This is a genomic window from Microbacterium sp. TW_SC_2, from assembly GCF_055361165.1.
In genome coordinates this window covers 3,159,772-3,269,809 of the sequence record NZ_CM143952.1, presented here as the reverse complement: position 1 = coordinate 3,269,809, position 110,038 = coordinate 3,159,772, and the positions used below count along the sequence as shown (strand labels likewise).

Genomic DNA, 110,038 nt, shown 5'->3' with positions numbered 1-110,038 from the left:
CAGCTGACGACGGATGGTGACGGCAGCTTCGGGCTCGGCGATCTGCCGCCCGGGATCTACACGCTCACGGTCGTGCCGCCGGATGACACCACCGTGGTGGGTCCGGCGACCCGCACGCTCGTGATCACGGGTGCCGGGGAGGCGATCGTCGATCAGGACTTCGCGCTCGCCGAGCTGGTGATCCCCAGCCCCAGCCCGTCACCGAGCGACACGGCGACACCGACTCCGCCCGGCACCGGAGGCGATTCGCTGCCCAGCACCGGTCTGGCGCCGGAGACCTTCGCGTGGGCGATCGGCGGCGGCATCGTGCTCGTGCTCGGGGCGACCCTGTTCATCGTCGCTCGTCGGCGCTCCTCGCGCGACTGACGGGAGCCGTCCTCCCGTCAGCGGGGGTGGATGAGCCGGAACAGCTCGCACACGACCGGCATGTCGGGCTCGAAGCCGCGGGCATTCTCGGAGTGCTCGCGCCAGAAGCGCTCGTGCACCGCGCGCCAATGATCGAGCGTGCGGTCTCCTTCGCCCTCCGCGTGGGCGTGCGCAGCCGTCACGGCGTCGAACGCGACGATGCGGACGTCGGTGGTCTCGATCAGGGCACGCGGCTCGCCCCGGCCGTCGAGGAGGATGCTCAGCTCGCCGACCGCGGGCAGCGGATCTCCGGTCGCCTCGTAGTCCCAGAGCGAGGACGCCGTGCCGGTCTTCACGCCGTCGAGCACGAGAGACAGCAGGTCGTCGGCCTGCGGGGGCGTCGCGCCGAACGCCCACGCCTCGGGCACGGTCTCGGGGAGGTGCGGATCCCCCGACCTCACGCGCCGCCAGAAGGAGTCGATCGCGGAGCTGTCGGCCATGCACTCAGCCTAGGGGCGGGGCCGAGCGTCGCCCGGGGCGTCACGCGCCCTTCGGTGGCCCGAACAGCTCTTCGCCGTGTTCGTGGAGCAGTCGGTAGGCGTCAGCGAACGTCTCGGGCTCGGGCTCGCCGGGCGTGCCGTAGCGGGCGATGAGGAGCCCGAGGAGCCCGCGCGCCGGGGGAGTCAGGGGCTTCAGGTGATCCTTCTCCCCGGGATGCGGTGCGGACTGCTCCGGGTTGGGAGGCGTGTACGCGGGCGTCGTGAGGGGCCAGTCGGCCGGATGCCGCGGCTGATCGAGGTTCACGACACCGAAGAGCGTGTTCGCCGACGCATCGCGGTCGTTCAGCGGCTCCAGACCATGGAGCCGTGACAGCGTCGCGGTGACCGAGCCGTGGTGCATCTCGTCGTGCACGATCGTGCCGCGGCGGGTGTACGCCGAGACGGCGATGGCCGGCACACGGCATCCGAGCCGGTCGAAGGGGAAGCCCATCTCACCGGGGCCGGTGTCGCGGGTCGGCTTCGTCGCCGCGGGCGGGGGGACGTGGTCGTAGCAGCCGCCGTGCTCGTCGAAGGTGATCAGCAGCAGGGTGTTCACCGCGTTCGAGCCCGTGGCCGAAGCGCTCGTGCGGACGGCCTCGTAGATGTCGTGGATGAGCAGATCTCCGGCCCGCACGTCGGAGATCGCACTGTCGAACACCGGTTCGCCGTCGACCTCGCTCTCGCGGGGAGCCCCGAACGGGGGGTGGAAGTCGTTGTGGTCGTAGACCATGCGGGGCTCGATGAACGCGTAGGCGGGGAGGGTGCCGTTCTTCGCGTCGGCGTAGAAGTCCTCCATGGTGCCGAAGTGCTCGGTGCGCCAGTACTTCTCGAGCGCCGCGGCATGCAGCATCCCGGTGAACGACACCAGCTGCAGCTTGTCGATGTAGACCTTCCAGCTGACCTTCCTGTCCTCCAGGCGGTTGAACACCGTGGGAGCCGGCGGCGCATCGATCCACTTGTCGTAGCCGCCGCCGCCCTGGTTCGTCACGAAACCGTGCGAGGTCGAGGCGTGGAAGAACGAGCGGTTGCAGAAGGTCTGCGAGGGCACGGCGGCGTACCAGTGATCGAACACGGCGAACTCCGCCGCGAGCGTCGACAGCACCGGCAGCATCGCGGGCGAGAACGACCCCATGATGTGCCGCGCCTCGTCGGTGCTCGGCTCCCTGCCCTGACGAAGACGACGGAAGTTGATGATGTAGTCCTCGAGGAAGCCCGACATCGACGCCTTCGTGCCGGCCGGCGGCGCGTTGAACGGATGCTCCATCTGGTCGACGAACAGCTCGGCATTGCTCTTCGGATCGACGGTGCCGAAGAGCTGCGTGTTGACGTGCGGATACTCCTCGCCCGGGTCGGGATCGGGGTGGCTCATGATGCGATCGGTGTCGCCGACGTAGATGTGCGCGTCGATCACCGTGCCGTCGGGGGCGGTGTTGCGGTGCGTGCCGAACGCGAGTCCCTCGAACGTCTCACCCGCCGGCAGGTTCTCGGGGGTGTAGAGGTAGCCGAGCAGGTTGTCGAAGGAGCGGTTCTCGCCCATCACGACGACGATGTGGTCGAAGCCCGGCTCGCTGCGCGGGGTGAGCGCCGCGAAAGGATCGGGGCCGGCGGCGAATCCGGCGCGGTTGTTCGCGGCCACCGTGGCGCCGATCGCCGCGCCGCCTGCTCCGCCCGCGATCACACCGGCCAGGGCGGCTCCGCCCATCGTGAGGAAGCCGCGGCGCGAGGGGTCGCGCGCGGACCCCGGTGCGGGAGAGGGGGCGGAATCGGCGGTCACGAGGCGATCCTACGACCGTGACGGCCGATCGTCTCAGAGGTCGCTGAAGTCGTTGGCACCACTGGTGAGGCGTGTGACGACGTCATCGGTGATCCGCAGGTCGATGTACTCCACACCGACCTCACCGGGATGCACGAGCGAGGATGTGCCGGGCACCTCCCGCATGCCGATCCCCAGATGGTCGGGGATGCCGTCTCCGTCTTCATCGAAGCCTGCCTGAGCTCCCGCTGCCTCGGCCTCGGCTCGCGTCGATCCGAGGCCGATGCCCTCCGGTGTGCGGAACGTCACGCCCGTCGCATCCGCCGACACGACCAGGTCGATACGCGTCTCGCGGATCGTCGCCTTCGTTCCCTCCCAGTCGAATCCGGCGTACACGCTCCCGTAGGCGCCCTCGACGGGCCCTTCCACCGGCGCAGATCCGAACGCATCGGTGAGTGCCGCGACCGCACCGTTCGAGTCCGTGTAGCTGATCGTCGGGGCGCCGTCGACCGAGAGGCCGTCGACCGAGATCACCACGACGCGATCGGTGGGCGTCGGGATGGGCGTCGGCGTGGGCGTCGCAGAAGGAGGGGCGACCGGCGATGGCGTCGCGGATGCGTCCGGCACGCTCGTCGCGGCACAGGCGGCGAGCGAAAGACCGAGAAGGGCCGCAGAGGCGGCTGTGAGGAGGAGGCGAGCGCGACGGTGCATACCCTGAGGCTAAGGCGGCCGACCTGCGCTGATCCGCTGCGCGCGCGGCAGCCTCCCGATCGTTATCCGGATGATCAACACCGCTAGCGTGGGGGACATGACCTACGCCGGAGACTCCTCGATGGATGCCCGTGTCCGAGCGGCTGTGGTCGACTTCGGCCGACGCCAGACGCGACTGTTCCTCACGTTCGCGCTCGTGGAGGGCACGGTCCTGCTCGTGCTCGTCGCGCTCATCTACGGCTTCGGCGTGATCGACCCCGAGATCGGCATCTGGTACCTCCTCGCGGTCGCGGTCGTCGGAGGCTTCCTGCTCAGCACGATGCTCCTGCGACTCCTGCAGGCCCGCACTCGCGCGATCGCCCAGGCCAAGGGCGAGAACCCGCTGTTCTGAGGCCGGGACGGGTCACCGTCACCCCCGGTCACCTCGATCGGCCGGCGCCGAGCCCCCGGTACGCTGGAAAGCATGCTCACCATGGCCGACGGCCTCTCTCGTCTCGCAGCGCTCGCCGAGAACCCGATCGTCGACACCCTCGCCACGGCGTTCGCCGATGCGGGCTTCGAGCTCGCCGTCGTGGGCGGACCCGTGCGCGACGCGCTGATCGGTCGCGCGACCCACGACCTCGACTTCACGACGAACGCCTCGCCCGACGAGATCCTTCGGATCGTGAAGCCGATCGCCACCGCGCACTGGGACATCGGCCGTGCCTTCGGCACGATCGGCGCCCGCGTGCAGGGCGAGCAGGTCGAGATCACGACGTATCGTGCCGACAGCTACGACGGCGTCACGCGCAAGCCGACGGTCGAGTTCGGCGACTCGATCGACGGCGACCTGGCCCGCCGCGACTTCACGGTCAACGCGATGGCGCTGCGGGTTCCCGAGGTGAAGCTGATCGACCCGACCGGCGGCGTGGAAGACCTGCTCGCCGGCATCCTGCGCACCCCCGCCGACCCCGCGATCTCGTTCGGTGACGACCCGTTGCGCATGCTGCGGGCGGCCCGGTTCAGTGCCCAGCTCGGATTCCGTGTCGAGGATGACACGTTCGACGCGATCACCCGACTGCGCGAGACCCTCACGATCGTGAGCCCGGAGCGCGTGCAATCCGAGCTCGTGCGCATGATGCAGACCGATGACCCGGTGCGCGGTGTGCGCGTGCTGGTCGAGAGCGGCCTGATCGAGGAGTTCCTGCCCGAGGTGAGCGCCCTGCGCCTCGAGGTCGACGAGCACCATCACCACAAGGACGTGTACGAGCACTCCCTCACGGTGCTGAGCCAGGCCATCGCGCTGGAGCACTCCCGCAACCCGGGGGCCGAGCCGGATGTCGCGCTGCGGATCGCCGCCCTGCTGCACGACATCGGCAAGCCCCGCACGCGCAAGCTCGAAGACGGCGGCATCGTGACCTTCCATCACCATGACGTGGTGGGTTCGCGCATGGCGCGCAAGCGGTTGCAGGCCCTGCGCTTCGACACGGCGACGACGGACGCCGTCGCCACCCTGATCGAGCTGCACCTGCGGTTCTTCGGATACGCCGAGGGGGCGTGGACGGATGCTGCGGTGCGCCGCTACGTGCGCGATGCCGGTGACCAGCTCGAACGCCTGCACATCCTCACGCGCGCCGACGTGACCACGCGCAACAAGCGCAAGGCCGGACGGCTCGCGGGGGCCTACGACGACATCGAGTCGCGGATCGCGGCGCTGCGCGAGCAGGAGGAGCTCGACTCCATCCGCCCGGAGATCGACGGCAACCGCATCCAGCAGGTGCTCGGGATCTCGCCGGGGCGCGAGGTGGGGGAGGCCTACAAGTTCCTCCTCGAGCTTCGGCTCGACGAGGGCGTGCTCGGCCCCGAGACCGCGGAGCAGCGACTGCGCGACTGGTGGGCCGCGCGCTCCTGACGCCCCCTCCTGTCTCGACGCACCTCCTGCGCCGACGCACCTCCTGTGCCGACCGGCCCCTTTCTGTGCGAACGGCCCCTCTGTGGACGCATATAAAGGGGTGGCTCGCGCACAACGGGCCGGCTCGGCATGGGGGAGGTCGGCATGCGGGAGGTCGGCGTGGGGAGGGGTGGATGACGGGGGCGTCCGCTCGTACACTGGGGGCACACTCCACCGTCGATGAACGGAGACTCGCATGTCTGCGTCGTGGCATGACTCGCGGGATGCGACGCCCTCCGCGTCGCGTCTGATCATCGAGCGTGCACACGAGGAGCTGTTGGCCGGCAACCTCGACGATCGGCGCCTGGCGCAGGTGCGTCCGCTGGTCCGGGAGTCGTGGGAGCGGTCCTGGCGTCGCCGCGTCGCCCCGGAGACCGCACCGACGCTCGAGATCGCGAGCGACGAGATCGAGGCGTATCGCCTCGCGCATCCCCTGGCCTCCGCGATGGACATGATCCGCGCGCTGCTGCTGCCCGGACGCGCGGAGGATGCCGGCGTGATCATCGCGGTCGGCGACCAGGCCGGACGCCTGCTGTGGATCGAGGGCGACCGGCAGGTGCAGTCCATCACCGACGCCATGGGGTTCGTGGTCGGCGCGAACTGGGCGGAGGATGCCGTGGGGACGACCGCCCCCGGTACCGCGCTCGCGCTCGAGCAGTCCGTGCAGATCCGCGGCGCGGAGCACTACAACCGCCTCGTGCACCCGTGGTCGTGCAGCGCCGCGCCCGTCCGCGACCCGGAGACGAAGCGCGTGCTGGGCGTGATCGACGTCACCGGCGGCCCCGAGGTGGTGAGCCCGCAGGCGCGCCTGCTGGTCGACGCCACGGCGCGCGCGGTCGAGTCGGAGCTCATGGTGGCCCGCCTCCGCTCGCGCAGCGCGCCGCCGGCACGTTCGCACACGCCGACCGCACGGACCCGCACGACGGCGCGCGCGACGCTGCATGTGCTCGGGCGGGACCGCGCACGGCTCGAGACCGAGTCGCCGCACGAGGAGTCGATGATCGAGCTCAGCGCACGGCATGCCGCGATCCTGCTGATGCTCGCGGTGCACCGCCAGGGGCTGTCGGCCGAGCGGCTGTGCGAGCTGGTCTACGGCCCGGACGTCTCCCCTGACACCCTGCGTCCCGAGATGGTGCGGCTGCGGAAGGTGCTCGAGCGCAGCGCCCCGGAGCTGGTGCCCGAATCGCGGCCGTACCGGCTGCCGATGGTGCTCGAGACCGACGCCCACGACGTGCTGTCGCTGCTCGACCGCGGTGCGCACCGGGTCGCCCTCACCGCGTATCGGGGTCCCGTGCTGCCGGAATCGACCTCGCCCGGCGTGCAGGAGTTCCGCGAATCGGTTCGCGGTGCGCTGCGGGAGGCGATGCGCTCGGAGGCGAGCCTCGACGTGCTGCTCGAGTATGCGGAGATCCCCGAGGGGCAGGCGGATGCGGAGAGTCTCCGCCTCGCGCTCGAGATGCTCCCGGCGCGATCGCCGAAGCGCGCGGGTCTGGTCGCCCGCATCGAGCGCCTCGAATAGCCCCCCGGAGCACCCGGCCGGCGCGCAACCATCCGCAACGTTGCGCATCGGCGTGCAACCCTCCGCGACCTAGCTTCGAGGCACAGCCGCAGCACCGACGCGCGGCCCGTCGAAGGAGTCACGATGACCATCGTCGAAGAAGACGTGTCCACTGCCTACGCGGCCCCGGGTCAGCCGGGCGCCCTCGCGAACTACCGGGCCCGGTACGGCCACTACATCGGCGGCGAGTTCGTCGATCCCGTCAAAGGTCAGTACTTCGAGAACGTGAGCCCCGTCAACGGCAAGACGTTCACAGAGGTCGGCCGCGGCACGAGCGAGGACATCGACCGCGCGGTCGAGGTCGCCTGGAAGGCCTTCGCGAGCTGGGGCAAGACCAGCCCGGCCGAGCGCTCGGTCGTCCTCAACCGGATCGCCGATCGCATCGAGCAGCACCTCGAGGAGATCGCGGTCGCGGAGACGTGGGAGAACGGCAAGCCGGTGCGCGAGACGCTCGCCGCCGACATCCCCCTCGCGATCGACCACTTCCGCTACTTCGCCGGAGTGCTCCGGGCGCAGGAGGGCGGCATCAGCCAGCTCGACGAGAACACCGTCGCGTACCACTTCCACGAGCCGCTGGGCGTGGTCGGTCAGATCATCCCGTGGAACTTCCCGATCCTGATGGCCGTGTGGAAGCTCGCCCCGGCGCTCGCCGCGGGCAACTGCGTCGTCATCAAGCCGGCCGAGCAGACCCCGGCATCCCTGCTGTTCCTGTTCGACATCATCGGCGACCTGCTCCCGGCCGGCGTCGTGAACATCGTCAACGGCTTCGGCATCGAGGCGGGCGCACCGCTCGCGCAGCACAAGCGCATCCGCAAGATCGCGTTCACCGGCGAGACCACGACCGGGCGTCTGATCATGCAGTACGCCTCGCAGAACCTCATCCCGGTGACGCTCGAGCTCGGAGGCAAGAGCCCGAACGTGTTCTTCGAGGACGTCGCCCGCGACACCGCCGACCCGTTCTACGACAAGGCGCTCGAAGGCTTCACGATGTTCGCGCTGAACCAGGGCGAGGTCTGCACCTGCCCCTCCCGTGCACTGATCCAACGATCGATCTACGACGGCTTCCTCGCCGACGGCCTCGAGCGCGTGAAGAAGGTCGTGCAGGGAAACCCGCTCGACCCGGCGACGATGATCGGCGCGCAGTCGTCGAACGATCAGCTCGAGAAGATCCTCAGCTACATCGACATCGGCAAGCAGGGCGGGGCGCGACTGCTCACCGGCGGCGAGCGGGTCGACCTGGGCGGCGACCTCAGCGACGGGTACTACGTCGCTCCGACCGTGTTCGAGGGCACGAACGACATGCGCATCTTCCAGGAGGAGATCTTCGGCCCGGTGCTCTCGGTCACGTCGTTCGACGGCTTCGATGATGCGATCTCGATCGCCAACGACACGCTCTACGGACTCGGGGCCGGGGTGTGGAGCCGCAGCGGCGACACCGCCTACCGCGCGGGCCGGGCGATCGAGGCGGGTCGCGTGTGGACCAACACGTACCACCAGTACCCGGCGCACGCCGCGTTCGGCGGATACAAGCAGTCGGGCGTCGGGCGCGAGAACCACAAGATGATGCTCGACCACTACCAGCAGACGAAGAACCTCCTCGTCTCGTACGCGGAAGGGCCGATGGGCTTCTTCTGAGTTCGATCCTCCGGGCGGGCGCTGCTCCCTCAGCGTCCGCCCGCATCCCCCGGCTCCTGAGCGAGCGAAGCGAGACGAAGGAAGGGCAGGGTCATGGTCAGCATCGGCCGCTACCAGCGGGTGGACGTGACGGATGCCGCGGCATCCCTCGTGCGCGACCTCACCGCGCAGCACGGCCCGCTGATGTTCCATCAGTCCGGCGGATGCTGCGACGGCTCCTCACCCATGTGCTACCCGGTCGGGATGTTCCTCACGGGCCCGGGTGACGTGCTGCTCGGCGCGCTCGACGTCGGACTCGAGCAGCCGGTCGAGATGTACATGTCGGAATCGCAGTTCGAGTACTGGAAGTACACGCACCTCACGGTCGACGTGGTGCCCGGTCGGGGAGCGGGTTTCAGCGTCGAGGGCCCGACCGGGATGCGGTTCCTGATCCGGTCGCGGATGCTGAACGACGCGGAGCTCGCCTCCTTCGGGTTGGCGCCGTCCGCGAGCTGAGTGCCGAGACGGCGCGACAGCGAATCCTGACGCCGCCCGAGCCTCAGCGGGGGAGCCGCGGAACCGCGTCGACGAGCGCCCGCGTGTACGGATCCTGCGGGGCGTGCAGCACGGCGGAGGTCGCACCCTGCTCGACGACGCGTCCGTGCTGCAGCACGACGGTCCGGTCACAGGCCGAGGCGATCGCGGTCAGATCGTGCGACACCATCACGAGCGACAGGCCGTTCTCCCGGCGCAGCCGATCGAGCAGTTCGAGCACCTGCACCCGCGTGGTGACGTCGAGCGCGCTGACGGGCTCGTCGGCGAGCAGCACGCGGGGCCGGGAGACGACGGCCCGGGCGATCGCGATGCGCTGACGCTGTCCGCCCGAGAACTCGTGCGGGTAGCGGCGGGCGGTGTCGGCGGGAAGGCCGACGGATTCGAGCGCTTCGGCGATGCGCCGCTGGGCGTCGGCTCCGGAGGCAAGACCCAGCGACCGGAGCGGCTCGCCGATGATGCGGTCGATGCGCTGACGCGGGTCGAGCGAGGAGTACGGATCCTGGAACACCGGCTGCACGCTCGCGCGGAACCGACGCATCTGTGCGCGACGCGTCGACCGGCTCAGGGATCGGGAGTTCAGGGGCTCGCCCTCGAACAGCATCTCTCCGTCGCGCGGGGCGGCGAGCCCGAGCAAGAGCTGCAGGATCGTGGACTTGCCGGCCCCCGACTCACCGACGAGGCCCAGCGAGTCGCCCTCGTCGATGCGCAGCGACACATCGTCGAGCACGCGACGGGATCCGTACGCGAAGCCGGCCCCGCGCAGCTCCAGGAGACTCATGCGCCGACCTCCCCGCGATCGAGGAACGCGTCGAGCGCGCGAGCGCTGTCGACCAGCATCCGCGTGTACGGCTGCACCGGTTCCTGCAGCACCTGGGCGACCGATCCCTCCTCCACCACGAGCCCGTCGCGCAGCACGACGATGCGTTCGACCATGCGCGAGACGACCGCCAGGTCGTGGCTGATGAACAGCAGGGCCATGCCGCGTTCGTCGACGAGACGTTCGAGCAGGCTGAGCACCCCGTCCTGCACGGTGACATCGAGCGCGGTGGTCGGCTCGTCCGCGATGAGGAGCTTCGGGCGCGCCGCGAGGGCGATGGCGATCGCCACGCGCTGGCGCTGACCGCCCGAGAGCTCGTGCGGGTAGGCGCGCGCGATGCGCGGATCCGACAGCGCGACCTCGTCGAGCGCGGCGGCGACGGCCGCCTGCAGCTCCGCACCGCGCAGCCCGAGGTGCCGGCGCAGCGGTTCGGCGATCTGGCGCTCCACTCTCATCAGCGGGTCGAGCGCGGTGAGCGGCTCCTGGAACACGATCTGCGCGACGGGTCCGCGCAGCGGGCGGAGGTCGGCATCCCGCGCTCCGACGACCTCGTGGCCGTCGAGCCGCACCGATCCGGATGCCCGAAGCGCGTCGGGCAGCAGCCCGGCCACGGCGAGCGTGGTCAGCGACTTGCCCGATCCGGACTCGCCGATCAGGCCCAGGCGCGCGCCCGGCGCGAGCGAGAAGGAGATGTCGCGCACGAGCGCGCCGGATGCCGCGCGCACGGTGAGACCGGAGACGTCGAGGATGCTCATCGGCTCCTCCGACGGGTCGGGTCGGCAAGGTCGCGCAGACCGTCGGCGAGGAAGTTCACACCGAGCACGAGCGCGATGATCGCGATGCCGGGAGCGATCGCCCCGACCGGAGCGGTGAGCACGGTGCCCTGCGCCTCCTGCAGCATCCGACCCCACGAGGCGTTGGGCGGCGGCGCGCCCAGGCCGAGGTACGACAGGCTCGCCTCGGCGAGGACCGCGGCCCCGAACTGCAGCGCGAGGCTCACCGCGAGCGTGGGTGCGATGTTCGGCAGAACGTGCTGGAAGACGATGCCGAGCACGCTCGTGCCGCTCGTGCGCGCGGCGGTGATGAACTGCTCCTGCAGCACCCGGCGCGCGAGGATGCGGGTGAGGCGGGCCACGACGGCCGACATCGCGAGTCCGATCGCGAGCACGGCCGACCACAGGGATGCCCCCTGGACGGCGACGACGAGCATGGCCAGCAGCAGCACCGGGAAGGCGATCACGACGTCGAGCCCGGCCGAGAGCGTGTCGTCGATCCACGGTCGGGCGAAGGCGGCGAGGAGACCGACGATCGTGCCCAGGACGGCGGCGATCGCCACCGCGCAGGTGCCGACGATGAGCGCGATCCGCGCGCCCCACATCAGCTGCGAGAAGAGATCGCGGCCGAGCCGGTCGGTGCCCAGCAGATGCAGCGCGCTCGGGCCCTCGAGGCGGCTGCCGCTGGTGTCGGCGAGCGGATACGGGAGCCAGAACAGCGACACCGCCGCGATCAGCACGATGACACCCGTGAGCACGATCCCGATCAGCAGGGTCGCCTTCGGGCGTCGGCGCACGGGCACGGAGGCGGTGATCAGCTGTTCGGCGACGCGGCTCATCGGTTCCCCGAGACACTCGTGCGCAGGCGCGGATCGACCAGGCGCTGCACGATGTCGGCGGCGAACCCGACGAGCAGCACGAACAGCGTGCTGACGACGAGGACGCCCTGGATGACCTGGAAGTCGTGCTGCTCGATGGCCGACAGCAGCAGACTGCCCAGCCCTGGGAGCGTGAAGACGCTCTCGACGACGACGGCGCCGAGGAGCGTGGTGGACAGCTCGATGCCGAGGATCGCGACGACGGGGACGGCGCCGTTGCGCACCCCGTGACGCAGAAGCGCCTCCGGCATGCTCGATCCACCCGCGCGGGCGGTGCGCAGATAGTCGCTGCCGATCACGTCGAGCGTGGCCGAGCGGACGTAGCGGCTGAGGGAGGCGCTCATGACGATCACGATCGTGATCACCGGCAGGGCGAGCGAGCGCAGCGCATCGGCCGGATCCTCCCAGTCGTCGCGGGGGAAGCCGCCGGAGGGCAGCACCCCGAGTCCGAGCGCGAACACCCAGACCAGCACCACACCGACCCAGAACACGGGCACGGCCACGCCGAGCTGGGCGAAGCCGGAGAGCACGATGCCGTACCAGCGGTCGGCCTTCACGGCGGCGGTGATGCCGATCACGAGCGAGACGAGCAGGGCGAGGCCGAAGGCGAGGAGCGTGAGGGGGAGCGTCACGGCGAGACGCGCGGCGATGTCGGGGCCGACGGGGCGCGAGCTCAGGAAGGACTCGCCGAGATCGAAGCGGAGCAGCTGCCCCGCCCACGTCGCGAACTGCTGCAGCAGGGGCTGATCGGAACCGACCTGCGCGCGGGCTGCGGCGATCTGCTCGGGGGTGGCGTTCACCGAGAGCAGCGCGTTCGCCGGGTCGCCGGGCAGCAGACGCAGCAGCACGAAGATCGCGATCATCGCGACGACGAGCGACACCACGAGGAACGCGAGGCGGCGAAGCAGATAGGCGAGCATGGCTTCTCAGGATGAGGAAGGGGGATGCCGACGCGCGGCATCCCCCTCGCGCGTCAGGACTTGACGATGTCGTAGGCGAAGAACTGGGAGTTCAGGCCGTTGACCGGGTATCCGCTGAGGTCGCTGGAGGCGACCACGAGCTGCGGGTACAGGTACAACCATACGCTCGCGGCATCCTCGGCGATCTTCTCGTTGACCTGCTTCAGCAGCGCCGTCTGCTCGTCGGTCGTGGCGGCCTGCTCGGCCTCGGCGACCCACTGCTGGACCTGGGCGTCGTCGTAGCCCCAGTAGAAGTCGGGGTTGCCGTACCAGACCACGTCGCGGTCGTTCACGTGCTCCTGGAGCGTGGCCTCGAAGTCCTGCTCCTTGAAGACCTTCGTGTACCACTCGTCGGCGCTGATCGTGTTGATCTCGACCGTGATGCCGACCTCGGCGAGCTGCGACTGCAGGAACTCCGCCACCGCGGGGTGCGGGTCGTAGCTCGGGGTGTCGAGCGTGAAGGTGAACCCGTCCGCGTAGCCGGCCTGCGCGAGCAGGTCCTTCGACAGCTCGACGTCGTAGGGGTTCACCCCGGTGAGGTCTTCGTACCAGGGGTCGGTGGGCGGCACCATCGAGCCGATGAGCGTGCCGTAGTCGCCCCAGATCGACTCGAGGAGCTTCTCCCTGTCGATCGCGGAGTAGATCGCCTTGCGCACGAGCGCGTCGTCGAAGGGAGCGACGCGGTCGTTGAACGCGAGCAGCTCCTTCGTGGTCGAGGTGCCCTCGCTGATCACGTAGTCGTCATTGTCGAACTGGGGGAGCGAGTCGGGGCTCTGCACGCTGGTGATCACATCGATCTCCCCCGTGAGGAGCGCGTTGTTCTCGGCCGTCGCGTCGGTGAAGTACGTGTAGACGACCTCACCGTTCGTGGCGGGCTCGCCCCAGTAGTCGTCCCAGCGGCTGAGGGTCAGGGTCGAGCCCTTCTTCCACTCGTCGAGCGTGTACGGGCCCGTGCCGTCCTCCGTCGAGGTGATGTCGCCGGCCTCATCGTTGACGATCCAGACGTAGCTGAGGTTGTAGAGGAACGAGATCGAGCGCTGCGACAGCGTGAAGACGACCGTCTGGTCGTCGGGGGTGGCGATGTCGGCGATCGTCGCGAAGCTCGACTTGCGCGCGGAGACGGAGTCCTCGGCGGTGACGGCTTCGACGCTCGACTTCACGTCGGCGGAGGTGAGCGGGTCGCCGGAGTGGAAGGTCACATCGTCGCGCAGCGTGATCGTGTACGTGAGGCCGTCGTCCGACACCTGGGCGTCCTCCGCGAGCAGCGGCTCGACCTCGCCGTCGTCCGTCAGCCGGTACAGGCCCTCGTAGACGTTGCCGGTCAGCGCCTCGGTGACGCCCTGGCCGCCGCCCTGGGTGTTGCTGAGGTTGGTGGGCTCGTACAGCGACCCGATGAAGATCGTGGCGTCTTCACTCGCGGCGTCGTCGGTCGCCCCCGACGCGCAGCCGGCCACGAGGGCGAGCGTGGCGACGGCGCCGATGGCGCCCAGGATGCGGGTTCTTCTCATGAGTACTCCAGGGTGAGAGTGTGCGGCGTCACGCCGCGTAGATGTCGAAGCCGTCGTGGAAGACGACGTTCTTCTCGCCCGCTCGGATCGGCAGGGGGAAGCGGTTGGATGCCGGCGGCAGCGGGCAGTTGTACTGGGCGCTGAACCCGCACGGCGGCACGAAGGCCCGGTTGAAGTCGAGGACCACGGTGCCTTCGTCGTCGCGCAGCTCGACGAACAGGAAGCGCCCGGACCCGTAGGTCTCGGAGCCGTTCGTCTCGTCGCCGAACACGAGCAGCAGGGTGCCGCCGTCGTCGAAGGCCGCGAGCGTGTATTCGCGACCGTCGAGCTCGATGCGGATGTCGCCCGGCACCACGAGGTCGCGCGTGCCGCCGTTGTCGCGGATGTGCTCGAACGACACCCGGCGATCGCCGGCGACCGGGGTGAAGTGCCCCTCGAGCACCCAGGCCGGGTCGTACTCGTACGTGTCGATGCGGTCGAAGGAGCGGATGGCGGGGGCATCGGCGTCCCAGCGGCGCAGCCCGTGCTCGATCGCGCCGGTCTCGATGTCCGTGCGCTGGATCGGCGTCACGACCACGGTGTCGGCAGCGGCGCGCTGTTCGGCGTCGAGGTCGGGGCGCGCGCCCGTCCAGCGGGTCTCGACCAGCGCGAGGTTTCCGGTCGCCGACGTGACGGAGGCGCGGCGCTCGGCCCGCCAGGTGGTGTGATCTTCGTGTTCGGACATCGTCTTCCATTCTCTTGCATGCAGGAGCCGGTGGCGCCGGCGTCGTCACTCGGGGTAAAGAAGCTTCCGACCGCATGCGCGCGCATGGACGCAACGACATGCAACGTCGCCCGGCATACTCTTTCAGCAACGCTCTGCTGCGTCAGTCCCCAGCTGACCGCGAGCGCGACGGCTCAGCCGTCATGCAGAGGAAGAATCAGACCTTCCTCTGATCCCGAGGGGGGATGGGGTGGTTGTCGGTCCCCAAGCGACACCCACCCCCATTACCCTCCTGCGCGTCTAGGAGAACCGGCTCCAGAGCCAGAACAGGCCGAACCCGATCAGGAAGACGATCGGCACCCAGGTTCCGCTGCGCTTGAGGCGGCGTCCCTGCTTCGCGACGCCCGGTGGGGGAGTGAGCAGTCCGGCGGGCGGGGCGAACGGCAGCGGCGTCATCGACCCCGGAGCCGACGCGGTCACGGCGGCGTGCTCGGCGCGCAGCCGGTCGTCGCGCCACCGCGCCCACTGATCGAACTTCGTCATCAGGGCGCCCACCGCACCGAAGAGCCACGCCCACGACGCAGGGTCGAGGGTCGACACGCGGCGCTTGGTGTACAGGAACATCCAGTCGTCGACGATCTCGACGTCGAGCTGGGCGGCGTTGTCGATGAACCGCGCCATGATGTCGGGGGTGAACAGGTAGAGGGCGTCCTGCTCGTAGCCCTCCGGGCAGTAGAGCGTGAAGTGCTGGTCGAAATCGCCCTCGAGCGACAGCCGCTGCTCCTTGTGGAACGAGGCGGGCAGGTTCGACCGGAAGCCGTTGTTGCCGGTCGCGTCGAGCACGATGTTGGGCAGCGGGACGTCGAGCTTCACCGCGACATACCCCCAGCGGTACGTCGTGGAGCTCTTCCCCGCGCGCACCGTGTACTGGTAGTTGCCGAACTCGACGAAACGCGGACTGTAGCCGCGCAGCACATCCGTCGAGGCGCGCGAGGTGCCCAGACCGAAGATCATGCCGGGAAGGGCGGGCGCATCGACGCGCGGCTCGTAGACCATGCCGTTCGTCTGCGCGAAGCGGTGCAGGCGGTAGCGGGTCTCGCGCGTGCGACGCCACGCCATCCAGGCGATCACGACGGCGGCACCCACGCCCAGGATGATCAGCACGAGGGGGACCAGCGAGGCGCCGGGCACGCGCCCGAGCGTCGCGAAGCCGATCAGCACGGAGGCGAAGGTCGGGATGACGATCACGGCGGCGACCACCGCGACCACGATGCCGATGATCATGCCGACGGCGGAGCCCGAGGACCGCCGCGCGCGCACCTCGGCGGCGAACTCCCGCACGGCGGCGGGGTCGACCGGGCCGGTGAGCGGGGCGGCGTCGAAGGTGATCGGATGCTGGGGCGCGGTCATCGGTTGACCTCGTCGGCGTCCCACCCGAGGTCGGCGCCCTCGCGGATCGGCAGCGCCTCCACGCGTGCATCGGCGCAGATCGCCCGGATCAGCTCCGGGGACCCCGCGACGATCGTCGAGTCGTGGTCGACCTCGCTCACCACGACCCATGCGCGGTCGTCGGGCCAGAGGATGCTGGGGGACTGGGCCGAGGGCTCGAAGCCCCAGCCCTCGGCGACGCGGTCGCGCCAGGGGGCGCCCAGGATCCACGATTCGTCCGCGAAGGCGCGGGGCGGCGCCGAGAACAGCACGTGATCCCGCTGCGGGAGCGAGAGGCGCGGCCCCTCGGAGATCTCGCGGGAGAGGATGCCCTCCTGCCAGGTCGGCTTGCGGAAGACGTTGTTGAACGGATCGTGCGTGCTGCGGTCGAGCATCGCCCGGTGATGCGGGTCGTCATCGACGGCGAGGAACGAGCGCGACGGCGTGTGTCCGACGAAGCCGAGGAGACCGCCCCGCCCTTCCCAGAGCGCCGCGACTCCGGCATCCGGCGTGGTCGTGTGGGCCACCAGATGCGTGGCGAGCACCGCCAGCTGGACCGGATCGAGCTCACCCTCGGACGGCGCCTCGAACTCCCGGCCGTCGGGAGCGATGCGGGTGTGCCAGTCTCCGTCGACGGGCGTGCGGACCAGATGCTGCCACTGCGCGAGGGCGTGCATCGCGGTGCCGAAGGCGGCTGCGGCCTGCGCCCAGGTCGCGGGCGCGTCGACGAACAGGGCGAGGAGGCGCTGCTGCTCGTCGACCGGCAGCGTCTCCCACTCGGCGGGGGAGGGGACCGGCCGGTCCGGCAGCGAGCGCACGCTCGCCGGGTGGAACACCCGGGCGTAGGCGGGGTAGCCCCGGGGCACCACGCCGTGCATCGTCGCCATGTCGCCGTCGAGTCGTGCGCGCAGCCAATCGCCGACGCTCGGGTCCGAGATCCACTCCATGCGCTCACGCTACCGGGCGCCGCCGCCGACCCCGGCCCCGGCATCCCCCATAATCGAGGGGTGACTGCCACTGCGACGCTTCCCTCCCTCGACGGCCGCCGATTCGGGATGGTCTCGTCGACCACGTCGGCGGTCGACCCCGACGCCCCGAGCGTGTTCGAGTACTTCGAACGCGACGGCGCGATCTGGGGCGGATACGAGGGCGACACGGTGACCTTCGGTAAGTTCGTCGGCACGCGCACCGGTGACACGATCTGGGTGTCGTTCGTGCACGTGCTCGTCGCCGACGGCACGGTCGTCACGGGAGACGGCGAGAGCGAGATCGAGCTCACGGAGGACGGGCGCCTCCGTCTCGTCGAGCACTACGAGATGCACGGACTGCCGCAGCTCAGCGTGTGCGAGGAACTCTCCGCCCGCTGAGCCGGCGCACGACGCCTGCGCTCAGCGCGGGGGCAGGCTGTCGCGCCCGGGCGACGCCGGCGTCCACCGGGTCATGCCGAGCGGAGCTGTCTCGCCCGTGCGCTCCGGCAGATCGCCCGGCAGCAGGTACGGGCGACGGATCACCTCGTCGAGCACGACCACGCTGACCACCGTGCGCACCTCGGGCAGCTGCGCGATCACCCCCGTGGAGAACTCGTGCACGCCGCTGACGTCGACGGCGCGGATGAGCAGCATCGCGTCGTGCTCGCCGGTCGTGATCGCACACCATTCGACGTCGGGCATCTCGAGCACCCGGTCGCGGAACGACGCCCAGGCCTGGGGCAGCACCGTGACGAACACGAGAGCGCCGATCGAGAGCCCGGCCTTGCCCTGATCCACGCGGGCGCTGAAGCCCGTGATCACGCCGTCGTGCACGAGCGATTCGACCCGCGTGTAGGCGTTCGCGCGGGAGATCCCGACCTTGTCCGCGAGGGCGGCGATCGAGACGCGACCGTTATCGCGCAGCACTTCGAGGATTCTGTATGCCGTCTCATCCAAAGGAGTGGCACTTCGTCCAGAATGCTTCAGACCTTCGGCGTCCTTGCTGGACATATTGCTCCCCACGTCCGGTGATCTGGACAGACCCTGTCGATGATCTGCATCCTTGCTGGACACATCGTCGCATATGATGCGAATCTGATCACCGGTCGTCCACCTCGGAGCCGACCACACCCGAATGTACTCCTCGCCCTTGGAGGCCCTCATGTCGTCACGCCGCAGCACGTCAGCCATCGCGTTCGGAGCGGTCGCGCTCCTCGCGCTCGCCGGTTGCTCGGGAGGAAACTCCGCGAACAACGGCGACCAGGCCTCCGGTTCGGATTCGCTGGTCATCGACACCGCCTTCTCGATCGAGACCGCCGACCCTGGTCACACCTACGACCCGACCGGCAACATGATCGCGAAGGCTCTGTACGAGACCCTCGTCGACTTCGAGGGCTCCGACGTCTCGACCCCGGTGCCCGGTCTCGCTTCCTGGGAGCAGAACGAGGAGGCGACCGAGTTCACCTTCACGCTCGAGGGCGACCGCGTCTTCTCCGACGGCACGCCGATCGAGGCGAAGGACGTCGTCTTCACCCTCCAGCGCATCCAGGGCATGGTCGACGCGAAGCCGAACTTCCTGCTCGGCGGCCTCACCATCACCGAGGTCGACGACAAGACGATCTCGATCGTCTCCGAGACCCCGCTGCTGCAGCTGCCCGCGATCCTCGCCAACCCGGCGCTGGGCATCGTCAACTCCGACGTCGTGATCGAGAACGGCGGCGCGACCGACGGCACCGACTCGGCGCAGGCGTTCCTCGACGGCGAATCCGCCGGCTCCGGTCCCTTCGTCCTCGACACGCTGGACCTCAGCTCGCAGGTCGTGCTCACCGGCAACGAGGAGTACGACGGCGACGAGGAGTCGGCCTACTCGCGCGTCGTCGTGCGCAACGTCTCCGAGAGTGCCACGCAGCTCGCGAACCTCAAGGGCGGCGACTCGATGGTCGCGATGGACCTCAACGGCGACCAGGTCGCGGGTCTCGGCGACGGACTCCAGGTCGAGTCGGTCCCCTCCGGCCAGACCATCTTCCTGCTGCTCAACCAGTCGGAGGCCGTCGCGGGCGAGCTCGCGAACGTGAAGATCGCCGAGGCGATCCGCTACGCCCTCGACTACGACTCCCTGCTGGAGCTCGCCGGCGCCGGCGCCGAGCAGGCCACCGGCGTCATCCCGCCCGGATTCGAGGGCGCGCTCGACACGGGTGTGGAGCAGGACCTCGACCGGTCGAAGGCCGCGCTCGCGGAGGCCGGCTACACGGGTCAGACCCTGAAGCTGCAGTTCCCCAACGACTACCCGGTCGGCGGCGTGGAGTTCACCCCGCTCGCCGAGCGCGTGCAGGCGCAGCTCGAGGATGCCGGCATCGCGGTCGAACTCGCCCCGGCGCCGTTCGCCACCGAGCTCGACGCCTACGTCGCCGGCACCGAGGGCTTCGGTCTCTGGTTCTGGGGTCCGGACTACGCGGACTCGGCGAACTTCCTTCCCTTCGGCCCCGGACTCAAGGTCGGCCTCCGCGCCGGTTGGGAAGCCGACGCCGACCCGGCGATCGCCGCCATCGCGGCCGACGCCGCCGCTGGTACCGATTCGGCCGCTCGCACGTCCGCCTTCACCGCCTTCGCCGAGGCGATGCAGGAGAAGGGCCCGTTCGTCCCGCTGATCGTCCCCGGCCGCAACATCGCGACCGCGGATGCCGTCTCCGGCGCCGTGTACAACTCGGTGTGGGAGATGGACATCGCCGAGATCGCCCCGGCCGGCTGAGCGGGGCACTCCTCTCATGACGACTGTGGCGGTGCGGAGGCAGGCGCAACGGCGCCGGTCTCCGCTGATCGGATACCTGCTGCGGCGGGCCGGCACCTCCCTGCTCCTGCTGGTGGGCGTGACGATCGTCACGTTCCTGCTCACCAACCTGGTGCCGGGAGACCCGGTCTCGGCCGCGCTCGGTGAGGGCGCGTCGCAGAACCCGGAGACGCGGGCGGCCTTCATCCGTGAGCAGGGTCTCGATCAGCCGCTGTTCGTGCAGTACTTCATCTATATGGGGAACCTGCTGCGCGGGGACCTCGGCACGTCGCTGGTGACCGGTCGCGCGGTCACCAGCGACCTCGCCACCGCGGTGCCGGCGACGATCGAGATCGCGATCGGTGCGATCATCCTCAGCCTCGTCGTCAGCATCGTGCTCGGCACGCTCGCCGCCTATCGCCGCGGACTCGTCACGGACCAGGTGATCCGTGTCGTGACGCTCGTGGGGCTGAGCGTCCCGACGTTCTGGCTCGCCCTGGTCAGCTTCTACGTCTTCTTCCTCGAACTGCGCATCGCCCCCGGGTCGGGCCGTATCTCCCCCGCGATCACTCCGCCCCCGCGCGTGACGGGCCTGTACACGGTCGACTACCTGCTCGACGGCGACAGCGTCGGCTTCCTCGACGCCCTCGCCCACCTCGCCCTGCCGGTGATGGTGCTCTCACTCGTGACCATCGGCCTGCTCACACGCTTCACCCGCACCTCCGTGCTCGAGGTGCTCGACAGCGACTACGTGCGGGCGGCGCGCGCCAAGGGTCTCCCGGCGATGCGTGTGATCCTCGACTACGTGCTGCGCGGCGCCTCGCTGCCGATCCTCACGGTCGTCGGCGTGGCCTTCGGGGCCCTGCTCTCGGGCACCGTGCTGGTCGAGTCGGTGTTCGCCTGGCCCGGACTGGGAACCTACGCCTACAACTCGGCCGCCAACCTCGACCTCCCCGGCATCATGGGCGTCGGGCTCGTGGTCGGGCTCATCTATCTCCTCATCAACTTCGTCGTCGATCTGCTCTACGGCGTCCTCGACCCGAGAGTGAGGATCGCATGAGCCGCATCGCCGCCGCATCCCCCGCCGGGCGCTTCCGGTTCCGCTGGCCCCGCGCCTGGCGCACCCCCCTCGGCATCATCGGCACCGTGATCGCCGGCGCCTGGATCCTCGTCGCTTTCACGGCGCAGTGGTGGGTGCCCTTCGGCCCCAACGCGCAGGTGCTGCCCCGCCTGCAACCGCCCGGCATCGACACGCTGCTGGGCACCGACGGCAACGGGCGCGACATCTTCTCGCGGCTGATGACCGGCGCGACCGTGAGCCTCCCGCTCGCGCTCATGCTCGTGATCGCCGCGCTGATCATCGGCACCGTGGTCGGCGCCCTCGCCGGATACTTCGGCGGCTGGCTCGACGAGACGCTCATGCGCATCACCGACCTCTTCATGGCGTTCCCGACCGTGATCCTCGCGATGGTCGTGGCCGCCTCCCTCGGCCCCTCGCTGTTCAACGCCGTGATCGCCGCGATCGTCGTGTCGTGGCCGCAGTACTCGCGCGTGACGCGCAGCATCGTGCTCAGCCTGCGCGGGCAGAACTACGTGATCGCCGGGCGGCTGCTCGGGCACTCGCCGGCGCGCACGCTGTTCGTCGACATCCTCCCGAACATCGCCGGTCCCGTGCTCGTGCTCGCGACGCTCGACATCGGTGCCGCCATCCTGCTCCTGTCCGGACTCTCCTTCCTCGGCCTCGGGGCCCAGCCGCCGACCGCCGAATGGGGATCGATGATCTCCGGGGCGATGCAGAACTTCGACGCGTGGTGGCTCGGCGTCTTCCCCGGACTCGCGATCCTCACGGTCGTGCTGGCGTTCAACTTCCTGGGTGACGCGATGCGCGACGTGCTCGACCCGACGGCCGAGATGGCCCACGACAAGCAGGCCGACCACCAGGCGTCCGCGACGGGGGTGCCCGCATGAGCGCCACCTCGCGCACGACGGCCGGAGCCCCGACCCTGAGCATCCGCGACCTGACGATCGACATCGGCCGTCCCCTCGTGACCGGTGTCTCGCTCGACCTCCAGGCCGGGCGCATCCACGGCCTGGCCGGGGAATCCGGATCCGGCAAGACGCTGACCTCGCTGGCCGTGCTCGGACTCCTGCCGCGGCAGGCCCGCACGGGCGGATCGATCTCGCTCGCGGGGGAGGAGCTCCTCGGCCTCGGCCGACGCGCGCTCAACCGCGTCCGCGGGAAGCGGATCGCGATGATCTTCCAGGACCCGTCGGCGTCGCTGCACCCGCAGCTTCCCGTCGGCCGCCAGCTCACGGACCACATGCGCGTGCACCTCGGCCTCACGGGCGCCGCCGCCAGGGAACGCGCGGTCGAGCTGCTCACCACCGTGCAGGTGCCGAACCCCGCCGAGGCGCTGCGGCGCTACCCGCACCAGTTCTCCGGCGGTCAGCGTCAGCGCATCGCGATCGCGTGCGCCCTGGCCTGCGACCCCGAGGTGCTCCTCGCCGACGAGCCGACCACCGCGCTCGACGTCACCGTGCAGGCCGGCATCCTGCAGCTGCTGCGCGATCTCGCGATCGAGCGGAACCTCGCGGTGCTGCTCGTGACCCACGATCTCGGCGTGATGAGCGCGATCGCCGACGAGGTCGCCGTGATGAAGGACGGGAAGATCGTGGAGCGGGCCGACCGCGCCACCCTGTTCCGGTCGCCGCAGCACGAGTACACCCGCACGCTGCTCGCGGCTCTCCCCGGCTCACGCCTGGAGGAGGCGGCGGATGCCGTGGACCCCGAGTTCCCCGCCGACGATCGAGGAGGCTCCCATGAGTGAGGTCGCCGTCCTCGACGCGCAGGACATCGTGGTGCGCTACCCGGGCAGTCCACCGGTCGTGGCCGTGGACGGGGTGTCGCTCCGCGTCGCCCCGGGCGAGACCGTCGCGCTCGTCGGCGAGTCGGGCAGCGGCAAGTCCAGCCTGGCGCGCGCCGTCGTCGGCATCGAGAAGACCGCCGGGGGCACGGTCCTGTTCCGCGATGCACCCGTGTCGCCCCTCGGCATCCGTCGTCGCTCCATCGCGCTCACCGGCATCCAGATGGTGTTCCAGGATCCGTCGACCTCGCTCAATCCGCGGCGCCGCGTGGGCGACCAGATCGCCGACGGCATCGCGACCGCGCGCGCCCGGGGCGCCGCCGGGTCGACCGTCGAGGAGTGGCTCGAGCGCGTCGGGCTGCCCGCGCAGGTGAAGACCCGGTTCCCGCACCAGTTCTCCGGCGGACAGAAGCAGCGCATCGCGATCGCCCGGGCGCTCGCCGCCCGGCCCTCGCTCCTCGTCGCGGACGAACCGATCTCGGCCCTCGACGCCTCGACGCAGACCAGCGTGGCGGGTCTCATGCGTGATCTCGTCGCCGAGGCCGGTGCCGGGATGCTGTTCATCTCGCACGACCTCGCGGTGGTGCGCCGCATCGCCGACCGCACCTTCGTGATGTTCGGCGGGCGGGTGCTCGAGTCGGGGCCGACGGATCGCGTGTGGGCCGAGCCGCAGCATCCGTACACGCGCGCCCTGCTCGCCGCGATCCCGGAGCCGGACGGCCGAGGGCGCATCCCGATCGCCCCCTCGGTCGGGGATCGGGTCCTCTGGTCGGAGATCCCCCCGGTCCTGAACTAGCGGGTCGTCGGTCTACGCCGGTGGCACCCGCCGGTAGCCGCCGGCATGCTCCTCCACCGCGCCGCCCGCCACGAACGCGTCGATCCAGCCGCCCATCGGCCACTCGCCCCACCGCTCGGCGAAGAGGGCGCCGTTGCGCAGGATGTCGTCGAGATGACGCCAGGGCGGAGAGCCGGCCGGATGCCACTGGTGATACGAGTGCGCACCGCCGACCCACTGCAGGCCGACGCCGGCCGCGCGCGCCCGGCGCCCGAGATCGGTGTCCTCCGCCCCGTATCCCTCGTAGGCCTCGTCGAAGCCGCCGATCCGATGCCAGGTGGCCGGGGTCACCGCGAACGAGAGCGACCAGAACAGATCGAACTCGGTGTCGGATGCCGCGACCACCGTGCCGTCCGCGGGGTGCGGCCGCACCGGGTGCGGTCGGGTGAGCGCCTCGAGGTCGTCGAGCGTCGACGGTCGCTGCACGCTCTCGAGGTAGGTCACCGGTCCGCACAGCAGATCATCCGGCGCCCGCCGCGCGGCGTCGACATAACGCGCCAGCAGTCGGGGTCCGGGGAGGCAGTCGACGTCGAGGAACAGCAACAGGTCGACGTCGTGCTCGAGTGCGAGACGCGCGGCCGCATTGCGGGCGGCCCCCACGCGCATGCCGAAGCGCCCGGGTGGCACATGCACGACCGGTATCGCCGCGACGGAGGGCGGCGCCTCCTCGTCGAGCCACGCCTCGATGCGCACGACCTCCACCCCCTCGGCCGGCACCTCGCGGAGGAACCGGCGCTGGCGATGCAGGTGCGCCAGGCGGTTCTCGGATGCCGGGGTGATGACGGCCACGCGGATCATGAGGCGACCTCGGCGATCGCGGTCGCGGCGCGCGCGGCGGCGCCGGCCACCCGCCATCCGTCCCAGCGCGGGGTGGACGCCGCGGCACGACGCACGAGCTTCCGCAGCTCCTCGGGGGTCACGTCGGCGGTGGCGGTCTGCGCGAATCCCTGGGCGCCGAGCACGCGACCGGTGTCCTCCTGCTCGCCGAACGGGCGCTCCTGGGCGATCACGACGGCGCGGGCGTCGGCCGCCGCGAGGTCCGCGACACCGTTCTGCCCTGCCGCGCTCACGACCACCGTGGCGCGACACAGCAGCGGCCACACGTCGTCGACCCGGTCGTCGTCGCGCGCGCCGGCGGTGTCGACGACCCAGCCGTCCGCCTCGAGCAGCGCGATGCTGCGGGCGAGACGGCGCTCGTCGAGCGTGCGGCTGAGGAACAGCACGCGTCGCGCGTCCGGATCCGGCCCGGTGTCCCGGGTCCGGCCGTCGTAGCGGGAGATCGCGCCCACGCGGCGGACCTGCGCGTCACGACCCGCGAGCTCGGCCGCCTCGATCGTGTCGCTCGCCCATGGTGCCAGGATGCGATCGGCGATGTCGTAGCCCAGCCGGTGCGGCGCGTCGGTGCGCTCGCCGGGTTGGGCGAACACGATCGTCGGCACGCCGAGCAGGCGCGCGAGCACCGTGACCTCCACGCTCACATCGACCACGAACGCCGTGACGGGGTGCTGCGCGATCCACTGCGCCATCGTCGCGAGACGCTCCTGGTGTCCCGGGTGTCCGACGGGCGCCCAGTGCAGCGCGCCTCCGGCCGTGACGTCGCCCCCCTCCTCCGCCGCGCGCGGCATGCCGTCGCGGCCCACGACGGGGTCGGCGTCGGCGGGCAGGCGCACCCAGGTCGTCCGCGGGTCGAGGGCGTCGGGCCGCGGGAGGCTCGAGAACACGGTCACGTCGTCGTCGAGGTGCGGCCGGATCGCCTGCATCCGGGTCACATGCCCCCACCCGTGGTGGTGCACGTACCAGCCGATCATGCGCCGACCGCCTCGGCCACGGCGCGGCTCGCGCCCGCCGACCCGGACGCCGAGACCGCGAGGACGCGCTCGATCTCGCGATGACGCTGGGCGAGCGAGTAGCGCGCAGCGGTCGCCGCCCGCACGCGGTCGCGCGCCCCGGCGTCGGCGGAGCGCGCGGCCAGGGCCGTGGCCGCCCGTGCCAGGGCCGCGACATCACCGGCGGGAACGATCGCCGTGCCGGGGATGCCGGCCAGCACCTCGCTCGTGCCGCCCGCGTCGAACGCCGCGACAGGGGTGCCCGTCATCAGGGCCTCGGCCATCACGAGCCCGAACGGCTCCGACCACACGGGAGTCACGAGGGCGACCGATGCCGCTCCCACGACCTCGGCGAGCTCCGGTTGCCGAAGGGCGCCGAGGTACTCGATGTCGCCCCCGAGCAGCGGTGCGACCTCGCGGGCGAAGTAGGCGGCATCACCCACGCGGCCGGCGAGCCGGAGGGATGCCCCGGCGTGCCGGGCCGCGAGGATCGCCAGGTGCGGCGCCTTCTCCGGGACGATCCGCCCCGACCAGACCCAGCCGCCGCCGCCCGAGCCGCGCCTCCACTGGGTCGTGTCGACGCCGTTGGAGAAGACGAAGGCATCGACGCCCTCGGCCGACCAGGCGCGGGCCGTGTACTGGCTCACCGCGAGGAAACGGTGCGGAGACGTTCCGTGCAGGGCCTTCGAGGCGATCACGAGCTCCGGCAGCGGCGGGGTGTGCAGCGTCGTGACGACCGGCACCCCGATGTCGCGGCTCCACAGGATCGGATCGCCGTGCAGGCTGTGATTGTCGACGACATCGACGCGTGTCGCGGGAGCGTCGAGCAGATCCCGCACCCGGGCGAACGCGGCGGAGAGGTGCCGTCGATGGCCCTCCGGGAAGTGCGTGTCGGAGGCATCGCGCGGGTGCTGCCACCGGGGTGTCGGCAGGTGCAGCTCGGTGTCCGGCCCGAGGAAGTCCGAGCCGTGCGCGGCGCAGAGCCGCACGTCATGACCCCGTCGGCGCAACCAGCGGACCCGATTCCAGACCACGGCCTCCAGACCGCCGGCGTGCGGTTGGCGCAGGGCATGCCGCTCCGGTGCCACCACGAGGATGCGCAACCGCTCGGCGGCGGTCACGCGCGCACCTCCGCCAGGGCTGCGGTGTACAGCCGCACATGCGCGTCGCGGACCGCGTCGCGGTGCGCGAGCCGGTCGATCCGTCGTGCGCGCACCAGGTCGGAGCGCGACGAGGGGGCGGCGGCGAGGACCTGCTGCACCGCGTCGGACAGGGTGTGCGGCTCGTCGAGGTCGATGATGTGGAAGTCGTGCGGATGCTGTGCCGCGATGTGGCCGACATCCGCTCCCGCGACGGGCACCCCGAGATCGTGGCAGAGCTCCACCCAGCCCGAGTGCGTGCCGTGACGGTAGGGCAGGAGGAACAGGTCGAGCTCGCCGAGCCACGACTCGATCTCGGCATCGGTCAGATGCGGGGTCCTGCGGACATGCACGGAGGGGTGAGCCGAGGCGGCAGCGATCACGCGCGCCGCCGCCTGATCGTCGCGGACGCGCTCGCTCATCAGCACGTCGAACTCCACCGGGGTCCCGGCATCGGCGAGCAGCTCCGCCGCGCGGGCGGCGACAGCCACGCCCTCCTCGGCGGCGATGTTCGGGCGGAGATCACGCAGGGCGATCCCGATCCGGATGCCCCCGTCCTGCCGGTGTCCGATGGTCGCATCGCTCTCGAGCAGGGTGGGGTGGGTGAGCACCCGGCTCTCGCGGTGCCAGCGCTGCGCGATCTCGGCCGCGGCTGCCGCGGTGAGGGTGACGAGCTGATCGGCGGCGGGGATGATCACGTCGAGCAGCGCCCGGTACGGCTCCTGGTCGACGAGCTGCGGGTTGTCCAGATCATGCACCGTGTAGACGATCGGCCGGCCGAGTCGCCGCGCCGTCGCCAGGGCTTCTCCGAGCGCATCCGGCGACAGCGATTCCAGCCCGAAGTGCACGTGCAGCACGTCGTAGTCCGCCGCGTGGCCGTCGAGCCACTGCGGGGTCAACGCCACCGGCGGCCACCATTGCGTCGCCGGTGCGCCGGGAACGGGAGGGTCCGGCAGCACGCGCACCCGCTGCGGGTGCGCGATGGAGCGGACATAGGGGTGGGCGGCGGGAATCGAGGCGACGCGGATCGGGTCGGGTGCGGTGTGGATGTGGTTCTCCTGGGCGTGACGGACCACCGTGGATGCGGGTGGCACGATCACGAGGGCGCTGCGATGCGAGGGGGGAAGAGCAGAGATGCAGAAGGTATACGTTCGAATCATGAGCCATCGAGACGAACTCGGCACGGCCGTTGCGCCGGACGGGTCGCCGGTGCTAGCGCGGCGCCGCCATTACTCCGAATTCTTCGGCCTCGCGCCCCTGCCCGACCGTTTCGGCGTCGTCCTCGGCAACTGCCAGGCCGAGTCGCTGCGCCTGGTGATGGATGCGCCGGAGCGTCGGTTCGTGCGAGTCCCGCCGGTGTTCGAGCTGGACGCGGCCGACACCGCGCGCCTGCACGAGCTCGTCGGAGCGGCCGAGATCGTGGTGAGTCAGCCCATCCGCGATGACTACCGCGACCTGCCGCTCGGCACACGACAGATCGCGGCGGTCTCCGACGCGCGGATGCTGACCGTGCCTCCGGTCCGCTTCGGGGGACTGCACCCGTACCAGGCGGCCATCCGTGTGCCCGGCGTGGAGGGCGACCCGCCGATCGTCGCGTATCACGATGTCCGGACCCTGGCGAAGGCGGCCGGGCTCTCCTCGGCCGCCGCGCTGCCCCCGGAGGCGGTGCGCGCCGTCGGGCAGATGTCGATCGACACCCTGCGGGCTCGCGAGGTGACCGCCGACGTGCGGGTGTCCGACCTCTTCGACACCGTGACGGCGGATCACGCGCGCACGATCAACCACCCCGGCAACGCGGTGTGGCTGCCGCTCGCCGCCCGGGTGCTCGACGCCCTCGGTCTCGACGGCGGTCCGATCGACCCCGGTCGCCCCCTGCTCGACGCGGTGCAGGCGCCGCTCGGGCGTGAGGTCGTCGACGCCTGGTCGCTCACAGTCGAGCCGCGCGAGCACTGGCTCGTGGAGGGCGTGGCGGTCGACGATGCCGCGGTGCGCGCCGCACACCTCGACTGGTACGCCGCCCACCCGGCGTTCGTGGCCGCGGCCGTGGAGCGTCTCGCGCCGCTGCTGTCGATCTGGCGGGCGGCATGAGCGTCCGGCCCCTGCTGCTCGTCCACCCCGGAACGCACGGCGTCGCCGTCTATGAACGGGAGGTGGCGGCTGCCGTGCGCGCCGGGCATCCGTCCGTTCAGACCGTGGAGCCGGCCTTTCTCGACGCGGCCCCTCCCGAAGCCCCGGTGCACGTCCACTTCACCGACCGGCTCTGGGCGGACTCGCCGGAGGACGCTGCCCGGGCGTTCGTCGCGCTCGCCGCACGCCGACCGGTGAGCGTCACCCTGCACGACCTGCCGCAGCCGTCGGATGGAGAGCGCAATCTGCCGCGTCGGCGCGCGGCGTACGCGGCCGTCGCCGCGGCTGCCCGAGGGGTCGTCGTCAACAGCGCGCACGAGATCGCTCTGCTGCGCGAGGAGGACGTGTGGTCCGGCGCGGCGGTGAGCATCCCGCTGCCGGTCGCGCTGCACGAGGTCGTCCGACCGGTCGAGCCGGACGGCTCCGTCGGCGTGCTCGGCTACTTCTATCCCGGCAAGGGGCATGACGAGGCCGCGCTCGCCGCCGCGGCAGCGGGCATCTCTCGCCTGACGGTTCTCGGCCGCGCCTCCGAAGGGCACGCCGCCGATCTCGAGGCGTTCGTGCGTCGGGCGGCGGCCGCCGGTGTCGACGTCGAGGTGACCGGCTGGCTCGACGACGAGGAGATCGCTCGTCGAGGTCGGGCCGTGTCGGTACCGGTGATCGCGCACCAGCACGTCTCGGCATCCGGATCCCTGGCCTCGTGGATCAGCTGGGGGCGGCGCCCGGTGGCGGTGCGCAACCGCTACTTCGACGAGATGGCGGCACTTCGCCCGGGCACTCTGCTCACGGTCGACGGAGCGCAGCTCGCCGGTGCCGTGCGCGATGCCGCGGAGCATCCGGACACGACCTGGCACGGGCTGTCCCGGCTGCCGATGTCGTGGCCCGAGGTGGTCGACGCCTACACGCGCTGGTGGGACGGGCTGCCATGACGACCCTGCGTCCGTGGGTCATTGGCAACCGATGGGACGAGCTCGACGGGATCGTTCCGGAACGACTGCCGACGGTGTCGGTGATCGTCGCCCACTACGACCAGCCCGCGGAACTCGCGCGGGTGCTGCAGGCGCTGGCCGCCCAGGACTATCCGCGGGATCTCCTCGAGATCGTGGTGGCCGATGACGGCTCTCCGGGCGAGGTCGTCGTGCCCGACGACGTGATCCTCGTGCGTCAGAGCGACCACGGCTTCCGACTGGCCGCCGTCCGCAATCTCGGCGTGCGGGCGAGCAGCGGCGAGGTGCTGTGCTTCCTGGATGCCGACACCGCCCCGGAGCCCCGCTACGTCCGAGCCCTCACCCGGCTTCCGGCCCTGCTTCCCGAGGCTGTCACCGTCGGTCGTCGTCGGCATGCCGACTTCACCGGGGTCGCGACGGATGTGCCGGTGACCGTCGCGGCGGCCGGACGCGAGCTGCCCGAGCCGGGGTGGCTCACCGAGGAGTACCGGCGCAGTCGCGATCTGCGCGATGCCGACGACCGGTCCTACCGTTTCGTGATCGGCGCGGTCATCGCCTGCTCGCGTCGACTCTTCGACGAGGTCGGCGGCTTCGACGAGTCCTTCACGGGCTACGGCGGAGAGGACTGGGAGTGGGCGCACCGCATGTGGCAGGCGGGCGCGGTGCTCGCTCATGTGCCGGACGCGGTCGCCTGGCACGACGGCCCGGAGTGGTCGGCGCGTGACGGCTCGGGGATCACGCGGGCGAACGCGCAGACCATGCGCCTCGTCTCGGCGATCCCGGTGACCGGCTCCGCACCGCGCGCACTCCGCTCGGACGCGCACGACCTGATCGTCCGGCTGCGCGGGGAGCACACGCCCGAGGCGCTGTTCGTCGCGGCCGATTCGGTCCTGTCGGCCTTCCCTCGGGCGCGGGTCCACCTGGATGTCGAGGCGGATACCGGGGCTCTCCCGCTCGACCCCCGCATCGTGGTCGGGGGTGCCGACGGCGACGCGCGGGTGATCTGGGAGCTGGAGCGCCCGATCGTCGTGCTCGAACCGCGCGCGATCGCCGAGCTGGTCACGACGCTCGGAACGGGAGACGTCGGCAGCGCCGACCTGGTGGCCGCTGACGGCTCCGGGCTCGGCGTGCTGCGGTCTCGGCGAGCCGTGCGCCGTGCCGCCCGCTGGGGCACGGGCGAGGGGTTCGCGACCGCCCGGGTGTCCGTCATCGGCGTCCACCCGCTACGTGCGGATCCGCGCGTCGAGGCGTGGGTCGGCGGGTGGGGCGGCCCCGACCAGTTCTGCTGAGGCGGAGGAGCCTCGGCGCCCGGGCGCGCGGCGCTCGGGCGCCGTCGTTCGCCAGGCGGCCTGCACTGCGCTAGACTGGGCAGGTTGTCTGCCTACCGGCATCCATTCGGATGCTTCGGGCCGACACGTTCACACACCCTCCTGCTTCCGGGAAAGCCCCGGAAGCCGTTCTAGTCCGAAGGAGGTGGGTAAGTGACGCACCAGTACGAACTCATGGTCATTCTGACCCCCGAGATCGACGAGCGCCAGGTCGCCCCGACGCTCGACAAGTTCCTGAAGGTCATCACCAACGATGGTGGCTCGATTGACAAGGTCGACATCTGGGGTAAGCGCCGTCTGGCATACGAGATCCAGAAGAAGACCGAGGGCATCTACGCCGTCGTCAACTTCACCGCGACCAGCGAGGCCACCCAGGAGCTCGACCGTCTGCTCAAGCTGAACGAGCAGATCATGCGCACCAAGGTGCTGCGGTCGGAAGAGGCTCAGGCGATGGTCATCGCCGAGGCGAAGCGCTCCGACGAGAAGGCAGCCCGCAAGGCCGCCAAGGCTGCGAAGGCCTAAGTCTCATGGCCGGCGAAACCGTCATCACCGTGGTGGGCAACCTCACGGCCGATCCCGAGCTGCGCTACACGCAGAACGGGCTGCCGGTGGCGAACTTCACCATCGCATCCACGCCGCGCAACTTCGACCGTGCCGCGAATGAGTGGAAGGACGGCGACGCGCTGTTCCTCCGTGCATCCGTCTGGCGCGAGTTCGCAGAGCACGTGGCAGGTTCGCTGACGAAGGGCATGCGCGTCATCGCGCAGGGCCGTCTGCGCCAGCGCTCCTACCAGGACCGCGAGGGCAACCAGCGCACGGCGATCGAGCTGGAGGTCGACGAGATCGGCCCCTCGCTCCGGTACGCCACCGCGCAGGTCACCCGCGCTGCCTCGAACGGTGGTGCCGGCGGTGCCGGTGGTGCCGGCGGCGGGCAGTCTCGTCCCGCACAGGTGTCGGAGGAGCCGTGGTCGACCCCCGGCTCGTCGACCAGTGCAGATGCCTGGAGCACTCCGGGCAGCTTCGGCGACGACACCCCGTTCTGAAAATCTCTCCGGATCCGGTCCCTGAGCTCGTCTCGGGCTCCGCATCCGCTCATCACTAAGGAAAAACCATGGCTGGAAAGTCGAGCGGCGACCGCCGCAAGCCGCGGAAGGGTGGCAAGCCCACCGCTCCCGCGAAGTCCATCCGGGTCGGAGTCATCGATTACAAGGATGTCGCCACCCTCCGCAAGTTCGTCTCGGAGCGCGGGAAGATCCGCGCCCGTCGTATCACCGGTGTCTCGGTGCAGGAGCAGCGTCTGATCGCCACGGCGATCAAGAACGCGCGCGAAATGGCGCTCCTGCCCTACGCTGGCGCCGGCCGGTAAGGGGTATCGAGATGGCAAAGCTGATTCTCACGAACGAGGTCGCAGGGCTGGGTAGCGCTGGAGACGTCGTCGAGGTCAAGAACGGGTACGCCCGTAACTTCCTCATCCCGCAGGGCTTCGCTACGGCGTGGACCCGCGGTGGCGAAAAGCAGGTCGCATCGATCCAGGCCGCGCGTCAGGCACGCGCGATCCACGATCGTGACGACGCTGTCGCACTCAAGGACGCCCTCGAGGGCACCAAGGTGCGCCTCACGGTCAAGGCCGGCAAGGAGGGTCGTCTCTTCGGCTCGGTCAAGACCGACCACGTCGCGGATGCTGTCGCGGCTGCCGGTCTCGGTGCGATCGACAAACGCAAGGTGCACATCACCTCGCCGATCAAGACGACGGGTGACCACGAGGCCACCGTTCGTCTGCACGACGACGTGACCGCGGTCATCACGCTGCAGGTCGTCGCCGCCAAGTAATTCCGTCGACGGGCTCTCGAGTCCGCCGCGGTGCGAACGCCCTCTGTCCTCCGGGACAGGGGGCGTTCGACGTTTCCGGCGTCCCCCGGTCCGGCTTCACCGTCGCCCGAGCGCGCGGCGGATGCCCCGGGGTGCCGTGCACCTCGGGGCATCCGCGATTCGCGGGGGCGTCGATCACCGACCGCCCTCCGCACCGGCGGGTGCAGGGTCTCCTCCCCCGAGGACTCCCGCACCGGCCGGGATCGTGGCTACGTCGTCACGCGACGGCGCAGCAGGCCGGCTCCGATCGCGAGGAGGAATGCCGCGATCAGCGCGAGGCCGAGTGTCGGCGCCCCGCCCGTCATCGCGAGACCCTCCGCGGCTCCGGCGACCACAGCCCCGCCGGACATCGTGCCGGCGGCTGCGGTGGCGTCACCGGTGCCGGGGTCCGTTCCCGGGTCGGTGCCGGGGTCGGTGCCGGGGTCCGTTCCCGGGTCCGTGCCGGGGTCGGTGCCGGGGTCCGTTCCCGGGTCCGTTCCGGGGTCGGTGCCCGGGTCGGTTCCGGGGTCGGTGCCCGGGTCGGTTCCGGTGTTCGTTCCCGGCGTGGTCACCGTGCTGTCCCCGATCACGGAGACGGCGTTGCCGCCGAGCGTGATCGGGAGCGAGATCGGTGTCACGACCTGGGTGCCGCCGAGGATGCTGTCCGCACCGCTGGTGTCACCGCTGGTGTCCGCCGGGGTGGCGGGAGCGGTGGTCGGCGTCATACCGGTGGTGGTGCTGTCTCCGAGGACGGAGATGGCGTTGCCGGTGGCGGTGAGGGGGGCGGTGACGGGGGCCACGACCTGGGTGCCGCCGAGGACGCTGTCCTCGCCGTCGGTGCGCGAGCCCGTGGTGCCGCTGGTGTCCGCCTCGGTGGCGGGAGCGGTGGTGGGCGTCATACCGGTGGTGATGCTGTCTCCGACGACCGAGACGGCGTTGCCGCCGACGGTGATCGGCAGCGAGATCGGAGCCACGACCTGGGTGCCGCCGAGGACGCTGTCCGTTCCGCTGGTACCCGCCTCCGTAGCGGGAGCGGTCGTCGAAGGCGCGACCGCATCCGCCGGGGGAGTGCCGGCCGTGTGGGAATCTCCGACGACCGAGATGGCGTTGTCCGTCACGGTGACGGGAACGTCGAGCTGCACGAGCCCCTGGGTGCCGGAGAGCAGCCCGTCGATGCCGTTCGTGCGCACCGCCGGTGCCTCCGGAGCCGGAGCGACTGGAGCGGACGTCGTGTCGGAGGTCGTGCTCGCACTGTCGCCGACCACGCTGATGGCGTTGCCGGTGACGGTCACGGGCACCACGACCTCGATGACGGCCTGGGATCCCGAGCCGACGCTTGAGTCACCGCTGGTGTCGGGCACCGGCGGCTGCTTCACGGGCGATGACGGCTCCGGCGCTGTCGCGGGCGCCGGTGCCGGCGCGGGTGCCGGTGCGGGTGCGGGTGCCGGTGCGGTCACCGACGAGTCGCCCAGCAGGGAGACCGCGTTGTCCACGATCGTCAGGGGAGCGGTCACCTCCGACACGATCTGGGTGCCCGAGAGCAACCCCTCGTCACCGGTTGTCTCTGCCGCGTTCGCGGCTGTCGCGCCGAGCAGGGTGACCCCGCCGGCGAGGAGCGTGCCCCACAGGGCCCGCTTGAGGAAAGTACGCATGATTCTTCTCCTTGAAGGAATGGTTGTCTGGATGGGTGCGCGCGATCGAGTGCGCGCGCAGCAAAGCATCTGTCGTCGGGAACGACGACGGGACAACCGGTCAGTCAGGAGAGACGTCGGTGTCGCCCACCCGCGACGTCGGAACGACGTCATCGGATGCGCGGGGCTCCCGCTGCGTGGCGGGAGAGGGGAAGACTCCGGCGTCGCTGAAGAGCGCCGGGAAGATCGAAGAGCTTCCGCCGGTGCCGGCGGAGGACGAGGAGGGGGTGGACGGCGCCACGGGAGGCCATCCCGAGGGGTGTGGCGGCCCGCCGCTCCGCGAGTACTCCGCGGAGGCCGACGTCACGGAGCCTGCCGGTGCGGCGGAGAGGAGGGCCGGGGCGGCAGCTGCCCGCGATGCGCGCGGGTCGGAGGAGGAGAGCGCGGTGCTCAGGACGGGCGGTGCGGACACGTCACCCGTCAGGGTGCCGTCCGTGCCGTCGGGGGGAGTATCCGTGCCGGTGTCGTCGGTATCCGGAACGTCGGTCACCGGAGCGACGACGTCGGGGATGACGGTTCCGATGACCGCCGTCGTGTCGTCCACCGCGTCGATGACCGTCTCGACGATGTCGATCACGCCCAGATCGCCGACGAGGTCACCCACGACGGGGATCTCGGTGACGACATCGATCACGGGCTGCGTGACGGATGTCAGCGGGGAATCGGTCAGGACATCCACGACGGGGGTGGTCACCGTGTCGACCGTCTCGGAGACCGTCTCCACGACGGGAGTCGTCACGGTTCCGACCACCGGCACCGGAGCCACCGTCTCGACGACCGTGTCGACCGCGGGCGGCGGTGTCTGCGTGACGGGGGCGACCACGGTCTCGACGATCGGAGCCACCACATCGGCGACCACGGGAGCGAGGGGATCGGTGATGTCGGAGACCGTTCCGCCGACGAGCGAGGTGAGGGAATCGAGCGCGTTGTCGTCGCCGTCGTCGGCGTGGGCAGAGCCCCCACCGAGCACGACGGTGAGGCCCGCCCAGACCGCCACACCCAGGGCGCCCCAGAGGATGCCGGCAGGCATGCCGCGTCGGATCACTCCCTCGTTCACGTCCACCTCCCCCTCCGAAGGCAACGGATACCGATGCTGTTGCATCGGTGGGGGCGAGGTTACTCGCGCCGGGTGCCGGTGTCCAGGGGGGCGGGGTGAACACAGCCCTGGAAGGCGGCGAGCGGCGGCGTCGAAGGCATGCTCTTCCGACGTGACGCGCCCGGCGTTGCGCTGGCTTGACTTTCCCCAGGTTCTGCACATGCCACACCGTTTCGGGAAACCTTCAACGACGGATTGAAGTCGTTTCCCATCCACAGGCTGGGGACGAAGGAAATACCTGATCAACCGGCATAAAAAAGTTCGCCCCACAAGTCATCCACGGAGTTATGCACAGGGGTTCTGCACAGACTCTCCGAGTTTGTCCGCACGCTCTCCACAAGGTTATCCACAGGCTGTGTTGCATGGGGATAACGCCGCTCGTACCGTGGACCAGCGACCGAGTGTCGGAGGCATCTGTTTCGCTGTGTTCAGGCGTGTCGGATGCACGACGCCGACATGATTCCGCCGTTCACGGCGGTGCAACCCCATCCTCGGATCCGCATCGAAGGGAGCAGTGTGTCGATCGCAGACATCTCAGACGAGCGCCTCGGTGGCAAGCGCGGTCCGGAGCGTACGCCTCCGCACGATCTCCTCGCCGAGCAGAGTGCCCTCGGTGGAATGCTGCTCTCCAAAGACGCGGTCGCCGATGTGATCGAGACGCTCAAGGGCGCCGACTTCTACATCCCCAAGCACGAGCTCATCTTCGAGGCCGTGCTCTCGCTCTACTCGCACGGTGAGCCGACCGACGTCGTCGCCGTCACCGACGAGCTCATCAAGACCGGGGAGCTCGGCCGCGCCGGTGGAGCCGACTACCTGCACACGCTCACCTCGATCGTGCCGACCGCGGCGAACGCTGGCTACTACGCAGGCATCGTCTCCGAGCGCGCGCTGCTCCGCCGTCTCGTCGACGCCGGCACCCGCATCGTGCAGCTCGGCTACGCGGGTGAGGGCGACGCGACCGACATCGTCAACAACGCGCAGGCCGAGATCTACTCGATCACCGGCACCGAGGCCGCCGAAGACTACGTTCCGCTGCAGATCGCGGTCGACGCCGCGCTCGAGGAGATCGAGGCCGCCAGTGGCCGCGACGGCTCGATGACCGGCGTCCCCACCGGGTTCAAGGAGCTCGACGAGCTCACCAACGGTCTGCACGGCGGCCAGATGATCGTCGTCGCCGCGCGTCCCGCCATGGGTAAGTCCACGCTCGCGCTCGACTTCGCGCGGTCGGCATCCATCGGCCACAACATCCCCTCGGTCTTCTTCTCGCTCGAGATGGGCAAGAGCGAGATCGCGATGCGTCTGCTGAGCGCCGAGGGCCAGATCCCCCTGCAGAACATGCGCAAGGGAAACCTCGACCCGCGCGACTGGACCACGGTCGCCGCGACGCGCGGGCGCATCAACGACGCGCCGCTCTACATCGACGACAGCCCCAACATGACCCTGGTCGAGATCCGCGCGAAGTGCCGTCGGCTCAAGCAGCGCGAGGGCCTGCGCATGGTCATCATCGACTACCTGCAGCTCATGACGTCGGGCAAGCGTGTCGAGTCGCGCCAGCAGGAGGTCTCGGAGTTCTCGCGAAGCCTCAAGCTCATCGCGAAGGAGCTGCAGGTGCCGGTCATCGCCCTGTCGCAGCTGAATCGAGGCCCCGAGCAGCGCACCGACAAGAAGCCCGCCATCAGCGACCTCCGTGAGTCCGGCTCGATCGAGCAGGATGCCGACATGGTCATCCTGCTGCACCGCGACTCGGTCTACGACAAGGACGTGCGTCCCGGTGAGGCCGACCTGATCGTCGCGAAGCACCGTAACGGTCCGACCGCGACCATCACCGTCGCCTTCCAGGGCCACTACTCGCGCTTCATGGACATGGCCCCGGGCGGCGACTTCAACTGATCTCGGGTGCCTGGGGAACCGGGGCCCTCAGACGCCGGCCGTCGTCACCCGTTCCGAGGCAGGCGCAGCCGTCCGCGGCCATGCCCAGGCGGAGCGCAGGATGAACACCAGGAGCAGCACCTCGAGTCCGATCGAGAGGGTGTAGAAGAAGGCCCATTCCGCGGTCTCGCCGACCGCGTTGAACAGCGAGTACGGGATGTACAGCGCGGCCACGACGAGATTCGTCGCGCGGTTCACCCTCGCCGGCAGCGCCAGTGACAGTGTCACCATCAGGGCTGGGACCGCGAGGGTCGCGAGCATGACGGTCAACAGCGTCGGGCTGATGTCGAACTCGAACACGATGCCCGCGCGGAGGCCGTCGATGACGCCCGGCTTGTGGAGGTGGAAGTAGTCGACGTAGATGTACAGGAACATGAAGCTGGTCCAGGCGGCGGCGAGCTTGGCGTGCACCGGGATCGGCGAGCTGGCGAGCAGGGTCGGGGTGTTCGGTCGGATGGTCATCTGTTCTTCCTTCGAGCGGAGCGGGCCTCCCGCCGGGATGGCGGTTCGTACACCGTACGTCGTACACCGTACTATCCGCGTACGCTGTACGATTGTCAAGTCCCGACGGCGAGGAGACGCGTGTCTGCGAGAGAAGGATCAGCGGCGGCGTCGACCGCGGTGTTGAGTCGGCAGCGGCTCGTGAGCGAGGCTGTGCGGCTCGCCGACAGCGAGGGCGTCGACGGATTGAGCATGCGCCGGCTGGCCGCGGTGCTCGGCGCGGGAGCGATGTCGCTCTATCACTATGTGGCGAACAAGGAGGAGCTGCTGGACGCGATGATCGACATCGTGTTCGGTGAGATCGAGCTCCCCTCGGTCGACACCGACTGGCAGTCGGCGCTGCGAGGGCGCGCGGCATCGGCCCGGCAGGTGCTCGCGCGCCACCCGTGGGCCATCGGCCTCATGGAATCGCGCACGTCGCCGGGCCCCGCGAATCTCCGGCACCGCGAGGCGGTCACCGCCTGCCTGCGGCAGGCCGGCTTCTCCGTGCTGATGGCGACGCACGCCAACTGGCTGCTCGACAGCTACGTGTACGGGTTCGCCCTGCAGGAGGCCAGCCTGCCGTTCGACACCGGTGGAGAGCTCGGAGAGGTGACCGAGGACGTCTACCTTCCCCAGCTCCCTCCGGACGAGTTCCCGTACCTCCACGAGTCCGCCGCGGCCCTCGTGGCCGCCGGCTATGACGCGGCGGAGGAGTTCGACTTCGGCCTGGACCTGATCCTGGCCGCCCTCGAGCCGCTCCGCGCCTCCGCCTAGCGAGCGTCACGCACCCGACCGGCCGGGCGGCGGGCCGAGCCGCGACGGCGCCTCAGCGGTCGTCGCCGGCGAGGACGCCCGTGAGGAAGACCTGCACGAGCGCCTCCGCGTCGTAGCGGGCGTCGGACGCGGCGCCGATGCAGAGGTTCCCGATGCCCTTGAGCACACTGTAGGGATCGACCGAGGGGGCGGTGCCGGCGGACTCGAGGGCGGCCTCGAGGAGTATGCCGCACACGGGAACGAGGCGTCCCACGAAGAAGGTGTGCAGGGCATCGGATCCGGCGCTGTCTCCCTGCAGAGCGCCGGCGAGGCCGTGCTTCGTGGCGAGGAAGTCGACGAACAGCGCGACCCATGCCCGCAGCGCCGCCTCGGGCGTCGCGCTCTCCGCGAGCAGCCGGGGCCCCGCCTCCGCGCACGCGTCGACCTGATGCCGATACACGGCGACGACCAGTTCGGGCCGGGTCGGGTAGTGCCGGTAGATGGTTCCCACACCCACGCCGGCCCGGGCGGCGATGTCGCGCACCGGGGCGTCGACGCCGGATGCGACGAACGCGGCCGCCGCGGCGTCGAGGAGCGCCTGCTCACTCCGCCGCGGCCTGCCGACCGCCGAGGGTCGCCGGGCATCGGGCTGCACTCCCAGGGCATCCGCCATGTGCTTCTCCTCGCGAACAGGGCATCTCGACTTGCGTTACGGAACCACGTTCCGTAACGTTGCGGAACGGCGCTCCGATAACCATTCTCGCAGAGCCCGACTCCTGGAAGGAACACCATGCCCGCATCGACCCTCCCCGCACTCGACCACCTCCTCGGCCCGGGCACCCCGGTCGTCTCGGTCGCCCCGGTCACGCTGACCGCTCCCGGACGACCGGTGCCGCTCGAGGTGCGGGTGTCGGCTCCCGTGACCGGCGGGAACCTGCCCGTCGTGCTGTTCTCGCACGGCAACGGGTGGAATCTCGACGGATACGCCCCGCTCGCGGCCTTCTGGGCCTCCCGGGGGTTCGTCGTGATCCAGCCGACGCACCTGGATTCCCGCCGTAACGGGTTCGGCTTCGATCACCCTGTCTTCCCGACCATCTGGAGCGAGCGGATCGTCGACCTCACGCGCATCCTCGATCAGCTCGACACCATCGAGGCGGCGATCCCGGGGCTTGCCGGCCGTGTGGATCGCACGCGGATCGCGGCCGCCGGGCACTCCTGGGGCGGACAGACGGCACAGTCGCTCCTCGGCGCGCGGATCCTCGACGACGCCGGTCGGGTCGGCGACGACCTGTCCGATGAGCGCGTGACCGCGGGCATCCTGTTCGCCGCGACCGGCGTCGGCGGCACGCATCTGCATCCGTTCGCGCAGGCGAACTTCCCCTTCATGCGTCCGTCCTTCGCCCAGCTGACCACGCCGACACTCGTCGTGGCGGGAGACCGCGATCAGTCCGCGATGTCGAGCCGCGGCCCGGACTGGTTCACCGATGCCTACACGCACAGCCCCGGAGCCACCGACCTGCTCACCCTCCACGGAGCGGAGCACTCGCTGGGCGGGATCGTCGGCCACGAGGTCGCGGAGACCACGGACGAGGACCCCGAGCGCGTCGCCGTCGTCCAGCGCATGAGCACCGCCTACCTCCGGACCGCCCTGCGCGTCGACGCCGACAGCTGGCTCGCGGCGCGTGCCGTCTTCGGCGACCGCGCGCAGGCGATCGGGCACCTCGACAGCAGGTGAGGACCGGCATGGCGGGCGCCTCGCGATCCGGTTGACCCGCCACCGGGCAGAGAGGACGACTCAGAGCCAGCCGCGCGCGCGGGCATGGCGCGCCGCCTCCTGACGCGATGACGTGTGGGTCTTCTGCATCGCGCTCGACAGGTAGTTGCGGACCGTGCCCGGCGCGAGATGCAGACGCGCGGAGATCTGCTTGACGGAGTATCCGTCCTGCGTCTCCCGGAGCGCATCGAGTTCGCGCTCGGTGAGGGGCGAGTCATCGATCACCGCCGCTTCGAGGATGTCGTGATCGATCCACCGGCCGCCCGCGTGCAGTCGGGCGATGACCTCCCCGATGAGCTCGGGGTCGGCGGACTTGCTCATGAAGCCGCGGACGCCCGCCTTGAGCGCTCGCCGCAGGACCCCCGGCCGCGCGTGCCGCGTGAGCAGGAGGATCCTCTGATCCGAGAAGTCGCGCAGGATCTCGTCGACGGCGTGGAGGCCGTCGGCGCCGGGCATCTCGAGGTCGATCACGAGCACGTCCGGCCTCTCCCGCACGACCACGGCCACCGCCTCCGCACCGTCGGCGGCCTCACCCACGACGGTGATCTCGCCGTCGAGCGCCAGGAGTGCGCCGAGCGTGCGACGAAGAAGCTGGTCGTCGTCCGCGAGGACCACCCGGATGATCTCCCCGCCGGTCATCGCTGCTCCGCCCGGGCAGGTCGGGGAGCGAGGTGCGCGCCGATCGTGAACACGCCGTCCTGCCGTTCGACGTGGAGCTCGCCGCCGGCCTCCTCGATCCGCTGCCGGAGCCGCGCGATGCCGTGCGGCCGGATCTCGCCCGCGACGGGGGCGCCGTCGTTCGACACCTGCACGCGGTCGGTCCGGACGACGATGGTGACCCACGTGGGGTCGGCGTGACGGAGGAAGTTGGTGGTCGCCTCGCGCAGTGTGTGGGCGAGGAGCGGATGCGGCACGACCGCACCGGCGATCTCCTGACGGATGCTCACCTCGATGCCGGAGGCCGCGGCCAGGGCGCGGGTGTTCTCGAGTTCGGCGCGGAGGTCGATCTCGTACCGCGCGGACGTGAGCTCTCGCGTCGTGGCGACGGTGTCGTCGACCATCGTCCGGATCGCGGTGAGCTCCTCGGCGGCGCGGGCGGGATCGTCGGTCAGCAGCCGACGGGCGAGTGCCGCCTTGAGCTTGATGACGTGCAGCGACTGCCCCTGGATGTCGTGCAGGTCGGCCGCGAACCGGGCGCGCTCCTCGGCGACGGCGAGGGCGGCCTCGACCTCTTTCGTGCGCTCCGCCTCGCGCAGCAGCAGCCATGCCTGCTCACCCGCGAAGACGACCGCGGCGATGTAGAGGGTGCCGACGGCGGGCACGACGATGAAGGAGACCACGAGCGTGACGGTGATCGGGTTCGCCACGAGCGCCGTCGCGCCCAGTGCCCCGGTTCCGGCCGCGAAGAGCAGCACGGCCGTCATCCTCCGCCTGCCCACGCGCATGAGCAGCAGGGCGCCGACGAGCGAGAAGGGCATGAAGCTGATGGGGCTGTGGGCCATGAACGCGCCGTACACGAAGCCGGCCCCCGTGATCAGGAGCAGGAACACGATGCGGGGCGTGTAGCCGTCGAGGCTCCACTCCTTGAGGACCGTCGTCGTGAAGACGAGCGTCAGGGCGATGAAGAGCGTCTCCCACCAGGACGTCGTGGTCAGGACGACGCCGATCACGGAGAGCGGTGCGATCGCGAGGATCGCGGATCCCATCACGATCCGGTGCATGCGCGGACTCGCGGCCGTCCGCGCGGATGTGCCTTCGTCGATGACTACTCCTCCTCTGCTTCCTGCCGGATGGCCCTCCGCACCGGCGCCTTCGCCACCAGCGCGCCGATGGTGACGGCCAGCGCCACGTACTGCAACACCGGGCGCTCCAGGAAGAATCCCGTGATCCCCGCCGGAAGCGTGGTGAAGAGGCCGAAGTCGTAGAGCAGACCCAGGTAGGCCAGGAACACGGTCGCCGAGAAGACGATCGCGGCGTTGAGGAACAGATCGAGTGCCTTCATCCTGTCGATCCTTCGCGACAGCCGACCTCCCCGGTAGTGACACCGTGTCACCTTTCCTCGTGACACGCGAGCACTGTGGCCGATCCGCGCGAACGGGTGGGATGGAGAGCGATCGCGCGAGAGGATGAAGCATGGCCTGGAGCACACAGGAGATCGCCGACCTCGCGGCGACGACGGTCAACACCGTACGCCACTACCACCGGGTCGGACTGCTCGAGCAGCCGGACCGCCGGTCGAACGGGTACAAGAGCTACGAGGTGCGCCATCTCGTGCAGTTGCTGCGCATCCGGCGCCTGCGCGAACTCGGGGTGCCCCTCGATCAGGTCGATCATGTCGCGGCGGGGGACGAGCGCTCCCTGTCGACGCTCGCGGGTGTCGACGAGGACCTGGCAGCGACCATCGAGCGCCTGCAGCAGGCGCGGTCGGAGATCCGGTCGATCCTCGCCGGGGCGTCGCGACCGGATGTGCCCCGGGGATTCGAGCAGGTCGCCGCGCGCCTCACCGCCACCGATCGCGCGCTCCTGCTCATCTGGGCGCAGCTGTACGACGACGAGGCCATGAGCGACCTCCGGGAGATGCTCGAGGCCGAGGGCGACGACGTGCGCCTCGCGTTCGACGCCCTCCCCGCGGATGCCGGCGAAGAGGCCCGCTCGCGGATGGCGGAACGCTATGCGGTGGGACTCGCTCGCGACCTCCGGAAGTACCCGTGGCTGCGCGACCCCCTCGCGCATCACCGGAAGCGACCGCAGATCACGTGGCAGACGCTCATCGAATCGGTCGCCGCGCTCTACAACCCCGCACAGCTCGACGTGCTCGCTCGAGCGAACGCGATCGCGCTGGAGACGATCGCGCGCGATCCCTCCTGACGCCGCGCGGGCTCGGTAGGCGCTCCCGGTCGCAGACACGTGCACACGCCGTGCGAGGGGGCGGCGCGCCCTCACTCCTCCGGCGCCGCGAGCACCGCGGTCCGCGCTCGGACGAACGGGTCGGTGAAGCCCGGATCGGCGCGATCCCCGCCCGGGAGCGGTGCCCACGCGGAGAACGTCTCGCTCTCGAGAGGAAGGGGCTTCGCGGCGGCGAACAGGGTGCCCTCCGGTCGGTCGGCGTTCCCGAGCAGGAAGTCGATGATCGGGCGATCCACCTCCTCGGTCCCGTACGGGAAGACGCCGTGCACGCCTTCGTCGTCGACGGCGATCAGGCTCGTGTGGGGGAGTGCCGTGCCCATCGTCTCGCCCTGTTCCCAGGGGGTGAGCGGGTCGAGCTCGCTCTGCACGACGATCGTCTCGGGGAAGCGGTCATCCGCCTCGGGCATCCGCACGTCCGTGGGCCAGAACGCGCACGCCGGTACCTCATCGAAGCGCTGCAGCTGCGCGCTGAACGGTGCCGCGTCCGTCATGCGGGTGCGGTAGTCGGCCCAGGCCTCCTCGCCCTGCGTCCACTCGCCGTCGGCACACCGCAGGAAGTCATCCGCACTGGAGAAGGTCCCCTCCACCACGCCCTCCGCGTTCGTGGCCGCCGGCGGAGGTGCGTAGATCGCGAACTGCGCGAGCATCGCCTCGCTCGCCTCCGGTGCCAGGCCCAGGCCGTCGATGACGCGCGTCGCGCGCTCGGTCGCGTCACCCGCGCGCGCGGACTCGCCCTCGGCGATGAGCCCCGCGATGACATCGGCGACGAAGGCCGACGCCACCGGCTTCGACTGCGCGGTCGCGGCTCCGGTCGCCGCCCACACGATGTACGCCGCGTCGTCCATCTCCGCGGAGGAACCCGTCGCGGCGAAGTAGCGGTCCCAGATCGCCTCCGGATCGGAGCCGAGACCGTACGCCGCGTCATTCCGTGCGAGCCAGTTCATCATCTGCAACCGGAGCTGACGATCGATCGCGACATCCTGCCCCTTCCAGCTCTTCTCGTATGTCGCACTCGTGGCGTCGATCGACGAGTCGAGCACCATCCGGTCGATGTTCTCCGGGAAGAGCGTGCCGAACCACGACCCGAGCCACGTGCCGTAGGAGTACCCGAGGTAGGAGACGGTCTCGACGCCGAGGAGGTGACGGATGAAGTCCATGTCGTAGGCCACCTGCTCCGTCGTCATCGTGGCCATGTCCGGGTCGCTCGAACAGGTGGATCCGATCGCGCGGGATGCGGCGGATGCTCCGTCGTCCGGGTCGTAGGCGTAGTCGCAGTCGACGATGCTCGAGGTGCCCAGTCCGCGCTGGTCGAAGCTGACGTAGTTGGTGGTCGCGCGCAGCTCCGGTGTGCGTTGCTGCGTCGTGGCGGCGAAGGACAGCGAGGGGAACGGTCCGCCGCCGTGGACGAGCAGCGTCGTGGCATCGGGGTCGGCCGGGTCGATGTTCTGCGCGCGCGAGATGCGCACTTCCCAGGTCTCCCCGCCGACGGGGTCGAGCCAGTCCCTCGGGACCTCGATCGTCGCGCATTCGACGTTCGACACGTCGACCTCGGGCAGGGGGTCGCCGGCGGGGAATCCGCATTCTCCCCAGTCGAGATCCTGATCGGCGAGAGTCCCCGCGAGCTCGGCGACATCGGGCGTCGGTGACACCGCATCCGGCGACGTCGGCCGTGCGGTCCGATCGCCGATCAGGAGGGCTGTGGTGACAGCGACCACGGTGACAGCCGCCACGGCGATCCCTCCGCCCACGATTCTCCTCGTCCGTCGGCCGGGCCGCCGCGGCGGATCGATGCGGTCGTCGGTCGGCATGCGCATGGTGGGCCCCTCTCGTGTCCTCCCGGGTGACCTGGTCGGCCGTGTCCGTGAGAGAGAGTCCACTCCCTGTTCCCACCACAGGGTCAAGATCGCCGGGGAGTCCCGGTCACAGGCGCGGGAGCACGGTGCCGGCGATCACCGCGTTGATCACGACTGCGTTCATCGTGCGGGCCACCGCGCTCGCTGCGGCCGAGGCACCCCAGTCGCCTTGTTCGAGGACCTTGCCGCGGGTGTAGACGTCGCCGCTCCAGGGGATCTCGGGATGGAACTGGGGGAGGGTGCCGCTGGCCGAGAGCAGCGCGACGCTCGCCGCGGTGCGCGGGGCGGGGGAGTCGCCCTCGAGCAGCGCCGCCTTCACGGGTGCCATCAGGGTCGACCGACGGTCGCTTCCCAGCGAGATCTTCGTCGAGGGGAAGATGCCGAGAGTCCTGCCCTTCTCCTGATGGAGATCTCCGCGCGCCGTGAGCCGATCGATCACCGGACCGCGCAGCTCCGGCCCCACCGCCGCGAGGACGGACTGCACGTCCCGTGGCTTCTCGGAGATGTACTCCCAGGCCGGATCGAGCAAGGTGTCCGGCAGCGCGCCGTCTCCGACCGCGTGCACGCGGACGGAGAGCTTCTTCTGCTCGATCTCGATCCGTCCGGCGAGGGCGAGGTCGGCGAGCACCGCCCCTCCGAGGACGTAGAACAGCGTGTTCTCGCCCGCGATCGTGCCCGAGGCCGGCTGGAAGAGCAGGAGCAGCGTGTCCTCGACGAGCAACGGCTCCGACGACATCCGCTCCGTCAGGGTGGTCTGGTTCATCATGCTTCCTCCATCGTCGTGACGCACGACGATTGGGCACCCTGTTCTCGGCACAGGGTCAAGAGGGCCGCGCGGGTGATCGCGGGTGTGCCGACTCGACCCGCGCTGCTCGGCCGGTGAGGCCGCGCACCGACGCGGTTACCGCTCTAGGCGCCCATCTCCGGTAGCGGACGGAACGCGTTCCTGGTCCTGTCCATGTCCACTTCCTCGTCACGCCCCGAGTCGAGCACCGTGTTGCGGATCGAGCCCGGCTCGACCACGACGGTGGTCACGGCCCGGGCCTCCGATGCCTCGGTGGTGAGCAGGGCGTCCACCTGGGCGGCGAAGGCGGACTCGTCCGACGTCGCACGGACGTCCAGCGCCACGATGTGATTGGTCGCGACGTAGTTGCCGTCGCCCTCCGCGACGCGGATGATCACCGACGTCGCGCCCCGCGGACGGATGCTCTCGGAATCGACGACGTGGGAGATGTGGTTGCCGATCACGGAGTTGTTGCTGCCGAGGATGCGCAGAACGCCGTGGAGATCGTCGAGTCCGTTGTCGACGTCGAGGAACGGGGTCCACGGTTCCCGATCGCGCAGGAGGTGGTTGGACGAGACGAGGTTCTCCGCACTGCCGCCGTCGAGGACCACCATTCCCGGATAGAACGAGTGCAGGCGATTCGCGGTGATGCTCGACCGGGTCACGCCGCGGAAATGGACGCTGCTCGCGCCACGAGGGAAGACGTTGTTCGCGGTGACCAGGAGTCCGCCGTGGTTCTCGGCGAAGATCGAGTGTCCGCGGGGGCCCGCGCCGATCAGGTTGTCGGTGATCTTGGAGGCCTGGCCCCACCCGCGCAGCTCGATGCAGCTTCCGCATTCCGCGATGAAGTTGTCGTGCAGGGACAGCGCATCCGCGTTGTGGACGGTGAGCGCGTGCTCGAGGTAGATGAACCCCATGCCGTTCACCCGGAAGGAGTCGTTCGCGCTCGCGACATGGATCCCGGTCTTGCCGTTGACATAGGTGTTCTCCGGGTGGCGCCCTGATCCGTCGTCGGTGAAGTGCAGCCCGTCGATGCAGAAGTCCGCGAACTCGACGGAGCTGATCCGGGGACTCCCGGCGCGTTCGACCAGGAAGGCCGCCCCCGCGGAGGCGTCGATGCCGTCGCCGGGGGCGAGGTCGACGAGGATCCGGCTGCCTCCCGGCCACAGCTCGTGCAGATCCGGCCACTCCTCCTCGGGCACGTTGAAGCGGATGCTCGACGAGGTGAAGCCGTGACCCGCCCCCTCGATCCGCAGGAAGCTGATGTCGATGACCACCTGGGTGCGCAGGCGGTAGTTCCCCGGGGGGAGGACGATCACCGCACCGGGCCGGGAACCGCGAGGGTCGTCGAGGCCCGTCTGTCGCGCCTTCACGTCGGCGATGATGCTGTTGATCACCTCGCCGATGTCGTCGACGGGGTCGCCGACCGGCCAGGTCGTGACGTCGTAGCGGGTGGAGTGGGTCATCGGGGTTCGCCTTCGTATCGGATCGGTGCGGGGTCCACGACCTCGTCTCGGTGGGGCAGATCGGCTCCTGCGCGGCTGACCGTCACCGCAGCGCAGGCCGCCGCGAAGCGACAGGCGTCCTCGGCGTCCCGCAGCGAGAGGCCCACGATCGACAGCGCATCCGCCGTGACGGTGGTGGACAGCCGGTGGAGGAGGCCGGCCATGTACGAGTCGCCGGCCCCGATGGTGTCGACGACCCGGGCGGGCGTCGGCGGCAGGGACGAGGTCTCCGCACCGCAGCGGAGGAGGCTCCCTTCCGCGCCTCGGGTGATGACGATGAGCGGCGCTCCGAGGCGGGCGTAGTGGGCGGTCACGTCGAGCGGATCCAGCTCGGGATGCAGCCATTCGGCGTCTTCATCGCTCATCTTCACGACCGTGCTGGTGCGGGCGAAGCGCTCGACGAGCGGGAGCACCGCGTCGCGTGCCCCGATGACCGAGGGGCGGATGTTGGGGTCGAAGGAGCGGAGCACACCGGTCCCGGACGCCTCGAAACCGGTGGCGACGTTCGGGCCGCCGGGGGCGAGCAGCGCGCCGATGGAACCGGTGTGCAGCACATCGAATCCGTGGATGGGAACAGCGGCGAGGTTCCACGTGATGTCGAAGTCGTACTCCGCGGATCCGTCCGTCCGAATCCTGGCGGTGGCGGAGGAGGTGCGCGCGGAAGGCGCGACCGAGTCGGGTGCGAGTCGCACTCCGGCTTCGCGAAGATGGTCGGTGAGCAGCTTCCCGGACGCGTCGGTGCCGATGCGGGTGGCCAGCGTCACGGCGGCCCCCAGACGGGCGAGACCGACCGCGACGTTGAGCGGGCTTCCGCCGGGGTGCGCCTGCGTTCCGGTCGCCGTCGAGACCACGTCGACGAGGGCCTCGCCGATCACGAGGATCTCAGGCATCCGTCTCGCCCTTCTCCGCTCCGGGCGCTGCGACGGACTGGCGACGCACCAGCGGGCAGGAGAGCACCGCGGGCTGGTGGGTCGGGCGCGATTCGAGATCGCCCTCGCTGTCCATGAGGCCGGCGAGAGCGTCGAGCGCCCACCTGCCCATCTCGAAGTGGGGCAGGGCGACGGTGGTGAGCGCCGGGTAGAGACCCTCCGCGATCAGTTCCTGGTTGTCGAAGCCCACGATGGAGAGGTCGGTCGGGATGCGCAGGCCCAGCTCGGCCGCCGCCCGATAGGCGCCCATGGCCATGCGGTCGTTGTAGCAGAACAGGGCGGTCGGCCTCCCCGGCCTGTTCAGGATCTCCCGGGCCGCCTTGTAGCCTCCGGGCGTCTCGGAGGGCTCGGCGACGACGAGCGCTGCGTCGTACTCCACGCCGACATCGCCGAGGGCTCGCCGATATCCGGCCAGACGACCGCGAGTCGCCGGCACGTCCTCGGCGTTGGTGAGGAAGCCGATGCGGCGATGCCCGTGATCGGTCAGCTCCTGCACGGCGGCGTAGGCGCCGCCCTCTTCGTCGGGCACGACGGACGGCACGCGGCCGTCGGCCGAGGCGGAGTCGATCAGCACCGTCGGGATCGCCTCCAGCGACGCCGGCAGCACGATCTCGCGGTGATACATCGTGGCGTAGAGAACGCCGTCGACCTGCTGGCGAAGCAGGGCGTCGGTGTCGCGCTGGATGTCGTCGTCGTCGCGGGTGGTGTTGATGAGCACGAGGGTCAGACCGCGCTCGCGTGCGGCCTGCTGAGCCCCGAGGATGATCCGCCCCGCATGGGGTGTCGTGGCGATCTCCTCGCTGAGCAGTCCGATCATCTCGGACTGCTGGCGCCGGAGACTGCGCGCGATGCGGTTGGCGCCGTACCCGAGCCGGGCCGCCGTCGCCCGCACCCGCTCGCGCGTCTCATCGCTCGCGCGGGCGGATTCGACGTCGTTGAGGACATGGGAGACGGTGGTCACCGAGACACCCGCCTCGCGTGCGACGTCTCGTATACCGACTGTTTTCCGTGCCACGGTCTCCCCTTGTCGTCCGTTCATTTCTAGCTGGTGCGGGATCATCCGTCCCGCAGATCGTGGATTTCAGCCCTTCACGGCGCCGAGAGTGAGGCCCGCCACGATGTGGCGCTGCAGCACGAGCGCCAGCAGGATCACCGGCAGCGAGTAGAGCACGGCGAGCGCGGTCATGGCCCCCCAGTCCAGCCCGAACTGCGTCTGGAAGTTGGCGATCACGATGGGCGTGGTCTGCGCGCGGGTCGCCGTCAGCAGCAGGGCGAACAGGAACTCGTTCCACGAGGCGAGGAAGGCGAAGATCGCCGTGACCGCGACTCCGCCGGCGGTCACGGGAAGCACCACGCGCCAGAGAGCGCCGAGCCGACTGGCGCCGTCGATCTTCGCCGCCTCTTCGAGCTCGCCCGGCACCGCCTCGAAGAAGCTCGACATCAGCCAGATGGACAGCGGCAGGGAGATCGTGGTGTGGGCGATCGCCAGGCCGAGCGAGGTGTCGGCGATCCCGAGGTTGCGGAACATCGCGATCATCGGGACGCCGATCACGATGGGCGGCACCATGCGCATGACGAGCGCGCCGACGATGAAGAAGCGCCCGTAGCCGGTGCGGAACCGGGTGACCGCGTAGGCGGCGGGCACGGCGAGGATCAACGAGATGACCGTGCTGAGCACGGCGGTCACGACGCTGTTGATGAACGAGGCGATCACCCCGTCACGGCTGATGGCGGAGACGTAGTTCTCGATCGTCCACTGCGAGGGCAGCACCGTCGGGGGGACGGCGATCGTCTCCAACGGCGTCTTGAACGAGGTGAGGAGCATGTACAGGAACGGGAAGCTGTACAGCACGACCAGCATGACGAGCGCGATCCAGAGGAGCGCGCGGGAGCTGACGCGGGTGGTTTCGAGACCATTCATCGTTCGTTCTCACTTCCGGGACGCCAGATGAGCAGGATGGCGGCGACCGACACGGCCAGCATCGCCAGCAGGTACATGGTGCCCATCGCGCTGGCCAGGCCGGGGTCGCCGAAGCGCACCATCGTGCGGTAGATGAGCAGCGACATCGTCTCGGTGCTCTGCTGCGGTCCTCCGTTGGTCTGGATGAGGATGACGTCGAAGGCCCGGGCGGCGTCGATACCGCGGATGATCAGCGCCACCGCGATCACGGGCCGCAGCAGCGGGATGATGATCCGGAAGAGGACGGTCGGGTACCGGGCGCCGTCGAGTCGCGCGGCCTCGATCACGTCACCGGGGATGTTCTGCAGCCCGGCGAAGAGCACCAATGAGATGAACGAGGTGGTCAGCCAGATGTCGGGGAGGGCGACGGAGAACAGGGCGATGCCGGGGTCGCTCAGCCACTGGATCTGACCGGGGTCCTGCAGGATGTGCGCGTCGGTCAGCAGCTGGTTGACGATGCCGAAGTTGTCGATGAGCAGGAAGCGCCAGAGCAGTCCCGCGACGATCGGGGCGATCATCAGCGGGTAGAGGAAGATCGTGCGGAAGACGCGCGAGCGGTCGCCGAGGGCGGTGAAGATGAGCGCCACGGCGAGGCCCAGGACGAACTCGAAGACCACGACGATCACGGTGTAGACGAGCGTGCGCCAGGCGGCGTTGCCGAAGTCGCCCGAGGTGAGGGCGGTGATGTAGTTGTCGAGTCCGACGAAGGTGCGCGGTCCGCCCGCGAACTTGCTGATCTCGAAGAACGAGTCCGAGATGAACTGCAGGAGCGGCCACGCGACGAACACGGCCAGGAAGAGGGTGGCCGGGAGCATCAGGAAGAACGCGAACCGGCGATCGGTGAGGCGCACGAGGTGACTTTCTGTGAGGTGGAGGACAGGGCGGCCTGCAGCGCTCCGCGGGGCGGAGCGCTGCAGGCGTACCGGTCAGTCGCCGATGATGGACTGCACCTGAGCCTTGGCGTCGTCCAGCAGCTTCTGGTTGTCGGCTCCGGGCACGACGGCCTTCTGGATCATCGGGATCAGGGCGGAGTCGACGATCTCCTGCCACTGCGGGGTGGCCGGCCGGGGGATCGTCGCGCTCGCGTTCAGCGTCTCGATCAGCGGCTTGTAGTTCTCGTAGCCGGGCTCGTCCTGGTACCTCTCCAGGACCGAGATCCGCGAGGCGAGGCCCAGGTCGGTGTCGACCGAGAGCTCATTGTGGTCGTAGGCGTACTGCACGAACTCCATCGCCTTCTCCTGCTTGCTCGTGCCCGAGGGTACGGAGAGGTACCAGGCGCCCGGCACGCCGGCGACGCCGCCCGGACCGCCGATCATGGTGGTGACGCCCACCTTGCCGGCGACCGCCGAATCGGCCGGGATCTGCTTATACGCGTGGGCCCAGAAGCGCATCATCGCCAGCTGTCCCTGGTTGAACAGGTTCTGCGAACCGGCCCAGTCGAGCTGTGCCGCGCCGGATGGCGCGTACGGCAGGAGGCTGGTGTAGAAGTCCAGGGCTTCGAGGCTGTCCTCGTCGCCGAGCGAGACGGAGCCGTCGTCGCCGACCACCATGTCGGCCGCCCCGGTCTGGGACAGGGTCGCCAGCCACTCCGTCTCGACAGCGCCCTTGACGTCGGTGCCGTAGACGTCGACCTGTCCGTCGCCGTCGGAGTCCTGGGTGAAGAACTCGGCCGCATCGGCGTACTGCTCCCACGTGGTGGGCGGGGCGAGGTCGTATCCGTACTTCGCCGCGAAGGCAGCCTGCTGAGTCGGGTCCTCGAACAGGTCGGTGCGGTAGTAGAGGATCTCGGAGTTCGTCCAGGCGGGCATGCCGACGAAGGCGCCGTCCACCTGCGCCTCGGTGACCAGCGCGGGGAAGAGGTCGGCCTGGACGTCGTCGGTGAAGATGTCGTCCAGAGGAGTGAGCGCCTCGGCGAAGGTGGGCAGCCAGATCGCATCGAGGGCGGCCACATCGAAGGACAGCGCCCCGGAGCCGAACTCGCTGTTGAGGCGGTTGTAGAGACCGTCGTAGGGCAGTTCGACGAAGGTCACCGAAGTTCCGGTGTCCTCCTGGAACTGGTCGGCGATGGGCTGCAGCTCGCCGTGGCCGCCGGCCTCGACGAGCACGGTGATCGAATCGTCGCCGGAGGCGGCGGGTGCCCCACCGGCACCGCACCCGGTGAGGGTGACGGCGAGGAGGGCGGTGAGCGCCCCGGTGGATCCGAGCAGGATCCGGCGAGACGGGTGCCGGTGTTCACGAAGCGTCATCACTTCGACTCCAATTCTGTGCGGCAGTGCGTGATTGCGAGAGTACGCGTCGGCGGGTCCGAGGCGTGTCGCTGGAGCGACTGGAATGACAATACGTTTTGCCAAAACGTCTTGTCAAGTCCATACTTGAGCAACGTGGTCGCCATCGACGGTGATCGCAGAAGGAGCCGCCCCATGACGACGGACGCGCAGCGCCCCCGCCCCCAGGTGCACTTCACCCCGCGGTCGGGGTGGATGAACGACCCGCTGGCCATGACCTGGCACCGAGGTCAGTACCACCTGTTCTTCCAGTACGTGCCCGGGCGCACCTCGTGGGCGCCGGAGTGCCGGTGGGGGCACGCGACCTCGCCCGATCTCGTCACCTGGACCGAGCAACCGGTCGCCCTGGAGCCCGGCGACGGCGACGACGGCATCTGGTCGGGCTCCCTGGTGATCGACGACGAGGGCGTTCCCACCATCTTCTACACCTCGGTCCGGATTCCCGACTTCGGCATCGGCAGGATCCGCACCGCCGCACCGGTCGACGACGACTGGACGACCTGGCGCAAGGGCGACGTGGTCGTCGAGGCACCTGCGCTCGACCTGATCGCCTTCCGCGACCCCTTCGTGATGCGCGACGCCGGTCGCTATCGGATGCTGGTGGGCACCGCGCTGCAGGGCGGAGAAGCGGCGGCGAGTTCCTTCGTCTCCGACGACCTGAGGGACTGGTCGTTCGAGGGTCTGGCGGCGTCACGACACACGGGCGACAGAAGCCCGGTGTGGACGGGTGCGCTCTGGGAATGCCCGCAGATCTTCCGCATCGACGGACGCGCCGTGATGGTGACATCCGTCTGGCAGGACGATGAGCTGCACTACGTGGTCTACGCGGTGGGGGAGTTCACCGACGGACGTTTCGAGGCCGCCCACTGGGGCCGGCTGACCTACGGCGAGAGCTATTACGCACCGTCGTTCTTCCGGGACCGCGACGGGCAGCCCTGCCTCATCTTCTGGATGCGCGGTGCGCTCGACGAGGCGGCGGGCCGCGCGAGCGCTTTGAGCGTGCCGCACGTGCTGCATCTCGAGGGCGACACCCTGGTGGCGAGGCCGCATCCGGCCGTGCGGACGCCGGCGTCGGCGTCTCCCGACGGCGCCGGGGCCATGGCCACGGGCACGATGGTGGCCGGAGAGGAGCGGGTCTGGTCGAGCGAGGAGGGCACGCTCACCGTCCGCCGAGACGGCGACACGGTCACCTGCGTGTGGCGCGACGAGGTCACCGTCATTCCCGTCGGAGCCGAGGAGGTCACGATCCTCGTCGACGAGGAAACCGTGGAGCTGAGCTGTGCCGCCGGACTGTTCGGTGTCGGCTCGGGCGCACCGTTCCGGGAGCACCCGCGCCGGTAGGTCCGCTCAGCGACGAACCCCGACGTACACCGTGTTCGACGACACCCCGCCCGTGAGGCGGTTGTCGAAGTCGACCACATGAGCGCGGGTGTCGTCGAAGACCGCGGCGAGCGTGGTCAGGAAGTCGTCGTCGGGCGGATCGTCGGACCACAGTGCGAAGACCCCGCGGTCGTACAGATGCCGCGCGAGCGCGGTGAGCCCCGCCTCCGTGTAGAGATCCGCATGCGTGGGGTCGAGCGTGTGGCGCGGCGAGTGGTCGACGTCGAGCAGGATCACGTCGTATCGCGGAGCCGCGGCATCCGGAGCCTGTCGCATGACCGCGAAGAAGTCGTCGTGGGTCAGCGTCGTGCGCGCATCGCGCACGAGCCGGGCCGACACCGGCAGGAGCTCCCGTTCGTGCCACCCGATCACCGCGGGGAGCGCGTCGATCACCTCGAGCCGGGCCACGCGCTCATCCCCGAGCGCGGTGACGGCGGTGTAGCCGAGCCCGAGCCCGCCGACGAGGACGCTCAGATGGTCGCCCGAGCCGGCCGCGAGACCGAGCAGGGCCAGTTCCTCCTCGGCGACGGTGAACAGGCTCGACATCAGGTACTCGTCCTTGAGCTTGACCTCGTAGATCATCTCCGCCGTGGCGGGGTCGGCGCGGCGTCGCAGCACGAGCTCGCCCATGCGCGTCTCCTGCCAGTCGAGCTCTTCGAACCGTGCGATCATTCCGTGGCCTCTCGTCGACAGCTCTCCCACCCTACGCACTCGCGACGCCGCGGCCGGAATGGCCGGGGTTCGCGGTCTCGGAAAATACACTGGACCTCAGAGGCGGACCCCGTCCCGTGACCGCACGTGAGAGGACGAGGTGCACCACCCATGAAGGAAGCCCCCGCCGCCCCGCAGACCATCTCCGGACGCGGCTCGACCGCCGTGATCGTCGCCCAGCTTCTGTTGCGCACGGCATCGGCGGCCGGCGCGCTCGCCCTGGGGGCGTACTTCGTCGACCTGTCGCGCGACGGCGCGCCCGTGGGCGCGGTGCTGCTCGGTCTGCTGTCGGGTCTCAGCTTCCTCGCGGAACTCGTGCTCGCCCCGATCGCCGGGTCCGCGAGCGACCGTCGGGGCCGCCGCCTCTTCCTCCTCGCCGCTCCGCTGCTCGCGGGCGCCGGCATCCTGCTCACCCCCGGAGCCTCGCTGATCGCGGCGGCCCCCTCGATCGGGCTGGTCGTCGTGATCGTGGGAACCGCGCGACTTCTCGACGGCGCAGGCTCGGCCATCTCCGCCCCCGCCACGCTCGGACTCCTGGCGGATGTGAGCGACGGCGACCGCATGCGCCGCGGTCGCGTCACGAGCATGTACGAGCTGTCGTCGTCCGGGGGCATCGCGCTCGGTGCGGTCGCGGGTCCGCTGCTCTACGGGGCCCTGGGACTGTGGGCGTTCGTCGCGCTGGCGGGCGTCTACGCGCTCGCCGCCGCCCTCGTGTTCGTGTTCGTCCGCCCGGGCGCCGTGCCGACCCCGGCCCAGCGGAAGGCGAGCGCCACGGTGCTCGACCGCATCCGCGTGCTCGCCCAGCCGCGCCTGCTCGCGTTCCTCCCGGCGTGGATCGCCGTCAACGCGATCCTCGGCACCTGGGTCACCTCGCAGATCACCTTCGTGCTCGCGGGCGATCGGACCGACCCCGATCAGCTGTTCCCCGGTGCCTTCGCGGGCAACGAGGCCGGGCTGTCCGCCGTGCTCGGGATCTACGTCCTCGTGTTCAGCCTCTGCATCGTCGCGTGGTCGTTCTTCATCGGCCGCCTGCCGACCGTGCCCACGCTGTTCTTCACCGTGTTCGGCGCGGTCATCGCCTCGGTCGGGCTGCTGCTGGCGAACCGGGGGCTGCCTCTCGCGATCGCCCTGCCCCTGGTCGTGATCGGCATGTTCCTCGAGGCCGGGTTCACGCCCGCGGCGCTCACCCACCTCAGCGACATCTCGTCCGACTTCCGGGGCGACCGCGGCCTCATCATGGGCGTGTACTCGGTCGTGGTGGGCGCCGGCTATCTCCTCGGGAACATCCTCGGGGGTGTCTTCGCCGAGTGGATGCTGTTCGACGGATTGGCGCTGCTGACGATCATCCTGGCGGTCGTGGCACTCGTGTCGATCGCCGTCATGTTCCTGATCGAGCGCCGGATGTCGCGGACCGGTCAGCCATCGGCGTGACGCGATCCGCGCCCGGCGCGGTCAGAGCAGCAGCTGGCTCAGCGGACCCACCAGGTACCGCAGCGAGTAGGCCTCCCACACGGCACCGACGACGAGCAGTGCGAGCGCCGGCAGGGCGAGCAGCCCCAGCTGACGCAGCCCTCGCACGTATCCCTGGCGCCGGTTCTTCGCCTGGGCGGTGCGGGGGAACAGCCAGTACTTCCCGACGAGATACGCGCCCAGCAGGAAGAGCACATAGGCCTGGAGCTCGATCAGGAACGTGAGGGAGTGCGGGATGAGTGCGACCCACGCGACGTCGGAGCTCGGTACCAGCGTGATCCCGGTCGTGACCGCCCAGTGGCCGAAGAACGCGAGGCCGGCGAAGGGCACGATCAGCGAGGGCAGCACGATGGTCAGGGCGCTGAGGCGGAACAGGTTCACCCCGAGGATCGTGAGCGCGAACAGCGGGGGTGTGTCGAAGATCCGGCGCACCAGTTCGCCGGTGCCGTCCTCCTCCAGTGACGCGGCCCGCGCGGCCACCAGGTCGGGGAAGACGAGACCGATCGCGAAGCCGAGGAAGGCGAGACCGTAGGCGCCGGCGTTGAGGAGGAGGTACACGCGCAGGTTCTCGCGGACGACCCGGAAGGGACGTCGCCAGAACCGCACGCGCTCGGGATGGTCGAGGGAGATCTGCGGCGTTGTCATCCCTCCATCGCACTCCATCGCCCGTGTCGTGCGTAGTGCGCCGGTGTCACGAGAGGGCATGACATCGTGTCACGTCGCGGAGCTTCTCTCCGCGACGAGGGAGCGGGCTCAGCCGCCGATGTAGCTCATCTCGATGCGCGGCCGTGCGGCGCGCAGCTCGGGCGTCAGGCTGGAGCGGATCTCGGAGTAGCGGTCGTCGCGCGCGCCCCAGATCGACGCCATCGCCGCCGACAGCTCCTCGTCGTCGACCCCGCTGCGCAGCAGGGCGCGCAGATCGTGCCCCTCGGTCGCGAACAGGCAGGTGAAGAGCCGGCCCTCGGTCGAGATGCGGGCACGGTTGCAGGTGCCGCAGAACGCGTTGGTGACCGAGGAGATCACGCCGATCTCACCCGTGCCGTCGGCGTAGCGCCACCGCTGGGCGGTCTCGCCCGTCGATGCCGGGGAGAGGGGCTCGAGGGGGAACAGGGCGCCGATGCGCTCGACGATCTCTGCCGAGGAGACGACCTCGTCGAGCGACCAGCCGTTGGACGTGCCGACATCCATGTACTCGATGAAGCGCAGCGTGTACGGGGTGCCCTTGAACCGGGTCGCCATGGCTTCGATCTCGCCGTCGTTCAGCCCGCGCTTGACCACCATGTTGAGCTTGATCGGCCCGATGCCGGCGTCGTGGGCGGCGTCGATGCCTTCCAGCACCCGCGCCACGGGGAAGCGCACGTCGTTCATGCGCTGGAACAGCTCGTCGTCGAGGGAATCCACCGACACCGTGAGCCGGTCGAGCCCGGCCTCCTTCAGCGCCTGTGCCTTCACCTTCAGCGCCGACCCGTTGGTGGTCAGCGCGATCTCGAGCTTCCGGCCCTCGGGCGTCCGGATCGCGGCGAGTCGGGCGATGAGGTCCTCGATGCCGACACGCAGCAGCGGCTCGCCGCCGGTGAGGCGCAGCTTGCGCACACCGTGGGCCGCAGCGATCCGGGCGATCCGTTCGATCTCGTCGAAGCTGAGCAGCTCATCACGGTCGAGGAAGGCGTAGTCCTTGCCGAACACCGCGCGCGGCATGCAGTACACGCATCGGAAGTTGCAGCGGTCGGTGACGGAGATGCGGAGGTCGCGCAGCGGCCGGTCGAGCGTGTCGAGCAGCGTGCCGCTGGAGGGGAGGCGGACAGCGCCGGCCGACGAGGAGCCGGCGGCGGGAGCTGGTGTGATCGACATCGCCCACCCCTTTCGATTGTGGCAACCGTAACATCCGGGGGTGGGGAGGGGGCCGGGTGACCGGGGGTGCGCTACGGCCGGACGCGCACCGTGCGGCCCTCGAAGGTGACCAGGTCGCCGTCGTGCAGCTGACGGCCGCGGCGCCGGTCCACGTCGCCGTTCACACGCACATAGCCGTCGATCACGACCTCCTTGGCGTCGCCGCCGGAGTCGAGCAGACCCGAGAACTTGAGGAACTGTCCGAGGCGGATCATCTCGCCGCCGATGGAGATGTCGTCGATCCGCGCCGAGTTGCTCATCCCTGAATGCTAACCGCCCGAGCGCCCGCCCCCGCACGCACGAACGGCCCGCCTCGATCGAGACGGGCCGTTCCGGGCACGATCAGTCGTCGCTGTCGGTGCCGACGACGGCGAAGTCCGCCCCGAAGTCGATGTCGATCGAGCGGTTGTCGCTCGTGAGCACCGAGGCGTCGTAGGGGCTGACGTCGTCGGAGTCCACATCGAGGTCCGTGATCATGCCGTCGGCTTCGGCCAGGGCGGCCTCCACGAGCGAGCGGATGGTCGCGTCATCGAGAACGAGCGACGGGCCGGTGTCGTCGTCGTCGGCCGGGTCGGTCGAGGTCACGGTGCCGGCGAGCTCGGCGTCCACGCGCACCTCGGTCTCGTCGCCGTTCGCCGCGGTCAGCTGCACCTCCCAGGTGCCGTCGCGCTTGGCGTCGATCGAGGTGACGTCGCCCTCCGCCGCTTCCCGCGCGGCCGCCGCGATGTCGACGAGCTCGTCGGCGGATGCGGTGCCGATCCCGGTCACGGGGCCGCCGCCGTTCGCCGGGCCGCCCTGGCCGTCGCCGGGACCCTCGCCCCGGTCCTCGCCGCGGTCGTCGCCGCGCGGGCCCTCGCGGTCGTCGTCGTCGTGCGCGCCCTGCGACATGCCGGGGCGGTCGTCGTCATCGCCGAACTCGTCGCCGATCGCCGCTCCGACGGCGACGCCTCCGCCGGCGAGGATCACGGCCGCGGCGATGCCGCCACCGATCAGGAGGGCGCGCTTGCGGCCCGGCTTCGCGGGCTGCGCAGCCGGAGCGGCGGCGGGTGCGGCCGCTGCGGGGGCGGCGCCGGTCGCGGCATCGGGGGCCGGAGCGACGGGCACGGTCGGGGCATCCGGAGTGTGACTGTTGACGTGCTCGGGGGTCTGGTCGGGAGTGGGTGTCTTGTCGTCCATGCAAGGATCGTCTCGCGCCACCGCTGAAGCCATCCTGAAGCGTCCTGAAGGCATCTTCAGGAAGAGCAGGATGCCGCGCTCCCGCGCGTTCGGGCGGTCTGATCGGGCGGTCTGATCAGGCGGTGGACGCCGGCAGGGTCACCACGAACCGTGCCCCACCCCAGCGGGAGTCGTCGACGACGACCGTGCCCGCGCTCGCGGCGGCGATCCCCCGCACGATCGCCAGCCCCAGCCCGCTGCCGCCCGCGTCGCGGCTGCGTGCCTCGTCGAGCCGCACGAAGCGCTCGAAGATCCGCTCGCGCTCCCCGGGGGGAACCCCCGCGCCGTCATCCTCCACGGTCAGGAACACCCAGCCCTCCGCGGGCGTCACCCCGATCGCGACACGACCGGCGCTGTGCCGCGCGGCATTGTCGGCGAGGTTGCGCAGCAGCTGGCCGAGCAGGCGCGGATCGCCGTCGACGCGTGCCGCCCGGATGCCGGAGCCGTCGACCTCGATCCCGGCCGCGCGGAGCCTGCGCACCTCGGCGAGGGCGAGGTCGTCGAGGTCGATCGCCTCGACCAGCGTTCCCGCTCCCTCATCGAGACGGGCGAGCAGCAGCAGCGACTCCATGATGCCCTGCAGGCGCAGGCCCTCGTCCGAGACGATCTCGGCGAGCTCGCCGATGCTCGTGGCCCCGGGGTGCGCCTGGGCGAGCTCGGCGTGCTGGCGGATCGTGGCGAGCGGGGAGCGCAGCTCGTGCGAGGCATCCGACACGAACCGCCGCTGTGCCGTGGCCGAGGCGTCGAGCCGGTCGAGCATGCCGTTCATGGTGGTGGCCAGCGCCGCGATCTCGTCCGCCGAGTCGGGCACGGCCACGCGGCGGTCCAGATGCTCGGCGGTGATGCCCTCGACCTCGGCGCGGATGCGCGTGACCGGTCGCAGTGCCCGGCCCGTGACCAGCCAGGTCGTGGCGGCGACGAGCAGCAGCAGCAGCGGGAGTGCCACGGCGAGCAGGAGCGCGACCGTCGACAGCGTCTCGGCGTCGTTCTCGGCCGACACCGCGAGCACGATCGTCTGGTCGTCGTCGGCCTCATCCGACACGACCAGCCAGGGCTCGCCGTCGATGTCGATCGTCTGCGGATCGTCGGAGACGGGCAGCGGCGTCGACCCCCGCGCATCCCTGGCCTCTTCACTCGCGGCGCGGACCTCGCCGCCGCGTCCGATGATCTGCACGATCTCGTCGTCGAGCGAGCCGAGCTCGCGGCGATCCGGACCGCCCAGGCGCTCGCCGAGCTGTTCGAGGCGCTGCTCCGCTGCGCGCTCCGTGCTGCCGTGCACGCTCGCACTCAGCACGCCGTAGAACGAGACGGCGCCGACGAGCAGTGCGATCGCGACGACGAGCGTGGCGCCCAGCGTGGTGCGCGCCCGCACCGAACGCCACCCGCGCCTAGCCACCGTCGGCCGCCAGACGGTACCCGGCGCCGCGGATCGTCTCGATCGCCTCGCGTCCGAAGGGCTTGTCGAGCTTGCGACGCAGGTGCCCGACGTAGACCTCGACGATGTTCGGGTCGCCGTCGAAGTCGTCGTCCCAGACCCCCTCGATCAGCGCTCGCTTCGAGATCACCTGACCGCGGTGCCGCAGGAGGTGCTCCAGCACCGAGAACTCGCGGGCGGTCAGGGTGATCGGCACCTCGCCCCGCCACACGCGGTGCGCCGCCGGATCGAGGCGCAGATCGCCGGCCTCGAGCACCACGGGACGCGCGATGGCGCCGCGCCGGATCAGCGCGCGGATGCGGGCGACGAGGATCGCGAACGAGAAGGGCTTGGTGACGTAGTCGTCGGCGCCCGTCTCGAGCGCCTCGACCTGATCCCACTCGCCGTCCTTGGCCGTGAGCATGAGGACCGGCGTCCAGTTCTCCTCGGCGCGCAGCGCCTCGCACACCTTCCAGCCGCTCATGCCGGGCATCATGAGGTCGAGCACGATCGCGTCGTACCGCGTCTCGCGCGCGCGCCAGAGTCCGTCGGTGCCGTTGTGGGCGACGTCCACGGCGAAGCCCTCGGCCTCGAGCCCCCGGCGCACGCCGTCGGCGAGGCGCACCTCGTCGTCCACCACCAGGATCCGCATTCCTCCAGTGTGGCGGTCCGACGCTGAATCGGGGCTGAAGCGGCCCCGCCCACGAGCCCTTCCGCTCGCGGAGCGCCCGGAGTACCGTCAGGGCATGGCGCGCCTCATCTACTCCATGATCACGTCGCTCGACGGGTACGTCACCGGACCGCACGGAGGGTTCGACTGGGCGATCGACCCCGAACTCCACGACTTCATCAACCAGCACTTCGCCGACGTGAAGACCTATCTCTACGGGCGGCGCATGTACGAGACGATGGTCTACTGGGAGACCGCGCATCTCGAGCCCGACCAGGAGCAGATCGGCATCGACTACGCCCTCGGCTGGCAGCAGGCCGACAAGGTCGTGTTCTCCAGGACGCTGATGGAGGTCTCCAGCGCCCGCACCCGCATCGAGCGGGAGTTCGACGCGGACGAAGTGGCCCGCTGGAAGGCCGAGTCGGACCATGACTTCTCGATCGACGGGCCGACACTCGCCGCCCATGCCATCCGCGCCGGCCTCGTCGACGAGTTCCAGCTGTTCATCGGACCGGGCATCGTCGGCGGCGGCATCCGCTTCTTCCCCGACGACGTGAGCGTCGAGCTCGAACTGCTCGAGGAGCGTCGCTTCTCGGGCGGCGTGATGTTCCTGCGCTACGGGGTCGTGCGTCCCTGAGGGCGGGCGTCGTCGAGCGATCGCACGAACTCCCGGCGCACGGCGGCGAGGTCGGCATCCTCGCGCGACGGGTGCACGCGGTTCGTGAGCAGGACGCCGAAGGCGCCCGTCGCCGGCACCACCGCGAGACACGTGCCGGTGAACCCGGTGTGGCCGACGGCATCCACCTCTCCCATCCAGCTCGCGTCGCGCACCCGCAGGCCGACCGCCTGCTCGTACCCGGTCGCGGTCGCGGCGGGCGTCGTCAGGAGGTGGATGCTCCCGCTTGACAGCACACGCCCGCGGGAACCCACGCCGTCGTCGCGGATCGCCCGCGCGAGGGCGGCGACGTCGTGCAGCGTGCCGAAGAGTCCCGCGTGTCCGGCCGGGCGGGCGAGCGCGTGCGCCAGCTCGTCGTGCACCTCGCCGCGCACGAGTCCGCGATGCGGCTGCACCTCGGTCGCCACCGACAGCTCGGCCGACGGGGTCCAGGTCAGGGTGGTCGCCCCCAGCAGGTCGGCGGCCTCCGCGACGAGCTCGGCGAGCGAGCGACCGGAGACGCGCTCCAGCAGCTCACCCACGGCGATGAATCCCACGTCGGAGTAGAGGTGCGTCTCACCCGGCTCCGCGCGCAGCGGCGTGCGCAGCACGGCGGCGCGCAGCTCCTCCCCGGTGAGCCCGGTGCGCCAGGCACGCCCCTCGGCGGGGAGCCCGGAGGTGTGGGTCAGCAGATGCCGCAGCGTGATGCGCTCGGCCTGCTCCCCGGCCCCGACGCGCATCGCCCGCGCGACCGGGGCGTCGAGGTCGAGGGCGCCGGACTCCACGAGCCGCAGCGCGGCGACGGTCGTGAACACCTTCGTGAGCGAGGCGAGGTCGAACAGGTGCTCCGTGCGCAACGGCGTGGGGTCGCCGTGCGCCGGCGTGCCGAGGAGCGTCGGCTCCTCGGCATCCGTCGCCCCGGTGCTGCGCAGCGACGCCCAGGCGGAGCCGGGGGCGCCGTTCACCACCGGGCGCTCACTTGCTCATGCCGGACGTGAGCCCGTTGATGATCTGCTTGGTCGCGAGCAGGAACAGCACGATCAGCGGGATCGTGGCGATCGTGAGCCCGGCGAACAGCTGCGGCCAGTCGGTCGAGTACTCGCCGAAGAAGCGGGTGAGTCCGACCGGCAGCGTGTACGAGTCGCGGTCGCGCAGCAGGATCAGCGGGTAGAAGAAGTCGTTCCACACCGGCACGAAGCGGAACACGATCACGGTCGCGAGCGCCGGACGCACGAGCGGCAGCAGGATCTGCAGGAAGGTGCGGAAGGGGCCGGCGCCGTCGATGCGGGCCGCCTCCTCCAGCTCGATCGGCAGCGCCCGGAAGAACACCGTCAGCACGAAGGTCGTGAACGGGATGCCGAGGGCGCCGTAGACGAGGATCAGGCTGAACACGTTGCTGGTCATCTTGAGCGAGTCGAGCAGGTAGAACAGCGGCAGGATCGCGAGGTGCACCGGCAGCATGAGACCGGACAGGAAGACCGCCTCGATGCCACGGAAGAACTTCGCCCGAGCCCGTGCGAACGCGTACGCGGCGAGCACCGACACGACGGTCGTGACGATGACCGAGCCGACCGTGACCGTGATCGAGTTGAGGAAGTAGGTGTCGAAGGAGGCCGTGATCCACGCGCTCTGGAAGCTCGTGAACGTCGGCGGGACCGGCAGCCCGAGCGGCTCGGTCGCGATCTGCTGCTGCGTGCGCAGGGAGTTGTTGACCATGAGCAGCAGCGGGCCGATGGCGACGATCGCGTAGCCCCAGAGGAACACGTTCGCGAACAGGCGTCCGATGAACGGCGTGTCCGAGGTGCGGCTCGTCCGGCGGCGGCGGGGGGCGTCCGGCCGGGCGCCGGACACGATGGCCTCGGTGGTCGGCTCGGTGCGGGGTGCGGTGGCGGTGCTCATCAGAACATCTTTCGTTCGGCTCGACGCATCGTGGAGGTGATGATGACCGAGATCACCATGATGAAGATGAAGAGGACGGTCGCGAGAGCGGAGGACACCCCGATCGAGTTCGGGTTGCCCGACTCGAAGGCCGTGCGGTAGAAGAGCAGCATCATCACGTCGGTCGATCCGGCGGGCGCGCCGTTGGAGCCGGCGAGGGCGAACGGGATCGCCATGGCCTCCATGCTGCCGATGAACGTCAGCACGGTGATGATGCCGATCGTGGGCGTGAGCATCGGCAGGGTGATGTAGCGGAAGCGCTTGCCGGCGGTCGCGCCGTCGAGGGCTGCGGCCTCCTCGATCTCCTCCGGGATGCCGCCGAGGGCTGCGCCGTACAGCAGGATCGGGAAGCCGATCCACTGCCAGGCGCTGACGAGCACGATGACCCAGATCGCGAGCTGGGGGTCGCCCAGCCACGGCAGGGCGAGACCCTCGAGGCCGACCCCGCGCAGGATCGCGTTGACCGGGCCGAACAGAGGCGACAGCATGAGGGACCACAGGTAGCCGATGACCATCGGACTGACGAGGTAGGGCAGCGCGAAGATCGTCTGGAAGAAGCGCTTGGTGCGCTTGCGGCGGTGCAGCAGGGTGGCGATGCCGAGGCCGAGCGAGTTCTGGAAGACGAGCGCGCCGACGAAGAGCAGGAGGTTGTGTCCGAACGCGTTCCAGAGCTCCGACGCGTAGGGCTCCTTGGTCAGGAGGGTGATGTAGTTGCCGACACCCGCGAATCCGCCCTGCTTGGTCCCCTGCCAGTCGAAGAAGGAGTAGCTGAGCGCGGCGAGCATCGGGTAGAGGATGAGCACCGCGAACAGCGCCGCGGCCGGGAGGACGAACAGCAGAGCGGTCGGGGTCGTCAGAGCGATCCCCGCGCGCGAGCGCCGGGTCTTCTCCGTGCGGAGGGGGAGGGTCAGAGCCATGGTGTCTCTTTCACTGCGTGGGGGGAGCGCCGCGAACGGCGCTCCCCCCACGGTCGGTCAGGATGCGGGCGTGAACCAGGTGGAGACGCCGGACTGCAGGTCGGATCCGAGCTGCTCCGGCGTCTTGTCGCCGAGGAACATCGCCTGGATGTCCGGGCCGAGCACCGCGGTGCCGGTCGGGTCGCCGTAGCGGAAGTCGACGAGCAGCAGGTACGGCGCCGGGTTGGCGGTGTACTGCTCGTTCATCTCCTGCATCAGCGGGTCGGAGTACTTCACGCCGGGGAGGGCCGAGAACTGGTCGACCTCATCCGCGACGAGCTGACCGAACTCGGTGGTCGTCATCCAGTTGAGCAGCTCGGTCGCCGCCTCCTGCTGGTCGCTCGAGGCGTTGATGCCGAAGCTGCCGTCGGCGTAGCCGGGCGTCACCGCGTGGTCGAGCGCGCTGCCGGGGGCCGGCGGCACCTCGTACACGCCCCACTCGGTGTCGGGCGCCGAGTTCTGGAACGTGGGGAGGTCGAACGATCCGCCGGGCCACTGCGCCGCCTGGCCGGAGGTGAACTGCAGCACGGCGTCGGCGACGGCGATCGCGTTGACGTTCTTGTCGAGGTACTTCTGCATGTCCTTGACGATCTCGAGCGAGGAGACGTACGCCGGGTCGGTGAAGTCGGCCTCTCCGCTGAGCACCTTCTCCTCGAAGTCGGCGCCGCCGTAGTTCGCCGAGCCCACGATGTCGTGGAACATCGGCAGCACCCAGTCCTCGCGGGCGCCGAGCGCCATCGGGGTGACGCCCTCGGCCATCAGCTCGTCCTGCAGCGCGATGAACTCGTCCCAGTCGGTGGGCTCTTCCAGGCCCATCTCGTCGAACATCGTCTTGTTGTAGAACATCTGCATGGTCTGGTACGCGAAGGGCACGCCGTAGGTCGCGCCGTCGTCCTTGCCCTGCGCCGCACGGAGCACGGTGGGGTCGAACTGGTCGAGTCCGTCGACGATGTCGTCGATCGGCACGATCTGCTCGGACTGGATCGCGGGCTGGATGCCGCCGTAGGCGCGCAGCATCGCGATGTCGGGTCCGTCGCTGCCCTCCAGGCCCGTGGCCAGGATCTGGTTGTACTCGGTGGGCTGGTACCCCTCGAACTCGATGGTCACGCCGGGGTGCGACTCTTCGTACTTGTCGAAGACGGCCTCCCACTTCGGCGAGGACGATGCCTGCCAGGACCAGATCGTGAGGGTGACGTCCTCGGCGCCCTCGCCACTGGATGCCGCGGGGGCGCAGCCGGCCATGGCAACGCCCGTGACGAGGAGACCTGCGGTGAATGCAAGTCGGGTGGTGCGGTGTCGCATGGGATTCCTCTCGGTTGGATGAGTCGTCGGCCGGACCGGGACGCCTCTGCTGTGAAAGCCTCTGGCCCTACTTTGGGGAATTAGTTACAAGAACTCAAGACCTTTTTGAAAATTTCTTCCACTCGGTGAGTGACTCTGGCACTCTGGTCACGTGACCACCAGTGCGATGACCGCGATCCACCAGCGCCTGTCCGCGCTCACGCCCACCGAGCGGCGCATCGCGAAACACGTGCTGGACGATCCGCGCAGTGCGGTCGACAACTCGATCACCCAGCTCGCCGCGGCCTGCGAGACGTCGGTCGCGAGCATCGCCCGCTTCACCCAGAGCCTGGGGTTCTCCGGATACCCCGAGCTCCGCCGTGCCCTGGCCACCGAGCTCGACCGCACCGAATCCGACCGTGAGCGCTTCCAGGTGTCGGAGAGCGACGTGAGCCGCCATGACGACGCGATCACCACGGTCCGCAAGATCGCCTTCGCGGAGGCATCCGCGATCGAGCGCACGGCGCGTCAGATCGACATCGACGAGCTCGAGCGCTGCGTCACCGCCGTGCGGGGCGCTCGCCGCATCGACATCTACGGTGCCGCCTCCAGCGGCCTGGCCGCGCAGGACCTCGAGCAGAAGCTGCACCGCGCGGGTCTCGTCGCCCAGGCCCGCACCGACCTGCACCTCGCGCTGACCGGCGCGGCGCTGCTCGACGAGCGGGATGTCGCGATCGCGATCTCGCACTCCGGGCGCACCCTCGAGATCGTGCAGTCCGCCGAGGTCGCCCAGCGTGCGGGAGCGACGACGATCGCCATCACGAACAACCCCCGCTCGCCGCTCGCGCGGGTGTGCAGCCTCGTGCTCGTCACCGCCGTCGCGGAGTCGACCTTCCGCTCGGGCGCCATGGCGAGCCGCATCGCGCAGCTCGCCGTGCTCGACTTCCTCTTCACCCGCATCGCGCAGGCCGACTACGACACGATCGCCGACAACCTGCAGCGCACGTACAACGCCGTCACCGACCACAGAATCGACTGATCCTCATGCACCTCGGCATCGACCGCCTGATCCGCCGCGACATCCGCCCCGACCTGCTCTCCCGGCTGCTCGGCAGCAGGATCGGCATGGTCACGAACGATCTCGCCCTGACCTCCGATCTGCTCCGCGGGCGCCAGCCGCTCGCGGCGACCGGTTGGGAGTTCGCCCGACTCTTCGGTCCCGAGCACGGACTCAGCGGGCGAGCGAAGGAGGGGGAGGCGGTCGGCGATCTCACCGATCCGGTCACCGGCGTGGAGGTGCGCAGCCTCTACGGCGACGCCGTGCGCCCCGCCGCGAGCGATCTCGCCGACCTCGACGTGATGCTGATCGACCTGCCCGACGTGGGCGCCCGCTTCTACACGTACATCTGGACCATGAGCCACGTGCTGGAGGCATGTGCGGACGCCGGCGTCGCGGTGGTCGTGCTCGACCGGCCCAACCCGATCGGCGGGCGCCTCGACAAAGCCGAGGGGCCGATGCTCGACGAGGGCGCGCAGTCGCTGGTCGGCCGGTGGGCCATGCCGATCCGGCACGGGCTGACGATCGGCGAACTCGCCCGGCACTGGGTCCGCACGCGAGGGATCGATGTGGAGCTCGAGGTGATCGAGGTCGACGGATGGACCCGCGATGCGCCCGTCGGTGGCGGAGAGCGCACCTGGATGCCGCCGTCGCCGAACCTCCCGAGCCCGACGACCGCGCTGCTGTACCCGGGCACCTGCCTGGCGGAGGGCGTGAACGTCTCGGAGGGGCGCAGCACCGCGGTCCCGTTCCGCGTGATCGCCGCGCCGTTCCTCGACGGAGAGCGCTATGCGACCGCCATCCGCGCGGCGGAGCTCCCCGGCATCGCGGCGCTCCCATACGGCTTCACGCCCCTGGTGCGCGACCACGCCGGCGAGGCGTGCGAGGGCGTGATCCTGCACATCACCGACGCGGAGGCCCTGCGCCCGGTGCACACCGGCGCGCGCCTGCTGGCGCTGATCGAGGAAATCCACCCCGGTGCGCTGGAGGAGCGCTCGCTCGTGCCGATGCCGGGGGAGTCCGACTGGTCGCCGCTCGAGAAGCTGTTCGGCGTGCGGGGTGCATTCGCCCAGATCACCTCGGGTGCGTGGAACGACCCGGGGCGCTTCGCGGTTCCCGAGTGGGTCGACGCCGTGGCGCCGGACCTGCTCTACCGCTGAGCGCACGCCTGCTCACACGTCGGTGCGGAACCCCGCGGCCTTGTGCGTGCCGTCGCAGAACGGCTTGATCGTGGAGAGCCCGCAGCGGCACAGCGCCACGGTGCGCCGTCGGTGCTCGATCGGGTTGCCGTCGTCGTCCCGGAGGTCGACGGGGCCGCGCACGAGCAGCGGCCCGTCGGGATAGGCCGTGATGGACACGGGCTCGTCCCGAGCGCTCACGCGGCGGCACCCCGGCGGAGCGAGGACTCGCCCTGCGTCCAGCGATCCAGCATGTGCTCGGCGACCCAGCCGTCGACCGTGAGGCACGCGGAGGCACCGAACATGATGTCGGCGAGCAGCTCGGGGTGGTCCTCGGCGAGGGCGCCCGCGAGATCGCGCGACGCGATCTGCTCATGCACGGCATCCGCTTCGACGTGCTCGTCGAAGTAGTCCGTCACGTCGGGCCCGAAGCCCAGACGGCGCAGGCCATCGCCGTAGAACCGGTTCGGGATCGACGAGGTCATCTCGAATGCGGCGAGATGGCCGACGATCGCCCCCAGCAGGCGGCGGTTCAGGCCGAACATCGACATCATGTTCTGCGAGGCGAGCGTCACCGCGGGGACGTCGTCGACATAGGCGCCGTAGGTGTCGTCGAGTCCGGCCCCGCGCATGGCGGTGGCGAAGATGGTCGCGTGCACGCGGTCGGGGCGGCCGCCGCCGTACTCGTCCGACTGGATCTCGACGAGCGCCGCCTTCGCCCGGCCGTGCAGGCGCGGGATCGCCCACGAGTGCGGATCGGCTTCGCGCAGTGTGTAGATGGAGCGCTGCATGAAGAACTCGCCGGCCTGCTCGATCGTGGCCTTCTTCGCCAGGTAGCGCGAGAGGCTCGGGCCGGTGTCGGCCTCGGCCAGGGCGAACAGCGCGCGCCCGACCGCGTCGACGCTCGCGACGGGGGAGTCGGGGGCGGGGACCTGGGCGCGCAGTGCCGCCTCGAAGGCCTCCTCGAGGATGCGACGTGTCGCGATCAGCTCGGGGTCCCACTCCAGGGCGGGATCGATGTCCGGGAGGGAGCCGTACGCCGAGGCGTAGAGGAGGAAGAGGGCGAGCTGGATGTCGTCGTCGCGCGCGACGTCGTCCGCGGCGGTCACCGCGACGGTCGCCCGCTCGCGGTGGTCGGCGGGGCCCTCGCCGGTGAGGTGGTGGAGGAGGGCGGCGCTGAGCGGCCCGCGCGCGGAGATGCCGCTGACGGTGATGTCGCGGACGGCGGTCGAGGTCACGGGGGACTCCCATCGGATCGGAGGACTCCACTGTCGCGTGCGCACCGCGTGCCGGGAAGGGTCTTGACGCCGGGCATCCGATACGGCACGGGCGCCGACTCCGCGTTCACGATTCAGTCAGAACGTCGGTCACGGGCACCCGTACGCGGCGTGTCGGCCTGTTCTCCGCGGGTTCTGCCTGAATTGTGAACGGGCGGACGCCGGCACCCGACCGGCCTAGGCTGGAGGTATGACCAAGAACACGTTCTGGACCGTCGTCGGAGTGATCCTCGCCGTGGTGATCGCCTGGTGGCTGGTCGGCGTGCTGTTCTCGGTGCTCTGGTTCATCGCCAAGCTCGCGATCGTCGCCGTCGTCGCGGTCGGCGTCTTCATCGCGTTGCGGGTGCTGTTCCGCAAGAGCGAGGACTGAGCGCGGCCGCTCCGCGCGGGCTCAGCCGGCGTCCGTCTCCCCGGTTCGCCGCGGACTCGGATCCGGCGGCAGGATCTCGATCGGTGCGGACGCGCGCGACTGCGCACGCCACCAGATGACGAACCCGGTCGCGGTGAACAGCCCGTACACGATGTACATGACGCCGGTCGCGTAGTACCCGGAGCTGAACAGCAGCGGCACTCCGACCACGTCGACCGCGATCCAGATCAGCCAGAACTCGGTCCAGCCCTTCGCCATGCCGTAGGTCGCCAGCAGCGATCCGACGAAGGTCCAGGCGTCCGCCCACACGGGCTCCCACGAGCCGAGCGCCCGGAACAGCGGCGTGAGGGCGATCGTGCCGACGATCATCACGAGGATCAGGCCGAGGCGGGCGCTGTTCGGTGCCCAGCGGGGGGTGATCCGCCCGCCCTGGGCGTGGCGCCAGCGCGCCCAGCCGTAGATCGCGACCGCGATGAACATGATCTGCCGACCGGCCTGCCCCAGCAGATGCGGCACGTCGGGGTCCGGGCTGAGGATCGAGCCGAGGAACACGGTGAGCAGCAGCACGTTGCCGATGATGCCGACCGGCCAGGCCCAGATCCGCCGGCGCATCCCGCCGATCGCGCTCGCGAGTCCGAAGGCGTTGCCCACCACTTCGCGCACGAGCAGCGTCTGCCCGCCCGGCAGCACCCACTGCGAGGTGAACGCCTCGACGAGCCACTGCAGCGCATCCATGGGGGACCGGGGTCAGGAGGCGGGATCGGGCGCGGGTCGCTCGTCGAGCACGAGCTGCAGGAAGGTGAGGTCGAGCCAGCGCCCGAACTTCGCGCCGACCTGCGGCAGGCGTCCGACCTCGCGGAAGCCGAGCTTCTCGTGCAGCACGATCGAGGCGGTGTTCGTGCTGTCGACGCCCGCGACCAGCACATGCAGGCCCTGGGCACGCGCCCGCGTGATGAGCTCGCGCATCAGCATCCGGCCGATGCCCCGGCCGCGCTGGTCGCCCCGCACGTACACGGAGTGCTCGGCGGTGTGCCGGTATCCCGTGTGCGGGCGCCAGTCGCCGTACGACGCGTAGCCCAGCACGCCGGTGTCGTCGACGGCCACGATCACCGGGAATCCCCGACGGGTGCGCTCGGCCAGCCACGCGGCGCGATCGTCGACGTCGACCGCGGTCTCGTTCCAGATGGCGGTGGTGTGCACCACGGCGTCGTTGTGGATCTCGGTGATCGTGTCGAGGTCGGAGGTCTCGGCATCTCTGAGGTGCACGGTGGTCATCGGCGGGCGTTCTCCTGCGTGGGCGACGGGGGCGCTTCGGGTGCGCATGGCTGACGCTAGCAGGGTGGCGGGGCTCGACGCGTCCACCTCTCGACGCCGCCGCCGGGGGTGTGGCAGGGTGACGAGCAGCACACCGGGAACGAGAGGGAATCGGATGAGGATCGCCGTCGCAGGAGGCACCGGAACGGTCGGTCGGTATGCGGTCCGAGCCGCGCACGATGCCGGGCACGATGTCGTCGTGCTCTCTCGTGCGAACGGGGCCGATGTGCTGACCGGGACCGGGCTGGGTCCCGCGCTCGCCGGAGCGGATGCCGTCATCGACGTCACCAACCTCGCCACCACGCTGTCGGCCAAGGCATCGGTCCGGTTCTTCGAGACCGCGACACGGCGGCTGCTCGCCGCCGCGGCTCAGGCGGGAGTCGGGCACCACATCGTGCTGTCGATCGTCGGCATCGACGACATCGACACCTCGTACTACGCCGGCAAGCTCGCCCAAGAGCGGGCGGTCGTCGCGGGCGCCGTGCCGTTCACGATCGCACGCGCCGCACAGTTCCACGAGTTCGCCGGGCAGATCCTCGGGCTGATGCGGGGGCCGTTCGCGCTGATGCCGCGCACGCTCATGCGACCGGTCTCGGCTCGCGAGGTCGGCGCGCACCTCGTGCGGATCGCCGAGAGCAGCCCGGTGGGGCGTGCCCCCGATCTCGTCGGTCCACAGGACGAGACGCTCGCCGACCTGGCCCGCAGGCAGCTCGCCTTCGACGGCATCCGCCGCCGGGTGCTCGACGTGCGCCTGCCCGGTGCCTACGGTCGGGGGCTGGCGTCGGGCTCACTGCGCGGGGGAGCGGATGCCGCGCACGGCGGCGTCACGTTCGACGAGTGGCTGCGCGGCCCCGACCACGCGCGGCCGTGAAAGCGGGGAGCGGCGGGGTCAGACGTGCACGTCGGCGGGCGATTCCTCGCCCTCGTGGAAGCTCGGGGTCTTGCCGAAGAGCTTCGCGATGCCGAGCACGATCCCCACGATGATGAGCCCCGCGGCGAGGCCGGCGATCGCCGAGAAGAGGGTGTCGCCGATCCACACGATCACGGGGCCCGCGGGCTCGAGCACGTGCTCGATGCCGTGCAGGACGTCGACGCCGAGGTGCACGCCCACCTCGCCGAGGTTCACGAGCAGCAGGTGACCGCCGACCCAGAGCATCGCGACGGTGCCGAGGATGCTGATGAAGCGGAACACGGCCGGCATCGATCGCACGATGCGCGTGCCGGTGTGACGGACGCGCTGCACGGGGTTCTTCGCCATCTTCAGGCCGATGTCGTCGATCTTGACCAGCAGGGCGACGGCGCCGTAGACCACGCCGGTCATCAGCAGGGCGATCACGGCGAGGATCGCGAGCGTGTTCCAGATGCTGAGCCCCGCCTCGAGGTTCGCGAGGGAGATCAGCATGATCTCGGTCGAGAGGATCAGGTCGGTGCGCACGGCGCCGAGCACGAGCTTCTTCTCGTCGCGGGCGCCTTCGTCGGCATGACCGTGCTGCACGCCGAACCACTCGAGCACCTTCTCGGCGCCTTCGAAGCACAGGTAGGCGCCGCCCAGGATCAGCAGATACGGCAGCACCCAGGGCGCGAACGCCGTGAGCAGCAGCGCGACCGGGATGATGATGACGAACTTGTTCGCGAGTGATCCGAGTGCGATCTTGGCGACGACCGGCAGCTCACGCGCCGGGGTGATCCCCTGCACGTATTGCGGAGTCACCGCGGCGTCGTCGATCACGACTCCGGCAGCCTTGGCCGAGGCCTTCATCGCGGCGCTCAGGATGTCGTCGACGACGGCGAGCAGTCCTACCGACATGTGTCCCCCTGTGGTGTGTGCAGACGAGACACTCTATCGAGCATCCCGAAACTCACAGCGCGCTCCCAGCCCTGCGGGACCAAAACGGGGTGCTCGTCGGTTCACCTCTAATGACGGCGCAGCCAGCGACGTCGGATGAGGAGTCAGATCATGTCGAACGAGTACGGCAAGACGCCGGAGGCCGTGAGCGGCCTCACCCACCTGCAGTACGAGGTCACCCAGGAGGACGGCACCGAGCCGCCGTTCCGCAACGCGTACTGGAACAACCACGAGGCCGGCATCTACGTCGATGTGGTCTCGGGACAGCCCCTGTTCTCCTCGACCGACAAGTTCGAGAGCGGCACGGGGTGGCCGAGCTTCACGCGTCCGATCGAGGAGTCCGCCGTGACGACCCGCACCGACCGCAAGCTGTTCATGAAGCGCACGGAGGCCCGCTCCACGGGCGCCGACAGCCACCTCGGGCACGTCTTCGACGACGGACCTCGGGATGCCGGCGGCCTGCGCTACTGCATGAACTCCGCGGCGCTCCGGTTCGTGCCGGTCGACCGACTCGAGGAGGAAGGGTACGGTCGCTACAGCCCCCTCTTCACCCACCAGACCATCGACACCGCTGAGGAGCAGTCATGACCGACACCGGAACCATCACCCGCACCCCCGGAACCGAGACCGCCGTGCTCGCCGGCGGCTGCTTCTGGGGCATGGAAGACCTGATCCGCCGTCAGCCCGGCGTGCTCGACACCCGGGTCGGCTACACGGGGGGCACGAACGACCACGCGACCTACCGCAACCACCCCGGTCACGCCGAGGCGGTCGAGATCGTCTTCGACCCGACCAAGACGACGTATCGCGACATCCTCGCGTTCTTCTTCCAGATCCACGATCCCTCGACCCTGGACCGCCAGGGCAACGACCGCGGATCGAGCTATCGCTCCGCGATCTTCCCGCTCTCGCCGGAGCAGGAGACCGTGGCACGAGAGACGATCGCCGACGTCGACGCCTCGGGGCTGTGGCCGGGCAAGGCCGTCACGACGATCGAGCCCGAGGGCCCGTTCTGGCAGGCCGAGGAGGAGCACCAGGACTACCTGCTCAAGTACCCGAACGGCTACACCTGCCACTTCCCGCGTGCGGGATGGGTGCTGCCGAAGCGCTCGGAGACCACTGCGGTCTGACATCCGCTGCACAGGCCCTTCGTCTCTCGGGACGGAGGGCCTTCTGCATCCCTGCCTCGCGTGGAGACGAGTTGGGGCGGGACGTCGCGTGGCCGGGCGGGAGGCGTGGCGTCGGGAGGAGGACTCCGCCTCGGGAGGTGGGAATGCCGGGGAGCCTCCTCCCGTCCGGGAGTTCTCCTCCCGAACCGGCGACTCCCGAACCCGACTCGGCCCGACCAGACTCCCAGGCTCCTCCCGACTCAGGCTCAGCCCTCCGCGAGGAACGCGAGCGCGGCGTCCTTGAAGTCGCGGGAGCCCGGTGCGTTGAAGTGGTTGCGGTTCGGGATCTCGAAGAAGCGGCCGTCCGGCGCGGCGGATGCCAGGGCTCGCGAGCCCTCGATGATCGCGTCCTTCGAGCCGGTCGCGAACAGGATCGGGCGGGTGGGGGCATCCTCCGGATCCGGGTCGATCGTGCCGGAGGCGCGCATGCCCTCCGCGAGGGCGACGAGGGCGCGCAGATCGTTGCCCGGCACGCGCTCGGTGAGGTCGATGTAGTTCTGCGTGGTCCGATCCTCGACCGGAGTGCCGTCGGCGAGGTACGCACGCACCTGCTCCAGGTCGAGGCGGGCGAGCGGGATGCCGTCGGGGACACCGCCCAGCACGGCTCTTCCGATGCGCTGCGGCAGATCGCGCACGACCTCCCAGCCGACGCGCGCGCCCAGCGAGTAGCCGACGTAGAAGGCGTCGTCGACGAGGTAGGCGTCCATGACGCTCTCGACGTCCGTCGCGAGCGTGCGGATGCCGTAGTCCTCGGGCTGGTGCGGCTTGTGGCTCGATCCGTGGCCGCGCTGGTCGAGCGCGAGCACCCGGTATCCGGCGGCGGTGAGTTGGCGCACCCACCCGGTCAGCACCCAGTTGTCGCGGGCGTTCGAGGCGAAGCCATGAACGGCGACCACGACGGGGGCGTCGAGCTCCCCCCAGGTGTAGGTCGCGAGGCGGGTGCCGTCGGCCGCGTACACCTGCTGCGGTTCGGGCATGCGGGTCAGGTCGGAGAGGGGAACAGCCACGGCATCCATTCTGGACCGTTCCCCCCTCGGGCGCTCGCCGCCCCGCGACCGATCAGGCGTTCCGGGTGCGCAGGAGCGACGGCATCCGGGTCAGGATCTCGTCGACCTCTTCGCGGGGGCTCGGACCGAGGTTGACGACCATGCCGTTCTCATCGGGTTCGAGCGGCTCGAGCGTCGCGAACTGCGAGTCGAGCAGCGAGCCCGGCATGAAGTGGTCGATGCGCCGGTTGAGGCGCTGGGCGATGATCTCCCGCGGGCCGTCCAGGTGGACGAACGCGACACCGGGTCGCCGCAAGCGGTCCCGGTAGACGCGCTTGAGCGCCGAGCACGTCACGATCCCCGGGGCGCCGGACTCGATGTGCGCGTCGATCCATTGTGCGACAGCGTCCAGCCAGGGCCACCGGTCGTCGTCCGTCAGGGCCTGCCCGGACGCCATCTTGGCGACGTTCGCGGCGGGATGCAGATCGTCACCCTCCTCCAAGTCCCAGGCGAGGATGCCGGCGAGCATGCCCGACACCGTGGACTTCCCGCACCCCGACACCCCCATGATCACCAGGACCGGTGGGCGGGTGGCATCGCGATCGTCGATGTCCGGCGCGTGAGAGACCCGCTGCACGATCACACCACCAGATCCAGGAGAAGAACGCCGATCAGTCCCACAACGGAGATCAGGCACTCGAGGACGGTCCACGTCTTGAACGTCTGCGGGAGGGTGGTTCCCAGGTACTGCTTGACCAGCCAGAAGCCCGCGTCGTTCACATGGGACAGGAACACCGAGCCCGAACCGATCGCGAGGACGAGCAGGGCGACCTCCGGCGCGGGAAGCGTCGACGCGGCCGAGGTCATGAGTCCCGCCGCCGTGATGGTGGCGATCGTCGCGGAACCCGTCGCGACACGGACCAGGACGGCGACCACCCAGCCGAGCAGCAGGACGGAGATGCCGCTGTCGAGCACGGCCCGCGTGATGACCTCACCGATCCCCGTGTCGATGAGCACCTGCTTGAAGGCACCGCCGGCCCCGACGATCAGCAGGATGCCGGCGATGGGCGGCAGGCTGGTGGCGAGGGAATCGGCGACGGTCTGGCGGTTCATCTTCGCACCGGCACCCAGCACGAAGATGCCGAAGATGAGGGTGATGAGGAGCGCGATCGTCGGAGTGCCGACGAAATCGATGATCTTGCGCCACACCCCCTCGGCTTCGGGCGCGATGATCGCCACGAGGGCCTTGACCATCATCAGCACGACAGGAAGCAGAATCGCCGTGACCGCGGCGGCGAACGACGGTCGCGGGCGTCGATCGGCATCCTCGCCCGCATCCTCGGCGGTCAGGAACATGTCGGGCACGGCGACGGGCGCCCACCGTGCGGCCCAGGTGCTGAACACCGGCCCGGCGATGATGATCGCCGGGATGGCCACGACGATCCCGAAGGCGAGGGTGAGCCCGAGGTTCGCGCCGAGGGCATCGATGGCGATGAGCGGACCGGGGTGAGGGGGCACCAGCCCGTGCATGGCCGAGAGGCCTGCGAGAGTCGGGATGGCGATCTTCATCAACGCCACGCCCGAGCGCCGCGCGACGAGGATGATCACCGGGATGAGCAGGACGAGGCCGATCTCGAAGAACATCGGCAGTCCGATGACCGCCCCGACCACCGCCATCGTCCACGGCAGCATCCGCTTGCTGGAGCGCGAGACGAGGGTGTCGACGATGCGGTCGGCCCCGCCGGAATCGGCGAGGAGCTTGCCGAACATCGCACCGAGCGCGATGAGGACGCCGACGCCGCCCATCGTCGATCCGAAGCCGTTCGAGAAGCTGAGCAGGGCTTGCTCGGTCGCCATCCCCGCGCCGATGCCGACGCCGAGGGCGCCGATCGTGAGCGCCAGGAACGGATGCACCTTCAGCCAGGTGATGAGCACGATGATGACCGCGAAGCCGATGAGAGCGGCGGTGATGAGTTGCGGGTCCGATCCGACCGGGATCACCGGCGCGGGGTCGGCCGCGGCCGCGGCTGCGGCGGTGAGCGGGTAGAGCGTCATCGGTCCTCCTTGGAAGCGACGGTGCTTGGACGGGAGTCAACGTAATCCAAAAGTATTCTTTTTTCAAGAATCGATGCATTTTCATACGTTTTTCTCGATCCGTGGCTCGCGCGAGACCGGCGTACGCTGAAGAGATGCGACAGACCCCCGTGCATGATGCGATCGTGGAGCGATGGGGGGCCGAGATCGGGTCCGGCCGACAGGCGCCCGGAAGCCGCATCATCATGGATCAGGCGATCGTCGCGTTCGGAGCGTCGCGAAGCGCCGTCCGAGAGGCGGCGCGCGTCCTGGAGTCGCTCGGCATGGTCGAGTCGCGCCAGCGAGTCGGCATCACCGTCCTGCCGCCCGAATCGTGGAGTCCCTACGACGCACGAGTGCTGCGTTGGCGGCTGACCGGTCCGGATCGCATCGAGCTCCTCCACAGCCTCAATGAGCTCCGTGCGGCGGTCGAGCCTGCGGCAGCCCGCTTGGCGGCCGAGCGCGCGACGCCGGATCAGTGCGCGCGGCTCGCCGCGGCCGTGATGGGGATGGCATCGACGTCTCGGGCGGCGAACGCCGATGACTATCTGGCGCACGACGCCGAATTCCACACGGTGCTGCTGCAGGCGTCGGGCAACGTGATGCTCGCCAACCTCAACAAGGTCGTCTACGCGGTGCTGGAAGGTCGTACGCGCAACGACCTCATGCCCGCCGTGGCGGATGCGGAGGCACTGAGCCTCCACGGCGAGGTCGCCGTGGCCGTGCAGTCGAAGGACGGGGATGCCGCCGAACGCGCGATGCGCGCGATCGTCGAGGAGTCGGACCACGCCGTGCTCGCCCTGGACGTCACGCGAGACGCCGCGCACGACCTCTGACGGCACTCGCTCGGCCGCACGTGCGGATCGTGGAGTCGCGGGCGTGAAGCCCGCCGAACCAGGCGGGAGGAGCTCCCGCCTTCGGGAGGAGCATCGCGAACGGATGCTCCTCCCGAGAGCGAGAACTCCTCCCGGGGAGTTGGGTCAGACCGTGCGGCGGAGGGCCTCTCCGAGCGCGGCGTCGACGTTCGTCCAGTACTGGAAGAAGCGCTCACGGATGCCGTCGAGCGTGATCGACTTGCCCTGACCGGTCAGGGTCTCGAGGAAGCGCGCCCGCTGCTCGTCATCGAAGACCGTGCGGTACAGCGTGCCGGCCTGACCGAAGTCGTCGTCGTCGAGGTGCAGGGTCGCCGCCGAGCGGATGAGCTCGCCATCGGCCTCCCAGCTCGCCTCGACCCCGGCCAGCGGGTCGGCCTCGGGGCCGCCCTCGGGACCGTACGAGTTCGGCGTGTAGACGCGGTGCTCGGCCGGGTTGAACCGGTACTGCATCTGCCCCTCGTGCATGTAGTTGCGGGCCTCGGTCGCGTGCGGCTGGTTGACCGGCAGCTGGTTGTAGTTCGCGCCGATGCGGTAGCGCTGCGCGTCGGAGTACGCGAAGACGCGGGCCATCAGCATCTTGTCCGGCGAGATGCCGGTGCCGGGCACCTGGTTGCCGGGCGAGAACGCCGCCTGCTCGATCTGTGCGAAGAAGTTCTCCGGGTTGCGGTTCAGCGTGAACGTGCCGACCTTGATGCGCGGGTAGTCCTTCTTCGACCAGGTCTTGGTGAGGTCGAACGGGTTGAAGCGGTAGGCCTTGGCCTCCTCGTACGGCATGATCTGCACGTACACGTCCCACGCGGGGTGCTCGCCGCGGGTGATCGCGTCGAACAGGTCGCGACGGTAGTAGTCGGCGTCGGAGCCGGCCAGCTGCTCGGCCTCGGCGGCGCCCATGGCCTCGACGCCCTGCTGGGAGAGGAAGTGGTACTGCACCCAGAAGCGCTCGCCTGCGGCGTTGACCCACTGGTAGGTGTGCGAGCCGTAGCCGTTCATGTGGCGCCAGCTGCGGGGCAGGCCGCGGTCTCCCATGAGGTAGGTGACCTGGTGGGCCGTCTCGGGGGAGAGCGTCCAGAAGTCCCACTGCATGTCGGCGTCGCGCAGACCCGAGTCGCCGAGGCGCTTCTGCGAGTGGATGAAGTCGGGGAACTTCATCGCATCGCGGATGAAGAACGTGGGGGTGTTGTTGCCGACGATGTCGAGGTTGCCCTCGCTCGTGTAGAAGCGCAGCGAGAAGCCGCGCACGTCGCGCCAGGTGTCGGGCGAGCCCTGCTCACCGGCGACCGAGGAGAAGCGGATCAGCGTCTCGCTGGTCGCACCGGGCTGGAACGCCGCGGCACGGGTGTAGGCCGACACGTCCTCCGTGACGACGAACTCGCCGAACGCGCCGCCGCCCTTGGCGTGCGGGTTGCGCTCCGGCACACGCTCGCGGTTGAACGAGGCGAGCTTCTCGACCAGGTACCGGTCGTGCAGCACGGTGGGGCCGTCGGCTCCGACCGTGAGCGAATGGGCATCGCTGGCGACCGGGGTGCCGGTCTGGGTCGTGGTGTTCGGTTTCGTCATGTTCTTCTCCTTCTGCGCACAGCTCCGAGGGGTGTCCGGCCCGGGCGGGCCGTCGTGTCGAGCTACTGTGCGGCGTTCTGGCAGCTGGGGCAGAGGCCCCAGAAGGTGACTTCGGCGGTCTGGACGGTGAATCCCCCGGCATCCGAGGGCGTGAGGCACGGGGCCTCACCGGTGACGCAGTCCACATCGCCGATGGCTCCGCACGTCGTGCAGACCACGTGGTGGTGGTTGTCTCCGGTGCGGCGCTCGTAGAGGGCGGCGGAGCCCGCCGGCTCGATCCGGCGGATCAGCCCGGCCGTCGTCAGGTCCGAGAGGATGTTGTGCACCGACTGGATCGACGTGGTCGGGAGCACCGCGGACACGACGCGGTAGAGCCGCTCCGCATCCGTGTGTGCCATGGAGTCCAGTGCCTCGAGCACGGCGATGCGGCCGGCGGTCGCCCGCAGGCCCACCTCATGCAACGTCATGTCGAAGGCCGTGTCCATGCCCCGACACTATCTCTTCTTTTGAGTAATTCAAAAGAAGGTCGACGGCATGTCGGGCGTCCGGGTCGTCATAATCGGGAGGTGGCCACACTCATGACGATCGGGGACTTCTCGCGAGCGGTCCGCCTGACCGCCAAGGCGCTGCGGTTCTATCACCGCAGCGGCGTGCTCGTGCCCGCGCACGTCGACGAGCGCACCGGGTACCGGTTGTACGCCCCCGAGCAGATCGCCGACGCGCAGATCGTGAAGTCGCTGCGTGATCTCGATGTTCCGGTGGAGGCGGTCGGAGAAGTGCTGGCGACGCCGGATGTCGCGCGGCGCGGGCGACTGATCGCCGACCACCTCGCGGGCATGGAGCGCCGACTGGAGGAGACGCGCACCGCCGTGGCGACCCTGCGGTCGCTGCTCGATAGCTCCGACCCGACCATCGAGATCACGCACCGCAGCGTCCCGGAGACGCGCGTGGTCGCGGTGCGGCAGGTGATCCGGCTGCCCGAGCTCGGCGCGTGGTTCCGGCGTTCGCTGGGCACCCTGCAGGGGATCGTGGCGGAAGCCGACCCGGAGACGGTCGGAGCGTATGGAGGAACGTGGTCGAACGAGCTGTTCGCCGACGAGCGCGGGGAGGCGATGCTCCACGTCGTCGCGCACGACGGGTTCGACGAGCGGCTCGCGGGTGCGGGTGCCGCGATGACCGCGCTGCCCGCGATGGACCTCGCGCTGGCCACCCACGACGGCGACGACACGACGATCGGTCGGGTGTACGCGGCACTGGGGGAGCACGTCGCCGCACACGAGCTGGCGATCGAGGCGCCCGTGCGGGAGACGTACCTCACGGGGTTCCCCGGCCTGGGCGAGCGGTCGGTCACCGAGATCGGCTGGCCGATCTTCCGCGTCCTCCGCTGATCCCGACGCGATCGCTTGACCTTCCCCTCGGGGGAAGACCCAGGCTGAGGACAGCGGCGAACCGATCGCCGCCGCAGCAGAGAACAGGAGCACCCATGTCCGCCTCCACGGAACTCTCCCCCTTCGACCCGCAGGCCCTTCCCTCGGCGATCTCGCGCTATCTGCGCCTGGCCGGCGAGGGCACGGACCGTGCCGCCGCCGTGACCACCTTCGCCGCGGATGCGCACGTCCGGGACGAGGGCATCGACCATCACGGCCGCGACGCCGTCCTCGGGTGGCTGACCGGCGCCGCATCCGAGTTCACCTACACGACGAGCTACGTCGGTCAGAGCCAGGAGGAGCCGGACCGCTGGACGATCGGCGCCCGCCTGGAGGGCGACTTCACGGGAGGTGTCGCCGACCTGCGCTTCCGGTTCACCCTGCGCGACGGGCTGATCTCCGATCTCGTGATCGCGCCCTGACGAGGACCGCGGGTCCCGACTACCAGGGCCGGACGCCCGAGGCAAGGGGCGCGCGGCCGCGCCGGAACTCCTCTAGAACAGAACCATGCAGATGATCATGTACGCCGGTGAAGAATTCGTGACGGGTGATGCGATAGCGGATGCCCTGCTGGCGTACGGACGTGCACTCGGACAGGAGGAGCGCGCGGAGATCGTCGAGATCCCGGTGCGCGAAGACGACGGCTCGGTGACGACGGCGAAGTTCCTGATCGGGCCCGCCAGTCAGATCGTCGCGAAGGATGTATCGGTGCCGGGCGAGGAGATCCTGGATGAGGAGCTCGTCGAGCGCCTCGAACTCCTCACCCGCCACCTCGAGTCGCCCGTGGGTCACCCGCTGGACGCCTCGGAGAACGCGGCCTACGACGTCATCGACTGACGCGGCCCCCGGGAGAGGGCGACCCGATCACGACACCGTGATCGTGAACCCCTCTCCGCGCACGCGCACCTTCCCGCTCTGGGCGGCCTGACCGCGCTGCGATCCGTCGGCGTCGTACGCCCGCCCCGAGCCCGCGGCCAGCGCCGGCACCCGCTCCTCGCGGCGGGCGCTGTTGGCGTAGAGCACCGCCGCGCCCGACGTCGTGTCGTACACCGCGCTCACGACCCGCGGCTGGATCACGAGGGCGTCGAGGCGCACCTCTCCGCGGCTCGTGCACCGCACGGTCACGGGTCCGTCCGGCAGATCGCCGCCGAGCAGCTGCGGCACGAGCATCCCGTCGGCCTCGGTCAGCCCGCGGTCGCCCGTGCCGCCCGCGGGGGTGCGGGTGCTCCACACGCGACGCCGTCCGCGGAAGACCTCCCACACCGCGTCGCCGGCGTCCGGAGCCTGGCGCCACACGAGTCCGTGCAGGATGCCGCCGGCCTCGCTCACGTCGAACTCGACCCACTCGCCCTTCGCGAGCCGCACGAAGGAGCCGCCGGAGAGATTGCCCTCGCCGGTCCACGCCCCGGTGGAGGGCGTCTCGACCACCGCACCGGGTGACCGTCGTGCGGACTCCGCCTCGAGCACCCGCAGCCCGGAGGACGACCGGAGTCCGGTGATGGACGTCGCCACCGCCGCCACGTCGCGGTGCGCGTCGAGCAGCAGCATCGTGAGCAGGCCGTGGATGGTCGACTCCGCGCCGGAGTTGCGGTTCACCCGGCCGTCGGTCTCCACGCCGTCGAAGGTGACGCCGGTCGCGGGGTCGTACACGGGGATGCCCGCGGTGTTGGCGCCGAAGAACCAGCCGGCGGCAAGACCCGCGAGCACACGGAACCCCTCGCCGCCGACGGTCGCCGCCTGCATCGCCCCGGCCACCCGGCCGTGCGCGCCGTAGGCGATCTGCGCCTCGGCGGGGAGGGGAGCCCACGCGTTGTGAGGTCCGCCCGACGCGAGCACCTGCGGGGTGAACCGTCCGGCATCCGCGCGTGCGGCGGCCGACCAATCGCGCCGGCCCACCAGGGCACCCGCGCGCGCCAGCGCCTCCGGGGCGGCGGCGCCCCAGGCGTGCCAGAACCCGAGCGAGCCGGTCCACGGCAGCACGGCCCCGAACGGCCAGCCCTTCGCGGGATCGGTGGCCATCGCGGCGACCGCCTCGCCGTAGGTCTTCAGCGCCGCGCGGCTGCGCGCATCGCCCGCCTCAGCCGAGGCCGCGAGCCCGAGCATGGCTTCCGCCGTGGCATCCGCACCGCCGGCGATGAGCCAGGCGGGCAGCTTCCGTCCGTCGCTGCGCACCCACTGTCCGGCACGCGAGAGCGATTCGCGGCCGAGCGCGTCGAGGCACAGATGCAGGCGCGTGCGCAGGAAGTCGGCGAACGCGGGATCCTCGTGCCGGAAGGCCGCGGCGCCCTCGCCGAAGGCCCAGACGGAGCGGGCGAGCCAGTACGACTCGGCGGAGTCCGAGGGGTCGGGGAGCTCGATCGGGATGGCGCTGGGGTTCAGCGTGCCGTCCTCCTGCTGCCACAGCACCACGCGACCCGCGTTCGGGCCGGAGGTCGTCTGCAGGAAAGCGAGGGAGCGCAGCACGTCGCGCGCCTCGTCGCGGCTCTGCTCGTCGCTGGTCGCCTGCCACGCCCGCAGGAAAACGATCGCCGCCCGAGCGATGTCGTCGGCGTTGTACGCGCCCTGCGTCCAGTACCCGGTCACCGCATCACGGGTGCCTCCGCCGACCGGGCGGTAGCCGCCGGCCCCGTCGGTGTCGGCATAGGTCCAGGGGGCGCGCACGGTCGGCCGCTCGTCGATCCCGAACGTCGTGTGGGTCGCGCTCGCGGTGACCGGCACCTCCGCGAGGAGGAAGCGCAGATGCGCGAGATTCGTGAGGCGCGCGCGCTTCACGGCGGCACCCGAGAGCGAACCGGCGGCGCCGGTCATGCTCCCCGTGCCGGCCGGTCCCGTGGCGCCCGCCGCGGCGTCGATCGGGAGCAGCGCGAGAGCGGATGCCGTCGCCGCGAGCGTCAGGAAGGAACGACGGGAGGTGTCCATGGCGTCACTCCCCGGCATCCACGGCGGGCCCGGCATCCGTGCGCAGCGCACGTCCCCAGGGCTCGGCGGGATCGTGGATCGCGACCGCGAGCGTCGTGTCGGACTGCCCGTAGTACGCGAACCACTTGTCCTGGAACTTCACGAGCCCCTCCACGAAGGTCACGTTCGAGACGAGACCGTTGCGGTCCTCGAAGGTCTGCGGACGCAGCCACGGCTCCTGCAGGCGGGCGATGACCTTCGTGGGCTCGTCCGGGTCGATCGCGATCTGCCCGCAGCGGTAGTCCACGTCGACCGATCCGTCGTCGTGCACGACCCGCGTGGCGCCGTTGGTGAGGAAGACCAGCAGGCCGTTGTCGGTCACGACGGGAGAGGTGCCGATCTCCACCAGCGCCTCGTCCCAGGTGCCCGGCGTGGGCGAGTACATCGGATCGGTGTCGGCCGTGCCCGGAGTCCAGTGGATCAGGTCGTCGCTGGTCGCCCAGTAGATCGCTCCCTCGCCGAAGTACATCCACCACTTGCCGTGCATCCGCTGCGGCACGATGACCCCGGCCTTCGACCAGTTGAACCCGCGCGGGTCCATGGTCTTGAACGTGTCGAAGTCCTCGAACAGCGGGCCGTGCTTGGTCCAGGTGCGCAGATCGGTCGAGGTCGCCAGGCACAGCTGCGCGCTGCGGCGGTCCCACCCGGTGTAGGTGAGGTAGTAGGTGCCGTCGATCAGCGCGATGCGCGGGTCCTCGCAGCCGTAGGTCTCGTAGTCCTCCGACGGCGAGAGGATCGGGGCGTCCTCCCGGGTGAAGGTGACGCCGTCGCGCGAGCGGGCGATGCCGATGTGCGAGATGATGTCGTCCGCGTGGGCGCGGTACAGCAGCACCACCTCGTCGCCGTCGACGATCGCCGCCGGGTTGTAGAGGTTCGCGGACTCCCAGCTGTCGCCGCGGGGACGCAGGATCGGGTTGCCCTCGTACGGGGTGAACGGACCGAGGGGGAAGGATGCTCCGGTGAACATGGGTGGCCTTTCTGGCTAGCCTTTGACGGCCGCGCCGAGGTCGGTGGCGGTGAAGAAACGCTGGAAGACGACGAACAGGATGACGACGGGGAACGCCAGGGCCGTGGCACCGGCGAGGATCGCCCCGTTGGGATTCGCGGTGGACTGCGCGACGTTGGAGATGTAGTTCGCGAGGGAGACGGCGAGCGGCTGCAGAGACGCGTCCTTCGTGATCAGGAAGGGCCAGAGGAACTCGTTCCACGGGCCGATGAAGGTGACCAGCACGACCGTCACCAGCACGGGCTTGATCAGCGGGATGGCCACCGAGGTGAGCAGACGGATCTCGCCGGCCCCGTCGATGCGGGCCGCCTCGAAGATCTCCACGGGCAGCGCCTTGAAGAACTGCGTGAAGATGAACACCGCCGTGGTGTTGATCAGGAACGGCAGGATCATGCCCATGTACGAGTCGCCCAGGCCGTAGTTGCGGGTGATCTGCACGTAGAGCGGGATCATCAGCAGCTGGAACGGCACCATCTGCACGAGCAGCATCAGCACCCAGATGACTCCGCGTCCGCGGAAGTCGAGCCGGGCGATGGCGTAGCCCGCCAGCAGGCCGAACACGACGGTTCCCAGCAGCACGCCCGCGGTGAAGATCAGCGAGTTCAGCAGCGACCCCATGAGGTCGATGCGGGAGTCGATCGCGACGAAGTTGTCGACCGTCCACCCGCTCGTCGGGAGGAGCTCGTCGGGTGCGTTCGTGGGGTTCTGCTGGAACGCTCCGACCAGCATGAAGTAGAACGGGAAGGCGAAGCCGATCGCCGCCGCCGTGAGCAGGACGATGCTCAGGATGCGGGGAGCCTTGCGGGTACGTCTCATCATCGCTCCCTTGTCGCGCGGTTGGCCGCCAGCGACAGCAGGCCGACCAGGATCACCAGGATCATGCCGATCGCCGCCGCCGTGTCGGGGTTCTGCTGCTGGATGCCGAGCTGGTAGATCAGCAGCACGGGGGTGGAGGAGGCCCCGTCGGGGCCGCCGCCGTTCGTGAGCAGGTACGGCTCGGTGAACAGGTTCGCGCCGGTGATGATCGACAGGATCAGCACGAGCGTGGTGGCGCTGCGCACACCGGGGATCGTCACGTGCAGGAAGCGCTTGACGGCGCCCGCGCCGTCGGTCTCGGCCGACTCGTAGAGCTCCTTGGGCACGTTCTGCAGCGCGGCCAGGTAGAGCAGGATGTAGAACCCCAGCTGCTTCCAGGTCACGTAGAGCGCGATCATCGGCATCGCGAGCCCGCTGTTCACGAGCCACGAGGGGTCGGGGGCGAGCGGGCCGAGGATGGTGTTGATGAGCCCGTTGCCCGAGAACAGCAGCATCCACACGCCCACCAGCGAGACGCTCGCGGTGAGGTACGGCACGTAGAACGCCACCCGGTACGCGGCCACCCAGCGGATGCCGGTGTTGAGCGCCGTGGCGAGCACGAGCGACAGCACCGCGGTGAGCGGCACGTTGATCACGAGGAAGACGAGGGTGTTGCGGAACGAGTCGATCACCCGCGGGTCGGTGAGCACGGCGACGAAGTTGTCGAAGCCGACGAACGGCCGGTCGACCTCGACGTTCGGCGCCGTGAAGAAGTAGTCGTGGAAGGCGATGTAGACCGCGAAGGCGAGCGGATAGGCGAAGATCGCGATCACGAAGACGAAATACGGCAGCGCGAAGAGGCCGCCGACCGGTTGCGCACCCAGCCATCGGGTGCGCAACCGCCGCCTGTCGGTCACGACGTCACTCCGCGACGAGCTCATCGATCTTCGTCGCCGCGCCGCTGAGGAAGTCGTCGATCGACGTCTTGCCGAAGATCACCGCGGCGGAGTACTCGTCGCGGAACGCCTGCCAGGCCTCCACCGAGTTCGGGATGCTGGGGACGTCGGCGGTCGCCTCCGCCTGCTCCGCGAACGCGGCGTAGTCCGGGTTCGATTCGAAGTAGTCGGCGTAGGTGCCGAGCAGGTCGCTGCGCATCGGCATCTGGCCGGTGAGCTCGAGGAGCTGACCGTCGCTGTCGACGCTCGTGGAGAACTGCAGGAACTCCCAGGCGGTGCCCTGGTTCTCGCAGGCCGTGAACATCGACACGCTCTTGGAGTCGGCGAACGTCGTCGGCGTCTCGCGGCCGTCGCTCGTGGGCACCGGCATGAAGCCGACGTCCACGGTCTCGGCGTACGACGGGATCGCCCACGGGCCGGCGAGCTGCATCGCGGTCGTCCCGGCCGACATCGCGTCGTCGGTCGACGCCTCGTTGGGGGAGAGCTTGTCGGTGTAGAACGTCGACCAGAACTCGGCGACCGTGCGGCCGGCATCCGAGTCGAAGGTCGACTTCCCGTCTTCCACGAGCATCGTGCCGTCGGTCTCGGCCAGGTACAGCGGGTAGAAGTCGAACCAGGGCTGATAGAACTCGCTGGTCGGCGCGGGCCAGATCGCGCTCTGCACGCCGGAGTCGACGATCGCCTGCGACTTCTCGATGAACGCGTCGTAGGTGTTCATCTGCGGGTCCTCCGGGTCGATGCCCGCGGCCTCGAACAGGGCCTTGTTGTACATGACCATGACGGGGTTCGACTTCCACGGCAGCTGGTAGTAGCTGCCGTCGGTGGCGTACGACTCGACGTCGCCGCCGCGTTCGGTGATGTAGTCGGAGCCGCCCTCCATCGTGCTGAGGTCGACGAGCCCGCCCTGCTTGACCCAACCGGAGACCGCGGCGGGGGCGACGTTGTAGACGAGGCAGGGTGCGGTGCCGGCGGTGATCGCCGCGGTGATGGCCTCCTCCGACGAGGAGCCGGCGGGGATCTCCTGGGCCGTCACCTTCTCGTCGGGATGCTCGGCGTTCCACGCCTCGACCACCGCGGTGCCCCAGGCGAGTTCCTGCTCGTTGTTGGAGAGCCAGATGTCGACCGGGCCGGTGCCGTCGGCGGAGCCTTCTCCGCTCCCGCCTCCGGCCGAGCATCCGGTGGCGACGAGCGCGGTGGCGCAGATGAGCGCTGCTGCACGGATCTTCTTCATGGTGTCCTCCTCGACACGGGTGATGACGCTGGGGTGGTGCTTCGGGATGTTCGATGGGGTGGGGCGGATGCCGACTACGCGGTGCTCTCGCGGAAGTGCACGACGTTGCAGTCGACGACCTCGGTGCGCGGGGACGCGCCGAGGATGTCTGCGCGCAGCAGGCGCGCCGCGGCGCGGCCGCGAGCGGCGGGGTCGGAGGACACGCTGGTCAGCGCGGGCGACAGGTGGGCCGACAGGTGGTCGTCGTCGAAGCCGGAGATCGCCAGGTCACGGGGGATCACGAGGCCCTGCGACCGGGCGAACGAGAGCCCGGCGATGGCCATCGTGTCGTTCGAGTAGAGGATGGCCGTGGGGCGCTCGGGGAGCGCGAGCAGCTCCTGGGTGCGGGCACGGCCGCTCGCCGCCGTGAAGTCGCCTTCGCGCAGCAGGGTGTCGTCGCCGATGGTCGCGATGTAGGCATCGGCGCGGGCACGAGAGTGCACGTAGTCGAGCGGGCCGGAGATGTGGGCGATGCGCTCGTGTCCGGCGGCGCGGAGGTGCGCGATGATCTCGCGGACGGGGGCGGCGTCGTCGGTGCGGACGCAGGAGAACGCGGTCGGCTGGTCGTAGGCGCCGACGAGCACGGTGGGAAGGGCGAGGTCGTCGAGGAAGGGCACGCGCCAGTCGTCCTGACGCAGATCGAGGAGCAGGGCGCCGTCGGCGCGGCCATGGCTCAGCGCGCGGTAGGCGCGCTCTTCGGCATCCCGGTCGGAGACGACCTGCAGCAGCAGGCCCGTCTCGGTCTCGGCCAGCACGGATTCGACGCCGGCGATGAAGGCGGGGAAGAACGAGTCGTTCGCGATGACCTCGGGATCGCGGGCGAGGACCACGGCGATCGCGTTCGCGCGGCTCGTGGCGAGCGCGCGTGCACTCTGGCTCGGCACCCAGTTCAACTTCTCCGCGGCGGCGAGCACCTTCGCCTTCGTCTCCTCCGACGTCGGACGGTTGCCGCTGAGCGCGTGCGAGACGGTCGCTTTGGTCACGCCGGCCTCGCGGGCGACATCGGCGATCGTCGTGCGGCTCATGCCACTCCTTCGTGGGTCGACCGGCCAGGGGGGAGTTGAACCGGTTTGATGAGTGTAAACCGGTTTGCGTGCGGGTGTCAACGATCGGGTCGCGAAGCGAGGGCGGAGGCCCGCGGGGCCGGATGCCGCGGCTCAGACGAAGCGCACGGTCTGCTGCAGCCGGGTGCGCACGTCGAACAGCTCGTTGCCGCCGATCTCGCGCGCCCCGGGAACGCCCTGGCGCAGCACCATGGTCAGAGCGCTGCGGCGCACGACGACCACCGGCACCCCGCGGCTGGTGCCCAAAGGGGTCACGGCCTGCGCGAGATCGTCGTCGGGCAGCACGATGATCGCGCCGCCGAACTTCACCTTCGCCGCCTTCGCGACCGTGCGCATCCGCGCGAGCGCGCTGGTGACGGGCGCGCGGGTGCCGAGGCTCGGGCCCGTGATCTCGCCGCGGCGGAACCCGACGACGCCGCCGAAGTCCTCGCTCATCACGCCGTAGAGCCCCGAGGGGCTGAGGACCACATGATCGAGCTTGTCGTCGGCATCCGCTCCGGCCGCGACGTCATGCCACACCGTGAAGCCCATGCCGAGCGCCGAGACCGTGCGGGCCGTCGACTCCTCGGCGAGGGCGTCGGCGAGCATCCGTCGCAGCTCACGCGGGGCCGCGCGCACGAGGGCAGGGTCGTAGGGATCGGGCACCTCGACGCCGCGGCCCGCCCACTCCCGGATCAGCACGAGGTAGCGCTCCCGGCGCCAGCCTCCGGGATGCCCGTACGAGCGCGCGCGGGGGCGGCTGTCGCCGCGCGGGGCGGTCGGCGGACGCCATCCGCTCCATTCCGAGTCCGTCGCGACGCCCGTCCGACGGTCGTACGCGGCGCGGTCCTCGGTGGTGCCGACGAGCTCCCAGGCGCGCTGCACCTGGATGAACACCGCGGCATCGCCACCGGTGTCGGGGTGGGTCTGCCGCATCCGCAGCCGGTAAGCGCGTCGCAGCTCCGCGTCGTCGACGGAGGGGTCGACGCCGAGGATCTCGTACGCCGAGGCGGAGAGCGGGCTGTCGAACATCGCTCTCCCTTCCAGCGTCGCGGCATCCAGAATATCCGGCGGGTGTTGTGTGTTCGCCGGATCGGCGCTCAGTCGGGCACGTCGACGATGCGTTCCGCGCCCGTCGTCGGCACCACGCTCCCGGCCGAGGCTGCGGCCAGGTCGTCGGCGAGGCGGGGCAGCTCCGCCGCGGGCGCCCACACCTCGAGCGTCGCCACGGCGGCGTAGCGCGGCTCTCCGAGCGTCGCGCCGTGGTGGGTCGCCCAGTCGCGCAGCAGGTTGTCGTAGCGGCCGGCATCGGCGTGGGGCACGTCGATCGTGACCTGCGTCAGTGCCGCGCGCCGCACGAGAGACGCCCGGTCGAGCGTCTCCGACACGGCCGAGGAGTACGCCCGCACGAGGCCGCCGGCCCCGAGCTTCACCCCGCCGAAGTAGCGCGTCACGACCGCGACCACGTCGGTCAGCTCGCGCCTCCGCAGCACCTCGAGCATCGGCACGCCCGCGGTGCCCGACGGCTCTCCGTCATCCGAGGATCGCGCCTGATCGCCGAGCAGCCCGGTGATCATCGCGGCGCAGTTGTGGTTCGCATCCCACGCCCGCTTGCGGATGCCGGCGATGACCGCCTCCGCCTCCTCGACCGAGGAGACCGGCTCGACGCGCGTCAGGAAGCGCGACTTCCGGATCACGATCTCGCTCGAGACCGCCGACGCGATCGTGGCGGGGTAGCTGCGGGGGAGAGACATCCGCCCCAGGCTATCCGGCCCCCGCACTGCCCATCGCCGAATCGATTCGATAGGCTGGATGAACACCCTCTCGCGGTGTCATCCCCCGGTCCGTCCCCAGATTTCTGCGAGCTCTCCCTCATGGCCACCTCCCTCACCACGGGTCGCCCGTGGCGTGTCATCCTCGCCTTCTCGATCCCCCTCCTGCTCGGCAACGTCGTGCAGCAGCTGTACCACTTCGCCGACGCGATCGTCGTGGGGCGCCATCTCGGCGTGACCTCCCTCGCCGCGGTGGGGGCCACCGGTCCGCTGCTGTTCCTGCTGCTCGGCTTCGCCTGGGGGCTCACCAGCGGTTTCGCGATCCCGATCGCGCAGTCCTTCGGCGCGCGCGACGACGCCGGGGTGCGGCGTTCGGTCGCGACAGGTGTGCTGCTCTCCGGCATCACGAGCGTCGCGCTGACGGCCGGGGCCCCGCTGATCGCCGAGCCGCTCCTGGTGCTCCTCCAGACCCCGCCCGAGCTCCTGCCGGAGGCGACCGTCTTCACGCAGATCAGCTTCCTCGGTGCGGGCGCCACGATGTTCTTCAACTACCTCTCGGCGATCATCCGCGCGATCGGCGACTCGCGCACACCGCTCGTGTTCCTGACCATCTCGTGCGCGCTGAACGTGGGGCTCGTCATCCTCATGGTCGGCCCGCTCGCCTGGGGCGTCGGGGGCGCGGCCCTCGCAACCGTGATCGCGCAGGCCGTCTCGGTCCTCCTGTGCCTGGAGTTCGTGCGGAGGAGGCTGCCGATGCTGCACCTGCGCCGCAGCGACTGGCGGATCACCCGCGCCGACGTCGCCGACCACCTGCGCCTCGGCCTGCCGATGGGGTTCCAGGCCTCGATCATCGCGATCGGCACGCTCACGGTGCAGGTCGCACTGAACACCCTCGGCGCCGACGCGGTCGCCGCGTACACCACGGCCGCGCGTGTCGACAGCCTCGCCGTCGCCCTGCTGTCCTCGCTCGGGCTCGCCGTCTCGATGTACACGGCGCAGAACCACGGCGGACGTCGTCCCGACCGCATCCGTCGCGGCGTCATCGAGGCGGTCGGCATGGCCATCGTCGCGGGCGTGGTGCTGGGCGGACTGCTGATCGCCTTCGGCACTCCGATGGTGCGGCTGTTCGTGGGGGAGGGCTCGGACGAGGTCGTCGAGCTCGCCCACCTCATGCTCATCGTGAACGGGTGCGGCTACTGGGCGCTCGGCATGCTGTTCGTGCTGCGCGGTGCGCTGCAGGGGCTCGGGCACACGCTCGTGCCGACCGTGACCGGAGTGATCGAACTCGTGATGCGGGTCGGCGCCGCCGTCGTGCTGGGCGGGCTCATCGGCTTCGTCGGTGTCGCGCTGAGCAACCCGTTGGCGTGGGTGGGCGCGATCGTGCTGCTCGTGCCGGCGTACGTCCGCGCTCATCGCGCCCTCGGACGCCTGCCCGTCGAGCCCCTCGAGGCCACCGAGACCTCGGCCATGGCGATCGTCGGCCCGACCGACGGCTCGATGGTCGTCGACGCGGTCATCACGCAGCCGATCCGCACCGTGCGCTCCTCGCGCCTGCGCCGGCTGACTCTCGGCCGCCGGCGTCCGCGCGTGCGGCGCTGACACCCGAAGATCCTCCGGAAGGATGACACCGGTCGACCCTGAGACGGATGGCACGGCGCCGACACTTTCCTAGTGTGGAGAGTGCGGATGTTCCGTACGACCGGGGGGTCAGCATGACAACGTTCCGAATGGCCAACGAGCTGGCCGCCGTGATGGTGCCGCTCGGGATCATCGGCGCCGCGCTCGCGGTGGTGTGCGCGATCGTGGCGGGGGCCGCGATCATGCGCGGAGCGGTGGGGCTGAGTGGGGGAGCAGTGGGGGTGTGGATTCCGTTCGCACTGCTGAGCTTCACCGCGTCCTTCGCGAACCAGTGGGTTCCGCTGCTGGTCGCGGGTGCCGCACTGGTGGCCATGCTGATCATCGGCGGTGTGGTCCGAGGGATCGTGAAGGCGACCGCCTCGGCCCGTCGCACCCGACCGGTCGTTCACGACTCCGCACGAACGCCGAATACGGCGGGCAGTGCCGGCGCGATTCCGGGGGGCATCGCGTCGGCACGGCCGGTGCTGGCGGAGATCTGAACGCGGCGGCGCTCAGCGGTAGTCGCGGTCCCGGTGCTGCCCGGCCTCATCGCCCGAGTCCACCCGCGCCGCCTCCCGTGCGCGCAGCTCGACCCGGCGGATCTTGCCCGAGATCGTCTTCGGCAGCTCCGGCACGAACTCGATAATCCGCACCCACAGGTGCGAGGACAGCCGTTCGTGCGCGTAGCCGAAGATCGCGCGGGCGGCCTCCGCCTCGGCGGCCACGGCGTCGGTCGTCAGGCGCACATACGCCTTGGGTACCGCGAGACGCGTCGGGTCCGGGCTCGGGATCACGGCGGCCTCGATCACGAGCTCGTGCTCGAGCAGCACCGACTCGAGCTCGAACGGTGAGATCTTGTAGTCCGACGCCTTGAACACGTCGTCCGCGCGACCGATGTAGGTGAGATAGCCCTCGGCGTCGCGCACCGCGATGTCGCCCGTGTGATGGAACCCTCCGGCGCGGGACTCCGCCGTCTTCTCGGGGTCGTCGTAGTACCCGGCCATGAGCCCGAGCGGTGCGTGCGCGAGGTCGAGCGCGATCTCGCCCTCCGTGTCGGTGACCGTGCCGGTCGCCGGATCGAGCAGCACCACGGGGTAGCCGGGCAGCGGACGCCCCATCGAGCCGACCTTGACCGGCTGTCCGGGCGAGTTCCCGATGCACGCGGTCATCTCGGTCTGCCCGAACCCGTCGCGGATCGTGCCGCCCCAGGCGTCGCGCACCCGATCGATGACCTCGGGGTTGAGCGGCTCGCCGGCGCCGACGAGTTCGCGCGGAGGATGCGTGAGGCGGCCGAGATCGGCCTGGATCAGCATGCGCCACACGGTCGGCGGCGCGCAGAAGGTCGAGACGTGGTGCGTGTCCATGACCTGCATGAGCGTGTTCGCGTCGAAGCGCTGGTAGTTGTAGACGAACACGGTCGCCTCGGCGAGGAACGGCGCGTAGAAGCTCGACCAGGCGTGCTTCGCCCACCCCGGTGACGAAATGTTGAGGTGCACGTCGTCGGGGCGCAGGCCCAGCCACCACAGCGTCGACAGGTGTCCGATCGGGTAGGAGACGTGCGTGTGCTGCACGAGCTTCGGGCGGTTGGTCGTGCCCGAGGTGAAGTAGAGCAGCGCGGTGTCGGACGCCGGGGTCGGGCCGTCGGGCGTGAAGGAGGAGGCGGCGCTCGCCGAGTCGGTGAACCGCGCCCAGCCCTCCGGGATGTCGTCGCCCACGCCGATCCGCAGCAGGGGCGAGTCTGCGCCCGGCAGTCGCTCCGAGAGGGTGCCGAGCGTCACGACGGCCCTGGCCCGTCCGTGCGCGATGCGGTACTCCAAATCGGCGGCCGAGAGCAGTGTCGATGTCGGGATCGACACCGCGCCGATCTTGGTGATCGCCAGCATCACCTCCCAGAGCTCGATCGTGTTGCCGAGCATCACGATCACGTGGTCGCCTCGGCGGATGCCGAGATCGGTCAACCACGCGGCCACCCGGTCGGAGCGGGTCGACAGCTCGCCGTAGGTCCAGGTCTGCAGGGTGAGATCCGCCGACACGATCTGCACGGCCGGGCGGTCGGGGTTCTCGCCCGCCACGACGTCGAACCATTCCAGGGCGAAGTTGAACTCCGCGACCTCCGGCCAGGAGAATCCCGCCCGCGCCGCGTCATAGTCGCCGGCGTTCGCGAACAGGAAGTCGCGCATCGCGCGGATCGTGTGCGTGGCGGCGGTGGCACTGCGGCTCATCGGAACTCCCTTGTGACGTGCCCTCCATCCTCGCGCACGCTCCCGCTCCGCCTGTCGCACGGCACTCGGAAGCGGGCAAGCCGGTCAGCGCGCGAGCAGACCGCTGCCGTCCCGCAGCTCGAACACGAGCTGCGTCTCGGTGCCGCGCACGACCTGATGCACCGTGATGTGCTCGAGCACGATGTCGCGGAGAGCGGTGGCGTCCTGCACGGCGACGTGCACCAGGAAGTCGTCGACGCCGGCGACATGGAAGACCTGCAGCACGCGCGGGATGCCGACGAGCGCGTCGAACAGCGCGGTCACCTTCGGTCCGGTGTGGTTGGCGAGACGCACCTTGATGATCGCCTGCAGCGGGTAGCCGAGCGCCGCCTCGTCGAGGCGGATCCGGGTGTCGCGGATCACCCCGCGCTCGCGCAGGCTCCGCACGCGGTGCGCGCACGTCGATTCGGCCAGGTTCAGGCGGTGCGCGAGCGCCTTGTTCGTGATCTCGGCGTCGTGGGAGAGGGCCGCGAGCAGATCGAGGTCGATCTCGTCGAGGGGAGCGCCCTGGGTGCGTGCTGCGCCCGGTGTTTTCGCCAACGTGGCCGCCCTTTCGTCGCGGGATATTGCTCAGAATAGCGAGATTATCGGATTTCCTGGCGGATGCTGTCGATTCTCGGCGTTATTCCGAGGATTCCGGCAACGTGGGAGCATGACTGCACCGCTGCATCCAGACACCGTCGCCGTGCACAGCGGCCGCTCCGACCTCGAGGGCCTCGGGGTGCACGCACCGCCGCTCGACCTCTCGACGACGAATCCGCTGCCCGACATCGAACGCGGAGGCGACTCCTACGAGGCGATGGCCACGGGCGGGCGTCCTCCTGCCGACGGCAGCATGGTCTACGCCCGGTTGTGGAATCCCACGGTCGCCCGGTTCGAGGAGGCGCTCGCGGAACTGGAGCACGCCGAGGCCGCGGTCGCTTTCGCCTCGGGCATGGCGGCCATGACGGCGGTGATCCTCGCGCACACGGGCACCACGGGTCGTCGTCATGTCGTGGCCGTCCGCCCGCTGTACGGCGGCACGGATCACCTGCTCGGCTCCGGGCTGCTCGGTGTCGAGACCACTTACTGTCACCCGCACGAGGTCGCTGCCGCCCTCCGATCCGACACCGCGCTGGTGGTGCTCGAGACGCCCGCCAACCCGACTCTCGAGATCGCCGACATCGCCGACGTGGTGCGTCAGGCGGGTGCGGTGCCCGTCGTGGTCGACAACACGTTCGCGACGCCCGTGCTGCAGAATCCGATCCTGCACGGCGCCGCGATGTCCCTGCACAGCGCGACCAAGTATCTGGGCGGCCATGGCGACGTCATCGCGGGTGTCGTCGCATGCACGGAGGAGACCGCCGAGGCGCTGCGCCGTGTCCGGGCGGTGACCGGCGGGCTGCTGCATCCGCTCGGCGCCTACCTGCTGCACCGCGGACTGACCACGCTCCCCGTGCGCCTGCGTCAGCAGCAGGAGAACGCGCGACGGATCGTGCAGTGGCTGATCGATCGTCCCGAGGTCGCCGAGGTGTACTACCCGGGGCTCGACGGCGATCCGCACGGGATCCTCGCGCGCCAGATGAGGGGGACCGGCGCGATGATCGCGATGCGGATGCGGGGCGGGTACGCCGCGGCATCCGTCGTCGCGTGCGCCACGGCGCTGTTCACGCACGCGGTGTCACTGGGCGGCGTGGACTCGCTGATCCAGCATCCTGCTGCCTTGACGCACCGGCCGGTTCCGCCCGAGGCGCGGCCCGCGGCCGACGTGCTGCGACTCTCGATCGGACTCGAGAACGTCGACGATCTGATCGCCGACCTCGCGCAGGCGCTCGAGCGCTCGTCCGCTCTCTCCTCCTCCTCTTCCTCCCCTGCCGAGCCACCCCTTTCTGTGCGAGCCACCCCCTAAAGTGCGCACACAGAGGGGCCGCTCGCGCATAAGGGGCCGGGTCGGCAGGAAGAGCAGCAGGCTCAGGCGGAGAGCGACTGCGTGACGCCGGGGAGCAGCTTCCCGAGGATCGTCCGCAACTGGTCGCGTTCCTGCGCGCTGAGCGGGTCGAGGACCAGCTCGCGCACCTGATCGACGTGCACGGGCGCGGCCGCGCGCAGCATCTCGCGTCCGGCGGGCGTCAGCGCCGCGGAGAGGGTGCGCTTGTCCCGGCGGCACGAGCTGCGCGACACCCAGCCGCGCTCCTCGAGCGAGTCGAGGGCGTGGCTCAGACGGGAGCGACTGAGGCCGGCGATGCGGGCGAGCTCGGTCATCGTCACGGCGTCGCCCCCCTCGGCGGCGAGCGTGATCAGGATCGCGTAACGCGCGTGGTTGAGTCCGACCTCGTCCTTCAGCGTCCGGTCGAGCACCTGCGGGAGCAGTTGGACGAAGCGGATGACGGGGAGCCAGGTCTCCATCTCCCCGTCATCGAGCCGGCGCGCCGACTGTCGCGGAGCCGCCGTCACGGCAAGCTCCTCGACCGTGCTCGCGGACACGGTCACGCGGCGGACAGATCGAGCGTGTGCGCGGTGTGGTCGCGCTTCGCCTGCAGGTAGCGGGAGTTCGACTCCGACAGGTGCACGGCAGTGGGGATGCGCTCGCTGACGCGGATGCCGAGCGCATCGAGCTGTGTGGCCTTGTCGGGGTTGTTGCTCAGCAGACGGATGCTGTCGGCGCCGATCGCCCGCAGCATCTGGGCGGCGACGGTGTAGTCGCGCTCGTCCTCGCCGCGTCCGAGTGCGACGTTCGCCTCGTACGTGTCGAGTCCGGAATCCTGCAGCGCATAGGCGTCGAGCTTGGCGTAGAGGCCGATGCCGCGGCCCTCCTGACGCAGATACAGCAGGAAGCCTCCCTCGGCGGCGATGCGCTCGACGGCCTCGCGCAACTGGGGTCCGCAGTCGCAGCGCTCCGACCCGAAGACGTCGCCGGTCAGGCACTCGCTGTGGGGACGCACGAGCGGCGCTTCCCCGCCCGCGGCCGCCCGTTCGAGCGCGCCCTGCCAGTCGCCGAGGCCGAGCAGGAGGTGCTCCCGCGCATCGACGAGTCCGTCGAACGTGACCACATCCGCCGGAGTGGCGAACCCGTCGCCGAAGCGCAGGGGCACGCGCACCCGGGTGCGTTCGGTCGCGAGGGGGCCGACCGTTGAAGTTTCAATCATGTCGGGTGCAACACGGAGTGCCGGCGGAGGTATTCCCCGAATCCGTGTCCGAATCGGCCACCCGTCCGATCGGGATCCGACGGGGGTGGGTAGCCTCGCATCATGACCAACTTCCTCACCGCCGACGAGCTGCACGCACGGCTCTCCGACCCGGCGCTGCGTGTTCTCGACGTCCGCTGGCGGCTGGATCGTCCGGACGGGCGTGCCGAGTACCTCGGCGGACACGTGCCGGGTGCCGTCTATGTGCCGCTGGACACCGAGCTCGCCACGCACGGCGAACCCACGGAGGGTCGTCACCCCCTCCCGTCCACCGCGACGCTGCAGGAGGCCGCGCGCCGATGGGGGGTGCGCGCCGGCGACACGGTGGTCGCGTACGACGACGCGAAGGGTGCCGCGGCCTCCCGCGCCTGGTGGCTGCTGCGTCAGGCCGGAGTGGATGTGCGCGTGCTCGACGGCGGCCTCCGCGCGTGGCAGTCAGCGGGATTCGCTCTCGCGACGGAGGACGTCGTGCCCGAGCCGGGCGATGTCGTGCTCGCCGAGATCGGCGCCGACGCCCTCACGATCGACGAGGCGGCCGTGTTCCCGGCTTCCGGCGTGCTGCTGGATGTGCGCGCCCCCGAGCGGTACCGCGGCGAGACCGAGCCGCTCGATCCGGTGGCCGGCCACATCCCCGGCGCCCGCAATCTCCCGACCGGGCTGCACCTGGATGCCGAGGGCAGGATTCGCGACCACGACACGATCCGCGCGACCCTCGCCGAGATCGGCGTGACGCCCGGCGCGCCCGTCGCCGCCTACTGCGGTTCCGGGATCACCGCCGCGCACACCGCCCTGATCCTGGACGAGGTCGGAATCGACGCGCGCGTCTTCCCCGGCTCGTGGAGCCAGTGGTCGAACACGCCGGGGCGTCCGGTCGCGACCGGCGCTCAGCCGGGCTGACCCGGGCCCCTGCGAAAGAAGTCCGCTCCGTCTCGCGGGCCGTATCCCCAGCGCAGCTCCAGCGTGCCGGGCCCGAACGCACGGCGCACCTGATGCACCGACGTGGTGCCGCCGAGGGAGGCGGGGGCCACGGTGGTCCCGGTCGGGGTCTCGATGCGCTCTTCGCACCAGTCGGGCAGGGCATCGGGGTGGAAGCGGGTCCAGACGAGCAGCTCGCGGCACTGACGCGCGACCGCGTGGCCGGTCTCGCGCATCGGGGGGTAGTCGGGGGGATAGTCGACCGACCACTCGACGATCGCGGTGTCGGGTGCGGTGAGCGGTGCGTCGAGCTCGAACAGCACGCCGTGCACCTCGCCGCTCGGATGCGAGTACCGCGCGGCGATCCGTCCCCCGGATGCGGCGGAGATGGTCGGGGCGGGGGTGCTCACGCCGGGGGTCACCTCGAGGAACGGGATCGCGGTGATGGTGCCGATCGTCGACTGCACGATGCTCCGGGTCATGCAGAAGGACACGGTGCCGGCGGCATCCACGTCCGTCACGGAATGGGTCGTCAGCTCGCGCGAGGTGTCGGGATAGTCCGCGCCCAGCGCCGCGAAGACCTCCTGGACGGTGCGCTCCAGCTCCTCCTCGTCGAGCGGGAACTGGTTCGGTCCGAGCGGGCCGGTGCGGTGCGTGCGCAGCAGTGCGGTGAGCGCGCCCGGCGCGAGGTCCAGGAGATCCTCGATGTCGGCGAGGGCCGCCATCGACTGCGCTCCTTCCGGGCGTCGGGCGCCGGAGCGCCAGTAGCTCAGCGTGGCGAGGGACACCTTCGTCCCGCGGGCCTTCAGCTGCCGCTCGAGTCGGGTCAGCGTCACGTCCTTGGCGTTGATCGCATCTCGGAAAGCGTCCGCGAAGGCGTCGGAACCTGCTCCTGGCAGGTCGATTCGCGCACTCATCACAGCCCCCCTCCGGTATGTGAAGCCCACAGTTCTAGAGTGAGCTTACGACCGCACGCGGCCACCCCAAGGGACGGGGTGCAGCGGGGCGGTCGGATGGCTGGTCGTCGTAGTGCGGGTGCCCGACTACATCAGGCGTCAGCTTCGCGCAGTGATGCCCCCCGCACTGCGTATTTCGTGAGGCCTGGCGTGTGTCTGGGGAGATCCGCCGGGCCTCACGAGCAGCCCTCTCCTCGCGCGGCGGCGCGTGCCGTGCCCCCCGCGTAGAATGGGGGGAACACCCCGGAGGACTCTTCCCAGTCATGTCTGACCCTGCCCGCGCGTTCACCATGCGCCACATCCAGCTGTTGCGTGCGCTCATCGCGGCAGCGGCGGCGCTGATGATCACGTTCTCGTCGGATCACTCCGCCCCGATCGGCCTCGCGGTGTTCAGCGGCTTCGTCTTCGTCACCGCCCTGGCGCACATCCTGGCCGCGTGGCTCGTGCAGCCGGCCGGAGCGCGCTGGCCGTCGGTGCTGCTCGCGGCGTTCAGCGTCGTGGCGGGGATGGCCACGGGCGTCCCGATGTGGCGCAGCGATGATCTGTTCTTCGTCGTCGTCTCGGCCTGGGCCCTGCTCAGCGGCGGGGTCGAGCTCCTCGCCGGACTCCGCGCCCGTCGCACCGCCGACCCGCTGGCCCGCGATGCGATCACGGTGGGCGCCTTCGGCATCCTGCTCGCGGTCGTCCTGCTGCTCATCCCGGCCGGCTTCACCCAGGAGTACACGATCACCGGTGCCGGCGACTTCGTGCTCTCGGGCATCATCCTCGGAGTCGGCATGCTCGGCGGATACGCGGCGATCATCGCGGTCTTCCTCGGCATCGCCGGTCTCACCCCGCGCCGGGCGGATGCCGCGGACGAGGGCGACCCGGCCGCATCCGCCCCTGACACCAGTACCGCGACGACACCGCACGGAGGAGAGCGATGAGTGACGAGAGACCCACCCGCCGCGACATCCTGCGCCCTCTGCACCTGATCGGGATCGCTCTCGCCTGCGGCGTGTTCGCGATGGTCGTGACCCTGGTCTCGACCGGGGCGTTCACGGCGCGGGTCAACACCGCCATCGCGAACGGTGCCTACGACGGCCTGACTCCGGTCGCGCTGGGGCTCGTGGTGGGCGGGGGCGCGTTCATCGCGACGCTGCTGATCCTCGCGATGCTGATCCTCGCGATCGACCCCGCCGAGGTCACCAAGACCGTCGATCGCCCGGTGCTGTACGACCCGGAACCCGAGGACGACACCCCGTCGTCGCCCCGGAAGCCGCACGACCGCGAGGAATAGTCGCGCCCCTCCCGGGCTTGTGCCTGAGGTGACTGCCTCCGTCGACCGCGCCTCCATCGGATTCCGCTCCCCGCGCGGACCCGTGCTGGCGGCGCTCATGCTCGCGACCGGGCTCATCGCGATCGACGCGACGATCCTCGCCACCGCCGTCCCGAGCATCGTCCGGGAACTGGGCAGCTACCAGCAGTTCCCCTGGCTGTTCTCGGTCTATCTGCTCGCGCAGGCGGTCAGCGTCCCCATCTACTCCCGCTTCGCCGACACGGTCGGGCGCAAGCCGATCATCCTGCTCGGGATCTCGCTCTTCCTCCTGGGCTCGATCCTCTGCGGCGTGGCCTGGAGCATGCCGTCCCTGATCGTCTTCCGCATCGTGCAGGGCCTCGGGGCGGGCGCGGTCGCCCCCATGGCGATGACGATCGTCGGCGACATCTACACGGTCGCCGAGCGCGCGAAGGTGCAGGGGTACATCGCGAGCGTGTGGGCGATCTCCTCCGTGGTCGGTCCGGCGCTGGGCGGCCTCTTCGCCCAGCTCGACGCCTGGCGCTGGATCTTCTTCGTCAACATCCCCCTGTGTCTGATCGCCGGATGGATGCTGCTGCGCACGTACCGCGAGGAGAAGCAGACCGTCCGGCATCGCATCGACTACGCGGGGGCTGTCCTGCTCACGATCGGCCTGACCGGTCTCATCCTGGGGATGCTGGAGGGAGGCAACGCGTGGGCGTGGCTGTCGCTGCAGAGCGCGCTCTGCTTCGGCATCGGCATCCTCGCACTGGCGGGTTTCGCGATGGTCGAGCGGCGCGTGGACGAGCCCATCGTCGACCTCCGGCTCGCCTCGCGCCGGCTCATCCTCACCACCACGCTGGTGTCGCTCGGCGTGGGAGCGCTCATGATCGGCGTCACCAGCTTCGCTCCGGCCTACCTCGAGGGGTCGATCGGCATCGCACCCCTGCTGTCCGGTCTCGCCGTGGCAGCACTGACCCTCGGGTGGCCGCTCGCCGCCGCCAACGCGGGGAGGCTCTACCTGCGGATCGGCTTCCGACGGACGACCCTGATCGGGATGAGCATCTCCACCGTCGCCGCGATCGCGCTCGCCGCGGTGTCTCCCTGGCCGAATCCGTTCGCGATCGCCGGTGTCGCGTTCCTGCTGGGCTTCGGGCTCGGCTGGAGCGCCGCCCCGACCCTCATCGCGGCTCAGGCCTCGGTGGGCTGGGGCGAACGCGGCGCCGTGACGGGCATGAACGCGTTCGCGCGGTCGGCGGGCAGCGCGGTCGGCGTCGCGGTCTTCGGCGCGATCTCCAACAGCGTGATCGCCCAGGGCCGCGGCCCCGACGACCCCGACACGATCATCCACGCGTCGGTCTGGGTCTTCGTCGCAGTCGCCGTCACCGCCGTGCTCACCCTGTGCGCCGCGGCGCTCATGCCGAAGGACGGCGCCGTCTCCTCGCCCGCACCCTGACGCAGGCGGTCGCGAGCGTGGGGGCGCGCGCCCCCACGGGTCAGGTGGCCAGGCGCTCGGCGATGCCGGTGTAGGTGGCGGGGGTGAGCGCGAGCAGACGCTGCTTGGCGGCATCGCCGATCTCGAGACCCTCGACGAACGCGGCCAGCTCGGCCCCGCCGACACGGTGTCCGCGGGTGAGCTCCTTCAGCAGCGCGTACGGGTCGCTGATCGTCGAGCGCCCGGCGACGACCTCGGCGCGGATGACGGTCTGGATCGCCTCGGCGAGCACTTCCCAGTTCACGTCGAGGTCGGCCAGCAGCACGTCGCGCGAGAGCGAGATCTCGTTCAGGCCGCGGCGCAGGTTGTCGAGCGCGAGCAGTGAGTGCCCGAACGCGACGCCGATGTTGCGCTGCGTGGTCGAGTCGGTGAGGTCCCGCTGCAGACGCGACGTGACGAGCGTCTGCGACAGCGACCCGAGCAGCGCGGACGAGAGTTCGAGATTGGCCTCGGCGTTCTCGAAGCGGATCGGGTTGATCTTGTGCGGCATCGTCGACGATCCGGTCGCTCCCGCGACGGGGATCTGGGCGAAGTAGCCGAGCGAGATGTACGTCCAGATGTCGGTCGCGAGGTTGTGCAGGATGCCGCCGGCATGACGCACGCGGTCGTACAGCTCGACCTGCCAGTCGTGCGACTCGATCTGCGTGGTCAGGAGGTTGAAGCCGAGTCCGAGGCCCTCGACGTACTCGCGGGCGATGGTCGGCCAGTCGGCGTCGGGGTCGGCCGAGAGGTGCGCCGACCAGGTGCCGGTGGCGCCGGAGAACTTCGCCAGGTAGTCGGATGCCGCGATCTGCGCACGCACGCGCTCGAGGCGCCAGGCGAAGACGGCGATCTCCTTGCCCATGGTCGACGGCGTCGCGGGCTGTCCGTGGGTGCGCGAGAGCATAGGGGCGTCGGCGTGCTCGGCTGCGATCTCGCGCAGCTTCGCGATCACACCGTCGAGGGCCGGGAGCCACACGTTCTCGACCGCGCGCTTGACGGTGAGCGCGTACGAGACGGAGTTGATGTCCTCGCTGGTGCAGGCGAAGTGCGTGAGCTCGGAGATCGCGTCGAGGCCGAGCGTCGAGAGCCGGTCGCGCACGAGGTACTCGATGGCCTTCACATCGTGACGCGTGACGGCCTCCTTCTCGGCGAGCCAGTCGATCTCGTTCTGGCCGAAATCGCGATACAGGGCGCGCAGACGCTCCTTGTCGGCATCCGACAGCGCCGTGGTCTCGAACAGGCCGCGGTCGGTGAGGGCGATCAGCCACTCGACCTCGACCTCGACCCTGGCCCGGTTGAGTCCGGCCTCGGAGAGGAAGTCGGCGAGTCCGGTCACGGCGGCGCGGTAGCGTCCGTCGAGCGGGCTCAGGGGCTGCGGCGGAAGCGAAGGCTGGAAAGTCAGGGGAGTCCTCCTGATCGGGCCCGTCAGATGCGGGGTGTGCGGGGCTGACGCAGGGCGGGTTCGAGCTGGCGGAACAGGCCCCGGGTCGCGGTCTCAATCATACCGAGCACGGCATCGAACATCTCGGTGCCGGCGTAGTACGGATCGGGGACGTCGTGCGTGGCGGCGTCGGGGTCGAAGGCGAGCAGCAGCGTCACCTTGCCCTCCTGATCCTCGTCGCGCGCCCACTCGCGCAGGATCCGCTCGTGCGTCCGGTCCAGCGCGACGATCAGGTCGTTGTCGGCGAAGGAGCCGAGCGTGAACTGTCGCGCGCGGTGGTGCGAGCCGTCGTACCCGCGGCGCGCGAGCGAGTCGATCGTGCGGTGGTCGGCGCGTTCGCCGAGGTGCCAGTCCCCGGTCCCGGCGCTGCGCGACACGATGCGCCCGCCCAGGCCCTGCCGCTCCGCGAGATCGCGGAAGACCACTTCGGCCATGGGAGAGCGGCAGATGTTCCCCGTGCACACGAAGATCACGCGAAAGGGATCCGGGGATGTCACCCACCCATTGTGCCGGTCGCGGCGTGATCTGCACAGCTCTGATCCGCGCCGCACCGTTCGGATCGACGCTGCACCGTTCCCCTCACTGCTCCTGCACCGATCGTCGTGGGCGCAGGGCCGTTCACCGCGCGCGGGGAACGCGCACCGCCGGTCCGGGCGCGGAGCGGATGCTGGACGCATGTCCTCCTTCACCCTGTCCGACCCCGCGGCCTCGGATGCCGTCTGGAACTGGATCTGCGCCGCCCGGGAGATCGGTGCCGCGATCGAAGCCATGGAGGAGACGGCCGGCGCCTTCGCGGGGCTCGTCCACGACACCCACTGGCAGGCGGAGGGGGTGCACGCCCTGCGTGAGCGGCTCGCGGCGCACCTCGCGGCCTCGCAGGGTGAGATGGGTGCTCTGCACGCCCGGGCCGCCGAGGTCGATCGGATGATCGGATCGTGAGCGACGACCTCGACATCCGGCACGGCGGCGCCATCGCCGTCGACACCGAGGCGCTGCGCGATATCGGTCGACGCCTGGGTGCCCTCACGGCTCGCCTCGACGATGCGCGGACCTCGGTGGCGCGCGCATGCACCCTGGTCGCCGCTGCGCCGCACTTCCCTTGGGCGGTCGACCTGCCACGGCTCGTGGCCGGGGGTCAGGCGATCGGTTCGCTCGCGCGGCAGACCGCGGAGGCGAGCACGGGCACCCTGCTGATGGCCGATGCCTACGAGGTCGTCGAGCTGCGGGCGCAGGCCGAGGCTCTGGGGCTGGCCGACACGGCCGAGGCGAACGCGGTGCACGCGCGTCTCGAGCGCCTTCTCGCCTCCGACGATCGTCTGGCGGGCATGGCCGACTGCCTCACCGCGGACTGGGAGGAGGGACGCTTCGCCGGACTCGACCGGCAGTTCGACATCGGCGCGCTGTCGGCGCTGTTCCTGGTCGGGGCGGCGGCATCGGTCAGGACCGGTGCCGGCACGCTGCCCCCGGGGGCGCGCCTGCGCGGGACGGCGGATGCCGTGAGCGTCATCGCGGTGCGGACGACGACGCCGAACGCGGCTCCCGCCGATCTCGCCGCGGCCCTGAGCCGCTTCCCGAAAGCCCCCGATGCGCAGGTGCGGGTCGAGAAATACACCATGCCCGACGGCACCCGGCGCTTCGTCGCCTACGTGAAGGGCACGCAGAGCGTCGCCTTCGGGGGCGCCGATCCGTGGGACATGCGATCGAACCGCCAGCTCTACACCGGGGAGAGAGCGGCCTCGTACCAGGCCACGGTCGACGCGATCGCCGCCGCCGGCGCGGCGCCCGGCGATCGGGTCGACATCGTCGGTCACTCGCAGGGCGGCATGATCGCCTCGCGCATCGCGATGGAGAGCGGCTTCGACGTGGGCGTCCTGATCACGGCGGGCAGTCCGGTCGAACCCGCCCTGGACGCCGACCAGATGCTGGTGCAGCTACGGCACACCGACGACGTGGTCTCCTCCCTCGCGGGCGGGGGCTCGCCGGGCGGCACAGGGTCCGCCGACAGCTTCACGGCCCAGCGGGTGGGTCATCCCGAGCGGAGAATCCAGGATCTGCTGCTCGCGCCGCACCTGCTCGAGGAGTACATCGAGACCGCCGAGAGGGTCGACGAGTCGGGGGATCCGCGGGTGGCCGCCCTCGATCGGCTGTGGTCGGAGCTGGATCAGGCCGTCGGGATCGAGTCGACCGACTACCGTGCGACCCGAGCCGAGTGAGGCGGGCGGTGTGGCGGGGGAGGGCTTCCCGCTCAGTCGCGGCGGGGCTTCTTGCTCTGCGGGCGCAGGATGAAGCCGAAGATGCCGTTGATGATCGAGATGATGATCGCCGCGAGCACCCCCCACCAGAAGTCGCCGACGGTCAGGCCCCAGCCGAAGCCGCTCGTGATCCAGGCGGTCAGCCACAGCAGGAATCCGTTGATCACGAAGCCGATCAGGCCGAGCGTCAGGATGTAGAGGGGGAACGCGACGATCTTCACCACGGTGCCGATGATCGTGTTCACGAGTGCGAAGATCGCGGCGACGGCGAGCAGGGTCAGCACGAGCTGCAGCGTCTCCCCCGGAGGGAAGGCGATGATCATGACCTGCAGGGCGGGGATCAGCGTCACGACCCACAGGGCGAACGCGTTGACGACGACTCGGATGATGAAGCGCATGGTGCGTCCAGTGTGGCACGGCGACCTCGAGATGTCAGCGGCGAGGCTCGTAGACTCATCTCGTGACCGAGCCCCTCCTGCCCCGCATCCGCCCCGCCATCGCCGCTCTCGCGCCGTACCGCCAGGGGAAGCAGGCCGGGCCCGACGCCTTCAAGCTCTCGAGCAACGAGAACCCCTTCGACCCGTTGCCGTCGGTGGTCGAGGCCCTCGCGCACATCACGCCGATCAACCGCTACCCCGACGCGACCGCCGCACGCCTGCGCGCACGACTCGGCGCGCGTTACGACGTACGCCCTGAGGAGGTGCACGTCGCCTCGGGGAGCGTGTCGATCCTGCACCAGCTGATCCTCGCCACGGCGTCCGTGGGCGACGAGGTCATCTACGCGTGGCGCTCCTTCGAGGCCTACCCGAGCCTGCCGCTGGTCGCCGGCGCGACGGGCGTGCAGGTGCCGCTGGCGGCCGGTGCGCGCCACGATCTCGACGCGATGGCGGATGCCGTCACCGACCGCACCCGCGCGATCATCGTCTGCACCCCGAACAACCCGACCGGCCCGATCGTCACGAGCGCCGAGTTCGCCGCGTTCATCGACCGGGTGCCCGCCGAGGTGCTCATCATCCTCGACGAGGCGTACGCCGAGTTCGTCACCGCCCCCGATGCGGTGGACGGCCTCGCCGAGCGCGTGTTCGAGAAGCACCCGAACGTCGTCGTCCTGCGCACCTTCTCGAAGGCGTACGGTCTCGCCGGGCTACGCGTCGGCTACGCGATCGGTCACGAGAAGGTGCTCGACGCGGCCCGCACCACCGGCATCCCCCTCTCCGTCACCTCCGCGGCCGAGAACGCCGCGATCGCGAGTCTCGACGCCGAGCCGGAACTCCTCGACCGCGTCGCCGTGATCGTCGAGCGCCGCACACGTCTTCGCGACGGCCTCCGCGCGCAGGGCTGGGATGTGCCGGACGCGCAGGCGAACTTCGTCTGGCTGCCCACGGGCGAGCGCACCGACGAGGTGGCCGCGGCGTTCATCGAGAACGATCTCGTCGTGCGGCCGTTCTCCGGCGACGGCATCCGCATCTCGGTAGGCGAAGAGGCGTCGGTCGACCGCGTGCTCGAGGTTGCCGGCGCGGTCCGCTGACCCGCCCGCACCGGGGCTGTGAAGCCCGCCGAGCCCGGCTTTCCGCCGATTCCTCCGGGTTCCCGGCAAGTACGAGGGCGTCCTAGGTATGCGTGACCGCGCATGCCGGCGCGGGTAGCGTGGAACGGTGACCTCGTCAGAGATTGAACTCGTCCGCGTCCTGGAAGCGGATGGACGCTTCGCGCCCAGCCCCGCCGCCGAACGGTACCTGCCCCTCATCGATGCGATCGGTGAGGCCGAGCTCGAGCAGCTGTACCGGGACATGGTGATCATCCGCGCCATCGACACCCAGGCGACCAACCTGCAGCGTCAGGGGCAGCTCGCCCTGTGGCCGCCGAGCCGAGGACAGGAAGCCGCGCAGGTCGGCTCCGGCCGGGCCGCCCGCGCGCAGGACACGATCTTCCCCTCGTACCGCGAGCACGCCGTCACCCGCATCCGCGGCGTCGACCCGCTCGACATCATCAAGCTGATGCGCGGCGTCTCGCACGGCGGGTGGGACCCGACCGACCCGAAGAACGGCAACACCCGCCTGTACACGCTGGTGCTCGGATCGCAGGCGCTGCACGCCACCGGGTACGCCATGGGACTCGCCTTCGACGGCCGCTCCGGCACCGGCGACGCCGGGAAGGACGAGGCGGTCATCGTCTACTACGGCGACGGCGCCTCCAGCCAGGGCGACGTGCACGAGGCGATGGTCTTCGCCGCCAGCTACCAGGCCCCCACGGTCTTCTTCCTGCAGAACAACCACTGGGCGATCTCCGTGCCGGTCCAGACGCAGTCGCGCGTGCCTCTCGTGCAGCGCAGCGCAGGATACGGCATCCCCAGCGTCCGGGTCGACGGCAACGACGTGCTCGCGAGCTACGCGGTGTCGCGGGTCGCGCTCGACGAGGCCCGCGGCGGCGCCGGCCCGCGTGCGATCGAAGCCGTCACGTATCGCCTCGGCGCGCACACCACGAGCGACGACCCCACGAAGTACCGCGGCAGCGACGAAGAGGAGTCCTGGGCCCGGCGCGACCCGATCGCCCGCATGCGCGCGTTCCTCGAAGGCAAGGGCGCCGCGGCATCCTTCTTCGCCGATGTCGACGCCGAGGGCGCGGATGCCGCGGAAGACCTGCGCTCGCGCACGGTCGAGCTCGGTCCGCCGCCGGTGACCCGGATGTTCGATCACGTGTACAGCGACCCGCACCCGCTGATCGAGGAGCAGAAGGCCTGGCAGGCCCGGTATGAAGCCTCGTTCGAGGGAGGAGCAGCATGACTCTCGAGACGATGCCGCTGAGCAAGGCCATGAACGCCGGTCTGCGCAAGGCCATGGAGAACGACCCGAAGGTCCTGCTCATGGGCGAGGACATCGGCAAGCTCGGCGGAGTGTTCCGCGTCACCGAGCACCTGCAGCGCGACTTCGGCGACCGCCGGGTGCTCGACACCCCGCTCGCGGAATCCGGGATCGTCGGCACCGCCATCGGACTCGCGATGACGGGATTCCGCCCGGTCATCGAGATCCAGTTCGACGGCTTCGTGTTCCCCGCGTTCGACCAGATCACCACGCAGCTCGCGAAGCTCACCAACCGCCACGAGGGCGTGCTGCAGATGCCGATCGTCATCCGCATCCCCTACGGCGGGCACATCGGGGCGGTCGAGCACCACCAGGAGAGCCCTGAGGCGTACTTCGCGCACACCCCCGGTCTGCGGGTCGTGTCTCCCTCGACGCCGAACGACGCGTACTGGATGATCCAGGAGGCCATCGCGTCGAACGACCCGGTGATCTTCATGGAGCCCAAGAGCCGCTATTGGCAGAAGGGCGAGGTCGACCTCGACGGCTCCGCGGCCCCGCTGCACGCGTCACGCGTGGTGCGGCGAGGGACCGACGTCACCCTCGTCGGACACGGCGCGATGATCACGACGCTGCTGCAGGCCGCCGCGCTCGCCGAGTCCGAGGGCACCAGTTGCGAGGTCGTCGACGTGCGCTCGCTGTC

116 protein-coding genes (2 of these 116 running past the window's edge) are annotated in these 110,038 nt (G+C 70.2%); 48 read left to right on the top strand and 68 right to left on the bottom strand.

Annotated features, from left to right (window positions below; all coding sequences use genetic code 11):
* On the top strand, positions 1–366 hold the final stretch of the coding sequence (locus ACWA14_RS15880; RefSeq protein ID WP_463795376.1) for an MSCRAMM family protein. Its footprint begins 1,578 nt before the window's first position; the window shows 366 of its 1,944 coding nt (coding positions 1,579–1,944); the start codon falls outside the window, past its left edge; its stop codon occupies positions 364–366.
* 17 nt (positions 367–383) lie between these two features.
* On the opposite strand, the gene ACWA14_RS15875 is transcribed toward ACWA14_RS15880, so the two are convergent.
* From ACWA14_RS15875 to ACWA14_RS15865, 3 genes are read right to left on the bottom strand one after another with little or no spacing between them, the layout of a single operon-like run.
* Positions 384–845, bottom strand: a complete 462-nt coding sequence (locus tag ACWA14_RS15875; protein WP_463795375.1) for an ASCH domain-containing protein — start codon at positions 843–845, stop codon at positions 384–386.
* A 40-nt stretch (positions 846–885) separates the two neighbouring features.
* Positions 886–2,658 (bottom strand): alkaline phosphatase family protein, encoded by a 1,773-nt coding sequence (locus tag ACWA14_RS15870; protein ID WP_463795374.1) that lies wholly within the window; start codon positions 2,656–2,658, stop codon positions 886–888.
* A gap of 33 nt (positions 2,659–2,691) precedes the next feature.
* A complete protein-coding gene (locus ACWA14_RS15865; protein ID WP_463795373.1) occupies positions 2,692–3,348 on the bottom strand; it encodes a hypothetical protein in 657 nt (218 codons plus the stop codon).
* 97 nt (positions 3,349–3,445) lie between these two features.
* Between ACWA14_RS15865 and ACWA14_RS15860 the strand changes: the two genes are divergently transcribed.
* From ACWA14_RS15860 to ACWA14_RS15840, 5 genes are all read left to right on the top strand, one after another.
* Positions 3,446–3,739 (top strand): hypothetical protein, encoded by a 294-nt coding sequence (locus ACWA14_RS15860; protein WP_463795372.1) that lies wholly within the window; start codon positions 3,446–3,448, stop codon positions 3,737–3,739.
* Positions 3,740–3,811: 72 nt separating this feature from the next.
* Entirely contained in the window at positions 3,812–5,239 is a 1,428-nt protein-coding gene (locus ACWA14_RS15855; RefSeq protein WP_463795371.1) for a CCA tRNA nucleotidyltransferase, read from the top strand.
* A 235-nt stretch (positions 5,240–5,474) separates the two neighbouring features.
* Positions 5,475–6,797, top strand: a complete 1,323-nt coding sequence (locus ACWA14_RS15850; protein ID WP_463795370.1) for a GAF domain-containing protein — start codon at positions 5,475–5,477, stop codon at positions 6,795–6,797.
* A 123-nt stretch (positions 6,798–6,920) separates the two neighbouring features.
* Complete coding sequence (exaC, locus tag ACWA14_RS15845; RefSeq protein ID WP_463795369.1) at positions 6,921–8,471, top strand: acetaldehyde dehydrogenase ExaC; 1,551 nt, start codon at positions 6,921–6,923, stop codon at positions 8,469–8,471.
* 93 nt (positions 8,472–8,564) lie between these two features.
* The gene (locus ACWA14_RS15840) at positions 8,565–8,966 is read left to right on the top strand and encodes a DUF779 domain-containing protein (RefSeq protein ID WP_463795368.1); all 402 of its coding nucleotides are present in this window, start codon (positions 8,565–8,567) and stop codon (positions 8,964–8,966) included.
* A gap of 43 nt (positions 8,967–9,009) precedes the next feature.
* Here ACWA14_RS15840 and ACWA14_RS15835 read toward each other — a convergent pair whose 3' ends face one another.
* The 8 genes from ACWA14_RS15835 to ACWA14_RS15800 all read right to left on the bottom strand — a co-directional run bounded on the left by ACWA14_RS15835 (position 9,010) and on the right by ACWA14_RS15800 (position 17,018).
* Positions 9,010–9,783: an ABC transporter ATP-binding protein gene (locus ACWA14_RS15835; protein WP_463795367.1), complete on the bottom strand. Its 774-nt coding sequence runs from the start codon at positions 9,781–9,783 to the stop codon at positions 9,010–9,012.
* On the bottom strand, positions 9,780–10,577 hold the full coding sequence (locus ACWA14_RS15830; protein WP_463795366.1) for an ATP-binding cassette domain-containing protein: 798 nt from the start codon (positions 10,575–10,577) through the stop codon (positions 9,780–9,782). Before ACWA14_RS15830 ends, ACWA14_RS15835 begins: the two co-directional genes overlap by 4 nt.
* Positions 10,574–11,434, bottom strand: coding sequence for an ABC transporter permease (locus ACWA14_RS15825; protein WP_463795365.1), 861 nt, complete (start codon positions 11,432–11,434; stop codon positions 10,574–10,576). The genes ACWA14_RS15830 and ACWA14_RS15825 overlap by 4 nt, the downstream gene beginning before the upstream one ends.
* Positions 11,431–12,393 (bottom strand): ABC transporter permease, encoded by a 963-nt coding sequence (locus ACWA14_RS15820; protein ID WP_463795364.1) that lies wholly within the window; start codon positions 12,391–12,393, stop codon positions 11,431–11,433. Before ACWA14_RS15820 ends, ACWA14_RS15825 begins: the two co-directional genes overlap by 4 nt.
* A 53-nt stretch (positions 12,394–12,446) precedes the next feature.
* The gene (locus ACWA14_RS15815; RefSeq protein WP_463795363.1) at positions 12,447–13,940 is read right to left on the bottom strand and encodes an ABC transporter substrate-binding protein; all 1,494 of its coding nucleotides are present in this window, start codon (positions 13,938–13,940) and stop codon (positions 12,447–12,449) included.
* A gap of 28 nt (positions 13,941–13,968) precedes the next feature.
* A complete protein-coding gene (locus ACWA14_RS15810) occupies positions 13,969–14,664 on the bottom strand; it encodes a DUF1684 domain-containing protein (protein ID WP_463795362.1) in 696 nt (231 codons plus the stop codon).
* Between the two features lie 279 nt (positions 14,665–14,943).
* The gene (locus tag ACWA14_RS15805; RefSeq protein ID WP_463795361.1) at positions 14,944–16,053 is read right to left on the bottom strand and encodes a hypothetical protein; all 1,110 of its coding nucleotides are present in this window, start codon (positions 16,051–16,053) and stop codon (positions 14,944–14,946) included.
* A complete protein-coding gene (locus ACWA14_RS15800; protein ID WP_463795360.1) occupies positions 16,050–17,018 on the bottom strand; it encodes a hypothetical protein in 969 nt (322 codons plus the stop codon). Before ACWA14_RS15800 ends, ACWA14_RS15805 begins: the two co-directional genes overlap by 4 nt.
* Positions 17,019–17,078: 60 nt before the next feature.
* Between ACWA14_RS15800 and ACWA14_RS15795 the strand changes: the two genes are divergently transcribed.
* The gene (locus tag ACWA14_RS15795; RefSeq protein WP_463795359.1) at positions 17,079–17,438 is read left to right on the top strand and encodes a hypothetical protein; all 360 of its coding nucleotides are present in this window, start codon (positions 17,079–17,081) and stop codon (positions 17,436–17,438) included.
* A gap of 21 nt (positions 17,439–17,459) precedes the next feature.
* Here ACWA14_RS15795 and ACWA14_RS15790 read toward each other — a convergent pair whose 3' ends face one another.
* Positions 17,460–18,050 carry an Lrp/AsnC family transcriptional regulator gene (locus tag ACWA14_RS15790; RefSeq protein ID WP_463795358.1) on the bottom strand — a complete coding sequence of 197 codons (591 nt, stop codon included), beginning with the start codon at positions 18,048–18,050 and terminating at the stop codon, positions 17,460–17,462.
* A 151-nt stretch (positions 18,051–18,201) separates the two neighbouring features.
* On the opposite strand from ACWA14_RS15790, the gene ACWA14_RS15785 reads away from it, so the two are divergent.
* Genes ACWA14_RS15785 through ACWA14_RS15765 form a run of 5 tightly spaced genes read left to right on the top strand, consistent with a single transcriptional unit; the run spans position 18,202 to position 23,466 of the window.
* Positions 18,202–19,788, top strand: coding sequence for an ABC transporter substrate-binding protein (locus ACWA14_RS15785; protein ID WP_463795357.1), 1,587 nt, complete (start codon positions 18,202–18,204; stop codon positions 19,786–19,788).
* 16 nt (positions 19,789–19,804) lie between these two features.
* The gene (locus ACWA14_RS15780; RefSeq protein ID WP_463795356.1) at positions 19,805–20,866 is read left to right on the top strand and encodes an ABC transporter permease; all 1,062 of its coding nucleotides are present in this window, start codon (positions 19,805–19,807) and stop codon (positions 20,864–20,866) included.
* Positions 20,863–21,774 carry an ABC transporter permease gene (locus ACWA14_RS15775; RefSeq protein ID WP_463795355.1) on the top strand — a complete coding sequence of 304 codons (912 nt, stop codon included), beginning with the start codon at positions 20,863–20,865 and terminating at the stop codon, positions 21,772–21,774. The genes ACWA14_RS15780 and ACWA14_RS15775 overlap by 4 nt, the downstream gene beginning before the upstream one ends.
* On the top strand, positions 21,771–22,634 hold the full coding sequence (locus tag ACWA14_RS15770; protein WP_463795354.1) for an ABC transporter ATP-binding protein: 864 nt from the start codon (positions 21,771–21,773) through the stop codon (positions 22,632–22,634). The genes ACWA14_RS15775 and ACWA14_RS15770 overlap by 4 nt, the downstream gene beginning before the upstream one ends.
* Entirely contained in the window at positions 22,627–23,466 is an 840-nt protein-coding gene (locus ACWA14_RS15765) for an ABC transporter ATP-binding protein (protein ID WP_463795353.1), read from the top strand. Before ACWA14_RS15770 ends, ACWA14_RS15765 begins: the two co-directional genes overlap by 8 nt.
* Positions 23,467–23,478: 12 nt before the next feature.
* Here the strand turns inward: ACWA14_RS15765 and ACWA14_RS15760 are convergent, their stop codons facing one another.
* The 4 genes from ACWA14_RS15760 to ACWA14_RS15745 are packed head-to-tail and all read right to left on the bottom strand — an operon-like array spanning position 23,479 to position 27,570.
* Positions 23,479–24,303, bottom strand: coding sequence for a galactosyltransferase-related protein (locus ACWA14_RS15760; protein ID WP_463795352.1), 825 nt, complete (start codon positions 24,301–24,303; stop codon positions 23,479–23,481).
* Positions 24,300–25,313, bottom strand: coding sequence for a glycosyltransferase (locus ACWA14_RS15755; RefSeq protein WP_463795351.1), 1,014 nt, complete (start codon positions 25,311–25,313; stop codon positions 24,300–24,302). Before ACWA14_RS15755 ends, ACWA14_RS15760 begins: the two co-directional genes overlap by 4 nt.
* A complete protein-coding gene (locus ACWA14_RS15750; RefSeq protein WP_463795350.1) occupies positions 25,310–26,452 on the bottom strand; it encodes a glycosyltransferase in 1,143 nt (380 codons plus the stop codon). The genes ACWA14_RS15755 and ACWA14_RS15750 overlap by 4 nt, the downstream gene beginning before the upstream one ends.
* Positions 26,449–27,570 (bottom strand): glycosyltransferase, encoded by a 1,122-nt coding sequence (locus ACWA14_RS15745; RefSeq protein ID WP_463795349.1) that lies wholly within the window; start codon positions 27,568–27,570, stop codon positions 26,449–26,451. Before ACWA14_RS15745 ends, ACWA14_RS15750 begins: the two co-directional genes overlap by 4 nt.
* 58 nt (positions 27,571–27,628) lie before the next feature.
* Between ACWA14_RS15745 and ACWA14_RS15740 the strand changes: the two genes are divergently transcribed.
* From ACWA14_RS15740 to rplI, 7 genes are all read left to right on the top strand, one after another.
* On the top strand, positions 27,629–28,558 hold the full coding sequence (locus tag ACWA14_RS15740; protein ID WP_463795348.1) for a WcbI family polysaccharide biosynthesis putative acetyltransferase: 930 nt from the start codon (positions 27,629–27,631) through the stop codon (positions 28,556–28,558).
* Positions 28,555–29,526 (top strand): hypothetical protein, encoded by a 972-nt coding sequence (locus ACWA14_RS15735; protein ID WP_463795347.1) that lies wholly within the window; start codon positions 28,555–28,557, stop codon positions 29,524–29,526. The genes ACWA14_RS15740 and ACWA14_RS15735 overlap by 4 nt, the downstream gene beginning before the upstream one ends.
* On the top strand, positions 29,523–30,833 hold the full coding sequence (locus ACWA14_RS15730; RefSeq protein WP_463795346.1) for a glycosyltransferase family 2 protein: 1,311 nt from the start codon (positions 29,523–29,525) through the stop codon (positions 30,831–30,833). The genes ACWA14_RS15735 and ACWA14_RS15730 overlap by 4 nt, the downstream gene beginning before the upstream one ends.
* Positions 30,834–31,025: 192 nt before the next feature.
* Complete coding sequence (gene rpsF / locus ACWA14_RS15725; protein WP_463795345.1) at positions 31,026–31,394, top strand: 30S ribosomal protein S6; 369 nt, start codon at positions 31,026–31,028, stop codon at positions 31,392–31,394.
* Between the two features lie 5 nt (positions 31,395–31,399).
* Positions 31,400–31,915: a single-stranded DNA-binding protein gene (locus ACWA14_RS15720; protein ID WP_247628406.1), complete on the top strand. Its 516-nt coding sequence runs from the start codon at positions 31,400–31,402 to the stop codon at positions 31,913–31,915.
* A gap of 68 nt (positions 31,916–31,983) precedes the next feature.
* Complete coding sequence (gene rpsR, locus ACWA14_RS15715) at positions 31,984–32,238, top strand: 30S ribosomal protein S18 (RefSeq protein WP_017829850.1); 255 nt, start codon at positions 31,984–31,986, stop codon at positions 32,236–32,238.
* Between the two features lie 11 nt (positions 32,239–32,249).
* Positions 32,250–32,702: a 50S ribosomal protein L9 gene (gene rplI / locus ACWA14_RS15710; protein WP_463795344.1), complete on the top strand. Its 453-nt coding sequence runs from the start codon at positions 32,250–32,252 to the stop codon at positions 32,700–32,702.
* Positions 32,703–32,950: 248 nt separating this feature from the next.
* Here the strand turns inward: rplI and ACWA14_RS15705 are convergent, their stop codons facing one another.
* Together ACWA14_RS15705 and ACWA14_RS15700 are read right to left on the bottom strand one after the other, a co-directional pair.
* Positions 32,951–34,372: a hypothetical protein gene (locus ACWA14_RS15705; protein ID WP_463795343.1), complete on the bottom strand. Its 1,422-nt coding sequence runs from the start codon at positions 34,370–34,372 to the stop codon at positions 32,951–32,953.
* A 100-nt stretch (positions 34,373–34,472) separates the two neighbouring features.
* Complete coding sequence (locus tag ACWA14_RS15700; RefSeq protein ID WP_463795342.1) at positions 34,473–35,468, bottom strand: hypothetical protein; 996 nt, start codon at positions 35,466–35,468, stop codon at positions 34,473–34,475.
* 555 nt (positions 35,469–36,023) lie between these two features.
* On the opposite strand from ACWA14_RS15700, the gene dnaB reads away from it, so the two are divergent.
* On the top strand, positions 36,024–37,397 hold the full coding sequence (gene dnaB / locus ACWA14_RS15695; protein WP_463795341.1) for a replicative DNA helicase: 1,374 nt from the start codon (positions 36,024–36,026) through the stop codon (positions 37,395–37,397).
* A gap of 27 nt (positions 37,398–37,424) precedes the next feature.
* On the opposite strand, the gene ACWA14_RS15690 is transcribed toward dnaB, so the two are convergent.
* The gene (locus ACWA14_RS15690; RefSeq protein WP_463795340.1) at positions 37,425–37,898 is read right to left on the bottom strand and encodes a DUF6326 family protein; all 474 of its coding nucleotides are present in this window, start codon (positions 37,896–37,898) and stop codon (positions 37,425–37,427) included.
* 120 nt (positions 37,899–38,018) lie between these two features.
* Here ACWA14_RS15690 and ACWA14_RS15685 point away from each other — a divergent pair, with 120 nt between their 5' ends.
* The gene (locus ACWA14_RS15685) at positions 38,019–38,693 is read left to right on the top strand and encodes a TetR/AcrR family transcriptional regulator (protein ID WP_463795339.1); all 675 of its coding nucleotides are present in this window, start codon (positions 38,019–38,021) and stop codon (positions 38,691–38,693) included.
* A 52-nt stretch (positions 38,694–38,745) separates the two neighbouring features.
* Here ACWA14_RS15685 and ACWA14_RS15680 read toward each other — a convergent pair whose 3' ends face one another.
* Entirely contained in the window at positions 38,746–39,345 is a 600-nt protein-coding gene (locus tag ACWA14_RS15680) for a TetR/AcrR family transcriptional regulator (RefSeq protein ID WP_463795338.1), read from the bottom strand.
* A gap of 117 nt (positions 39,346–39,462) precedes the next feature.
* Between ACWA14_RS15680 and ACWA14_RS15675 the strand changes: the two genes are divergently transcribed.
* Positions 39,463–40,407 carry an alpha/beta hydrolase family protein gene (locus tag ACWA14_RS15675; RefSeq protein WP_463795337.1) on the top strand — a complete coding sequence of 315 codons (945 nt, stop codon included), beginning with the start codon at positions 39,463–39,465 and terminating at the stop codon, positions 40,405–40,407.
* Positions 40,408–40,467: 60 nt separating this feature from the next.
* Here ACWA14_RS15675 and ACWA14_RS15670 read toward each other — a convergent pair whose 3' ends face one another.
* Genes ACWA14_RS15670 through ACWA14_RS15660 form a run of 3 tightly spaced genes read right to left on the bottom strand, consistent with a single transcriptional unit; the run spans position 40,468 to position 42,448 of the window.
* Complete coding sequence (locus ACWA14_RS15670; protein WP_463795336.1) at positions 40,468–41,085, bottom strand: response regulator transcription factor; 618 nt, start codon at positions 41,083–41,085, stop codon at positions 40,468–40,470.
* Positions 41,082–42,167 carry a sensor histidine kinase gene (locus ACWA14_RS15665; RefSeq protein ID WP_463795335.1) on the bottom strand — a complete coding sequence of 362 codons (1,086 nt, stop codon included), beginning with the start codon at positions 42,165–42,167 and terminating at the stop codon, positions 41,082–41,084. Before ACWA14_RS15665 ends, ACWA14_RS15670 begins: the two co-directional genes overlap by 4 nt.
* A gap of 44 nt (positions 42,168–42,211) precedes the next feature.
* Positions 42,212–42,448: a hypothetical protein gene (locus ACWA14_RS15660; RefSeq protein ID WP_463795334.1), complete on the bottom strand. Its 237-nt coding sequence runs from the start codon at positions 42,446–42,448 to the stop codon at positions 42,212–42,214.
* A gap of 131 nt (positions 42,449–42,579) precedes the next feature.
* Between ACWA14_RS15660 and ACWA14_RS15655 the strand changes: the two genes are divergently transcribed.
* Positions 42,580–43,314 carry a MerR family transcriptional regulator gene (locus ACWA14_RS15655; RefSeq protein WP_463795333.1) on the top strand — a complete coding sequence of 245 codons (735 nt, stop codon included), beginning with the start codon at positions 42,580–42,582 and terminating at the stop codon, positions 43,312–43,314.
* 71 nt (positions 43,315–43,385) lie between these two features.
* On the opposite strand, the gene ACWA14_RS15650 is transcribed toward ACWA14_RS15655, so the two are convergent.
* The 8 genes from ACWA14_RS15650 to ACWA14_RS15615 form a co-directional block, all read right to left on the bottom strand.
* Entirely contained in the window at positions 43,386–45,167 is a 1,782-nt protein-coding gene (locus ACWA14_RS15650; RefSeq protein ID WP_463795332.1) for an alpha/beta hydrolase, read from the bottom strand.
* A 106-nt stretch (positions 45,168–45,273) separates the two neighbouring features.
* Positions 45,274–45,969: a GOLPH3/VPS74 family protein gene (locus ACWA14_RS15645; RefSeq protein WP_463795331.1), complete on the bottom strand. Its 696-nt coding sequence runs from the start codon at positions 45,967–45,969 to the stop codon at positions 45,274–45,276.
* Positions 45,970–46,115: 146 nt separating this feature from the next.
* Positions 46,116–47,456 (bottom strand): NosD domain-containing protein, encoded by a 1,341-nt coding sequence (locus tag ACWA14_RS15640; RefSeq protein ID WP_463795330.1) that lies wholly within the window; start codon positions 47,454–47,456, stop codon positions 46,116–46,118.
* Positions 47,453–48,385: a carbohydrate kinase family protein gene (locus ACWA14_RS15635; protein WP_463795329.1), complete on the bottom strand. Its 933-nt coding sequence runs from the start codon at positions 48,383–48,385 to the stop codon at positions 47,453–47,455. Before ACWA14_RS15635 ends, ACWA14_RS15640 begins: the two co-directional genes overlap by 4 nt.
* The gene (locus tag ACWA14_RS15630; RefSeq protein ID WP_463795328.1) at positions 48,378–49,439 is read right to left on the bottom strand and encodes a LacI family DNA-binding transcriptional regulator; all 1,062 of its coding nucleotides are present in this window, start codon (positions 49,437–49,439) and stop codon (positions 48,378–48,380) included. Before ACWA14_RS15630 ends, ACWA14_RS15635 begins: the two co-directional genes overlap by 8 nt.
* 66 nt (positions 49,440–49,505) lie before the next feature.
* Positions 49,506–50,345: a carbohydrate ABC transporter permease gene (locus ACWA14_RS15625; RefSeq protein WP_463795327.1), complete on the bottom strand. Its 840-nt coding sequence runs from the start codon at positions 50,343–50,345 to the stop codon at positions 49,506–49,508.
* Positions 50,342–51,235 carry a carbohydrate ABC transporter permease gene (locus ACWA14_RS15620; protein WP_463795326.1) on the bottom strand — a complete coding sequence of 298 codons (894 nt, stop codon included), beginning with the start codon at positions 51,233–51,235 and terminating at the stop codon, positions 50,342–50,344. Before ACWA14_RS15620 ends, ACWA14_RS15625 begins: the two co-directional genes overlap by 4 nt.
* Before the next feature lie 75 nt (positions 51,236–51,310).
* Positions 51,311–52,630 (bottom strand): ABC transporter substrate-binding protein, encoded by a 1,320-nt coding sequence (locus ACWA14_RS15615; protein WP_463795325.1) that lies wholly within the window; start codon positions 52,628–52,630, stop codon positions 51,311–51,313.
* A gap of 174 nt (positions 52,631–52,804) precedes the next feature.
* On the opposite strand from ACWA14_RS15615, the gene ACWA14_RS15610 reads away from it, so the two are divergent.
* Positions 52,805–54,010, top strand: coding sequence for a glycoside hydrolase family 32 protein (locus ACWA14_RS15610; RefSeq protein ID WP_463795324.1), 1,206 nt, complete (start codon positions 52,805–52,807; stop codon positions 54,008–54,010).
* A 6-nt stretch (positions 54,011–54,016) separates the two neighbouring features.
* Here ACWA14_RS15610 and ACWA14_RS15605 read toward each other — a convergent pair whose 3' ends face one another.
* Complete coding sequence (locus tag ACWA14_RS15605; protein ID WP_463795323.1) at positions 54,017–54,721, bottom strand: polyamine aminopropyltransferase; 705 nt, start codon at positions 54,719–54,721, stop codon at positions 54,017–54,019.
* A gap of 150 nt (positions 54,722–54,871) precedes the next feature.
* Here ACWA14_RS15605 and ACWA14_RS15600 point away from each other — a divergent pair, with 150 nt between their 5' ends.
* Positions 54,872–56,191: an MFS transporter gene (locus ACWA14_RS15600; protein WP_463795322.1), complete on the top strand. Its 1,320-nt coding sequence runs from the start codon at positions 54,872–54,874 to the stop codon at positions 56,189–56,191.
* A 21-nt stretch (positions 56,192–56,212) separates the two neighbouring features.
* On the opposite strand, the gene ACWA14_RS15595 is transcribed toward ACWA14_RS15600, so the two are convergent.
* The 6 genes from ACWA14_RS15595 to ACWA14_RS15570 form a co-directional block, all read right to left on the bottom strand.
* On the bottom strand, positions 56,213–56,875 hold the full coding sequence (locus ACWA14_RS15595; RefSeq protein ID WP_463795321.1) for a hypothetical protein: 663 nt from the start codon (positions 56,873–56,875) through the stop codon (positions 56,213–56,215).
* A gap of 108 nt (positions 56,876–56,983) precedes the next feature.
* Complete coding sequence (gene moaA / locus ACWA14_RS15590; RefSeq protein WP_463795320.1) at positions 56,984–58,081, bottom strand: GTP 3',8-cyclase MoaA; 1,098 nt, start codon at positions 58,079–58,081, stop codon at positions 56,984–56,986.
* Between the two features lie 71 nt (positions 58,082–58,152).
* A complete protein-coding gene (locus ACWA14_RS15585; RefSeq protein WP_463795319.1) occupies positions 58,153–58,380 on the bottom strand; it encodes an RNA-binding S4 domain-containing protein in 228 nt (75 codons plus the stop codon).
* Positions 58,381–58,462: 82 nt separating this feature from the next.
* Positions 58,463–59,296 (bottom strand): hypothetical protein, encoded by an 834-nt coding sequence (locus tag ACWA14_RS15580; protein WP_463795318.1) that lies wholly within the window; start codon positions 59,294–59,296, stop codon positions 58,463–58,465.
* Positions 59,297–59,411: 115 nt separating this feature from the next.
* The gene (locus ACWA14_RS15575; RefSeq protein WP_463795317.1) at positions 59,412–60,731 is read right to left on the bottom strand and encodes a HAMP domain-containing sensor histidine kinase; all 1,320 of its coding nucleotides are present in this window, start codon (positions 60,729–60,731) and stop codon (positions 59,412–59,414) included.
* On the bottom strand, positions 60,724–61,401 hold the full coding sequence (locus ACWA14_RS15570; RefSeq protein ID WP_463795316.1) for a response regulator transcription factor: 678 nt from the start codon (positions 61,399–61,401) through the stop codon (positions 60,724–60,726). Before ACWA14_RS15570 ends, ACWA14_RS15575 begins: the two co-directional genes overlap by 8 nt.
* A gap of 94 nt (positions 61,402–61,495) precedes the next feature.
* On the opposite strand from ACWA14_RS15570, the gene ACWA14_RS15565 reads away from it, so the two are divergent.
* Positions 61,496–62,056: a dihydrofolate reductase family protein gene (locus ACWA14_RS15565; RefSeq protein ID WP_463795315.1), complete on the top strand. Its 561-nt coding sequence runs from the start codon at positions 61,496–61,498 to the stop codon at positions 62,054–62,056.
* On the opposite strand, the gene ACWA14_RS15560 is transcribed toward ACWA14_RS15565, so the two are convergent.
* The 4 genes from ACWA14_RS15560 to ACWA14_RS15545 are packed head-to-tail and all read right to left on the bottom strand — an operon-like array spanning position 62,035 to position 66,270.
* Positions 62,035–63,042: a serine hydrolase domain-containing protein gene (locus ACWA14_RS15560; RefSeq protein ID WP_463795314.1), complete on the bottom strand. Its 1,008-nt coding sequence runs from the start codon at positions 63,040–63,042 to the stop codon at positions 62,035–62,037. The genes ACWA14_RS15565 and ACWA14_RS15560 overlap by 22 nt on opposite strands.
* A 7-nt stretch (positions 63,043–63,049) precedes the next feature.
* A complete protein-coding gene (locus ACWA14_RS15555) occupies positions 63,050–63,973 on the bottom strand; it encodes a carbohydrate ABC transporter permease (RefSeq protein WP_463795313.1) in 924 nt (307 codons plus the stop codon).
* A complete protein-coding gene (locus ACWA14_RS15550; protein WP_463795312.1) occupies positions 63,973–64,929 on the bottom strand; it encodes a carbohydrate ABC transporter permease in 957 nt (318 codons plus the stop codon). Before ACWA14_RS15550 ends, ACWA14_RS15555 begins: the two co-directional genes overlap by 1 nt.
* Positions 64,930–64,986: 57 nt before the next feature.
* Positions 64,987–66,270: an ABC transporter substrate-binding protein gene (locus tag ACWA14_RS15545; RefSeq protein ID WP_463795311.1), complete on the bottom strand. Its 1,284-nt coding sequence runs from the start codon at positions 66,268–66,270 to the stop codon at positions 64,987–64,989.
* Positions 66,271–66,421: 151 nt separating this feature from the next.
* On the opposite strand from ACWA14_RS15545, the gene ACWA14_RS15540 reads away from it, so the two are divergent.
* A complete protein-coding gene (locus ACWA14_RS15540; RefSeq protein WP_463795310.1) occupies positions 66,422–67,288 on the top strand; it encodes a MurR/RpiR family transcriptional regulator in 867 nt (288 codons plus the stop codon).
* A 5-nt stretch (positions 67,289–67,293) separates the two neighbouring features.
* Positions 67,294–68,466, top strand: a complete 1,173-nt coding sequence (locus ACWA14_RS15535; RefSeq protein WP_463795309.1) for an exo-beta-N-acetylmuramidase NamZ family protein — start codon at positions 67,294–67,296, stop codon at positions 68,464–68,466.
* A gap of 12 nt (positions 68,467–68,478) precedes the next feature.
* Here the strand turns inward: ACWA14_RS15535 and ACWA14_RS15530 are convergent, their stop codons facing one another.
* The gene (locus ACWA14_RS15530) at positions 68,479–68,685 is read right to left on the bottom strand and encodes a CDGSH iron-sulfur domain-containing protein (RefSeq protein ID WP_463795308.1); all 207 of its coding nucleotides are present in this window, start codon (positions 68,683–68,685) and stop codon (positions 68,479–68,481) included.
* On the bottom strand, positions 68,682–69,722 hold the full coding sequence (locus ACWA14_RS15525) for an iron-containing redox enzyme family protein (protein ID WP_463795307.1): 1,041 nt from the start codon (positions 69,720–69,722) through the stop codon (positions 68,682–68,684). The genes ACWA14_RS15530 and ACWA14_RS15525 overlap by 4 nt, the downstream gene beginning before the upstream one ends.
* A 229-nt stretch (positions 69,723–69,951) precedes the next feature.
* Between ACWA14_RS15525 and ACWA14_RS15520 the strand changes: the two genes are divergently transcribed.
* Complete coding sequence (locus tag ACWA14_RS15520) at positions 69,952–70,131, top strand: hypothetical protein (protein WP_463795306.1); 180 nt, start codon at positions 69,952–69,954, stop codon at positions 70,129–70,131.
* Positions 70,132–70,152: 21 nt separating this feature from the next.
* On the opposite strand, the gene pnuC is transcribed toward ACWA14_RS15520, so the two are convergent.
* Together pnuC and ACWA14_RS15510 are read right to left on the bottom strand one after the other, a co-directional pair.
* Positions 70,153–70,866 (bottom strand): nicotinamide riboside transporter PnuC, encoded by a 714-nt coding sequence (pnuC, locus tag ACWA14_RS15515; protein WP_463795305.1) that lies wholly within the window; start codon positions 70,864–70,866, stop codon positions 70,153–70,155.
* Positions 70,867–70,878: 12 nt separating this feature from the next.
* Positions 70,879–71,406, bottom strand: coding sequence for an N-acetyltransferase family protein (locus ACWA14_RS15510; RefSeq protein WP_463795304.1), 528 nt, complete (start codon positions 71,404–71,406; stop codon positions 70,879–70,881).
* A 154-nt stretch (positions 71,407–71,560) separates the two neighbouring features.
* On the opposite strand from ACWA14_RS15510, the gene ACWA14_RS15505 reads away from it, so the two are divergent.
* Positions 71,561–72,316, top strand: a complete 756-nt coding sequence (locus tag ACWA14_RS15505; protein ID WP_463795303.1) for an SDR family oxidoreductase — start codon at positions 71,561–71,563, stop codon at positions 72,314–72,316.
* Positions 72,317–72,334: 18 nt separating this feature from the next.
* On the opposite strand, the gene ACWA14_RS15500 is transcribed toward ACWA14_RS15505, so the two are convergent.
* Complete coding sequence (locus ACWA14_RS15500) at positions 72,335–73,252, bottom strand: DUF808 domain-containing protein (RefSeq protein ID WP_463795302.1); 918 nt, start codon at positions 73,250–73,252, stop codon at positions 72,335–72,337.
* A 150-nt stretch (positions 73,253–73,402) separates the two neighbouring features.
* Here ACWA14_RS15500 and msrB point away from each other — a divergent pair, with 150 nt between their 5' ends.
* The gene (gene msrB / locus ACWA14_RS15495; RefSeq protein WP_463795301.1) at positions 73,403–73,879 is read left to right on the top strand and encodes a peptide-methionine (R)-S-oxide reductase MsrB; all 477 of its coding nucleotides are present in this window, start codon (positions 73,403–73,405) and stop codon (positions 73,877–73,879) included.
* Entirely contained in the window at positions 73,876–74,421 is a 546-nt protein-coding gene (gene msrA, locus ACWA14_RS15490; RefSeq protein ID WP_463795300.1) for a peptide-methionine (S)-S-oxide reductase MsrA, read from the top strand. Before msrB ends, msrA begins: the two co-directional genes overlap by 4 nt.
* A gap of 245 nt (positions 74,422–74,666) precedes the next feature.
* Here msrA and ACWA14_RS15485 read toward each other — a convergent pair whose 3' ends face one another.
* From ACWA14_RS15485 to ACWA14_RS15475, 3 genes are read right to left on the bottom strand one after another with little or no spacing between them, the layout of a single operon-like run.
* Positions 74,667–75,476 carry an alpha/beta fold hydrolase gene (locus ACWA14_RS15485; RefSeq protein WP_463795299.1) on the bottom strand — a complete coding sequence of 270 codons (810 nt, stop codon included), beginning with the start codon at positions 75,474–75,476 and terminating at the stop codon, positions 74,667–74,669.
* A gap of 43 nt (positions 75,477–75,519) precedes the next feature.
* Complete coding sequence (locus ACWA14_RS15480; protein WP_463795298.1) at positions 75,520–76,083, bottom strand: gluconokinase; 564 nt, start codon at positions 76,081–76,083, stop codon at positions 75,520–75,522.
* Between the two features lie 2 nt (positions 76,084–76,085).
* Entirely contained in the window at positions 76,086–77,501 is a 1,416-nt protein-coding gene (locus ACWA14_RS15475) for a GntP family permease (RefSeq protein ID WP_463795297.1), read from the bottom strand.
* Positions 77,502–77,635: 134 nt separating this feature from the next.
* Between ACWA14_RS15475 and ACWA14_RS15470 the strand changes: the two genes are divergently transcribed.
* Positions 77,636–78,355: a FadR/GntR family transcriptional regulator gene (locus ACWA14_RS15470; protein ID WP_463795296.1), complete on the top strand. Its 720-nt coding sequence runs from the start codon at positions 77,636–77,638 to the stop codon at positions 78,353–78,355.
* A 144-nt stretch (positions 78,356–78,499) separates the two neighbouring features.
* Here the strand turns inward: ACWA14_RS15470 and ACWA14_RS15465 are convergent, their stop codons facing one another.
* Together ACWA14_RS15465 and ACWA14_RS15460 are read right to left on the bottom strand one after the other, a co-directional pair.
* Positions 78,500–79,951, bottom strand: a complete 1,452-nt coding sequence (locus tag ACWA14_RS15465) for a catalase (RefSeq protein ID WP_463795295.1) — start codon at positions 79,949–79,951, stop codon at positions 78,500–78,502.
* Between the two features lie 62 nt (positions 79,952–80,013).
* Positions 80,014–80,436 carry a Fur family transcriptional regulator gene (locus ACWA14_RS15460; RefSeq protein ID WP_463795294.1) on the bottom strand — a complete coding sequence of 141 codons (423 nt, stop codon included), beginning with the start codon at positions 80,434–80,436 and terminating at the stop codon, positions 80,014–80,016.
* 81 nt (positions 80,437–80,517) lie between these two features.
* Here ACWA14_RS15460 and ACWA14_RS15455 point away from each other — a divergent pair, with 81 nt between their 5' ends.
* The 3 genes from ACWA14_RS15455 (at position 80,518) to ACWA14_RS15445 (ending at position 82,215) form a co-directional block, all read left to right on the top strand.
* Positions 80,518–81,339 (top strand): MerR family transcriptional regulator, encoded by an 822-nt coding sequence (locus ACWA14_RS15455; RefSeq protein WP_463795293.1) that lies wholly within the window; start codon positions 80,518–80,520, stop codon positions 81,337–81,339.
* 95 nt (positions 81,340–81,434) lie between these two features.
* Positions 81,435–81,800, top strand: a complete 366-nt coding sequence (locus tag ACWA14_RS15450) for a nuclear transport factor 2 family protein (RefSeq protein ID WP_463795292.1) — start codon at positions 81,435–81,437, stop codon at positions 81,798–81,800.
* Positions 81,801–81,885: 85 nt separating this feature from the next.
* Complete coding sequence (locus ACWA14_RS15445) at positions 81,886–82,215, top strand: hypothetical protein (protein WP_463795291.1); 330 nt, start codon at positions 81,886–81,888, stop codon at positions 82,213–82,215.
* Between the two features lie 27 nt (positions 82,216–82,242).
* Here the strand turns inward: ACWA14_RS15445 and ACWA14_RS15440 are convergent, their stop codons facing one another.
* The 8 genes from ACWA14_RS15440 to ACWA14_RS15405 all read right to left on the bottom strand — a co-directional run bounded on the left by ACWA14_RS15440 (position 82,243) and on the right by ACWA14_RS15405 (position 91,160).
* On the bottom strand, positions 82,243–84,297 hold the full coding sequence (locus ACWA14_RS15440; RefSeq protein ID WP_463795290.1) for a hypothetical protein: 2,055 nt from the start codon (positions 84,295–84,297) through the stop codon (positions 82,243–82,245).
* 4 nt (positions 84,298–84,301) lie between these two features.
* Entirely contained in the window at positions 84,302–85,303 is a 1,002-nt protein-coding gene (locus tag ACWA14_RS15435) for a glycoside hydrolase family 130 protein (RefSeq protein WP_463795289.1), read from the bottom strand.
* Between the two features lie 15 nt (positions 85,304–85,318).
* Complete coding sequence (locus tag ACWA14_RS15430) at positions 85,319–86,161, bottom strand: carbohydrate ABC transporter permease (protein ID WP_463795288.1); 843 nt, start codon at positions 86,159–86,161, stop codon at positions 85,319–85,321.
* Positions 86,158–87,078, bottom strand: coding sequence for a carbohydrate ABC transporter permease (locus ACWA14_RS15425; protein ID WP_463795287.1), 921 nt, complete (start codon positions 87,076–87,078; stop codon positions 86,158–86,160). The genes ACWA14_RS15430 and ACWA14_RS15425 overlap by 4 nt, the downstream gene beginning before the upstream one ends.
* Positions 87,059–88,324: an extracellular solute-binding protein gene (locus ACWA14_RS15420; RefSeq protein WP_463795286.1), complete on the bottom strand. Its 1,266-nt coding sequence runs from the start codon at positions 88,322–88,324 to the stop codon at positions 87,059–87,061. Before ACWA14_RS15420 ends, ACWA14_RS15425 begins: the two co-directional genes overlap by 20 nt.
* A 74-nt stretch (positions 88,325–88,398) precedes the next feature.
* The gene (locus ACWA14_RS15415) at positions 88,399–89,388 is read right to left on the bottom strand and encodes a LacI family DNA-binding transcriptional regulator (RefSeq protein ID WP_463795285.1); all 990 of its coding nucleotides are present in this window, start codon (positions 89,386–89,388) and stop codon (positions 88,399–88,401) included.
* A 132-nt stretch (positions 89,389–89,520) separates the two neighbouring features.
* Positions 89,521–90,438 carry a J domain-containing protein gene (locus tag ACWA14_RS15410; RefSeq protein WP_463795284.1) on the bottom strand — a complete coding sequence of 306 codons (918 nt, stop codon included), beginning with the start codon at positions 90,436–90,438 and terminating at the stop codon, positions 89,521–89,523.
* A 68-nt stretch (positions 90,439–90,506) separates the two neighbouring features.
* Positions 90,507–91,160 carry an IMPACT family protein gene (locus tag ACWA14_RS15405; protein WP_463795283.1) on the bottom strand — a complete coding sequence of 218 codons (654 nt, stop codon included), beginning with the start codon at positions 91,158–91,160 and terminating at the stop codon, positions 90,507–90,509.
* 120 nt (positions 91,161–91,280) lie between these two features.
* On the opposite strand from ACWA14_RS15405, the gene ACWA14_RS15400 reads away from it, so the two are divergent.
* Positions 91,281–92,777, top strand: a complete 1,497-nt coding sequence (locus tag ACWA14_RS15400; RefSeq protein ID WP_463795282.1) for an MATE family efflux transporter — start codon at positions 91,281–91,283, stop codon at positions 92,775–92,777.
* Between the two features lie 113 nt (positions 92,778–92,890).
* Entirely contained in the window at positions 92,891–93,295 is a 405-nt protein-coding gene (locus ACWA14_RS15395) for a hypothetical protein (RefSeq protein ID WP_463795281.1), read from the top strand.
* 12 nt (positions 93,296–93,307) lie between these two features.
* Here ACWA14_RS15395 and ACWA14_RS15390 read toward each other — a convergent pair whose 3' ends face one another.
* Together ACWA14_RS15390 and ACWA14_RS15385 are read right to left on the bottom strand one after the other, a co-directional pair.
* On the bottom strand, positions 93,308–95,017 hold the full coding sequence (locus ACWA14_RS15390; RefSeq protein ID WP_463795280.1) for an AMP-binding protein: 1,710 nt from the start codon (positions 95,015–95,017) through the stop codon (positions 93,308–93,310).
* A gap of 84 nt (positions 95,018–95,101) precedes the next feature.
* Complete coding sequence (locus ACWA14_RS15385; protein ID WP_463795279.1) at positions 95,102–95,596, bottom strand: Lrp/AsnC family transcriptional regulator; 495 nt, start codon at positions 95,594–95,596, stop codon at positions 95,102–95,104.
* Between the two features lie 112 nt (positions 95,597–95,708).
* Between ACWA14_RS15385 and ACWA14_RS15380 the strand changes: the two genes are divergently transcribed.
* Positions 95,709–96,944: a trans-sulfuration enzyme family protein gene (locus tag ACWA14_RS15380; protein WP_463795278.1), complete on the top strand. Its 1,236-nt coding sequence runs from the start codon at positions 95,709–95,711 to the stop codon at positions 96,942–96,944.
* 62 nt (positions 96,945–97,006) lie between these two features.
* On the opposite strand, the gene ACWA14_RS15375 is transcribed toward ACWA14_RS15380, so the two are convergent.
* The gene (locus ACWA14_RS15375; RefSeq protein WP_463795277.1) at positions 97,007–97,525 is read right to left on the bottom strand and encodes a MarR family winged helix-turn-helix transcriptional regulator; all 519 of its coding nucleotides are present in this window, start codon (positions 97,523–97,525) and stop codon (positions 97,007–97,009) included.
* On the bottom strand, positions 97,522–98,181 hold the full coding sequence (locus ACWA14_RS15370; RefSeq protein WP_463795276.1) for a GTP cyclohydrolase II: 660 nt from the start codon (positions 98,179–98,181) through the stop codon (positions 97,522–97,524). The genes ACWA14_RS15375 and ACWA14_RS15370 overlap by 4 nt, the downstream gene beginning before the upstream one ends.
* A gap of 102 nt (positions 98,182–98,283) precedes the next feature.
* Here ACWA14_RS15370 and ACWA14_RS15365 point away from each other — a divergent pair, with 102 nt between their 5' ends.
* On the top strand, positions 98,284–99,117 hold the full coding sequence (locus tag ACWA14_RS15365; RefSeq protein ID WP_463795275.1) for a sulfurtransferase: 834 nt from the start codon (positions 98,284–98,286) through the stop codon (positions 99,115–99,117).
* On the opposite strand, the gene ACWA14_RS15360 is transcribed toward ACWA14_RS15365, so the two are convergent.
* Positions 99,105–100,052, bottom strand: coding sequence for a hypothetical protein (locus ACWA14_RS15360; protein ID WP_463795274.1), 948 nt, complete (start codon positions 100,050–100,052; stop codon positions 99,105–99,107). The genes ACWA14_RS15365 and ACWA14_RS15360 overlap by 13 nt on opposite strands.
* Before the next feature lie 302 nt (positions 100,053–100,354).
* Between ACWA14_RS15360 and ACWA14_RS15355 the strand changes: the two genes are divergently transcribed.
* From ACWA14_RS15355 to ACWA14_RS15345, 3 genes are read left to right on the top strand one after another with little or no spacing between them, the layout of a single operon-like run.
* Positions 100,355–101,017, top strand: a complete 663-nt coding sequence (locus ACWA14_RS15355; protein WP_463795273.1) for an acyl-CoA synthetase — start codon at positions 100,355–100,357, stop codon at positions 101,015–101,017.
* Positions 101,014–101,370, top strand: a complete 357-nt coding sequence (locus ACWA14_RS15350) for a hypothetical protein (protein ID WP_463795270.1) — start codon at positions 101,014–101,016, stop codon at positions 101,368–101,370. Before ACWA14_RS15355 ends, ACWA14_RS15350 begins: the two co-directional genes overlap by 4 nt.
* A 28-nt stretch (positions 101,371–101,398) precedes the next feature.
* On the top strand, positions 101,399–102,823 hold the full coding sequence (locus tag ACWA14_RS15345) for an MFS transporter (RefSeq protein ID WP_463795266.1): 1,425 nt from the start codon (positions 101,399–101,401) through the stop codon (positions 102,821–102,823).
* Positions 102,824–102,863: 40 nt separating this feature from the next.
* On the opposite strand, the gene purB is transcribed toward ACWA14_RS15345, so the two are convergent.
* Together purB and ACWA14_RS15335 are read right to left on the bottom strand one after the other, a co-directional pair.
* Complete coding sequence (purB, locus tag ACWA14_RS15340; RefSeq protein ID WP_463795264.1) at positions 102,864–104,180, bottom strand: adenylosuccinate lyase; 1,317 nt, start codon at positions 104,178–104,180, stop codon at positions 102,864–102,866.
* 89 nt (positions 104,181–104,269) lie between these two features.
* Positions 104,270–104,719 carry a low molecular weight protein-tyrosine-phosphatase gene (locus ACWA14_RS15335; protein WP_463797462.1) on the bottom strand — a complete coding sequence of 150 codons (450 nt, stop codon included), beginning with the start codon at positions 104,717–104,719 and terminating at the stop codon, positions 104,270–104,272.
* A gap of 241 nt (positions 104,720–104,960) precedes the next feature.
* On the opposite strand from ACWA14_RS15335, the gene ACWA14_RS15330 reads away from it, so the two are divergent.
* Together ACWA14_RS15330 and ACWA14_RS15325 are read left to right on the top strand one after the other, a co-directional pair.
* Positions 104,961–105,224 carry a hypothetical protein gene (locus ACWA14_RS15330; protein WP_463795262.1) on the top strand — a complete coding sequence of 88 codons (264 nt, stop codon included), beginning with the start codon at positions 104,961–104,963 and terminating at the stop codon, positions 105,222–105,224.
* Positions 105,221–106,498 carry a hypothetical protein gene (locus tag ACWA14_RS15325; protein WP_463795259.1) on the top strand — a complete coding sequence of 426 codons (1,278 nt, stop codon included), beginning with the start codon at positions 105,221–105,223 and terminating at the stop codon, positions 106,496–106,498. Before ACWA14_RS15330 ends, ACWA14_RS15325 begins: the two co-directional genes overlap by 4 nt.
* A 32-nt stretch (positions 106,499–106,530) precedes the next feature.
* Here ACWA14_RS15325 and ACWA14_RS15320 read toward each other — a convergent pair whose 3' ends face one another.
* A complete protein-coding gene (locus ACWA14_RS15320) occupies positions 106,531–106,935 on the bottom strand; it encodes a phage holin family protein (protein ID WP_463795256.1) in 405 nt (134 codons plus the stop codon).
* A gap of 62 nt (positions 106,936–106,997) precedes the next feature.
* On the opposite strand from ACWA14_RS15320, the gene ACWA14_RS15315 reads away from it, so the two are divergent.
* From ACWA14_RS15315 to ACWA14_RS15305, 3 genes are all read left to right on the top strand, one after another.
* Positions 106,998–108,065, top strand: coding sequence for a histidinol-phosphate transaminase (locus tag ACWA14_RS15315; RefSeq protein ID WP_463795254.1), 1,068 nt, complete (start codon positions 106,998–107,000; stop codon positions 108,063–108,065).
* A 127-nt stretch (positions 108,066–108,192) separates the two neighbouring features.
* Complete coding sequence (locus ACWA14_RS15310) at positions 108,193–109,320, top strand: thiamine pyrophosphate-dependent dehydrogenase E1 component subunit alpha (protein ID WP_463795252.1); 1,128 nt, start codon at positions 108,193–108,195, stop codon at positions 109,318–109,320.
* Positions 109,317–110,038 carry the 5' portion of an alpha-ketoacid dehydrogenase subunit beta gene (locus ACWA14_RS15305; RefSeq protein ID WP_463795249.1) on the top strand. The gene runs 259 nt beyond the window's last position, so 722 of the gene's 981 nt are visible here — the first part of the coding sequence; the start codon lies at positions 109,317–109,319; the stop codon falls past the right edge of the window. Before ACWA14_RS15310 ends, ACWA14_RS15305 begins: the two co-directional genes overlap by 4 nt.

Bases quoted from the DNA above. Each gene is read 5' to 3' on its own strand.
- ACWA14_RS15335 (WP_463797462.1), bottom strand. From the start codon at position 104,719: ATGGCCGAAGTGGTCTTCCGCGATCTCGCGGAGCGGCAGGGCCTGGGC.
- ACWA14_RS15875 (WP_463795375.1), bottom strand. From the start codon at position 845: ATGGCCGACAGCTCCGCGATCGACTCCTTCTGGCGGCGCGTGAGGTCG.
- ACWA14_RS15635 (WP_463795329.1), bottom strand. From the start codon at position 48,385: ATGCCTGAGATCCTCGTGATCGGCGAGGCCCTCGTCGACGTGGTCTCG.
- ACWA14_RS15650 (WP_463795332.1), bottom strand. From the start codon at position 45,167: ATGCGCATGCCGACCGACGACCGCATCGATCCGCCGCGGCGGCCCGGC.
- ACWA14_RS15735 (WP_463795347.1), top strand. From the start codon at position 28,555: ATGAGCGTCCGGCCCCTGCTGCTCGTCCACCCCGGAACGCACGGCGTC.
- ACWA14_RS15810 (WP_463795362.1), bottom strand. From the start codon at position 14,664: ATGTCCGAACACGAAGATCACACCACCTGGCGGGCCGAGCGCCGCGCC.
- ACWA14_RS15585 (WP_463795319.1), bottom strand. From the start codon at position 58,380: ATGAGCAACTCGGCGCGGATCGACGACATCTCCATCGGCGGCGAGATG.
- ACWA14_RS15600 (WP_463795322.1), top strand. From the start codon at position 54,872: ATGAAGGAAGCCCCCGCCGCCCCGCAGACCATCTCCGGACGCGGCTCG.
- ACWA14_RS15320 (WP_463795256.1), bottom strand. From the start codon at position 106,935: ATGCGCTTCATCATCCGAGTCGTCGTCAACGCGTTCGCCCTGTGGGTC.
- ACWA14_RS15655 (WP_463795333.1), top strand. From the start codon at position 42,580: ATGGCCTGGAGCACACAGGAGATCGCCGACCTCGCGGCGACGACGGTC.
- ACWA14_RS15460 (WP_463795294.1), bottom strand. From the start codon at position 80,436: ATGGACACGGCCTTCGACATGACGTTGCATGAGGTGGGCCTGCGGGCG.
- ACWA14_RS15350 (WP_463795270.1), top strand. From the start codon at position 101,014: ATGAGTGACGAGAGACCCACCCGCCGCGACATCCTGCGCCCTCTGCAC.
- ACWA14_RS15720 (WP_247628406.1), top strand. From the start codon at position 31,400: ATGGCCGGCGAAACCGTCATCACCGTGGTGGGCAACCTCACGGCCGAT.
- ACWA14_RS15430 (WP_463795288.1), bottom strand. From the start codon at position 86,161: ATGATGAGACGTACCCGCAAGGCTCCCCGCATCCTGAGCATCGTCCTG.
- ACWA14_RS15380 (WP_463795278.1), top strand. From the start codon at position 95,709: ATGACTGCACCGCTGCATCCAGACACCGTCGCCGTGCACAGCGGCCGC.
- ACWA14_RS15405 (WP_463795283.1), bottom strand. From the start codon at position 91,160: ATGTCTCTCCCCCGCAGCTACCCCGCCACGATCGCGTCGGCGGTCTCG.
- ACWA14_RS15420 (WP_463795286.1), bottom strand. From the start codon at position 88,324: ATGAAGAAGATCCGTGCAGCAGCGCTCATCTGCGCCACCGCGCTCGTC.
- ACWA14_RS15640 (WP_463795330.1), bottom strand. From the start codon at position 47,456: ATGACCCACTCCACCCGCTACGACGTCACGACCTGGCCGGTCGGCGAC.
- ACWA14_RS15400 (WP_463795282.1), top strand. From the start codon at position 91,281: ATGGCCACCTCCCTCACCACGGGTCGCCCGTGGCGTGTCATCCTCGCC.
- ACWA14_RS15790 (WP_463795358.1), bottom strand. From the start codon at position 18,050: ATGTCCAGCAAGGACGCCGAAGGTCTGAAGCATTCTGGACGAAGTGCC.
- ACWA14_RS15475 (WP_463795297.1), bottom strand. From the start codon at position 77,501: ATGACGCTCTACCCGCTCACCGCCGCAGCCGCGGCCGCGGCCGACCCC.
- ACWA14_RS15835 (WP_463795367.1), bottom strand. From the start codon at position 9,783: ATGAGTCTCCTGGAGCTGCGCGGGGCCGGCTTCGCGTACGGATCCCGT.
- ACWA14_RS15780 (WP_463795356.1), top strand. From the start codon at position 19,805: ATGACGACTGTGGCGGTGCGGAGGCAGGCGCAACGGCGCCGGTCTCCG.
- rplI (WP_463795344.1), top strand. From the start codon at position 32,250: ATGGCAAAGCTGATTCTCACGAACGAGGTCGCAGGGCTGGGTAGCGCT.
- moaA (WP_463795320.1), bottom strand. From the start codon at position 58,081: ATGTCGATCACACCAGCTCCCGCCGCCGGCTCCTCGTCGGCCGGCGCT.
- ACWA14_RS15740 (WP_463795348.1), top strand. From the start codon at position 27,629: ATGAGCCATCGAGACGAACTCGGCACGGCCGTTGCGCCGGACGGGTCG.
- exaC (WP_463795369.1), top strand. From the start codon at position 6,921: ATGACCATCGTCGAAGAAGACGTGTCCACTGCCTACGCGGCCCCGGGT.
- ACWA14_RS15595 (WP_463795321.1), bottom strand. From the start codon at position 56,875: ATGACAACGCCGCAGATCTCCCTCGACCATCCCGAGCGCGTGCGGTTC.
- ACWA14_RS15755 (WP_463795351.1), bottom strand. From the start codon at position 25,313: ATGATCGGCTGGTACGTGCACCACCACGGGTGGGGGCATGTGACCCGG.
- ACWA14_RS15415 (WP_463795285.1), bottom strand. From the start codon at position 89,388: ATGAGCCGCACGACGATCGCCGATGTCGCCCGCGAGGCCGGCGTGACC.
- ACWA14_RS15775 (WP_463795355.1), top strand. From the start codon at position 20,863: ATGAGCCGCATCGCCGCCGCATCCCCCGCCGGGCGCTTCCGGTTCCGC.
- ACWA14_RS15785 (WP_463795357.1), top strand. From the start codon at position 18,202: ATGTCGTCACGCCGCAGCACGTCAGCCATCGCGTTCGGAGCGGTCGCG.
- pnuC (WP_463795305.1), bottom strand. From the start codon at position 70,866: ATGGATGCGCTGCAGTGGCTCGTCGAGGCGTTCACCTCGCAGTGGGTG.
- ACWA14_RS15535 (WP_463795309.1), top strand. From the start codon at position 67,294: ATGCACCTCGGCATCGACCGCCTGATCCGCCGCGACATCCGCCCCGAC.
- ACWA14_RS15605 (WP_463795323.1), bottom strand. From the start codon at position 54,721: ATGATCGCACGGTTCGAAGAGCTCGACTGGCAGGAGACGCGCATGGGC.
- ACWA14_RS15435 (WP_463795289.1), bottom strand. From the start codon at position 85,303: ATGTTCACCGGAGCATCCTTCCCCCTCGGTCCGTTCACCCCGTACGAG.
- ACWA14_RS15510 (WP_463795304.1), bottom strand. From the start codon at position 71,406: ATGACCACCGTGCACCTCAGAGATGCCGAGACCTCCGACCTCGACACG.
- ACWA14_RS15355 (WP_463795273.1), top strand. From the start codon at position 100,355: ATGTCTGACCCTGCCCGCGCGTTCACCATGCGCCACATCCAGCTGTTG.
- ACWA14_RS15820 (WP_463795364.1), bottom strand. From the start codon at position 12,393: ATGCTCGCCTATCTGCTTCGCCGCCTCGCGTTCCTCGTGGTGTCGCTC.
- msrB (WP_463795301.1), top strand. From the start codon at position 73,403: ATGTCGAACGAGTACGGCAAGACGCCGGAGGCCGTGAGCGGCCTCACC.
- ACWA14_RS15445 (WP_463795291.1), top strand. From the start codon at position 81,886: ATGCAGATGATCATGTACGCCGGTGAAGAATTCGTGACGGGTGATGCG.
- ACWA14_RS15580 (WP_463795318.1), bottom strand. From the start codon at position 59,296: ATGGACGACAAGACACCCACTCCCGACCAGACCCCCGAGCACGTCAAC.
- ACWA14_RS15675 (WP_463795337.1), top strand. From the start codon at position 39,463: ATGCCCGCATCGACCCTCCCCGCACTCGACCACCTCCTCGGCCCGGGC.
- ACWA14_RS15330 (WP_463795262.1), top strand. From the start codon at position 104,961: ATGTCCTCCTTCACCCTGTCCGACCCCGCGGCCTCGGATGCCGTCTGG.
- rpsR (WP_017829850.1), top strand. From the start codon at position 31,984: ATGGCTGGAAAGTCGAGCGGCGACCGCCGCAAGCCGCGGAAGGGTGGC.
- ACWA14_RS15545 (WP_463795311.1), bottom strand. From the start codon at position 66,270: ATGCGACACCGCACCACCCGACTTGCATTCACCGCAGGTCTCCTCGTC.
- ACWA14_RS15425 (WP_463795287.1), bottom strand. From the start codon at position 87,078: ATGAGCTCGTCGCGGAGTGACGTCGTGACCGACAGGCGGCGGTTGCGC.
- ACWA14_RS15450 (WP_463795292.1), top strand. From the start codon at position 81,435: ATGTCCGCCTCCACGGAACTCTCCCCCTTCGACCCGCAGGCCCTTCCC.
- ACWA14_RS15615 (WP_463795325.1), bottom strand. From the start codon at position 52,630: ATGACGCTTCGTGAACACCGGCACCCGTCTCGCCGGATCCTGCTCGGA.
- ACWA14_RS15860 (WP_463795372.1), top strand. From the start codon at position 3,446: ATGACCTACGCCGGAGACTCCTCGATGGATGCCCGTGTCCGAGCGGCT.
- ACWA14_RS15390 (WP_463795280.1), bottom strand. From the start codon at position 95,017: ATGAGCCGCAGTGCCACCGCCGCCACGCACACGATCCGCGCGATGCGC.
- ACWA14_RS15770 (WP_463795354.1), top strand. From the start codon at position 21,771: ATGAGCGCCACCTCGCGCACGACGGCCGGAGCCCCGACCCTGAGCATC.
- ACWA14_RS15360 (WP_463795274.1), bottom strand. From the start codon at position 100,052: ATGAGTGCGCGAATCGACCTGCCAGGAGCAGGTTCCGACGCCTTCGCG.
- ACWA14_RS15805 (WP_463795361.1), bottom strand. From the start codon at position 16,053: ATGACCGCGCCCCAGCATCCGATCACCTTCGACGCCGCCCCGCTCACC.
- ACWA14_RS15665 (WP_463795335.1), bottom strand. From the start codon at position 42,167: ATGCACCGGATCGTGATGGGATCCGCGATCCTCGCGATCGCACCGCTC.
- ACWA14_RS15680 (WP_463795338.1), bottom strand. From the start codon at position 39,345: ATGGCGGATGCCCTGGGAGTGCAGCCCGATGCCCGGCGACCCTCGGCG.
- ACWA14_RS15865 (WP_463795373.1), bottom strand. From the start codon at position 3,348: ATGCACCGTCGCGCTCGCCTCCTCCTCACAGCCGCCTCTGCGGCCCTT.
- ACWA14_RS15520 (WP_463795306.1), top strand. From the start codon at position 69,952: ATGACCAAGAACACGTTCTGGACCGTCGTCGGAGTGATCCTCGCCGTG.
- ACWA14_RS15645 (WP_463795331.1), bottom strand. From the start codon at position 45,969: ATGAACCAGACCACCCTGACGGAGCGGATGTCGTCGGAGCCGTTGCTC.
- ACWA14_RS15505 (WP_463795303.1), top strand. From the start codon at position 71,561: ATGAGGATCGCCGTCGCAGGAGGCACCGGAACGGTCGGTCGGTATGCG.
- ACWA14_RS15365 (WP_463795275.1), top strand. From the start codon at position 98,284: ATGACCAACTTCCTCACCGCCGACGAGCTGCACGCACGGCTCTCCGAC.
- ACWA14_RS15550 (WP_463795312.1), bottom strand. From the start codon at position 64,929: ATGGCTCTGACCCTCCCCCTCCGCACGGAGAAGACCCGGCGCTCGCGC.
- ACWA14_RS15610 (WP_463795324.1), top strand. From the start codon at position 52,805: ATGACGACGGACGCGCAGCGCCCCCGCCCCCAGGTGCACTTCACCCCG.
- ACWA14_RS15440 (WP_463795290.1), bottom strand. From the start codon at position 84,297: ATGGACACCTCCCGTCGTTCCTTCCTGACGCTCGCGGCGACGGCATCC.
- ACWA14_RS15660 (WP_463795334.1), bottom strand. From the start codon at position 42,448: ATGAAGGCACTCGATCTGTTCCTCAACGCCGCGATCGTCTTCTCGGCG.
- ACWA14_RS15800 (WP_463795360.1), bottom strand. From the start codon at position 17,018: ATGGAGTGGATCTCGGACCCGAGCGTCGGCGATTGGCTGCGCGCACGA.
- ACWA14_RS15760 (WP_463795352.1), bottom strand. From the start codon at position 24,303: ATGATCCGCGTGGCCGTCATCACCCCGGCATCCGAGAACCGCCTGGCG.
- ACWA14_RS15830 (WP_463795366.1), bottom strand. From the start codon at position 10,577: ATGAGCATCCTCGACGTCTCCGGTCTCACCGTGCGCGCGGCATCCGGC.
- ACWA14_RS15690 (WP_463795340.1), bottom strand. From the start codon at position 37,898: ATGACCATCCGACCGAACACCCCGACCCTGCTCGCCAGCTCGCCGATC.
- ACWA14_RS15705 (WP_463795343.1), bottom strand. From the start codon at position 34,372: ATGCGTACTTTCCTCAAGCGGGCCCTGTGGGGCACGCTCCTCGCCGGC.
- ACWA14_RS15500 (WP_463795302.1), bottom strand. From the start codon at position 73,252: ATGTCGGTAGGACTGCTCGCCGTCGTCGACGACATCCTGAGCGCCGCG.
- ACWA14_RS15625 (WP_463795327.1), bottom strand. From the start codon at position 50,345: ATGAATGGTCTCGAAACCACCCGCGTCAGCTCCCGCGCGCTCCTCTGG.
- ACWA14_RS15855 (WP_463795371.1), top strand. From the start codon at position 3,812: ATGCTCACCATGGCCGACGGCCTCTCTCGTCTCGCAGCGCTCGCCGAG.
- ACWA14_RS15815 (WP_463795363.1), bottom strand. From the start codon at position 13,940: ATGAGAAGAACCCGCATCCTGGGCGCCATCGGCGCCGTCGCCACGCTC.
- ACWA14_RS15485 (WP_463795299.1), bottom strand. From the start codon at position 75,476: ATGGATGCCGTGGCTGTTCCCCTCTCCGACCTGACCCGCATGCCCGAA.
- ACWA14_RS15730 (WP_463795346.1), top strand. From the start codon at position 29,523: ATGACGACCCTGCGTCCGTGGGTCATTGGCAACCGATGGGACGAGCTC.
- ACWA14_RS15465 (WP_463795295.1), bottom strand. From the start codon at position 79,951: ATGACGAAACCGAACACCACGACCCAGACCGGCACCCCGGTCGCCAGC.
- ACWA14_RS15765 (WP_463795353.1), top strand. From the start codon at position 22,627: ATGAGTGAGGTCGCCGTCCTCGACGCGCAGGACATCGTGGTGCGCTAC.
- ACWA14_RS15825 (WP_463795365.1), bottom strand. From the start codon at position 11,434: ATGAGCCGCGTCGCCGAACAGCTGATCACCGCCTCCGTGCCCGTGCGC.
- ACWA14_RS15565 (WP_463795315.1), top strand. From the start codon at position 61,496: ATGGCGCGCCTCATCTACTCCATGATCACGTCGCTCGACGGGTACGTC.
- ACWA14_RS15395 (WP_463795281.1), top strand. From the start codon at position 92,891: ATGACAACGTTCCGAATGGCCAACGAGCTGGCCGCCGTGATGGTGCCG.
- ACWA14_RS15410 (WP_463795284.1), bottom strand. From the start codon at position 90,438: ATGTTCGACAGCCCGCTCTCCGCCTCGGCGTACGAGATCCTCGGCGTC.
- ACWA14_RS15850 (WP_463795370.1), top strand. From the start codon at position 5,475: ATGTCTGCGTCGTGGCATGACTCGCGGGATGCGACGCCCTCCGCGTCG.
- ACWA14_RS15570 (WP_463795316.1), bottom strand. From the start codon at position 61,401: ATGCGGATCCTGGTGGTGGACGACGAGGTGCGCCTCGCCGACGGCGTG.
- ACWA14_RS15840 (WP_463795368.1), top strand. From the start codon at position 8,565: ATGGTCAGCATCGGCCGCTACCAGCGGGTGGACGTGACGGATGCCGCG.
- msrA (WP_463795300.1), top strand. From the start codon at position 73,876: ATGACCGACACCGGAACCATCACCCGCACCCCCGGAACCGAGACCGCC.
- ACWA14_RS15470 (WP_463795296.1), top strand. From the start codon at position 77,636: ATGCGACAGACCCCCGTGCATGATGCGATCGTGGAGCGATGGGGGGCC.
- ACWA14_RS15555 (WP_463795313.1), bottom strand. From the start codon at position 63,973: ATGAGCACCGCCACCGCACCCCGCACCGAGCCGACCACCGAGGCCATC.
- ACWA14_RS15370 (WP_463795276.1), bottom strand. From the start codon at position 98,181: ATGATTGAAACTTCAACGGTCGGCCCCCTCGCGACCGAACGCACCCGG.
- ACWA14_RS15670 (WP_463795336.1), bottom strand. From the start codon at position 41,085: ATGACCGGCGGGGAGATCATCCGGGTGGTCCTCGCGGACGACGACCAG.